Raw genomic sequence first — 111,613 nt, forward strand, 5'->3', positions numbered from 1 at the left:
GTCGCGAGCGGCGGCACCTATTGCACGCCGCGCGCCATCGATCGCATCGTCGATGCCGAGGGCAAAGAGATGACCCTGCCGAGCTCGACCTGCACACCCGGGACCATCACCCCCGAAGTCGCCGCCACTGCTGCATTCGCTCTCCAGGGCCCCATGCGCAGCGGAGGAACAGGAACCGCAGGCAACCCGAACGACGGCACTCCGTTGATCGGCAAGACCGGAACGCACGAGACCTGGGGAACGATGATGATCGAGTCCAGCACCAAGGTCACCACCGCGGTCTGGGTGGGGCGCAGTGACGGACAGGCCAATATCACCCGCGCCAGCTACAACGGCACGACGTTGAATCGTCTGCGCTTCCCCATCGCACGTGCCATGCAGGGGGCGGCCAACGCCGTGTATCACGGCGACGCCTTCCCCAAGCCCGATGACAAGCTCACCCGCCAGGTGCAGAGTGACATCCCGAATGTCGTGGGCAAATCGATCGAGGAGGCCACCGCGATCCTCGACGAGGCGGGATTCACGGTCTCGGTCGGCGCCGCCGTGGACAGCGATCTGCCGGCGAACGTCGTCGCCGCGCAGAACCCCTCCGGTCAGGCCGCGACGGGCACCCCCATCACGCTCTCCCCGAGCAACGGCCAAGGCGCGACCGTGCCGGCGGCGGTGATCGGGCAATCGAGATCGGATGCGCAGAATACGCTGTTCGGCGCCGGATTCAGCGCCGTGGCGTTCGACAACAGCTGCAACCCGCCCAATGCGAAGGTGACGAGCACCAACCCCGCAGCGGGCACCGCGGCCAACAAGAGCGCGACGATCCAGGTCTCGTGCCAGTGACATCATCTCGCACGGTCCACCCGGCCCTCATCGCGCTCGGCGCGGTGGGGGCCGCTGGCGCTGCCGCCGCGGTCTGGGGCATCGGCATCGAGCGCTACCTCTTCACGGTGCGGGAGGCGACGGCATCCGCGCTCGCTCCGGGCTCCGCTCCGCTGCGCGTGCTGCACATCTCCGATGCGCACATGGCGCCCTGGCAGCACCGCAAGCAGGACTGGCTGGCGTCACTCGCCCAGCTGAAGCCCGACCTCATCGTGAACACGGGCGACAATCTCGGGCACCGGGACGGACTCGACGGCATCCGCCGTGCGTTCGAGCCGTTCGCGGGCATCCCCGGCGTCTTCGTGCACGGCTCGAACGACGTCACGGAGCCCTCCCCGCGCAATCCGTTCCGATACTTCATGGGCCCCTCAAAGAAGCACCAGAAGTCGCCGTTGCTCGACACCGCGGCGATGGATCGCTTCTTCGCCGACGAGCTCGGCTGGACCGATCTGAACAACGCCGCCGCACGCCTGACCGTCGCCGGCGAGACCGTCGACCTCTTCGGCGTGAGCGACGCGCACCGCGACTGGGACCGCCTCGATGTGCTCCCCGACGCGATAGGCGCCCTCGGCCCGAGGGATGCCGGAACCTCGGTTCTCGGCGTGACGCACGCGCCCTACCAGCGCGTGCTCAACGGCTTCACCGACCTCGGCGCCGATGCGATCTTCGGCGGACACACGCACGGCGGTCAGGTGTGCCTCCCCGGCTTCGGCGCGCTGGTCGCGAACTGCGACATCCCGCTGAAGCAGGCGAAGGGCCTGAGCACGTGGACGCACGACCACCGCACCGTGCCGCTGAACGTCAGCGCCGGCTGCGGCCACTCGATCTACGCCCCCGTGCGCTTCGCATGCAGGCCTGAGGCGACGCTGCTGACGCTGACGGCTCGTCAAGGCGCGTGAACGCAGGGCATGTCACGATCCACCCCGTCGATTCGATCGCCCCGATTCGCCGTTTCCGCTCCTTCTCTTGTAGACTCGGAGGGTTGCAAAACGGGGTGTGGCGCAGCTTGGTAGCGCGCTTCGTTCGGGACGAAGAGGTCGCAGGTTCAAATCCTGTCACCCCGACCAGTAACACCGGAAGGCCGCCCTCAGGGGCGGCCTTCTCTGTACGGCACACACGCGAGGGGGAACGCACGTGAGTACACGACGGCGCCGCATCGCGCGCATCACGACCCTCGTGATCGGCATCCCCTTCCTCGCCCTCATCGGGTTCCTGGCGCTCACTCCCCGCCGTGTGGAGCAGTCGATCCCGAACGTGCTCGACCTGGTCCTCGGCGCCGTCCACCGGTTGGGCTGGACCTCGCTCGACTTCACGACCCTCGAGGTCGCAGCCAACGTCCTGGTGTTCATCCCCGTGGGGATCGTCGCGTACGTGTTCCTCCCCAGACGCGCGCGCTGGCTCGCCCTCGCCGTCGGCCCCGCAGCATCCATCGCCATCGAGCTCACACAGCTCCTCGCCCTGCCGAACCGCGACCCGTCGATCAACGACGTCATCGCGAACTCGATCGGCGCCACGATCGGCGTCGCGCTCTGCCTGCTGAGCAGCTGGGCGTTCCCGTCACGCGTCTCCGCACGCCCGTCTACCCTGGAAGCATCATGACCTCGCCTGCCCTCGTCGCCTTCGACCTCGATGACACGCTCGCACCGTCGAAGGGCGCCATCAGCCCTCGCATCGCCGACCTCCTCCTCGCGCTGCTGCGCCGCGTCGACGTCGCCATCATCTCCGGCGGCAACGAAGAGCAGTTCCGCAGCCAGGTGATCGCCCAGCTTGTCGATGCGGATGCCGCCGACCTCGCGCGCCTGCACCTGCTGCCCACGTGCGGCACCCGCTACCTGCGCTACGACGGCACCGGCTTCACCGCCGCCTACGCGCACGACCTCACCGACGACGAGAAGTCCGCCGCGCTGACGGCGCTGCGCGAGGAGGCCGAACGGTTGAGCCTGTGGGAGCCGGAGCCGTGGGGCGAGATCCTGGAGGACCGCGGCTCACAGATCACCTTCTCCGCCCTCGGGCAGAAGGCCCCGCGCGACGCCAAGCACGACTGGGACCCCAGCGGCGCGAAGCGCCTCGCCCTGCGCGACGCCGTGGCCGCCCGCCTGCCCGGACTGGAGGTGCGCGCCGGCGGCTCGACCTCGATTGACATCACCCGCGCGGGCATCGACAAGGCCTACGGGATGCTGCAGCTCGTCGAGCACACCGGCATCCCCCTGGCCGCCATGCTCTTCTACGGTGACCGCCTCGACGAGGGCGGCAACGACTACCCCGTGCTGGCCCTCGGCGTGCCGTCCGTGGCCGTCGACGGCTGGGAGGACACGGCCGACAAGCTCGACGCGCTGCTGTCGACGCTCTGAGGACGAGCGTCAGCGACAGCGCGTGTCATCTCGCGCCGGTCGCTCGACGACCGGTGACGGTCAGCGAGCGTTCGCCTCGACGGCTGCGCGGGAGACAGGCACCAGGCGAGTGAGCTGCGTGACGTGCGCGGGCTCCAGCTCTGCGAGCGACGAGACGCCGAGCAGCCGCATGGTCCGCTCGATCTCGCTGCGCAGGATCGCGATCGTGCGATCGACACCGGCGCGACCTCCCGCCATCAGACCGTAGAGGTAGGCGCGCCCGATGAGCGTGAAGTCGGCCCCCAGCGCCACGGAAGCGACGATATCGGCGCCGTTCATGATGCCGGTGTCGACCATGACCGTGAAGTCGTCGCCCACGGCCTCGCGCACCGACGGCAGCAGGTGGAACGGGATCGGCGCGCGGTCGAGCTGGCGACCGCCGTGGTTCGAGAGCACGATGCCGTCGACGCCCGCTTCCTTCAGCCGCACGGAGTCCTCGACGTTCTGCACGCCCTTGATGACGATCCGGCCGGGCCACAGGTCGCGGATCACGGCGAGGTCTTCGTAACTGATCGTCGGGTCCATCGCCGCGTCCAGCAGCTCGCCGACGGTGCCGCCCGTGGTGCTGAGCGAGGCGAACTCGAGCTTGGGGGTCGTGAGGAAGTCGTACCACCACCACGGACGCGGGATCGCGTTGACGATGGTGCCGAGGGTCAGCTGCGGCGGAATGCTGAAGCCGTTGCGCTTGTCACGCAGACGAGCGCCCGCGACAGGGGTGTCGACCGTGAAGTGCAGGGTGTCGAAGCCGGCTGCCGCGGCCCGGCGGGTGAGCTCGTAGGAGATCTCGCGGTCGCGCATCACGTACAACTGGAACCAGTTGCGCCCGTGCGGATTCGCCGCCTTGACGCCCTCGATCGACGTCGTGCCGAGGGTCGACAGCGTGAACGGGATTCCCGCCGCGGCAGCCGCACCGGCGCCCGCGATCTCGCCCTCGGTCTGCATCAGACGCGTGAACCCGGTCGGCGCGATGCCGAAGGGAAGCGCCGAGGGGCCGCCGAGGATGTCGACGGACGTGTCGACGTCGGGTGCGGGACGAAGGATGCCGGGGTGGAACTCGACGTCCTGGAAAGCCTGGCGCGCGCGGGAGAGCGACAACTCCCCCTCCGCCGCGCCGTCCGTGTAGTCGAAGGCGGCCTTGGGCGTGCGCCGCTTCGCGATCGTGCGCAGATCGTCGATGGTGAGCGCGGCGTCGAGCCGCCGCTTCTTCCCGTTCAACTCGGGCTTCTTGAACTTCATCAGTTCGAGCAGCTCCACAGGGTTGGGGACCTGGCGCTGGACCATGGTGCTCCTTCAGTCGGGGGCCTCAGCGGCCCAGAACGTGTTCGTAGTAGCCGGTGATGTGCGCGTGCACCAGGGCGCGGGCGGCATCCGCCTCTCCCCCGTCGATCGCTTTCACGATCGCGCGGTGCTCGGCGCGCAGCCGGTCGGCCATCGCGCTCCACTCGCCGATGGATGCCGACCCCTCCAGCACGTACGACTCGATCGACGTGCGGAGTCCCGCCATCATGGCGGCGATCACGGAGTTCCCGCTCGCCTCGGCGAGGGCGAGGTGCAGCTGCGCGTCGAGGGCGAGGAACTCCTCGGCGGTGAGTCCGCCGGCATCCATCGCCTCGAGCACGCGGTGCGCGGCCTCCGTGTCACGGTCGGGCGCGGCGGCGAGTGCCGTGACGACCGCAGCCTCCAGGACGAGGCGCGTCTGCACGACATCGTCGATCGGAAAGCCGTGGGCGGCCACTTGCAGCCTCAGCAGCGTCGACAGCCCGCCGGACGGCGTGGCGATGACGATCGCCCCGGACTGAGGCCCGGAGCCCGTCGCCGTGCGGATCAGCCCCATGACCTCCAGCACCCGCAGCGCTTCGCGGACGCTGGATCGGCCGACGCCGAGATCTGCGGAGAGATCCCGCTCCGACGCGAGGCGGTCGCCGGGTCCGAGTCGACCGTCGAGGAGGTCGCGCTCGATGTGCTCCAGCACGAGGCGCCAGGCGCGCGGCTGCTCCGGCATCCGTCCTCCCGAGGTCGAGTGTGTGGTCTGACCACAGTAACGCGTGTGGTCAGACCACGCAAGCGACGTTCACAACTCCTCAAAGAACGCGCGAATCGCACGCTGTCGCGCCGTCGGGCGCAGGAATGCTGCCGTCTATGAGGAGTTGTGAACGCGAGGACGAGATCACGCGAGGACGGCGCCACCGAGGCGCACGATGCAGACAGGGCAGGGCAGAGCAGAGCAGAGCGGGCGTCAGCCCAGACATACACCCCGACAGCTCGGCACAGGCCCGCGTCGGCCCGACATACGCCCGGGTCAGACGGCGTGGGCCCCGGTCAGCCCAGGCGCCCGCCGGACTCCTGGAGGTAGCAGGCGCCGCACAGCGACTCGTACGTCGTGACCTCGGGCGCGATCTCACCCTCGGCGCCCTCGTCGATCGCGACCTGATCGCCGTCGAACACGAAACGGCCGCCGACGACGCGGCCGTTGAACACCGCCTTGCGTCCGCAGCGGCAGATCGTCTTGAGCTCCTCCAGCGAGTGCGAGATCGCCAGCAGACGAGCAGAGCCGGGGAAGGCGTGCGTGAGGAAGTCGTTGCGGATGCCGTAGGCGATCACCGGGATGCCGTCTTCGATCGCGATCCGGAACAGGTCGTCGATCTGCGCCGGCGTGAGGAACTGCGCCTCATCGACCAGGAGGCAGGCGATGTCCCTGTCGCGGTTGTGCGCGGCGAACAGGGCGCGGGCGTCGTCGTCGGCGCCGACGAGGAAGTCGACCTCACGCGTCATGCCGAGGCGACTGGAGATCTCGGAGGCGCCCTTGGTGTCGATCGCCGGCTTCGCGAGCAGCACGTGCTGACCGCGCTCCTCGTAGTTGTACGCGGCCTGGAGCAGCGAGGTGGACTTGCCCGAGTTCATCGCGCCGTAGCGGAAGTAGAGCTTCGCCACGATCCGACTACGCGTTGATGCCGAGGACTTCGGCGGTCGCCGCCGTTGACCTCTCGGCAGCGGCGGCATCCTCGTTCAGCTTCTCGCCGAACGTCGGGATGAGGGCGCGCAGCTCCGGCTCCCAGCTCGGGTACTCCTCCGGGAAGCACTTCTTGAGCAGGTCGAGCATGATCGGCACGGCCGTGGACGCGCCGGGCGAAGCGCCGAGCAGACCCGCGATCGAGCCGTCCGCCGCGGAGACGACCTCGGTGCCGAACTGCAGGATCCCGCCCTTCTTGGCGTCCTTCTTCATCACCTGAGCGCGCTGACCTGCGTCGATGAGGGTCCAGTCCTCGTCCTTCGCCGTGGGCATGAAGGTGCGGAGGCTCTCGACCTTCTTGCGGTGGTTCTTCAGCAGCTCGCTCACCAGATACGTGATCAGGTCGGGATTCGCGAAGGCGACCCGCAGCATCGGCCAGAGGTTGTGCGTGCGCACCTGGGTGACGATGTCGAGCATCGAGCCCTGCTTGAGGAACTTGGGGCTGAAGGTCGCGAACGGGCCGAACATCAGGGAGGCCTCGCCGTCGACGACACGCGTGTCGAGGTGCGGCACGGACATCGGCGGAGCGCCGACGGATGCCTGCGAATACACCTTCGCCTGGTGCTGCGCGACGATCTTCGGGTTGGAGGTCTTGAGGAACTGGCCGCCGATCGGGAAGACGCCGTAGCCCTTGATCTCGGGGATGCCGGAGCGCTGCAGCAGCTTGAGAGCCCAGCCGCCGGCGCCGACGAAGACGAAGCGCGCCTTGATCTGGTTCGGGGTGTGGCCGAGGGTGTTGCGGTAGCCGAGCAGCCAGCCGCCGTCCTTCTGCTTCTTCAGGCTCTTGACCTCGTGGTTGAGACGCAGGTCGACGCCCGAGGCGGTGAGGTGATCGAAGAGCTGGTGGGTGAGCGCGCCGAAGTCGACGTCGGTGCCTGCGGGCACACGGGTCGCCGCGAACGGCTCGCCCTTGCGGCGCTGCTGCATGAGCAGGGGCGCCCACTTGTTGATGACCCGGGAGTCCTCGCTGTACTCGATGCCGTCGAACAGCGGCTGCTTCTTGAGGACCTCGTACCGGTCCTTCAGGTACGCCACGTCCTTCTCGCCACGCACGAACGTCATGTGCGGGGTCGCGTTGATGAAGGTCTTCGGCGCGTCCAGGACGCCCTTCTCGACGAGGGACGACCAGAACTGGCGGCTCTGCTGGAACTGCTCGTTGATCGAGACGGCCTTGGCCGGGTCGAGCGGCTGACCGGGCGTCTGCGGCATGTAGTTCAGCTCGCAGAGCGCCGCGTGACCGGTTCCGGCGTTGTTCCAGGGGTTGGACGACTCCTGCGCCACATCGGAGAGTCGCTCGAAGGCGACGATCTTCCAATCCGGCTGCAGCTGGTGCAGCAGGGTACCCAGGGTGGCGCTCATGATGCCACCACCGATCAAGACGACATCGACGGTTTCGGTCACCAGAACAGTCTAGTTCGCGGGCACGACCCGGCTGACCACACGGACCGGCCGGTCAGACCGGATCCGCATGGCCAGGATGCTCTCGGGCTATGACGCCGCGACGCTCAGTCGCTCGGCCAGGACCTCGGCGATCTGCACCGCGTTCAGCGCCGCGCCCTTGCGGAGGTTGTCGTTGCTGATGAACAGCACGAGACCCTTGCCCTCGGGCGCCGACTGGTCGGCGCGGATGCGGCCGACGAAGCTCGGATCCTTGCCCGCCGCGTACAGCGGAGTGGGGACCTCTTCGAGCACGACGCCGGGCGCCGCCGCGAGGACCTCGGTCGCGCGCGCAGGGGTGATGTCCCGCGCGAACTCGACGTGGATGGAGAGCGAGTGCCCGGTGAACACGGGGACGCGCACGCAGGTTCCCGCGACGCGGAGGTCGGGGAGCTCGAGGATCTTGCGGCTCTCGTTGCGGAGCTTCTTCTCCTCGTCGGTCTCGTTGTCGCCGTCGTCGACGAGGCTGCCGGCGAACGGGATGACGTCGAAGGCGATGGGCGCCACGTACTTCTCCGGCTGCGGGAAGTCGACCGCGGAGCCGTCGTGCACGAGACGGAGGGTGTCGCCCTGGGCGAGCACGCCCTCGACCTGGCCGAGCAGCTCCTGCGCTCCGGCGAGGCCGGATCCGGACACCGCCTGGTAGGTCGAGACGATGAGGCGCTCGAGACCTGCCTCGGCATCCAGCACCTTCAGCACCGGCATCGCGGCCATCGTGGTGCAGTTCGGGTTCGCGATGATGCCCTTGGGGCGCTCGTCGATCGCGTGCGGATTGACCTCGCTCACCACGAGGGGCACCTCGGGGTCGTTGCGCCAGGCGCTGGAGTTGTCGACGACGACGGCGCCGGCCTCGGCGAAGCGCGGGGCGTAGGCGCGGCTGGCGGTCGCGCCGGCCGAGAAGAGCGCGATGTCGATGCCCGCGGCATCCGCGGTCTCCACGTCTTCGACGATGACGGTCGCTCCGCCGAACTCGATAGCCGTGCCCGCCGATCGCGACGACGAGAACAGCCGCAGCTCGCGAATCGGGAAGGACCTCTCGGCGAGAATCTCGCGCATCACGGTGCCCACCTGGCCGGTGGCGCCCACGATGGCGACGGAGAGTCCTGAGTCGGAGATGCGGGTCATGATGTTCCTTGGCGTCGTACGTACTGCGTGCGAAGCGCGAGGCGCAGCGTCGGGATGCGGATGCCGCGCCTGGCGCCGATGTCAGGGTTTCCGCGAGTCTACCGCGGCGGGGAACTCGCCCAGGTCGTCGTGGCGGTTTTCACACCGTCGATGTCAGGATGCCGACGGCCCGGCGATGTAGGTGCGGACGGGGGCTTGCACGGCGACACGATCGTAGAGACGCTGAGCAGCCGTGTTCGACTCGCTCGTGATCCAGCGAACCTCGAGCAGCCCCTCATGCGCGGCGATCCGCTGCAGACGAGCGATGAGAGCAGAGCCGACACCGCCGCCGCGGGCGTCGGAGTCGGTGAACAGATCGTCCAGGAAGATCGCAGCGCCACCCCGCGAGGGGCGCGCGAATCTGCGCCAGTGCGCGAGACCGACGGGGACGCCGTCGCGCACGGCGATGAGCCCCTGCACCTCGTGTGCGTCATCGAGCAGCCACCGCCACACAGCGTCGATGACCGACTCGTCCGGCTCGAGTGCGTAGAAGTCGCGGTACCCGCGGAACAACCGGGCCCAGGCCTCTCTGTCACCTGACTCGATCGGCCGGATGACGAGCGGCATGTCAGCGACCGGTGCCGGCGTGGACCGTGGCCTCGGCATCGCCGTCGAGCCCGTAGGCCGTGTGCACGGTGCGCGCGGCCTCGGCGAGGTCGGTGTCGCGCAGCACGACCGAGATGCGGATCTCGGAGGTCGAGATCATCTCGATGTTGATGCCGCCGGCCGACAGCGCCTCGAAGAGCGTCGCCGAGACACCGGAGTGCGTGCGCATGCCCGCCCCGACGACCGAGAGCTTGCCGATCTGGTCGTCGTGGATGAGGTTCTGGAAGCCGACCTCGGTCTGGTCGCCCGCCAGGGCCTTGAGCGCCGCGGCGGCATCCGCCTTGGGCACGGTGAAGGAGATGTCGGTGCGCCCGGTCGCGGAGACGTTCTGGACGATCATGTCGACGTTCGCGCCCGACTTGGCGACGATCTTGAAGATCTCGGCGGCCTTGCCGGGAACGTCCGGAACCCCGGCGACGGTGATCTTTGCCTGGCTGAAGTCGGTGGCGACTCCAGCGACGATCGGCTCTTCCATGTCTGCTCCCTCGGATTCGCGGGGGTTCTTCATGCCCTCGCCCAGAACGTAGGTGCCCTCGGACGACGAGAACGTCGAACGGGCGTGGATCAGGACGCCGTGACGGCGTGCGTACTCGACGGCGCGGATGTAGAGCACCTTGGCGCCGTTCGCGGCGAGCTCGAGCATCTCCTCGCTGGTGATGTGGTCGAGCTTCTGGGCCTTCGGGATGACGCGGGGGTCGGCGGTGAAGATGCCGTCCACGTCGCTGTAGATCTCGCACACGTCGGCCTCGAGCGCCGCCGCGAGGGCGACGGCGGTGGTGTCGGAGCCGCCGCGGCCGAGAGTGGTGATGTCACGGGTGTCGCGATTGAAGCCCTGGAAGCCGGCGACGATCACGATCGCCCCCTCGTCGAGGGCCTCGCGCAGCCGCACGGGGGTGACGTCGACGATGCGGGCGGCGCCGTGCTGCGAATCGGTGATCATGCCCGCCTGGCTGCCGGTGAACGACCGCGCCTCGAAGCCCATCGAATGGATGGCCATGGCGAGCAGCGCCATCGAGATGCGCTCACCGCTGGACAGCAGCATGTCGAGCTCGCGGGGCGCAGGGATCGGCGCGACCTCGTTGGCAAGATCGAGCAGCTCGTCGGTGGTGTCGCCCATCGCGCTGACGGCGACGACCACGTCGTGCCCCGCGCGACGCGTGTCGACGATGCGCTTGGCGACGCGCTTGATGCTCTCTGCGTCGGCGACAGAGGAGCCGCCGTACTTCTGCACGATGAGGGCCACGTTCACTCCCTGGGATGTCGGGCGGATCCGCCCACGCCCATTCTACGGAGACCCCGTATGCGCCGACGCGCATGTGACGGGGCCGGGCTCGGGGCGTCCGTGATCACGGGGGCAGTCAGGGCGCGGGCGGCAGCGGCGCAGGAGCGGATGCCGCTGGGCGGAGTCGTCCGCCCGTGCCGGCGAACCAGCATCCGGCGATGATCAACGGGAAGCCGATCACGAGTCCGAGCGTCAGCGGCTCGGAGAGGACGATGGCGCCCAGGATGATCGCCACGACCGGATTGACGTAGGTGAACAGCGGGGCGCGCACCGGGCCGACCTCGCGGATCAGGGCGAAGAAGGCGAGGAACGCCACCGCGGTGCAGATGACGGCGAGGGCGATCAGCGCCCCGATCGACGGAAGGGTGGGCATCCGGTGCTGGGTGAGCAGCGCGATCGGCAGGTACAGGATGCCGATCATCAGAAGCGAGAGGGTGATGGTGCCGATCGACGGCACATCGCCGAGCTTGCGCGCCACGATGAACGGCGCGATCGCGTAGAGCACCGCGACGAGCAGCACTTCGCCGGCCGCCAGCAGACTCACGTGCCCGCCGAACAGACCCGGTCCTGCGACGACGATCGCGACGCCGATGAAGCCGACGACGAGACCGATCGCGCGAGCGGGGCGCAGCACGCCGCGGTCGCCGCCGCCGAGGGCGATCAGGGCCGCGAACAGCGGCACCGTGGCGACGAGCAGCCCGGTCATGCCCGACGGCAGTGTCATCTCGGCATGCCCCAGCAGCAGGAAGGGGCCGGCCATCTCGACGAGACCGAAGGCGAGCACCCACGGCCACATCTTGAGAGCGGCTCTGAGCGCGCCGGAGCGGATCGCGAACGGCAGCAGGAGGAGCGCCGCGATGAGGGTGCGTCCGGCGACGATGGCCGGCGGCGAGATGGACTCGACAGCGACGCTGATGAACAGGTACGGCACGCCCCACAGCAGGCACATCGCCGCGAAGAGCAGCCACCCCCGGCGGGTGAAGCCGGTGTGGGCGTTCACAGGACGCGCCGGCCCTCGAAGGCACGTCCGAGGGTGACCTCGTCGGCGTACTCGAGGTCGCCGCCGACCGGGAGCCCGGAGGCCAGTCGCGAGACCGTGATCTGCATCGTGGTGAGGAGGCGGCTGAGGTAGCTCGCCGTGGCCTCGCCCTCGAGGTTCGGGTTGGTCGCGAGGATGACCTCCTGGACCGTGCCGTCGGCGAGGCGGGTCATCAGCTGTGCGATGCGCAGGTCGTCGGGGCCGATGCCGGCGATCGGGCTGATCGCTCCGCCGAGCACGTGGTACAGCCCCCGGAACTCACGGGTGCGCTCGATCGCCGCCACGTCCTTCGCGTCTTCGACCACGCAGATCAGCGCCGGGTTGCGGCGGGGGTCGCGGCAGATCGCGCAGCGGTCCTGCTCGGACACGTTGCCGCAGATCTCGCAGAACCGCACCCGCACGCGGATCTCGGTGAGCAGCTCCGCAAGGCGCGCGACGTCGAACGTCGGCGTCTGCAGGATGTGGAACGCGATGCGCTGAGCGGACTTGGGGCCGATGCCCGGAAGCCGCCCGAACTCGTCGATCAGCTCTTGGACGATGCCGTCGTACATCAGGAGAACCTCGTCGGGGGCTCGTAGGGCTCTTCGCGCACGAACGTCGCGCCGAGCACCTGGCGGATCACGGCCTCGCCGTAGCGCTGCACTCCCCCGGCGGGGGTGCGCTCGGTGACGACGGGCGCCGGTGCGGAGCGCCGGGGTTCGGGAGCGGCGGATGCCGCTGCCGGCGCCGGTGCGCTCTGCTCGGGGCGCCGGGGCGGAGCGCTCGACATCGCCGGTTCGTAGGCGGGGTCGTAGGGCGGCTCGTCGTCGTAGTACGGCGGCTCATCGGGCAGCGGGGGCTCATCGACGGACACCGGCGATGCCCCGGTCGGCGATGAGGAGACCGACGTCGCGGGCGCGGACGGGGCAGCGGATGCCGTCGATCCCGGCGTGGACGGAGAAGGAGTAGCCGGAGTCGGCGCAGCGTGAACCGACGCCGCGGTCACCGGCACCGGCGCAGCCGACGTCGACGCTGCGGGGATCGGCGTCTCCGCCCCTCCGCCCGCGGCCGCCCCCTGCCCGCCGGCCGACGGGATCGACGCGACGGCCCACTCCGTGACGGGACCGGCGGAATCACTGCGGACCTGCGGACGGGATGACCCCGCTGACGCAGGCTCCGAAGCGGGCGCATCGCCGGACGGAGAAGAGGGCGACGAGGCGGCCGCGGGCTGTCGCGGTGCACCCCCGGCGGGCATAGGGGCCGGGCGGTACTTGACCGTCACCCCGAGCTCCTGCTCGATCGCCGTGCGCAGATGGTCGGACGGACCAGAACCCGGAACCGTCCCCTTGAACTTCTGGACGTCGTGCTGACTCGTGAATCCGAGAGTCAGCACCTCGCTCGCGGTGTCGAACGCGAGCGGCTGCACCGCGGTGGCGAGCAGCCAGGACGTGCGGCTGATGTCTTCGAGACGCTTGAGGACGGCCGACCACGACCCCGAGATGCGCTCGAAGGTGACCGGGCCGGACGGCGCCGAAGCGGATGCCGCGGCGGGAGCCTCAGACGTCGACGGGGAATCCGGCGCCGGCTGAGCGGCCGAGTCCGCGGAGATCTCACCGCGCTCTGTCTCGCCCGCTCCGCTCCCTCGCGGGGCGACCGCGGGCGCAGGCGTCGGCGGGACGGCCGGCGTCTGAGCCGCTGGAGCCGCCGGTGCGGGGGCTGCCGGAGCTGATACGGGAGCCGCAGGAACAGGAGCAGGAGCCGGAGCAGCGGAAGCAGGGACGGAGGCTGCCGGAGCGGGAGCCGCGGATGCAGGGGCCGGAGCCGCCGCGGGGCGAGCAGCGGCGGAGACGGGCGCGGGTGCCGCGGCATCCGCACCTCCCCCGGCGAGGACGCGGGCGACCAGGAGCTCGAGATGCAGCCGAGGGGACGTCGCGCCGGACATGTCGTCGAGAGCGGCGCTCACGATGTCGGCGGTGCGCGAGAGACGGGCCGAGCCGAAGGAGGCCGCCTGTTCGCGCATGCGGTCCAGTTCATCGGCGGCGATGCCGCGCAGCACCGCGGAGGCACCCGCGCCGACGGCGGCGATCACGATCAGGTCGCGCAGCCGCTCGAGGAGGTCGTCGACGAATCGACGCGGATCCTGCCCGGTCTGCACGACCTTGTCGATCGCCGGGAACGCGGCGGCCGCGTCACCCGCAGCGAGCGCGTCGACGATCTCGTCGAGCACGGTCGCGTGCGTGTAGCCGAGAAGAGCCACGGCGCGCTCGTACGCGACGGTCACGGTCTCCGAGCCGGCGGGCGAGTCGGAACCGGCGATCAGCTGATCGAGCAGCGAGAGCGTGTCACGGGGCGATCCACCTCCGGCGCGAACGACGAGCGGGAGGACTCCCTGCTCGACGACGACGCCCTCCTCGGTGCACAGCTTCTCGACGTACTCCAGCATCGCCGCAGGCGGAACGAGCCGGAACGGGTAGTGGTGCGTACGCGAACGGATCGTGCCGAGCACCTTCTCGGGCTCGGTCGTGGCGAAGATGAACTTGACGTGCTCCGGAGGCTCCTCGACGAGCTTGAGCAGGGCGTTGAAGCCCTGCGGCGTCACCATGTGCGCCTCGTCGAGGATGAAGATCTTGTACCGGTCGCGGCTCGGTGCGAACGTCGCGCGCTCGCGCAGATCGCGCGCGTCGTCGACGCCGTTGTGGCTCGCCGCGTCGATCTCGACGACGTCGAGGGATCCGCCGCCCGCGCGCGACAGCTCGATGCAGCTCGGGCACTTCCCGCAGGGGACGTCGGTCGGGCCCTCGGCGCAGTTCAGGCACCGCGCCAGGATGCGGGCCGAGGTCGTCTTGCCGCAGCCGCGAGGGCCGGAGAAGAGATAGGCGTGGCCGACCCTGTCGCCGCGCAGCGCGGTCATCAGCGGATCGGTCACCTGGGACTGCCCGATCATCTCGCCGAACGACTCGGGCCGGTAGCGGCGATAGAGGGCTGTAGTCACCAGACCAGCCTACGGCGTACCACGGACACTCGGGGCTCCCCCTCGAGGGACTTCGCGCCCCGCCCGGCATCCGCTCACCCGCGCCCCGGCATCCGCTCATCCCCGCGCCGACGACGACGCCCCACCTGACCGCCGGCGCCCCACCTGATCGTCGTCAATCAGGTGCTGCGCCGACGAGCAGAGGGGGCGTCGACGGATACGGAGTGCGCGGCTCAGTCGATCGGCTCGATCACCGGGATCGACGTCGTGATGACGGGAACCGACGCCGACAGGCGCGTGCCGTCCTCACGGCGCGCACCCTCGAACTGACGCAGCGTCGGGCGACCGGCGATGACGGGCCCCTGATCGGCCAGCGGCACGACGACGGCATCCTCCGTCGTGGCGACGAAAGCGGCGCCGCGCACGGCGAACGGCACGGGGTCGCCGGAGCGCACCTCGACCGTCAGCGCGTCCCTGGTCACCGTGACCTGGATCGCAGAGCCCTGCCACTGCAGCGGGTACGAGAGCGACGGCCAGTCGGCCGGGAGCCGCGGGTCGAAGCTGAGCTCGCCCGCGTAGTCGCGCATGCCGCCGAAGCCGCTCACCAGCGCGGTCCACACGCCGCCCGCCGACGCCACGTGCACACCGTCCGCCGCGTTGTGGTGCAGGTCGTGCAGGTCGACGAAGATCGACTGCTCGAAGTACTTCAGCGCGAGGTCCTGGTAGCCGACCTCGGCCGCCAGGATCGACTGCACGACGGCGGACAGCGTCGAATCGCCCGTCGTCAGCGGGTCGTAGTAGTCGAAGTCGGCGCGCTTCTCCTCCGGCGTGAAGTGGTTGCCCTGCAGGAACAGCGCGAGCACGACATCGGCCTGCTTGAGCACCTGGAACCGGTAGATCACGAGGGGGTGGAAGTGCAGCAGCAGCGGGCGCTGGGTCGCCGGAGTGTGCGCGAGGTCCCAGACCTCGCGCTCCAGGAACAGCGAGTCCTGCGGGTGGATGCCGAGGCCCTCGCTGTACGGGATGAACATCGCCTCCCCCGCGCGCTCCCACTCGTCGGCCTCACCGGCGCCGAGGCCGGTGCGCTCCACGAGGAGGGCGTAGTCCTCCGGGAAGTCAGCGGCGATCTCTCGCACCACCTTCGCGGCGTAGCGCAGGTTGTAGCGCGCCATGACGTTCGTGTAGAGGTTGTCGTTCACGACGGTCGTGTACTCGTCGGGCCCCGTGACGCCGTGGATGTGGAAGGTCTCCCGGCCGTCGGACACCCGCCAGAAGCCGAGCGTCGCCCAGAGCCGGGCGGTCTCGATCGCGATGTCGGCGCCCTCGCGGCGCAGGAACTCCTCGTCTCCGGTGGCGCGCACGTACTTGCCGAGCGCGAAGCTCACGTCGGCGTTGATGTGGTACTGCGCCGTGCCGGCAGCGTAGTAGGCCGAGGCCTCCTCGCCGTTGATCGTGCGCCACGGGAACAGGGCGCCGGCCTCGTTCAGCTGCTCGGCGCGGCGGCGCGCGGCGGGCAGCATCAGAACACGGGCACGCAGCGCGTTGCGCGCCCACTGCGGCGACGTGTAGGTGAGGAAGGGGAGCACGTAGATCTCGGTGTCCCAGAAGTAGTGGCCGCTGTAGCCGGACCCGGAGACGCCCTTCGCCGCGACGCCCGTGCCGTCTGCGCGCGCGGATGCCTGGGCGAGCTGAAGGAGGCACCAGCGGGTCGCCTGCTGCAGGTCGTCGTGACCGCCGATCTGCACGTCGCTGCGCTCCCAGAAGGCGGCGAGCCATTCGGCCTGACGCTGGAACTGCGCGGCCACGCCCTCGACGACGACGCGGTCGAGCGACCGGCGGCAGCGGTCGACCAGCTCGCGCGGGGGCACTCCACGGGACGTGTGATAGCTGACGAGCTTCGTGACCGTGATCGGCACGCCCGCCTTCGCCTGCACGCGGAACACGTTCTTGGCGATGTCGGACTCGATCAGCGTGCGGGCGCTGTACTCGTTCTCCGTCTCGACGATGTGGTCGGCGACGACGGCCACCGTCATGCCCGACGCCGCGACGCGGTACGACAGTGCGGAGCGCAGGCCGTCCTGCCAGTGCTCGGCGGGCTGCAGCACCCGCTCGGCGATCTTCTCGGCCTTGCGGGGGTCGAAGCCCGCGCCCTGCGCCTCCACAGGGGTGCCGGCGTAGACGCCCGCGCCGTCCTGCCGGTTCAGCAGCTGGCAGCTGATCGTCACGGGGGCGTCGGAGTTCTCCACGACGACCTCGAGCCGGAGGATCGCGAGGTGACGCTCCTCGAAGCTGACGATGCGCTCGTCGCGCATGCGCACCCGCTTGCCCGACGGGGTCTCCCAGACGACGACCCGCTCCAACACACCGGTGCGCATGTCGAGCGTGCGGCGATACTCGCGCACGTCGGCGTCGTCGAAGGAGATGGGCTCGTCGTCGACGTAGACGCGCATGACCTTGGCGTCCGGAGCGTTGACGATCGTCTGCCCCACCTCGGCGAAGCCGTACGCCTGCTCTGCGTGACGGATCGGCCAGGTCTCGTGCAGGCCGTTGATGAACGTGCCGTGCTCGTGCGCGCCGCGTCCCTCGATGTGGTTGCCGCGGAGTCCGAGGTAGCCGTTCCCGACGCCGAACAGCGTCTCACCCACCCCGTCTTCTGTGTAGCGCGTCTCGATCAGGCGCCAGGGGTCGACGGGGAAGCGGTCGCGGTCGATCATGCAATCTCCTCGGAGTCGGGTGCGAAAGCGGACAGGTCGTCGACGACGACGGTGGCTCCTGCGGCGCGCAGCGCGTCGGCGCCGGTCCCGCGGTCGACGCCGACCACGGTCGCGAAGCCGGCGGCCGCGGCGGACGCGGCGCCGGACGTCGCATCCTCGACGGCCACGCTGAGGGCAGGGTCGACGCCGAGGGCGACGGCCCCGGCACGGAACATGTCGGGTGCCGGCTTCGAGGCCAGCCCGTCGTTCTCGGCGACGACGCCGTCGACGACGATGCGGAAGAAGGAGCGGATGCCGGCCGCGGCCAGCACCTCCTCCGCGTTCTTCGAGCTCGACACCACGCCGAGCGGGATGCCTGCGGCACTCAGCCGCTCGATCAGGGCGAGGGAGCCCGGAAAGGGCGCGATGCCCTCGCTGCGCAGCGACGCGGCGAAGGCGTCGTTCTTGCGGTTGCCGATGCCGCAGATCGTGTCGGCGTCCGGGGCGTCGTCGACCGCACCCCACGGGATCTCGACGTTGCGGCTGCGCATCAGGCTGGCGACGCCGTCATAGCGCTTCTTCCCGTCGACGTAGTCGAAGTAGTCGGCATCCGTGTAGGGGGGCTCGATGCTCCATTTCGCGAAGACATCGTCGAACACGACCTTCCACGCGCGCATGTGCACCTCGGCAGTCGGCGTGAGCACGCCGTCGAGGTCGAAGAGCACGCCGTCGGCGGCGAGCAGATCGGGAAGGGCTTCGGGCACAGGAGCCTCCAGGAGAAGGACGAGGGGGTCGGCACCTCTCCGTGCCACTGTGCCAGCGTAGTGCGGAGGGCCGGGTGAGGTAACCCCCGAATACGCCGGTGTCGGACTCGTGGGTCGCGCGGGCGGATGCTCAGAGCATCTCGGCGGTCTGACGCGCGATCTGCAGCTCCTCGTTCGTCGGCACGACGAGCACCGTCACCGGGGAGTCGTCGGTGGAGATGCGCCGGATTCCGCGTTCGCGGGCGGCGTTGCGGGCGGGATCGATCTCGACTCCGGCGAATCCGAGCGTCGCCATCGCCTCGGCGCGCACGGGCGCCGCGTTCTCCCCGACTCCCGCGGTGAACGAGATCACGTCGACCCCTCCGAGCTGCGCGATGTAGGCGCCCGCGTAGGCGCGGAGCCGGTGGACGTAGACGTCGAAGGCGAGCGTCGCCGCCTCCTCCCCCGCCTCGCGACCAGCGAGGATGTCGCGCATGTCGCTGCGTCCGGCGAGCCCCGCCAGTCCGCTGCGGGTGTTGAGCAGGGCGTCGAGGGCGTCGATCGTGTACCCGGCCCGGCGCGCGAGATGCACCAGCGCCGCGGGGTCGATGTCTCCCGACCGCGTGCCCATCACGAGCCCCTCGAGCGGTGTGAGCCCCATCGACGTCTCGACGGATCGGCCGCCGTCAATCGCCGTGACGGACGCCCCGTTGCCGAGGTGGAACACGATCTGGCGGAGCGTCGAGAGGTCGCGCCCGAGGAAGGCCGCCGCGGCCTCGCTGACGTACTGGTGGCTGGTGCCGTGGAAGCCGTAGCGCCGCACCCTGTGCTCGCGGGCGAGCTCCGCGTCGATCGCGTACGTGTACGCCGCGGGCGGGAGCGTCTGGTGGAAGGCGGTGTCGAAGACCGCGACGTGCGGCACATCGGGGAACACGGCCTCCGCCGCGAGGATGCCGGCGAGGTTGGCCGGGTTGTGCAGCGGCGCCAGCACCGCGAGATCCTCGATCTGGCGCTCGACGTCGGCGTCGATCAGCGTGGGGGCGAAGAAGCGCGCCCCGCCGTGCACGACGCGGTGACCGACGGCCACGGGCGGATGCTCGTCGAGGGAGGGTCCGTGGGCGGCGAACTGCTCGAGCATGACCGCGAACGCCGCATCGTGGTCGGCGATGTGCTGCTCGCTGCGATAGTCGGCGTCGAGCATCGTGACGACGGCATCCGCTGTCGTGTCCGGTCGGACCGTGTGCCGAACCGGGCTCGACTCCTGGCCGATCCTCTCGATCAGGCCGCTCGCGAGCTCGTGCTCGCTCTCGATGTCGATCAGGCTGTACTTGAGCGACGAGGAGCCGCTGTTGATGACGAGGATGGCGCTCATGCCGCCCCTCCCTGGGCCTGGATCGCCGTGATCGCCACGGTGTTCACGATGTCGTCGACCAGCGCCCCGCGGGAGAGGTCGTTGATCGGCTTGTTCAGCCCCTGCAACACGGGGCCGATCGCGACCGCTCCCGCCGATCGCTGCACGGCCTTGTAGGTGTTGTTGCCGGTGTTCAGGTCGGGGAACACGAACACGGTGGCCCGTCCGGCGACGGCCGAGTCGGGGAGCTTCGCCTTGGCGACGGCGGCGTCGGCCGCGGCGTCGTACTGGATCGGACCCTCGACCAGCAGCTCCGGCGCCCGCTCGTGCACGAGGGCCGTGGCCGCGCGGACCTTGTCGACATCGGCTCCTGAACCGGACTCCCCCGTCGAGTACGACAGCATGGCGATCCGCGGCTCGATGCCGAACTGCCGCGCGGTGGCCGCGGAGGAGATCGCGATGTCGGCGAGCTGCTCGCTCGTCGGATCGGGGATGACGGCGCAGTCGCCGTACACGAGCACGCGGTCGGCGAGCGCCATCAGGAACACGCTGGAGACGACCTTCACGCCGGGCTTCGTCTTGATGATCTCGAACGACGGTCGGATCGTGTGCGCGGTGGTGTGCGCGGCGCCGGAGACCATGCCGTCGGCGAGGCCGGTGTGCACCATCATGGTGCCGAAGTACGACACGTCCGTGACCGTGTCGGCGGCCTGCGCGAGCGTGATGCCCTTGTGCGCGCGCAGCCGCGCGTACTCGGCGGCGAAGCGCTCGACGAGCTCGGGGTCGTGGGGGCTGAGCACCTGCGCCGCCGAGATGTCGGCGCCGAGCTCGATCGCCCTCGCGCGCACCGTGGCCTCGTCGCCCAGGATCGTCAGATCCGCCACCTCCCGGGCGAGCAGCGTGGACGCGGCCTGGAGGATGCGGTCGTCGTCGCCCTCGGGCAGGACGATGCGCCGCCGGTCGGCGCGGGCGCGCTCGATGAGGCCGTACTCGAACATCAGCGGCGTGACGACGCGCGACTCGGCCAGGCCCACCTGGGTGGTGAGCTCGGCGACGTCGACGTGCGCCTGGAAGAGGCTGAGCGCCCGGTCGTAGCGCGCCCTCGAGTCGGGCGAGATGCGCCCGCGTGCGCCCATCACGCGCACCGCGGTGTCGTAGGTGCCGAGATCGGTCGCGATGATCGGCACCGTCGACGTGAAGCCGTCGAGCAGCCGCACGATCGGCTCCGGCAGCGGGAACGGACCGTTGAGGATGATGCCCGAGACACGCGGGAAGGTGCCGGAGGCGTCGGCGAGGAGGGTGGCGAGCAGCACCTCGGTGCGGTCGGCCGGGATCACCACGACCGATTCCTCCGTGATGCGGGGCAGCACGTTCACCATCGACATGCCGGCGACCACGATGGTGAGGGCCTCGCGGGCGAGACGGTCGGGGTCGCCCTTGATGAGGCGTCCGTCGACGGCGGAGAGGATGCCGCGGATCGACGGCGCGACGAGCGTGCGGTCCTCGGGGATCGCCCACACCGGCGTGCTCCGCGCCGGACGCACGGCCGAGACCGCGTCGGCGACGTCGTCGAGCGCATCGGGGTCGGCGCGGTTCACGATGACCGCGAACAGCTCGGCGCGCTCGGCCTCGAGCTCCGCGAGCGCGAGGGCGGCGATCTGCCCGACGGCGGCGGCCGAGCGGGCCGTCGTGGTGCCGAGCTGCTCCGCCTGACGCTGACCGTCGCGGCCCGAGAGCACGAGCAGCACAGGAGCGGCGAGGTTCGCCGCGATGCGCGCGTTGTAGCCGAGCTCGGCCGGGCTCGCCACGTCGGTGTAGTCGCTGCCGACGATCACGACGGCGTCGCACTGCGCTTCGACCGCCTTGAAGCGGGAGACGATGGTCGACAGCGCGCGCTCTGGATCGTCGCGCACGTCGTCGTAGGTGACGCCGACGCAGAGGTCGTAGTCGAGATGGACGCCGTCGTGCGCGAGCATCAGCTCGAGGATCTCGTCGCGATCCGCCACCGAGCGGGCGATCGGGCGGAACACGCCCACACGCGGGCTGACGCGCATCAGCGCGTCGAGCACTCCGAGCGCGATCGTCGACTTGCCGGTATGGCCTTCGGCCGAGGTGATGTAGATGCTCTGCGCCACGGGCTCAGCCTAGACGCGCCGCCTGTGCGGCGCCCGCGTCCGGCGCCGTGCATCCGCTCGTGAGGGCGTCGACCACGGCGGTCGCGTCCTCCTGGTACCGCGTGTAGTAGTCGGCATCCGTGTTGACCTGCACGCGGTGGATCGCGTGCGACGCCGGCATCTGCTGCCAGCCCTCCAGCGTCGAGAGCTTGCCGTAGAACAGCGTGGCGGCCGTCGCCGGGTCCATCCGCTGCTCGGCGCTGCCCCACCAGTCCTGCTGCTGGAAGAGCCCGATGCTGGTGGTCCTGGTCCCGTCGGGGTTGCGGAATCCCGACGTCTCCCAGTCGCCGTAGTCGATGTTGCGCAGGCTGCTCTCGCCCATGGCGGTCATCACCCCGAGGATCTGCCCGTCGCGTCCGAATCCGAGGGCGGATGCCGTGAGCATGATGGTCGCGGCGTTGTCCAGCTGCTCCCCCTCCCAGCCGGCGATCCCCGCATCGGGGAAGCCGGCGGGCTCCGTCGCGCAGTAGACGGCGGGCTCGTGGGCGAGTCCGAGGGGGATCAGCACGGCCGCTCCGACCACGACGACGATCGCCGCGCTCCACAGCGAGATGCGGCGCAGCATCCGCCTGCGCTGCGACCGGAGCTGGGCGCGCCTGCGCGGCGACGGCCTGCGTCGGCGCGGGCGAGCACGGGCGGAGGCGCGGCGGGCCGTCGGCCTTCGCCCTGTGCGCGTCTTCGTCATGTGCGGCGGTCCGGACGCCGTCCGGCGAACGCGGCGAGCGCACCGCCGACGGCCCCGAACAGGTGGCCCTGCCAGGAGACGCCGGCACCCGCGCCGAAGATGCCCGTGAGCATGGTGCCGCCGTAGATCCCGATGACGACGAGCGCGACCACGGCGTAGAGGATGCGGTGCGAGACGCGGCCCGGCGCGAACACCCTGGTGACGAGGTAGCCGAAGTAGCCGAAGACGAGACCGGAGGCGCCGACCGTGAGGGTGCCGGGGGCGTTCACGAGCCAGGTGCCGAGCCCGCCGATGACCGTCGCGAACGCGGTGACCGCCCAGAACCTGCGGGGGCCCTCGATCGCGACGATGCAGCCGAGGACGAGGAAGGGCACCGAGTTGCCGATCAGGTGCGGCCACCCGGAGTGCAGGAGCGGCGCGAGCACGATGCCGCCGAGTCCCGCCGGGTCCCAGGAACGGATGCCGAAGACGGAGAACGAGCCGGGGAGGATGCTGTCGGCCAGCTGCACGATCCACATCACGGCGAGCAGTGCCACAGGAGAGGCGAATCGACTCAGCGTTCTCGGCTGCTGCTGCTCCACGGTGCTCACCCGTCGATTCTCGCAGGACGTCCTGAGGAGTCGCCGGGCAAAAGAAAAGACCCTCCGCGCACCCAGCAGAGCCCGGTTACCCTTGCTGCGTTTCCGCCCTGGGGGAATTGGCCTGGATGCCGCCGCGCGGAGAGCCGTCGTCAAGTCTAGCCGACGAGAGCAGGGCTGATGAACAGGTTCAGGGACCTGCAGAGAGGTTACGATCGGATCACGCGCGCAACGCTGCGCTCACGCGAGAGGGAACGCATGCTGGAGAACTCCCCCCTGAGTACGACCTCGATCACCGCCGAGCAGTTCGCGGAGCAGACAGCCGCGATCCTCGGCTCGGTGGGTCAGGTCATCGACGGCAAGCCGGATGCCGTGCGCAGCGCCCTCGTCTGCCTGCTGGCCGAGGGGCACCTGCTCATCGAGGACGTCCCCGGCGTCGGCAAGACGATGCTGGCGCGAGCCCTCGCCGCGAGCGTCGACGCCACCGTCCGCCGCATCCAGTTCACCCCCGACCTCCTGCCGGGAGACGTGACCGGCGTGAGCGTCTACAACCCGGTGGATCGCGAGTTCGAGTTCAAGCAGGGCGCCGTGTTCGCGCACATCGTGATCGCCGACGAGATCAACCGCTCGTCCCCGAAGACCCAGTCGGCGCTGCTGGAGGCGATGGAGGAGGGCCAGGTCACGGTCGACGGCTCCACGCATCCCCTGCCGCAGCCCTTCCTCGTCGTCGCCACCCAGAACCCGCTGGAGATGGAGGGCACCTACGCTCTGCCCGAGGCGCAGCGCGACCGCTTCATGATGCGCATCTCGATGGGCTACCCGGATGCCGCGGCAGAGGCGCTCATGATCCGACAGCGCGACACGGTGAGCCCGCTCGCGGGAGTCACGGCCGTCGCCGATGCGGCATCCATCTCCGGTCTGATCGCCTGGGCGCGGTCGGTGCACGTCGCCCCCGCCATCGAGGAGTACACGGTCGCGCTCGCCCAGGCGACGAGGAACGACCCGAACCTCCACCTGGGTGCGAGCCCGCGTGCGACCCTGCAGCTCATCCGGTCCGCGAAGGTCTGGGCGGCGCTCGACGGCCGCGACTTCGTGATCCCCGATGATGTGACGGCCCTGCTGATCCCCGTGCTCGCCCACCGTCTTCTCCCCGCACGCGGAGCCCACCGCGCCGGCGCCCAGCCGGTGGAGGCGGCCCTGCGTCAGATCGTGGAGCGCGTGCGCGTGCCGGTGGCGTCGCGCGCCTGAGCGGCGGACAGCATGAGACGACGTCGAGCCCTCACCGCCAGGGGCGCAGGTGCGCTCATCGCGGGTCTCGGCTGCCTGCTCGCGGCGAACCTCGTCGGGGCGCCGATCCTCATCTACGTCGGCATCCTCCTCCTCGCCCTCACCGTGTTCTCGCTGCTGGCGGTGCACCTGCCGCGGCGCAACGGCGCGGTCGCCCGGCAGATCTCCACCGATCTCCTCACGGTGGCCGAGACCTCGCGGGTGACGCTGCGGTTCGATCTGCGCGCGATCCGCATCCCGCACGGCCTGTGGCGCGACGTCCTCCCCGATGCGGTGTCGGGCGACTCGGCCGGGGAGTACCCGCCCGAGAGCGGGCAGCTGAGCTACCTCATCACCGGCGTGCGCCGCGGCGTCTGGGCGATCGGACCGCTGGTGCTGCGCACCGTCGATCCCTTCGGCATCGCTCAGCGCGAGCAGGCCTTCGGCGAGACCCGCACCGTGACCGTCGTGCCCGAGATCATCACGCTCGCCCCGCTCGCCGTCAAGGTGGGGGCGGCGGGCGGCACCGCCCACACCTCCTCGAGCAGGCTCGGGCAGGGCAGTGACAACCTCTCTCCGCGCCGGTACATCGCCGGCGACTCCATGCGGCGCATCCACTGGCGTGCGACCGCGCACCGCGGGCAGCTGATGGTCAGGCAGGAAGAGGAGGAGTCGAGCCCCGACGCCCTCGTCGTGCTCGACCGCAGCTCGGCGAGCTGGGCCGCGCCCGGTGAGGACGCCGATCCGGCCTTCGAGGCCGCCGTCTCGCTGTGCGCCTCCGCCGCGGTGCATCTCGTGCAGGAGGGCTACGGGGTCGACGTGGTCGACAGCGCGGGCATCCTGCTCGGCACTCTCCGCGGACACGAGGAGGACAGGGAGGGTCTGCTGGTCGCTCTCGCGATGGTCACTCCGCGGGGCGAGCCGCGCGACCTCGCGACGGTCATGGGAGGCACCCCGCCCGGCCCGCTCGTCTACATCACCGGGCGCCTCGACGAGGAGACGGCCGAACGGCTGCGCCCTGCCGGCGCCGCGGCGCCCATGCTCTTCGCCGCCGAGCTCGACGAGGGCGTGGAGCAGACCGCCGTCCACCACGGCTGGCGTGTCGCCGCTCTCGGCCCCGACCTCGCCGAGGCGTGGGAGGACGCGCTCCCGGAGCGGATGGGGGTCGGCGATGTCTCGCGCTGAGCCCCGTGCCCCTCTCCTGTCGTGGCATCGCGACGACGAGCTGAGCGAGAGCCGCATCGCACAGGGCGCCCTCGCCGCCGCGGCGGCCTTCGTCGCGGCGTGGCCCTACACCTCCGTGATCAAGCCGGGCGCCTGGTCCTTCGCCGTCGTCACGGTGGTCCTCGTCATCGTGGCGGTCGGGATCGCCGTGCGCACCCTGCTGATCCGCCGGAAGCGCTGGATCCGGGAGACCGCAGCCATGATCGCGCAGGCGGTCGCGGCGCTGGGCGTCCTCACGATGCTCGTCGCCGGAGACACCGCCATCTTCGGAGTCGTGCCGACCTCATCGACCTTCACCGTGTTCGGCGCCCTCGCAGCGACGGCCTGGGAGCAGGTCGTGTTCGGCACCGCGCCGCTCGACAGCACGCCGGGTCTCCGTGTGATCATGGGCGCCGGCTTCGCTCTCGTCGCATTCCTCCTCGACCAGCTCGTCGCCCAGAGGAGCGCCGTCCTGGCCAGTGTTCTCGTCGCCGTCGTCGGCGCGACGCCGATGATCGTCACGCTCGGCGACGCGAACGTCGTGTGGTTCGTGATGCTCGGCGTCCTGATCCTGCTGCTGTTCCGGCAGTCCGCGAAACGCAACCCCGAGTCGTCTCTGCGCGCGTCCACGGGCATCGCGGTGGGCGCCGGAGCCGCCGCCGTCGCCGCGGCGCTCGTCATCGCGCCCATCGTGCCCGTCTCGGCATCCCTCGCCGGCACGGGCGTCGGCGTCAGCGTCGACGCGTCGCTGCGCCTGGGGAACGACCTGCGTCAGCCCGACCCGGTCGAGGTGCTCACGCTCGCCACGGCGGAGAACACCGCTCCGTACCTCCGACTGACCACCCTGTCCCGCTTCGACGGCAGGGTCTGGCATCCGGATCGCGGTGACACCCAATCCCTGAGCGACGGCTTCGGGGCCGCGGAGTGGACGGAGGACGTCGCCGCGAAGGACGTCACGACCTCGATCCGCGTGCTGCGCATGTCGAGCTCGTGGCTGCCCGTTCCCTACCCCGCGACGAGCGTCCAGGGCCTGAGCGGCGCCTGGAAGCTGATGCCGGAGAACCGCACGATCGTCTCGAAGACGGCGGATGCCGTCGGCAACGACTACACGGTCGCGTCTCTCAGGGTGAATCCGTCGCTGGAGCAGATCAGAGCCGTGCCCGCGGCCGCGGCGGTGGTCGACCCGGACGACGAGCCGCTGGAGCTCCCCGACGTCATCCCGAACACGGCGCGCGAGGTCACGGCGGACGCCACGAGCGACTACGACCGTCTGATCGCACTGCAGACCTGGTTCCGCACCGAGTTCTCCTATTCTCTGGAGACGCCGGTCGATGAGGGCTTCGACGGCACCGGCGCGGACGCCGTCGCGCAGTTCCTCGACGTGCGATCCGGATACTGCGTGCATTTCGCCGGCGCCTTCGCCCTGATGGCGCAGAGCCTGGGGATGGACGTCCGCATCGTCGTCGGATACCTGCCGGGCACGCGCACCGACGAGAAGCGCGGCGAAGAGACCATCTACTCGGTCTCCAGCGATCAGCTGCACTCCTGGCCGGAGGTCCTCTTCCCCGGCATCGGCTGGGTGCCTTTCGAGCCGACGGCCTCTCTCGGCGTGCCCACGGCGTTCGTATCGGCGACGACGTCGGGCTCCGGCCCTGGGGGCGCGGCCACCCCCGCGCCCACGACGGCCCCGACCTCGGAGGCCACGAGCGGCCCCGAGATCGATCGGACAGATGCGGGCGGAAACACCGGCGGCGCCAGTGCCCTGCGTCAGCTCGACCCGATGCCGGTCGTGCTCACCGCGTTCGGAGCGCTGGTCGTGCTCCTGCTGCCGGCGCTGATCCGCCTCGGCATCGGCACGGCGCGACGTCGCCGAGCGCGACGGGGAGATGCGGCGTCCGCGTGGACCGAGCTTCGGGCCACGCTGATCGACCTGGGCATCGCGCTGTCGGATGCTGATTCGCCCCGCTCGCGCGGCGCCGCCCTCGTGTCCGAGCACGGCGTGGATCCGGAAGCGATGCGGGCGCTGACGGATGCCGTCGAGCGCGCGACCTATGCGCGCTCTGCCGACTCGGCGGATCTGGCCCCCGCTCTGGGCGAGGTTCTCGCACAACTGCGTCGCAGCGTCGATCGGCCGTCGCGGCTCAGGGCGCTGCTGCTTCCGCGTTCGCTGTTCGCCGGACGCGGATCGCAGGCCCCGCTGCTCGTCTGACGGGAGTGCCGGCCGCGCTCAGGCGTGCACGTGGACCGGGCACGGCACCGCCGCGCATGCGTCGCACACGACCAGCTGGACCCGGCACGAGAGGTCGGGGCAGTTGGCCGTGCGGTTCGTCGCCGTTCCGCACCCCGCGCACTCTCCGATCACGGCTGCATGGTCGGAGAAGTCGACCGAGCCGCGCTTGTCGAACACGTAGAGCGAGCCCTCCCAGAGGCCGTCGTCTCCGTACTGCTCGCCATAGCGGACGATGCCGCCCTCGAGCTGGTACACCTCGCCGAAGCCCCGCGACGCCATCAGGCTCGACAGCACTTCGCACCGGATGCCGCCCGTGCAGTAGGTGACGACCGGCTTGCCCTTGAGGTCGTCGTAGGCTCCTGAGTCGAGGAGCTGCACGAAGTCCCGCGTGGTCTCCGTATCGGGGACGATCGCGTCGCGGAAGCGTCCGATCTGCGCTTCGAGCGCGTTACGTCCGTCGAAGAAGACGACCTCGTCTCCTCGTTCGTCCATCAGAGCGTGCAGGGCCTCCGGCGAGAGCCGGGTGCCACCTCCGATGACGCCGTGCTCGTCGACCCTGAGCTCCCCCGGAGCACCGAAGGACACGATCTCCTCCCGCACCTTCACGCTGAGCTTGGGGAAGTCGATGCTGCGACCCTCGGCATCCACTCCGGTCCCCTCGCTCCACTTGATGTCGACGCCTTTGAAGGGCGCGTACGAGCGGAACGAGCGCGCCCACTTCTTGAGCGCGACGAGGTCGCCGCCGAGCGTGCCGTTGACGCCGTCCTTCGAGATCAGGAGCCGCCCGCGGAGGCCGAGCGCCTCGCCGAGATCACGCTGCCAGAGCCGGATGGCCTCGGGGTCGGCGAGCGGGGTGAAGACGTAGAACAGGACGATCTTGGGGGTTGCCACCAGGGAATCCTACGTCGTGACCACGCCCTTCAGAGACGGTCGCGGCGACGCAGCACCAGGACCACGACCACGGCGAGCGCGACCGCCCACCCCATCGCCACGAGCGACGCGACGGGAGCGGCGAGCCCTCCGTCGGCGAGGCCCGCGGCCGACAGCAGCGCGCTGAGCGGAAGGACCCTCGCGACGTCAGGCGCGGCATCCGACAGCAGGAGAGCCGGCGACAGCGTCGCGGGCACCACGAACAGCACGAGGACCGGGCTGCGCACCAGCACGCCGACGAGATACCCCCACAGCCCCGCCGCCGCGAGGATGCCGACAGCGGCGGCAGCCTCCGGAACGCTCAACAACGCGCGACCGGTGACGAGGAGGAACGCTGCCTCGATCATCGCGATCCCGAACACCCCGAACAGGAGCGTCGAGGCCACGGCAGAGACCGCGCGTGATCCGAAGACCACCACGCCGGAGGTGAAGAGATGATCGCGCGCCAGCACGCCCGATCGGTCGGCGAGCGCCGGGCCCAGCGCCCCCAGCACCGCCGCGAGGATCACCAGCCCGCCGACGAGAGATGCGCTCATCGTGGCTCCGAGCGCATCGACGACGGCGGGCGGCGCCGATCGTACATCGCTCGGCAACGACGCCGCGATCGACAGCGCCGAGAGCAGCGCGACGGGGAGGAACACCCAGGGCAGGGGGTCTCCGCGCAGCCGCCGCAGCTCCGCGGAGAGCCCGCGGACGACCTGCCCGCGCATCGGGCCGCCCCACGGCCTCGCCCCGCCGGCGCTCAATGCTCTCGCCGCCGCACCGCACCGACCGCGAGCACGACGGTGACGGCGCTCCAGCCGAGCAGCACGAGCGCGCTCCCCCACCACGGAAGCAGCCCGTCGACCGGCGCCCCGGTGACGCCCGCGAAGGCGCCGACCGGAAGGTATCTCTCGACGGCGGGCACGTTGAACAGCAGCGGGAGCTCGATCATGATCGGCACGAGCAGGACGATCGCGGACACCGCGTAGTAGCCCTTGATGACCCAGCCCAGGGACACCCCGATCACACTGCCGAAGATCGCCGCGAACACCGACCCGCCGACGATCCCCCAGAACGCCCCGTCGATCTGCAGGCTCCGCCCCACGGAGGAGAGCAGGACCGCGGACGCCGCCGCCCAGATCGCCGCCCCGACGAGGCACAGGACCACGGCGGTGATCGCACTGGCGAGGAGCTTCGCGAGGAGCACCCGCCGGATGGATCCGATGACGAGCGATCGCGACATGGAGTGGTAGTAGTACTCCCGCGACACCGAGTAGCTGCCGAGGTACATCGCCGTGATGCCGATCGCGGCGAACAGGCCGAACACGATCCGCGTCGCGTTCCCGTCATCGAGATCGGTCAGTCCGTCCAGCGACGGGCCGACCGTGACCATCAGCGCGGGGATGAGGAGCGTGAAGGAGAAGATCCCGAGCATCGCGAGCCCGCTGACGCCGCGCAGCAGCTCGCTCCGGAGGAAGTCAGACATGGACGTTCCCTCCCTCGGCGCCGTCGATGAGCCCGAAGTAGCCCTCTTCGAGAGTCGTCGCCCCGTCGGCCGTCAGCGCCTCCAGCGGACCGTCGAACAGCTTGCGCCCGCGCATCACGACGACCTCGTCGACCGTCTGCTCCAGCTCGGCGAGCTGGTGGCTGGAGATGAGGACGGTGCCGCCCTTCTCCGCGAAGGACCGCAGGAATCCGCGCAGCCACCGGATGCCGCCGGGGTCGAGCCCGTTCGCCGGCTCATCGAGCACGAGGAGCTCCGGGTTCCCGATCAGCGCGGTCGCCAGACCGAGCCGCTGCCGCATGCCGGTGGAGAACCGCTTCACCCTCTTGCCGGCGTGGGCGGTGAGGTCGACCTGCGCGAGCACCTCGTCCACACGGGTCCGCGGCATGCCCGCGGCGAGACGGTAGATGTCGAGGTGCCGGCGAGCGGTGATCCCGGTCTCGAATCCGAGGCCGTCCATGTGCACGCCGACCCGGCGCGCAGGGTTCGTCATGGCCGCGAAGGGGGCTCCGAAGAGCGTGGCGGAACCCGCCGTCGGATGCAGCAGGCCGACGAGACCGCGCATCGCCGTGCTCTTGCCTGCGCCGTTCGGGCCGAGCAGGCCCACGATCGCTCCGGACTCGACCGTGAAGCTGAGGTCTCTGACGACGGCATCCCCTCCGTAGCTCTTGGTGAATCCGTCGAAGCTGATGACCGCTGTCATGAGCCTTCTCCTCTCGGTAGGGGGCGGGTGCGTGTGGCACGACCGATCAGACGATCGACGTGCCGGTGGATCGGGGCCACGAGGTGGGGATGCTCTCCGGCATCCGCCCTCGTGAGCAGCTTGGTCAGGACGTAGAGCTGGGAGACGACGCCGTCGTCGGAGTCGAGGTCGTCCGCGAAGCGCCGGGTGATCTGCGCGACGATGTCGGGCTCCGCAAGGGAGTGGCAGAGCAGGAAGGCGGCATCGTAGCCGCGCGGAGCCAGCCCCCACGCCTCCCAGTCGACCATGGCGAACGGCTCCGCATGCAGGTTGTTCCAGTGCAGGTCGCCGTGGGCCGCCCGCCAGTCGCCGACGTCCGTGTCGACGTCGAGGCCGAAGAACACCGCGATGCGGCGGCGGATGCCGTCGGGGTCGACGGCCCTGCGCGCGGTCGGCGCCACGGAGAGCGCATCGAGGCCGCCCGCGAGCGCGTTCCACCATGCCTCGTCGAGCGATGGAGCCGCGCGGAGCTCCGGGGTCGACTGGGCCGGGTGCCCGGGAACGAGCGTCATCAGCTCGGCGCGCACCGTGAGAGGACCGTCGGTCTGCTCGCGGACCTCGAGCACCCTCGGCTTCCGAACGCCGCTGATCGCACCGGCATCCTGATTGCCCGTCCACCAGGATCCGCGGGCCCACTCCGTCCTCGACCAGACGAGTCGGAGCCACAGCGCGTCCCCGCCCCGCGACACGGCGGCCCCGAGGGATCGGTCGCGCCACCCGAAGACGGGCACCCCGCTCGCTTCGGCGCCGAGAGCGCCGAGCTCCCTCTCCAGGGCCGAGCGCAGCATCCCCCGCAGCTCGTTCTCCGGGGCTGACGTGTGCGGTTCGGCCGTCATGCGCGCGCCTCCGATCCGAGCGCTGCGAGGGGGACGTCGAGGAACGTCCGCCACAACCAGGCGCCGAGCGATCGAGCATCGCCGTCGTCGACGCGGGCCCTGCCGAAGCGCGGAAGGGCTCCGCTCCGGACGTCGGACAGGGCGACCTGGACGCCATCCGTCCTGAGGGTCGACGGGGTCACCGGCACGAGCGCGGCGAGGTCGATCTCGCCCCGCTGGGGCTTTCCGTCGCCGACCACCGCGGTTCCGAGACGCCTCTGGATGAGAATTCCGCTGCTCTCGAGAGCCACGGGGGTCCCTGCCTCCGGGAGCGTCTCCCCCGCGGACGCCACGAGCCGCACCTCGCCGCCCTCGCTGACGAACCCGACGGTGCGCGCCGACGACACCGGGATCATGAGCACGGCGGCGATCAGGGCGCTTGTGGCGACGGCGGCCGCGGCCACCCGCCACGGATTCGGCGCGGACGCGGCGAGCGCCTTCGCCCCGCGCAGGAGCGCCCGGAAGACGACGGCGGCGACCAGACCGAGTGTGGCGAGGTAGCAGAGCGCCGGCACCGTCCCGAGACCCGCGACCGACGTGGCGTACCGGTAGAGCACGAACCCGACGAGCCCGACGGGGAAGAGCCGGCACAGGATGCCGTAGGCGATGAGCAGGCCGCGATGCCGCCCTGCGCGGTGGAGGCCGTCGGACTCGGGACGAGGACCGGCCGCACCCGTGGAGCGTGCCGCGCCTCCGAGGAGCCCGAGGAACGAGTGACCGGCGGCCGTCATCGCGTCTCTGCGCAGATGCGGCCAGTCCAGAGCGGACATGAGCGCGAGGTAGCCGTCGAGCTGAACGAAGGGAAGCAGGTTGAGGGCCGCGATCGCCAGGCACGACAGCGCGTACAGGACGAGTCCGGCGTGCAGGGAGTCGTCGACCACGAAGCGCGAGGCCACGATGCTCGCCGCCGCGCAGACGAGGTGCACCGCGGGCCCGGCGAGAGCGACGAGGACCCGCTGACGGCGACGCGACAGACGCCAGCCGTCGGTGACGTCGCAGAAGAAGGCAGGAGCCAGATAGAACAGCATGACGCCGATGCGTCGCGGGCTTCCGCCGAAGGCGCTGAGCGTCGCACCGTGTCCGAGTTCGTGCACGATCGTCGTCAGCACGATCGCCAGCCCGAGCCACGCGATCACCGAGAGCGGGAGCGGGCTCTCCAGCACCGAGACGATGTCGGACCAGCCGAGTGCCGTCGCGACCACCCCGGCGACGACGACCGCGGCGCCGATGACGACGCCGGGCGCACCCGCGACGGCGCGCGTCAGCGGACGCAGCGCGGCGAAGAGCGCCGACGGGTCGCCGACGCTCCACTGCAGCGTCAGCGGAGGTCGATACTGCAGACGTCGACCGCGCCGACGCGGGCGGCGGGCACGCGATCCGCGGGTGTCGGCGTCTGCGGCGAGCAGCCCAGCCCCGTCGAGACGCCGAGCGATCAGGCCGACATCGTCGGCGGTCCACGGGTCGCCGAGTGCGGCGGCGATCTCGGCGATGCTCCGGTCTCCCGTGAACCGCCGCGCGACCACGGCGACCGGCTCCGACACGCGCACGGCCGGCGCCCCGTCGCGCGCGATGATCCACTGCCCGGCGTCGGCGAGCGGATCGTCGACCGTGATCCCCGGCGCGAGCCTCGGCGTGGCGGTCAGGGGCAGCGGAGGCAGGACGGAGGTCACAGCGAGCACTCCATCATCGCGATGCGGCGGGCTCCCTCGGAGAAGCGCACGGGATGCGTGCCACGGACGACGAACCCCGCCTCCCGGAGTTCCGCCTCGAGCTGTCCGGCGTCGATCAACGCGACCCGCGAGGAGAAGGCCTCCGCCCGGAGCACCCCGCCCTCGCGACGCAGATGGACGACGCCCACGTCGCGCACTCCGGCCGCGGCATCCACCTCGTCGCTGAGGAACACCACCTCCGAGTCTCCGGTGGACACGACGAGCGCCTCGTTGTCGTCGTCACGGGGCCGGGCCACGTGGGCGGAGACGACGAAGAGGCCGTCGGGCGCGAGGTGCGCGCGGACAGCGGCGTACAGGGTCCGTCGTTCGGCGGCGGACAGCAGCGAGATCGAGGTCGTCGCGAGCACGATCAGCCCGAACTCCCCGTCGATCCGGAAGTCGCTCATGTCTCCGAGCACCGGACGCAACGCAGGGAGCCCGGCCCGGTTAGCCCTCTCCTCGAGGAGGGCGAGCATCCGCGGCGAGGTGTCGAGAGCCACGGTCTCCCGCCCCGACCGCGCCAGAGGGAGGCTGAGTCGCCCCGATCCGCAGGCCAGTTCGAGGATGCGCCCGGTGCTGCGGCGCGAGATCCGCAGGATCTCGCGGATCTCGCTGTCGTCCCCGCGGATCATCGCGTCGTAGACCTCCGACCCGCGCTCGCTGTAGATGTCGGAGACGACGGCGTCGGGGTCGATCACCGCGAGGAGTCGCGCCGCGGCGCGGTTCAGGCCCTGTGCGGTCATGGCGGCCTTCTTTCTGGCGTGGGATGCTGGATGCGAGGTCGGGGGCATAGCGGATGCACGGTTCTCCGTGTCGAGCGGGTGTGTCACCCGCTACGCCCTCGACTTCTTTTCTTCAGGTGATGCTCATCAGGTGATGGTGACGACCGCGCCGATGAGGATGATGATGTCGCCGACGATGATGTACCAGGGCTCGGGTGCGTCCATCGTCTCGATCTCTTCGAAACTCAGGTCCATGTGCTCACCTCCTTCGAGGGTGTCGGTCGAGCGGAATCAGGTGGCCGCGAGGCCGATCAGGCCGAGGACGACGCCGATCTTGACCGCGGCGTACCAGGTCCAGAAATCGGGCGAGTCCATCGACTCCAGCTCTTCGAAGCGCAGCTCGTTCGAGATCTCCATGTGCATTCACCTCCCTCCGAGGCTCAGTCGCGTCGGGACCCTCAGGTGAGTCCGGCCACGATCGCGACGATCATGATTCCGGTGCCGACCCCGTTCACGAAGTCGGACCATTCGGAGGGCGCATCCATCGTCGGAAGCTCCTCGATCAGCAGATCCATGTCGTTCGTCATCTCCCCATCACCTCCTCTCCCTGTCTCGGGCGAATCGCAGAGGCGTCGAAGGACTCTGCGAAGATGCTCGCGACGGCGTCGCGGTCGAGGCGGCCGAGCGCAGGCAGCGGCGCGCCCCAGGAGGCGAGGCATCGCTCCACGACGGCATCGAGAACCTGCGGCGCCGGAGCGGGAATCGTCTGCAGGCCCCACCTCGATCGGAGGGCGATCAGCCCGTCGCTGGCGTCCTCCGGGAGCCCCGGCGCCGCCTCGCGGATCCACGTCCAGCCCATTGCCAGCCGCTCCGACGAGCCCCATCGGAGGTCGCCGTCGGCGATGCGCCGCCAGATCGCCGGCAGGATCGCGAGCGTCGCCGGGAGCTTGCGCGTCGCCGTCTCCCAGGAGAGCTCGTTCGCGAGGTACCAGTGCGGAGCCGCGTACGTGCGCCGGCCGACGAGCGCCCAGGAGCGATGCGTGGCGGCGCTCAGCTGAGAGGCGAACAGACGCTGCTCCGGGGAGAGGCGTCCTGCCCGCAGCTGCTCGGCGAGCCCCGCCGCGGCCATCACGATGCCGCGGGCGTCGTGATCGGCCGCGAGACTCGGAGCGCTCCCGACCGCCGGTCCCAGCACGCGGAGGATCACCTCCATCAGTCCCTCGCCCTGCAGCATCCGCGGAAGCGTCGCGGTGTGCACGGGATCGAGGACCGCGCCGTCGGCCTGCAGTCGCGAGCCGGAGAGCAGCCGTCGTCCCCACGACGTCGCGAGGCAGGCGACCCTGCTCGTCTCCGTGCCCGTGCCGAAAGTCGTCGAGATCAGAAGCAGCGGCAGATCCGGTCCCCTCCGCACGAGCAGCTCCGGCACCCGCACCAGGCCGCTCCGCCGCGCGAGGCTCTGCAGCGGGCCGGTCAGCTGCGGAGTCACGAGCAGCATCCGCACGATCTTCGCGGCGTCCATGACCGACCCTCCGCCCAGCGAGATGATCGACGTCGCGCCCCTTCCCGCGGCCACGAGGGTCCTGATCACGGCGGAGTCGACGGCGGCAGCCTCCAGCGGGACATCGATCGCATCGCGCGGCAGAGCGAGGCCTTCGTGGGAGACCGCGGCATCGCGGATGACGAGCGGGCGGTCTCCGCGCGGAAAGCGCGTGAAGGCCGCCGCTGTGGCACCGGCTCCGGCGGTCACCCGCACCCTGCCGGAGGATTCGACGATGCCCCTCACGCGGCGGCCTCGTCGATGCCGTGCAGCACGGCGGTCTCCAGCTCATCGAGCTCCGCACGCTCGTAGACGTACGCGGGGATCAGCTGGATGCAGCTCGGCCCCGGTTGCACGAGAGCGCCCGCACGCCGGACGGCTGTGACGACACCGGCCACCTCCTCGCCGCTCAGCGGCTCCCCGTCGCGGGACAGGACGATGGCCCGGAAGCACCCGGCACCTCGGACGCCGGTGACATCGGGATGGTCGCCGATCCGCGCGAGGGCGCCATCCAGTCGGGTTGCGAGACGGCCGGCGCGCGCGGCGGCGTCCATCCTCACGAACTCGGAGAGGGTCGCGAGGATGGCGGCGCAGGATGCCGGGGTTCCCGCCTGAGTCTCGCCGTGTACGAAGACCGCGTCGGCACGGTCGAAGAGGTCGCAGATCTCCTCCGATACGAGGACGGCGGATGCCGCGGCCGCTCCGTTCGTCAGCGCCTTCGAGAGCACCATGATGTCGGGAGCCACCGGCCAGGATGCGGAGGCGAAGAGGGGTCCGGTCCGGGCGAAACCGGTGGCCACCTCATCGGCGACGAGGGCGATGTCGTGGCTCGCACGGATCTCCGCCACCGCTGCCCGGAACTCGTCGTCGAGCGGGAACGCTCCCGAACCGAGAAGCGGCTCGAGCACGAGCGCGGCGATCCGCTCCCCTTCCCTGGCGAACAGCTGGCGGAGCTGCGCGCCCCCGTCGACCGCGGACACGTGTCGAACGCCTCTGCGATCGGCCGAGTACACCGTCTGGCCGAGTGGGTCGCCGCTGAGACTCAGCGCACCGTACGTCAGCCCGTGGTATCCCCCGTGCAGACCGACGACGATGGCGCGTTCGGGGCTCCCCCTCAGCGCGGCCGCCTGGCGGACCAGTTTCATGGTCAGATCGTTCGCCGCAGACCCCGATGTCGAGAACAGCACGCGCGCGAATCTCTCGGACCCTGTGATGTCGATCAGTGCCTCCGCTGCTTCCTCGGCGTACGTGTGGGACGACCGGAAGAGCGAGAGATAGGACGCTGAGCGCAGCGCCTCGGCGACACGGTCCGCCACGGCGGCGTTCCCGTAGCCGAGCGGCACGTTCCACAGGCCGCTCGTGGCGCACAGTCGCGCCACGCCGTCTGCGCCGTGGACGCGGACGCCCTCAGCGCTGGTCGCCGTCGCGGACGGGTCGTCCCAGGCGCGGCGGGCCGTCAGGCTCTGCCAGACCGCGTGCCGTGCCTCGCCCGTCATGCCACCGCACCGGAGAAGGTGAGGAGATCGACGCCCGCGTCGGCGAATCGCGCCCTGATCTCGGCGACGGCGGCGCCGGCCGACGCGGGCGAGCTGCCGGCATCCTCGGCGAGCATCTCGGCGGCACCCGCCTCGTCTCCGGTGGCGATGAGGCATTCGGCCCCGCGCGCGGCGTCCGCTCCGAGCCGGAAGCGGCGACGGGTCCTCGGTTCGACGAGGACGAAGTCGCCGTCGACCCCGGTCACCAGGAACGGCGCCTCCGGTGACGTCGCAGCCGCTGCGCGCCGGCGGTCGTCGAGCACCCCGACGAGATGACCGCCGAAGCCGGAGATCGCGGGCTGTGCCTGCGCGCCGTCCCACTGCCGCAGCAGATCGAGCGCCGCGATGTATCTTCCGAGCCATGGTCGGGATGCGAGCGCGTCGTCGAACTCGCTCCTGGCGACGATGCGCTCGAATGCTCGGCCGGGTCCTGCGGACGCCGCGGCTGCCGCGTCGAGTTCCTCCCGCAGATCGCCGATGACGCCGAGCAGCGCGCCGTCCGGGCCGTCGCGGTACTCTCCCGCGGCGGTCACGTGCACCCGCACGAGTTCCGCTCCGGTGTCGTGCCCCGAGAACGACGCCCGCGAGTCCAGGAGCACCGCGCCGCTGAGGAGCTGCTCCACGAACACACCGGAGGCTCTGGCCGTGTCGGCGTCCTGTAGGAACGCGTCGAGGCCGGCCGCCGAGTTCTGCCGCACGACAGTCAGCCCGACGATCGAGATGAAGGGCGCCGCCAGGTAGTCCTGCAGCTCGAAGGCGTGTCGTCCGTCGAGCAGCATCTCATCGCCGGCGTCCTGGAAGGAGCCGGTGTATCCGACCTCGTGACCGTCCGAGCCGATGTCGGCGCCCGGCGCGAAGATGATGTCGGATCCGGTGCAGATCCGGCGGACCTCGTCGAGGTGGGTGCCGGCTTCCAGGAAGAAGACGGTTCCCTCCACGATCGATCGCCGGGCGCTGACGTACTGCTCGAAGGCGGCCGCCGTCCGGTGATTCGTACTCGTCGTCGAAGACGTCATGTCCACGCTCCCCCCAGTGCGTTCTCCGTCGGGCGTGAACACGGAGACTCAGATTCAGGGGGCTCCGCATCCTCCGTCGAAGCCCCTCATATGAGGACTATACGCATGTGGACGTGGTCGATTAACCGGCACTTAGAGGGGAATCCCGCCTCTCATCCGAGTTCACGCAGGATCGGGTTCTCATCCTGCGGATCCGCGATGACCTTCGTGATCTCCTCGAGCCCCAGCACGGGGAAGCGCGAGACGGCGCCGATCTTCTCCTCGCTCGCCAGCACGAACACGTCGGCGCAGCGAGCGGCGATCGCGCGCTTGGTGACGGCGTCATCGAGGCGCCCGGTCGTGCAGCCGTGATCCGGATGGATGCCGGTCACGCCGAGGAAGAACGCGTCCGCTCCCAGTCGCCCGATCGCTTCGAGTGCGAATCCTCCCGTGGCGACGAGGGAGTGCCGATCGAGTTCACCTCCGACCATGAGCACGCGGGCGGCCGAATGCTCCAGCGCGGTCAGCGCCACGGTGGGACTCGGGGTGATCACGGTGAGGTCGGCGCCGTGCGGCAGCATCCTCGCCATCGCGAGCGTCGTCGTCCCGGCATCCAGGACCACCGTGGAGCCGGGCTGGATCAGCGCCACGGCCGCGCGCGCGACGCGCTCCTTGCTCTCCGACGCGACAGCGAGCCGCCGGGCCACCGGGGCGTCGGCCTCGGGGACGGGCAGCGCTCCGCCGTAGACGCGGATGCAGGCGCCGGCATCCGCCAGCTCGCGCAGATCGCGGCGGATCGAGTCCTCGGAGACGCCGAGGTCGGCCGCGACCTCCTTGGCGACGACCCTCCCCTCCTTTCGCAGGACGGTCAGGAGATGATCCTTGCGCTGCGCACCCAGCATTCCCACTTCTTCCTGTTGTTGCATGATCTTGCACGGTTAACGCTACAGTGTCGGACATGAAGAATCCACTGATGATCCTGATCGCCGGCCCCTATCGCTCCGGCACGGGCGGAGACCCGGATGCGATCGCGCGCAACCTCGAACATCTGGAGGAGTCGGCCGCTCCCCTTCACCGTCTCGGCCACGTGCCGATGATCGGCGAGTGGGTGGCACTGCCGGTGCTGCGCGGCCTGTCGGATGAGGAGGCGGAGCGCGGTGACGTCATGTACGAGGTCGCCGCCCGCCTGCTGCAGCACTGCGATGCGGTGCTGCGTCTGCCCGGAGAGTCGTCTGGTGCGGACAACGATGTGCGGATCGCCCGGGAGCGCGGCATCCCCGTCTACTTCTCGATCGACGAGGTCCCCGCCGCCTGACCTCTCGCCTGTGTCACGGGGCACCCGGCCGATCGGATAGACTGTTCAGGTTGTTCCCTGGTGACGTGTCCGAGCGGCCGAAGGAGCACGCTTGGAAAGCGTGTGTTGTGCAAGCAACCGCGGGTTCGAATCCCGCCGTCACCGCCAAATGACTGAAGGGCCTCACGGAGTGGGGCCCTTCAGTCATTTATTGAGTGCTGGGGATTCGGGGAGGAGCACGCCGAAGGCGAGCGACGGAGTCCCGCCGTCACCACCCGCCCCCTCAGTTCAGTTCGGCGGCCTCCCCGGCATCGCGGTGTTTCCCGCGTGACGCGTCGCTTCTCGTGCCACGCCACTCGAAGACCGCGCGCGCCCAGAACGCTCCTGCCGCAAGGAAGCACACGACGATGCTGATGATCGCGCGGAGCACCAGGTCGGAGGTGAGCAGCATGAAGACTGCCGCGCAGGCGAACAGCATTCCGCCGAGCACGTACCAGACAGAAGGTTTCATTCCGCGAGAGTATCCCCGCCTGCTCGTCACGCGCACCCCCATCCCTGACTGTTAGCCGGTCACTGCCCTGCAGCGGCCGACGGTCGCGTCTCAGTCGAACAGCACCCCGTAGCTCTTCCCGCCGGGCGCTGCGGGGAGCTCCGTCATCCCCAGCCGCTCGTAGAACGCGGCGGCGCCGGTGTTCTCGGGGTCCATGCCGAGGTGCAGTCCCCGTACCCCGCGGCGGCGGAGCTCGGCGAACAGCGTCTCGATGAGCGCGCGTCCGAGTCCCTGCCCTTGAGTCTCGGGGAGCAGGTCGATGTGCAGATGGGCGGGGTACTCCGCGGCGTTGGCGTCGATGCCGGGGGCACGGCCGTAGCCGTACTCGACCATGCGGTCCTCACGGGTCTCGACGGAGTCGGGCCGCGGGTGCTTCTCGTGGAACGCCGGCCACCACTCGTCGCGGAACCAGGTGTTGAAGGCGTCGGTGTCGTCGGTCGCGACGATGTACCCGATGGCTCGGCCGTCTTCAGACTCGACGATCCACGCGAGGTCGGGGTGCCGTTCGACGTACGGGACGGCGAACAGGTCTCCCCAGAGCGCATCGTCGGAGAGGATGCCGGTGGCGTCGGTGCCGGCATCCGCCGTCCTGAGGCAGATCTCGTACATCGCTGCACGGTCGCTCGGGCGATAGGGACGGATGACAGACACGGGTGCTCCTCAGCGGGTTCGGGTTTTCAGACTATCGGCGCGGGTTCGCGCGGCGGACGCAGCCCCTGCAACCTCGGCAGCAGCCATGCCGCGAGGAGCAGCACGGTCGCCGCTCCGACGAGCGCGCCGCCGAGGGTGTCGGTGGCCCAGTGCACCGACAGGAAGGTGCGCGAGAGCGCCATGGCGACGATCCAGACCGCTCCGGCGATCGCCGTCCACACCCGCGGGAACAGCACCCAGACGACGAGCGCGATCGTCGCGGCGTTGGCGGTGTGCCCGGAGGGGAACGACCCGAAGTCGCTCGCCACGATCATGTCGTCGGGTCGCGCCCGACCGAACAGGTGCTTGAGGATCTGCACGGCTCCGGCGCTGGCGGCGAAGCAGAGCGCCGCGAACACCGCGGCACGCCATCGCCGAGCGAGCAGCAGCGCGAGCACGGCGAGCAGCGGTACAGCGAGGACTGCGATCCATCCCCCGCCGATGGCGTTGAGCACCATCGCGAAGTCGACCATCGCCTCTCCGCGGTGCGCGGAGACGAAGTCGTTCCACCACGTGTCGAATCCCGGCGGCTCGGAGTAGCCGAACACGATCACGGCTCCGAGCAGCACGGCGGCGGCGAGCAGACCGAGGCCCCACCACAGCAGCATCCGTCTTCTCATCGGACCATTCTCCCCGAGCGGCGATCAGGGGGCGAGCATCTCGACCGTACGCGGACGCACGATGAGCCACAGCGCGATCACGCCGATCGCTGCGCACCCGACCATGACGGAGGCCATCGTGGTCGCGGTGATCCCCGCGCCCTTCGACACCCAGCCGACGACCGGCGAGATGAGACCGGCGACGCCGAAGTTGGTGGCTCCGATGACGGATGCCGCCGTGCCCGCCGCCTTGCCGTGGCGGTCGAGCGCGAGGACCTGCACGTTCGGGAACGTGAAGCCGCAGGCAGTCATGAAGACGAACAGCGGGATGACGGTGCCCCACAGACCGAGGCCCAGCTGGTCGGTCACGATGATCGCGATACCCGCGATGAGCAGCACGCCGGTGGAGTACGCCATGACCCACTGCGGCCCGAACCGGGCGGCGAGTCGTGCTGCGACCTGGACTCCCGCGACGACGCCGAGGGAGTTCACCGCGAAGAGGAGGCCGTACTGCTGCGCATCCAGCCCGTGCGTCTGCTGGAAGAGGAAGGGCGAGGCGGAGAGGTAGGAGAACAGTCCGGAGAACGTCATGCCGCCGATGATCAGCACGCCGATGAACACCCGATCGCTGAACACCGAGCGGTACCGCTGCAGCACGGTGGCGCCGCCACGGTCCTGTCGACGCGCCACGGGGAGCGTCTCGGGGATGAAGAAGATCGTGGAGACCAGCATCACGACCCCGTACACGGCGAGGACGCCGAAGATGCCGCGCCAGGGCATGAGCGTGAGCAGCCACGATCCGATCAGCGGGGCGATCACCGGGGCGACGCCCGAGACCAGGGCCAAACGCGACAGCATGACGACGAGGCGACGTCCGCCGAAGAGGTCGCGCACGATCGCCATGGCGACGACGCCACCGGCGGCGGCGCCCACACCCATGAGCACGCGGGCGGCGCTGAGCAGGAGCAGATCGGGGGCGAAGGCGGCGCCGACGCTGGCGAGCACGTGCAGCGCCGTGACGGCGATGAGCGGGACCCTGCGGCCGACCTTGTCGCTGAGCGGGCCGACGACGAGCTGTCCGAGGGCGAAGCCGATCATGGTGCCCGTGAGGGTCAGCTGGATCGCCGCGGCCGTGGTGTCGAAGTCGCGCTCGAGCACGGGGAACGCGGGCAGGTACAGATCGATCGTGAACGGACCGAGCGCGGTGAGCGCGCCGAGGAGCACGATGTAGAGAAGGCGACGGCCGTTCGAGATCGAATCGCCGGGGTGCAGCATGATCGGCGCGGTCGCCGGGTTGGCCCCCAGGGTGCGGATCGCGCCGGTCGCCGAGGGGACGCGGATGCTCCCCGTCGCGGTGCGCTCGGGGTCGTTCGAGGCAGGGTCGGTCGTGGGCGCGTCAGACACAGAGGGCTTTCGAGAGGAGCGGATGTCGTCGAATCGATTCGACAACGAGCCTCCATGTTACCGCTCGACAGCCGTGAGTTCATCACCGAGAAACCGGTCCGGGCCGTCGCAGATGGTCGGTCCCGGGCGAGGTCGATGTCGGTCCTCCATCGCCGAGACTTGGCATGATCTCTCTATGGGCTTCTCTCTGCACTTCTTCAACCTCGGCGACGGCGACGTCGTCGATGCCGACCGCATCCGAGTGCGCCTTCATCTACGGTCTCTGCTCCGCCGGGAGGATGATGATCGTCAACCCCCAGGGCGACCCTCTGTACATCGTCGTCGGACGCACGCACAGCGAGGACGATGTCCCCGACCCCGATGACACCGTCTGGGTCGAGTCGCCGGAAGAGCTCGCGAACGCGCTCGGGTCAGGCTTCGGAGAGTTCCGGGAGTTCGTGCAGAGAGTGCGGGCCACGCAGGATGACCTCGAAGCCCCTCGTCCCGACGAACCTTAGCCGGAAGCCGCGCGGAACGACCCCACCCGCCGAGAATCTCAGCGGGTGATCTTCTCCAGGGCCTGTTCCAGATCCGCGATCAGGTCGGCGACATCCTCGATGCCCACCGAGAGGCGGACGACGTTCTCCGGAACCGCGAGAGCAGTGCCGCGCACGGAGGCGTGCGTCATGTCGGAGGGGTAGCTGATGAGCGACTCCACTCCCCCGAGCGACTCGGCGAGCTGGAAGACCGAGGTGGACGACGCGAACGCCCGTGCCGCATCAGGACCCGCGGAGAGGGCGAGCGACAGCATCCCCCCGAATCCGCTCATCTGCGCGGCAGCGATCTCGTGCCCCGGGTGCGACGCCAGACCCGGGTAGTACACGGTCTCGAACTCGGGACGGGACGCCGCCCACTCCGCGACAGCCTGGGCATTCTCGGAGTGCTGGCGCACCCGCACCGCGAGGGTCTTGATGCCGCGGCTGGTCAGCCAGGCGTCCAGAGGCGCGGACACGGCTCCGACCGCGAACTGCTGGAACTTGATCTGGTCGTAGAAGCGATCGTCGGCGAACACGACGGCGCCGCCGAGCACGTCGGAGTGCCCGCCGAGGTACTTGGTGGTCGAGTGCACGATCAGGTCGGCGCCGAGAGAAAGCGGCTGCTGCAGCGCCGGGGAGGCGAAGGTGTTGTCGACGACGAGGACGGCCCCCGCGTCGTGGGCGATGCCCGCGAGCGCGGCGATGTCGACGATCTTGAGCAGCGGGTTGCTCGGGGTCTCGACCCAGACGATCTTCGTCTCCGGACGGATCGCCGCGGTGACCTCGTCGGCGTCGGAGAGCTCGACGGTCGTGGTCTCGATGCCCCACGGCGCCAGCACCTTGGTGAGCAGGCGGTACGTGCCGCCGTAGACGTCGTTGCCGAGAAGCACGTGGTCGCCGGGCTTGAGGATGCCGCGCAGCAGCGCGTCCTCCGCGGCGAGGCCCGATGCGAAGGAGAGCGCGTGCGCGCCCCCCTCGAGCGCGGCGAGCTGGGTCTCCAGGGCCGAGCGCGTGGGGTTGCCCGCACGGTTGTACTCGTAGCCGTCGCGGAAACCGCCGATGCCGTCCTGGACGTGGGTGGACGCCTGGTGGATCGGAGGGATGATCGAACCCGTCGTGGGGTCCGGCGCCTGACCTGCGTGGATGGCTCGGGTGGCGAATGCGTGATCGGACATGTCTTTCAGACTACGTCCGCATTCGCCACCCGAGCTCCACCGTTACGGTCCGGGTCAGCCCTTCGTCGAGCCCGCGAGCAGGCCGCGCACGAAGTACCGCTGGAGCGAGAAGAACACGATCAGCGGAACGATGATCGACACGAAGGCGCCCGCGGTGAGCAGGTACCAGTCGTTTCCTCGCGTTCCGGTGATCTCGGCCAGCAGCTTCGTGATCGGCGCCGCGGCCCCGTCGGCGAAGACGAGGGCCACGAGCAGGTCGTTCCACACCCAGAGGAACTGGAAGATCGCGACCGACGCGATCGCCGGCATCGTCAGCGGCAGCACCACCCGGAAGAAGATCTGCCCGCGCGATGCGCCGTCGACGCGCGCGGCCTCGATGATCTCGCCGGGGATCTCCGACATGAAGTTGTGCAGCAGGTAGATAGCCAGCGGAAGCGCGAACATCGAGTGCGCGATCCACACCTGCGCGTACCCCTGTGACGCCCCCAGCGGGAGGGTCACCTGCAGGCCGAAGAGGTTGATGCCTCTCGAGAACGAGCTGAGCAGCGGCACCAGGGCCATTTGAATCGGCACGATCTGCAGCGCGAAGACGAAGATGAACAGCGCGTTGCGTCCCTTGAAGTCGATCCATGCGAACGCGTAGGCCGCCATCGAGGCGATCATCAGCGGGATGATCGTCGCCGGGATCGTGATCGCGATGGAGTTCATGAACGACTCGAGCATTGTCAGCTGCGTCGTCCCTGACTGGAGCACCTCGACGTAGTTGTCCAGCGTCACCTGAGGGTTCGCGAAGAACGTCCACCATCCGGTGGTGGTGATGTCGTCCTTGGGGCGGAACGAGGAGACGAACAGTCCGAGAGTCGGAATCGTCCACAGGACGGCGATGACGATGGACGCCACGGATGCCCACGGCCGCGAGAGCTTCTTCCGAGCGCGACCTGCAGACGCGTCAAGTCGTCCTCCAGTGGTGATCGCGCGCGTGTTCTGCTCGGTGACGGCCTGGGTCGTCGGGTTCGTCGACGTACTCATCGGATCTCCCGCTGCTTCTTGATCTGGCGTGCGTTGTAGATGACGATCGGCAGCACCAGGAGGAAGAGGATGACCGAGAGCGCTGCGCTGCGCCCGGCCTCGAACTTCGAGAACTGCGTGTACATCTCATTGGCCAGCACCGAGGTGCCGTAGTTTCCTGCTGTCATGGTGCGAACGATGTCGAACACCTTCAGCGAAGCGATCGAGATCGTCGTGAGCACGACGATCAACGCCGGGCGGATGGAAGGCACGGTCACCGCCCAGAACCGCTCCCATGCGTTGGCGCCGTCGAGCTCAGCGGCCTCAAGCAGTTCAGCCGGCACTCCCTTGATGGATGCAGAGAGCACCACCATCGCGAATCCGGTCTGCACCCAGATCAGTACCACGATGAGGAACAGGTTGTTCCACGGGCCATTGAGCAACCACTGCTGCGGGGTGCCCCCGAACCAGACCACGATCTGGTTGAGCAGACCGATCTGTTCGTACTCCGGTCCACGGTACGCGTACATGAAGCGCCAGATGATACCGGCGCCCACGAAAGAGATAGCCATCGGCATGAACACCAGGATCTTGTAGATCTTCTCACCGCGTGTGCGGTCGATGAAGACCGCGTAGGCGAGACCGACGAGCGTCGACACCGTCGGCACCAGCAGCACCCAGATGATCGAGTTCACAACCGAGGTGATTCCGTCTGCCTGGGTGAAGATCCATCCGTAGTTGGCGAGACCCACGAAGTCCTTGCCGTTTGAACTCCAGAACGAGGAGTACATCGTCTGGATCGAGGGCAGGATCAGCCCGACGAGCAGGAGCAGCACGGCGGGAGCCATGAAGGCGATCAGCTGGATCAGGTACCCCGCACCGTCGCGGGATCGGTAGTCCAAGAAGAAGAACAGGGCGCCGACGAGGACTGCGACTCCCATAGCCCAGTAGTACGACTGGAAAAACCACATCACGGCGAGCGGGATGAGCAGGCACATCGCGAGACGGATGCCGGTGTATAGGGCTCCCTTGCGTGGAGCCACGTCCACGAGGAGCAAGATGACGGCGACGACCACCGCGAATGCGATGACGACGACCAGGGCTTGGAGGATCGGCGGAAGCGTGCCGACCCATCCGAAGAAGTTTTTCGCGTTCACGGATTCCCCTTCATGACGCGGAGTGGATCAGGCGCTCGGAGAGCGCAGAGAGGACGAGGGCCGCCCCTGCGGGGACGGCCCTCGTCATGCCTTACTTCGTGGGCCAGCCAGTTTCGATCTGCGAAAGCACCTCGTCGGTCGGGTCCCCGTTGACCCAGGCGACCATTCCCTTCCAGAAGGTCCCGGAGCCAACCGCGCCCGGCATGGTGTCAGACCCGTCGAAGCGGAACGTGATCGAGTCGTCCTGAAGCAGCTTGATCGACTCCTGCAGGATCGGGTTCGTCACGACGCTCATGTCGACGCCCTTGTTGGCAGAGGTGACTCCGCCGAGCGCGAGGCGACTGTTCGCCCACTCCGGGCTCGACAGGTACGCGAGCACCTTCTTCGTCGCGTCCGAGTCGCTGAAAGCTCCGACAATCTCGCCGCCACCGGTGATGAAGGTCTCGTCCTCGCTCTTGCTCGGGAGCATGAAGGCCCAGACATCACCGTTCTCGGAGATGTCGGTGCCCGTCGGGAAGAAGCCAGAGAGGAACGAGGCCTGGTGCGTCAGCGCACACTTGCCGTCTGCGAGCGCCGGAGCGACGTCGCCGAACTCGGTGGAGTTGATCGAACGCACATCTCCGAAGCCGGCGTTGACGTACTCGGGGTTGAGGAGGATCTTGCCTGCCTCATCGAAGGCCGCCTTGATCTGCGGGTCCGTGAACGGCACCTCGTTCTTCACCCAGCCGTCGTACACCTCGGTGCCGGAATTGCGCAGGACCAGATCCTCGATCCAGTCGGTGCCGGGCCAACCGGTCGCGGTACCCGATTCGAAACCTGCGCACCACGGCGCGGTACCTGTCTTGTCCTTGATGGTCTGGGTGAGAGTCAGCAGATCATCCCAGCTCTTGGGGACCTCGACACCCCACTCCTGGAACTTCTTGGGCGAGTACCAGACCCAGCCCTTGACGTTGGCCATCAGCGGCGCACCGTAGTACGTGCCGTCGTAGGTCCCGAAATCGACCCAGCCCTGAGTCCAGTACTCCTTGCCGTTCTTCACGACCTCCTCAGGAGCGGGCTTCAGATAGTCGCGAGAGGCGAAGTCCGCGAACAGTCCGGGCTGCGGGAAGATCGCGATGTCGGGCGGGTTGCCGCCCTGTGCGCGGGTGCCGAGCTGCGTCTCGAAGTCCTGGCTGCCCTCGTACTTGATGTCGATGTTGTTCTTCTTCTCGAAATCAGCCCAGGACTTCTGGAGGAGCTTCGCCTCGTCGTCGACGATCGTGCCGTAGATGGTGACGGTGGTTTTGTCGGAGCCGTCAGTACCCCCGCTGTCGGGAGCCCCCGGAGCGCCGCATCCGGCGAGCACGATGCCAGCGACCCCCAGTAGTGCCAGCGGTGCGAACCGCCGTGAACGCTGTGACAGACCCATGTGGTTTCTCCTCTTCGAGTAACTGGCCCCCACCTCGACCGCGCCCCTCACGGCGCGATCGGGAACCGATTCCAGGACAACCTACCGGCCGCGAACGCCCCGACACAATCGGGAATTATCACAAGCTCGCAACCTTTCTGATGGATCCCCCAGATCTGTGGGAGCGCTCCCTCGTTGAAAGTGTGGAACCGGTTCCCTTCGAGGACTCCGAAAGGCTACGCTGTCAAAGGTCTGCCGACGCAGACCAGGGTCGAGGAGGACCGGGGATGAGCACGATCGCCGATGTCGCGGCTCGCGCAGGCGTGTCCAAGGCAACGGCGAGTCGAGCTCTCAGCGGGAACGGCTATGTCTCGGATGACACCCGCAAGCGGGTGCAGGACGCCGCATCCGAACTCGCCTACGTCGGGCATTCCTCCGCGGTCAGCCTCGCCACAGGACGCACGGGGACCGTAGGGGTGGTCATGCCCCCTGTGGATCGGTGGTTCTTCTTCGAACTGCTCTCCGGCATCCAGGACGCGCTGCTCGCACTCGACTACGACCTGGCGCTCTACGGGATAAAAGAGAGCACGACCACTCGGCAGCAGCTCTTCGACACCGTGCTGCCACGGCGCCGCTTCGACGGGATCATCGCCGTCGGCATCCAGCCGAGCGCCCACGAGCTGGAGAGGCTGCAGCGCTCCGAGAGCCCTCTCGTATGCGTCGGCGCGTACAGCGAGGACTCCAGCGCGGTATCGATCGATGATGTCTCAGCCGGCCGTATAGCGACCGAGCACCTGCTGGATCTCGGGCACACGCGCATCGCATTCGTCGGGGGGTCCGCTGACAGCTCTCGCCTCAGCGTGGGCGACGCCCTCCGCGCCGAAGGGTATCGAGAGGCTCTCTCCGCGGCGGGCCTGTCGGCATCCGCGCGCTTCGTGGAGGCGACTCCGAGCATGCCCGGCGGATACGAGACCGCCGTCGAGCTCCTCGGGGACCGCAGAGGGCGCCCGACCGCGATCGTCGGAGTCTGCGACGAAGTGGCTATCGGGGCCACCATCGCTGCCCGCCGTCTGGGCATCGCCGTGCCGACCGAGCTGAGCATCATCGGTGTCGACGATCATCAGCACGCCGCGATGTTCAGCTTGACCACCATCAGGCAATCTCCGCGAGAGCAGGGCGCAGAGGCTGTGCGACTTCTGCAGCAGCGCATGGAGAACCCTGACTCCCCGCCCGAGCGCGTGGTCACGGCATCCGCCCTCGTGGTGCGCAACTCGACCTCCGCGCCGCGCACCTGAACCCGGCCGACGAACCGGCCCCGGCATGCACGAAGGCCCCGGGGATGAACCCGGGGCCTTCGTTGAAGCGTCGAGACGCGATCGGGTCGGAGCGCGAGCGCCGACCCTGACGGATTACTTGAGGGTAACCGTGGCGCCTGCCTCTTCGAGAGCAGCCTTGGCCTTCTCGGCGGTCTCCTTGTTCGCGCCCTCGAGCACGGCCTTGGGAGCGCCGTCGACGACAGCCTTGGCCTCGCCGAGGCCGAGCGAGGTGAGCTCGCGGACGGTCTTGATGACCTGGATCTTCTTGTCGCCAGCGGCCTCGAGGATGACGTCGAAGGAGTCCTTCTCTTCCTCAGCCTCAGCAGCGCCTGCGCCACCCGCAGCGCCGGCGACGGCGACGGGAGCAGCAGCGGTGACCTCGAACTTCTCCTCGAACGCCTTCACGAAGTCGTTGAGCTCGATGAGGGTCAGGCCAGCGAACTGCTCGAGCAGCTCTTCGGTGGTGAGCTTCGCCATGATGTATCTCCTAGATAGATGGTTTTTGTTGAACGAGATCGCCGGTCGCTTACGCGGCCTCTGCGGTCTCCAGCTTTTCGCGAAGAGCATCGATGGTGGCCGCAGCCTTGCCCATCGTGGCCTTCATCATGCCCGCAGCCTTCGCCAGCAGAACCTCACGGCTCTCGAGCGAGGCGTACTTGTTGACCTCGTCGGCGTTCAGGGCGTTGCCCTCGAAGATGCCGGACTTGATCACGAGAAGCGGGTTGGCCTTGGCGAAGTCACGCAGAGCCTTGGCAGTGGCGACGAAGTCACCGTGCACGAACGCGACGGCCGACGGACCCTTGAGGTCGTCGTCCAGCGCGGTGATGCCAGCCTTGTTGGCGGCGATCTTGGTCAGCGTGTTCTTCACCACGGCGTACTCAGCGTCCTGACGGATGCTGTTGCGCAGCTCCTTGAGCTGGGCAACCGTCAGACCGCGGTACTCGGTCAGCAGAACGGCGGACGAGTTCTCGAATGACTTCGTGAGCTCGGCAACCGATGCATCCTTCTGCGCCATGGTCACTCCTTGATGTGTTCGGGATGCTCCACGACGGTGGAGCATCGGCCTCGACCACCCGGTGCCCTGAAAATGAGAAGAGCTCCGGCGCAAGCGCACGGAGCTCAGAGAAGTTCGTGACACCTGCGCGGGCCCCTGCATTGCAGAGCTTCGATCGTCTTGCACTCACGCGCACGACGATGACCAGCGGTCTTCGGTTGCCCCCACTCTACCCCACCCCCTCTCCTCCCCCAAATCCCTCCCTCCTTCCCCGTCCTCGACGAGTTCACGGGAAGTCGACGCCAGCGCGGCAGGCGGGGCGCAGGGAACGAGAGAGGGATGCCGGGGTGCGGCGTGTACGCGGGCGGAGGGTCGGAGGTCGGGGTTAGGGTCGAAGGGTGAATCCCGAACTCCAGGCACGCATCGTCGCGGACTCCCGTGACCGTGTCGCGTGGATGCGGGCCCGGTCGCGCGGGATCACCGCGACCGACGTCGCCGGACTGACCAGCGAGAGGTCGATCGCGCGCGCCGCGGACTCCAAGCTCGGCGGAGGGCCCCGCTTCGGCGGCAACGCCTACACCGATCACGGACGCCGGCGCGAGCCCGAGATCGCCGCCTGGGTCGCGGCGACCCACGGCATCCTCCCCTCGTCCGCGCTGTTCCGCGCCGAGGTCGAGCATCGCCACCTCGCCACCCCCGACGGCATCGCGGTGGACGGCGACGGGCGCATCCGCCTCGCCGAGATCAAGACCACGAACAAGCCGTTCCGCGGCATCCCGCGCACCTACCTGCGACAGATCTGGTGGCAGCAGCACGTGCTGGGCGCCGAGCGCACCCTGTTCGTGTGGGAGGAGCACGTCGACTTCTCGCCCGTGCACGACGAGCCGAAGTCCGTCTGGATCGACCGCGACGACCGCGAGATCGCGAAGCTCGTCGGACTCGCCACCGCCCTCATCGACGAGCTGTACCGGCGCACCACCGGACAGCAGGTGCCGAGCAGGGAGATGGATGCCGCGGCCAGCCGCCGCGAGCAGCTCCGCGAGCGCGACGCGTTCCGCGCGCTGGCCCTCGCCGACTGAGCGGTCTCCGGCACTGATCCGCCCCGCCGGCGGCGCCACGCACAAGAGCGTCCTCCGACGAGGCCATGCGCGAGCACGGACGTCGACCCGCACCCTCTCCCCGGCCGCGCCGTCGCGACCGGACGATCGCTCGTCGCTCAGGTGCAGGTGTTGTTGCCGCCGAGCCCGAGGAGTCCGCCGACCGACAGCGTCCTGGTGGCCGCCCCGGGCGAGACCCATTGCGTGCCGGCGAACGTGTCGACCTTCACGGGGTTCGTGGCACCGAGGAGGGACCCCAGGAGGGTGTTCAGCAGGCCGGAGGAGATGACAGAGGTGTAGGTGTACGGTCCGGTCCCGCTCTGCGTGATGTTCGCCTGGTCCACGACCACCGTCTTGATCATGAGGCGCTGGAAGACCTTGTCGTTCGGCGAGGTCCAGACGATCGTGACCCCGGTGAACGTCCCCAGGAAGCTCGTGACCGTGCAGCTCGTGATGACGGGAGTCGCCAGGGTGGTCCCGGTGAACGTCGCCGTCGCGTACTCCGAGTCGGTGAAGTACGCCTCGGTCTGCTGCACCGGCGGCGCGATCGCCAGACCGATGAGCAGCACGAGACCCGCGAGACCCGCGGTGAGCCGCCGGCCGTTCACGAGTCCTCATCCTCTCCGCGCGACCTCCGCCGACGCGCGACGAGGAGCACGGCGCCGACCACGACGAGCACGGCCCCTCCGCCGAGGATCCAGAGCACGACGGGCGACATGCCCGTGGTTGCCAGCCCGCCGTCCGGTCCGATGACAGCCGACTCGCCGGCCCCGTGCGCATGGACACGGACCTCGGTGCGCCCGCCCTCGTCGTCCGCGGCGAGCGCGATGGAGAGCCTGAGGTGCGCGACCTCCGTGTCGGCCATCTGCGCGAGCGCGATCTCCGCCCCGTCGCGCGGTATGCTCCATCCGGTGCGCAGGATCGTCGACCCTCCGGGGCATCCGCTCGGGGTCCACGCGCTCATGCAGAGCGAGGCGTCGACCACCAGCGAGGCATCTCCGCTCGCGCTCACGCCGATCGTGACGGTGCCGGGGTCGGGGGCATCCGCGCTGACGGCGACGTCCCACTGCACGGGCGCTCCGGGCAGCAGGGATGCCGCGGCGTCCCAGTCGGCGACGGACACCAGCCGCAGCACCTGCCCCTGCACGACCTGCGTCGACGGGGCCGCCCACGCCGGGCTCGCGCTGATCAAGCCGAGCACGACCAGCGCGGCGACGGCGACGACACGGCTCCTCATGTCGGCATCCGCTCTCGCCGCCGTCCGTCGCGCGGCCAGAACGCCCATACGACGAGCACGGCCGCAGCCACGGTGATGCCGCCGAGCACGAAGGGGTTGCCCATCGCAACGATGACCGTGGCGATGCCCGGAACCGAGAACAGCACGGTCCGCACGGAGGTCACGGTGTACGGGAAGGGGTCTTCCGTGGCGTTCGCGTCGCCCTTCAGCGTGATCACGCGCTCGGCATCCGTCGTCCCGGGGACGATCGTCGTCACGCGGTGCGTGACCGGGAGCTCGCCCTCGCGGTCCACGGTCACGACGTCGCCCACCTCGACCTCGGCCGCGGGGATCCGCTGCACGACGGCGACGGATCCTGCCGGAATGGTCGGCGACATCGATCCGGTCTTGAACATGATCAGCGTGATCCCGGCGGCGTAGGCGAGGATCACCAGCACGATGCAGACGACGCCGCCGATCGCGGCGATCCAGAGCAGCAGGTCGGCGAGCAGCCGCGCGGGTCCGCGGCGGGGAGAGGATGCCGCCGCGGGCGCACCGACGGGCGGGTCCTGCTCCCGCAGGCTCCGCCTCGTCACCGCCGTGCTCATCGTCTCGTCCTCCCGCCGCTCTCCCGTCGAAGGCATCCGCTAGGTCGACGTCCCCAGCAGTATCCAGGTCTGGATGGCTGTGAGGCCCTGCGCCGTGTTCGGGGCGTCGGACTTCAGCGTCACGGCGAAGCAGTAGTTGATCTGGTTGCCGCCGGCCGCGAGCAGCGCCTGGGCCGACGCGGCGCCGGCCGTCAGCGCCGTGCCGTCGGCCACCACCACCGTGCCGCCCGCGTATGCGCTGGAGTCGCACGTGGTGCCGGCGATGGTCTTGACCCCGTACGTCATGGAGGGCGCGAGACCCGTGCCGCCCGTGGTGCCGGCTGTGACCTGCACATTGCCCTTGACGGAGCTCGCTGACGTCTTGACGCTGAACAGCGCGTACACCGTGTTGCCCGGTGCCATCCCGCTGAACGGGGCGGTGAACGACAGCGCGGCCGGCGAGCCGACGGGGTGGTTCGTGAACGTCCCCGTGCCCGTCGTCGAGCCGACGATGTCGAAGCTCCCCGATGTGAAGGTCGCCGCCCCGTACTCGGAGTCGTTCCATGCAGCCAGCGTCGCGGCTCCGCCCACGCCGAGCACGAGTCCACCCGCGAGGATGGCTCGGATTCGGCGGGAACGCAGCCGCTTCGCGTCCCGCATGTCCCTGCGGGTCACCATCAGAGGCTCAGTTCGAGGTCGCCGTGAACTTCCAGGTGGCCGTCGTCGCGAGAGTCTGCTCCAGGTTCGCGTCGGCGGTGACCTTGAAGCACAGCTGCACCGCGGTGCCGGCCGTCGACACGTTCGGCCCCTGCGAGAGAGCGATCGGGGTCACGCCGGTCTGCACGTCCAGCGTCGCGCCCGTCGCGACAGGAGTGCCCGTCGCGGAGGCCGCGTTGCAGGTCGCGCCCGGCGCCAGCTGGTAGACCGAGTACGAGAGGTGGTCGCTGTTCGACGTCGCCGCTGCGTCCGCCGTGGTGCCGTTGGCCGAGAGGCTCGCGCCCGTCGTGGTGCCGGCGGCGAGGCGCACCCAGAAGCCCGAGTAGACGATGTTGCCCGGAGCGAGGTTGCTCACGGGAACGGTGAACGCCAGTGTCGCGGCGGTGTCACCCTTGTCGACGTTGTGGTCGCTGTAGTTCGCGTCTCCGGTCGCCGATCCCTCGAGGTTGAACGCGCCGGCCGTGAACGTCCCGTTCGCGAACTCGGAGTCGTTCCATGCCGCGAGCGTGACCGCGGTGCCGATGCCGAGCACGAGACCTCCCGCGAGCACCGCCAGGACCTTGCGCTGAGTTGCCGTTGTTGCCATGTCAGATTCCCCCTCAGGAATGCCGGGTGTACGACGGCGGAGTGCATCGTGGACGGCCGCCCCTCAGTGACCGGCATCCGCTCGTCCCCCACATCATCACCCAGTGGGAGCCCTCCCACAAGGGACGCAGGTCACGATTGCACACCGGAATATCTGTTTCTCACCAATATTCCGGTTTCGATGGACGACGGCGGTGACGGTGCACTAGAACTTAGGGGAAACGGAGGCCCCCACCCACGGTCTCCGCCCACATGAGTCCTGAGGGGGACGGTATGGAACCGAGACGAGCGCGCCGCGCTGCCACGAACAACAGAACGCGGAAGGTCGTCGCGATCGTCGCCGCGGCCGCCGTCGCAGGGGTGGGAGCGTCCCTGAGCCTCGCGGCCTGGAACGACACCGAATGGCTCTTCTCCGGCGCCGGGACGGAGCCCGGCATCAGCACCTCCTCGTTCGAGCTCGAACAGCTCGCCCTTCCGGCATCCGGAGCAGCTCCCGGTTCGACCGCATGGGCGGACTACGAGACGAACCCGGGCAACGGGGTGACCTTCACGCTGTCGGATCTCACGCCCGGCGACTCGACCTATGCCCTCGTCGCCGTGCGCTCCTCGGCCGACTCGCTGGGTGGCACCGCCACTCTCGCGGCCGCCACCGCTGCCGCCGGCGTGACCGTGGCGGATGCCGGCGGCCACCTGTGGAACGCCACCGACGTGCGCGTATCCACCTGGAGCGGCGCCGACCTCGCCGCCACGAAGGCGTGCAACGCGGCGACCTTCGGCAACGTGGCGAACACCACGATCGCGACCGGCGATCTGGGCGCGAGCGGCGGCACGGCAGCGCAGACGTACGCGGCGGACTCCGGCAACGTCAACTTCTACTGCTTCGAGCTGACCTTCACGGTTCCCGGAGTGCTGCCGTCCGGCATCACCACGGTCGACGACTACATGGGCCGCAGCATCGCGCCCGCGTGGAAGTTCGACGCCGCGTCCGCCTGACCCCTCGGACCATGACCTCCACCGCAGAGGACCTACGAGACCGCGGGGTCGATCAGGGGCTGCGCCGACGCGATCGTTCCACACGTCCGCGTCGGCGCCGCTCCCTCCTCCCCGCGATCCAGAACGTGCTCGTATGGCTGCTGGGCGCCGTCGGGGCGATCGCCATCGCCTGGCTCATCGCCTCGTGGGCGCTCGGCCTCCATCTGGTGATCCTCGCCACCGGCTCGATGTCTCCGACCATGCCCGCGGGCACCGCGGTGATCGAGAGGACGGCGGATGCCGCAGACCTCGGCGTCGGCGACGTCGTCAGCGTGCCTCGCGCCCATGACGACCAGCTGGTGACCCACCGGATCGTGGCGATCGGAGACGAGGAGGCGGACCGCAGGACGCTCACGCTGCGCGGGGACGCCAACGACGCCGATGACGCCGAGCAGTACGTCGTCACGCGCGCGGGGGTCGTGCTGTTCGCGATCCCCGGACTCGGGTTCGTGTTCTCGGCCGTGACCTCGCCGATCGGTCTCGCGGTGCTGGGCCTGGTGCTCGCCGGCGCCGTCCTCTGGGTGCTGTGGCCGAGCAGACGATGACGGTCATGACACGTCGAGACCGGTTCCGCCGCATCGTCGGCGGGACCCTGATCGTCGTGTGCGCTGGTGCGGGGGCGGTGCTCGCCGGAACGGCCGCAGCCCAGGCAGCGCCGTTCTTCACGGCCCCCGGCCACTCGACCGGACATCTCACGCTGGAGACCTCGCCGTGGATCGTCCGCGACGCACACAGCGCCCACGCGCTCTCCCCGGGTGAGTCCCTCGTGCTGTCTCCGGGCGATCGGGGGTACTGGGAGATCCGCGCCGCCCACGACGACCCCTCCGGCCCCGCGACCCTGTCGGTCGTGCTGACGGCCGAGGGAGAGCTCGCCCGCGACCCGCAGGGTCTGCGGGTCGTATTCCAGCAGTGCATCACGGAGTGGACCGGGATGCCGTCCGGCGCTCCGACGTGCGCCGCTCCCGGCGGTGCGACGATGTTGCCCCCGGCGACGGCATCCGCCTCCTCCCCGCGCACCTACCTCGTCGATCTCGCCGCCGGATCGGCGCAGCACATGCTCGTCACGGCGACGCTCGACGGAATCCCTGCCGACGAGGAGGGCGAGGGCCTCGACGCGACCGTGGGCGTCGGCCTCACCGCAGCCCGCACGGACGCGGCCGCTCCGCCCGCCGGCGGACCGCTCGCCGCCACCGGGATCGACGGTGTCGCCCTGCTGCAGATGCTCGGGGTCGCGCTGGCGGCCGTCGGCGCGGGCATCGGGATCCGGATGCTGCGCCGCACCGAGCCGACGGAGGATTCGACGTGAGCCGCCTGCGCGCGTGGCTCGCCGTCGGCGCCGTCGCGATCCTCGCCGTGCCCGTGGCGACCTCCACCTCTCTGGCGAGCTGGCGGGACGCGGAGTGGGCGCACGCCGCGCCCGTCGGAACGACGTCGCTGAAGTGCGGGACCGACACCGGCTTCTCGACGACCTCCGCCGGCCGCCAGGTCAGCGGCACTCTGCTCGGCACCGATCTCGACACCGTCGCCGCCGTCAACGGCGTCCGCGACGCGATCGACGGCGCGCTCACCGAAACCTACTCCCCCGCGCAGAACGCGCACGACCTCGACCCCGGTTCGACGACGACGTTCACCAGGGCGACCTCGCTCAACGTCGGCATCCTCCCCGCTCCCCTGGCGACGGTGTCCCTGCCGACCATCCAGGCAGCCGTGCCCGACTTCGCCGTCGGCACCCTGTCGCAGTACTCGCAGGTGACCCCGAAGGGCCTCGCGACCGGAGCCACAGGAGCGGTGACCAACCAGTCCGGCATCGCGACGATCGGCGAGTACGGAGCATCCACTCCGCCGCGCACGGGCTCGCTGACGCTGAACGGCGTGCTCGGCAGCGCGATCACATCGAACCTGACGAACGCCGCGCTCGACATCGGCGCGGTCTCGGCCCTGTCCCGCGTCGACGGCTGCGATGTGCTGCGCGAGGCGACGTGGGACGTACCGGCCGCATCGACCGCTGTCGCCCGCGACTACGACATCGCGGGGCTCGACCTCACGCTGACGGCGCCCGTGCTCTCCGGGCTCGTCGGGCAGGTCGACACCTCGGTCACCCAGCTCCAGGCCAAGCTGAACGGACTGCAGGCCTCCCTCTCGTCCGGCATCACCGGAGTGCTCAATCAGCTCCATCTCGACCTCGGCGTCCTCAGCGTGTCGACCGCGGGGTCCGGGGTATCGGTCACGAACATCCCGCAGGTCGCGCCGGCGGTCTCCGCCCTGCTCGCAGGCTTCTCGGATGCCGACGGCATCGTCACCCTCAGCCCCCGCGACGGTCTGATCAGGGTGAACCTCGCCCGACTGCTGAACGGCGCGAACGGGCTGAACGACCTCGCTCCGAACACGCAGTTCCTGCTGACGCCCGCGGTGCTGACGAACATCGGAACGCGCGTGACGAACCTGGTGACGGCCTGGCGGACCCAGGTCATCAGCGCTCTCACCACGGTCGCCGGCCTGCCGAGGGTCAAGATCGACGTGAGCGCGGAGGTCAAGGCCACCGTCGCCGGGATCCCTCCGCTCATCCCCGACGTGGTGATCAAGGTCGCCGATGTGAAGATCAACCTCGACGCGAACCTCGGCGCGCTGCACACCTCCGGCACGTCACTGCTGAACGCCGGCGTGAGCGTCACGATCGTCGACCTCGGCATCCTCACCCCCGTGCTCGGGGCTCTGCTCACTCCCGTTCTCGCGCTGCTCAATCCCCTCGTCGGCACGCTCCGCAACGTCATCAAGGCCGTCGTCGACGACGTCTTCTCCGTGGTCACCGCCCTCGACGGCGTGCTCGCCGCCGGTGTGCCCGTCGTCGCGAATGCCGTCGCCGCGGTCTTCGGCGCGCTCGCTCCGATCTTCTCGCTGTACGTGAACGTGCAGCCCGATCGCCCGAACGCGCCCCCTGTCTCGCCCTTCATTCACGCGACGAGCACAGCGACGGCGGAGTACAAGGTCACGGCGCTGCGCATCGGGCTGCTCGACGCGCTATTGCCCACGAGCGTGAATCTGGGCACCGCCTCGGCCGGGCCGATCTCGCTGCCCTAGGTCCCGCGCGTCCGGCGTTTCGTCTCGCTGCGCTCGCTCAACGACCGGGGGATGGGAGGCGTGTCGTCTCGCCGCACTCGCTCAACGACCGGCGGGGCGCAGGCCCTGCCCCGGTCGTTGAGCGACGAGCGCAGCGACGAGACGAAACGAAGTCTCTCGCGTATGTAGTTGACTAATCTCAACCATTCGGCGTATAGTTGACGAAGTTCAACTATCTCGTGCGCGCCAGAGCTGTCGCAGCATCCCCCTCCGTCTGCGAAAGGCCTTCTGCATGACCACGGATTCCCCCGCCGGAATGACGCACCGTCAGGTGCTCGAAGCCCTCACCGGGCTCCTTCTCGGCATGTTCGTCTCGATGATCGCCGGCACGGTGGTCTCCACCTCGATGCCCGTCATCGTCCACGACCTCGGCGGCGACCAGGCCGCCTACACCTGGGTGATCACCTCCACGCTGCTCACCACGGCGATCTCGACCCCGATCTGGGGCAAGCTCGCCGACCTCTTCAACCGCAAGCTGCTGATCCAGATCGCGATCGTGATCTTCGTGCTCGCGACCGCCGCCGCCGGTTTCGCGCAGGACACCGGCATGCTCATCGCCTTCCGCGCCGTGCAGGGACTCGGCGCCGGCGGCCTCGCCGCCCTCAGCCAGGTCATCATGGCCGACATCATCAGCCCGCGCGAACGCGGCCGCTACATGGGCCTGTTCGGCGCGGTCATGGCCGTCGCCACCGTCGGCGGACCGCTGCTCGGCGGCTGGATCACCGACAGCATCAACTGGCGCTGGAACTTCTTCGTCGCCCTGCCCTTCGCCGTCGCGGCCCTGATCATCCTGCAGAAGACACTCCACATCAAGGCCGAGCGCACCCGCAAGGTCTCGGTCGACTACGTCGGCATCGTGCTGCTCTCCGCCGCCGTCTCGCTCCTGCTGATCTGGATCACCAACGCCGGCACGAACTTCGACTGGTGGGGCATCGAGACGATCCTCATGATCGGCGGGGTCCTCCTCGCGACGATCCTGTTCATCATCGTCGAGCTCAAGGTGCGCGAGCCCCTCATCCCGCTGACCCTGTTCCGCGGACGCACCTTCACGCTCTCCGTGCTCGCCTCGATCTCCATCGGCGTCGCGATGTTCGGCACCTCCGTCTACCTCGCGCAGTACATGCAGCTCTCGCGCGGAGCCTCGCCCACCGAGGCCGGTCTCATGACGCTGCCGATGATGGCGGGACTCCTCATCTCGTCGATGGTCGTCGGTCAGCTCGTGACCCGCTACGGAAAGTGGAAGGGCTACCTGATCCTCGGCTCCGTGCTGCTGATCGCCGGCTCCTCCCTGCTCTCGACGTTGCACTACGACACGAACTTCGCGCTCGTCTCCGTCTACATGTTCCTCACCGGCGCCGGTGTCGGCATGACGATGCAGAACCTCGTGCTCATCGTGCAGAACGTCGCCAAGCCCACCGAGATCGGCGTCGCCTCCTCCGGCGTCACCTTCTTCCGCAGCCTCGGCGGCACCATCGGCGTCTCGGTCATGGGCGCCTTCCTCGCGAACAAGATCACCGATCTGTTCACGAACGGCAAGGAAGACCTGATGGCCGCGATCGCCCAGACCGGCGACAAGGCGCAGGAGGTCGCCGCCGCGCTCAGCAGCGGCACGGTTCCCGAGGTGCGCCTGCTCCCCGAGCCCGTGCGCTCCCTGGTCGAGGACTTCTACGCCCAGGCGATCTCGCACGCATTCCTCATCGGCATCCCTCTGGCCGTGCTGAGCCTGATCGCGATCCTGTTCCTCCCGAACAGGCCGCTGACCCGCATGACGACCAGCGAGCGCGCCAAGGCGGAGGCCGGCTCCGACGACGAGCACCGTGTCGTGGAGGAGGCCGCCGACGTCGCGATCGCCGACGCCGAGGCTCTCGCGGGCGCTCCGACCGGTACAGTGCAGGTTGTGTCCCACCGCACCGGCGAAGCAGCATCCGATGGCAGAGTCTGAGTCCTCTGAGGCGCGGGCCGTCGCGGTCCGCGCCCTCGAGGCGGAGTTCAGCGAGCTCATCACGAACTTCCGTCGGGTGCTCCTGGAGAACGCGAACCGGGTCAGTCCGGGCATGCTCCCCGGCGCGTACAAGACGCTGACCACGATCGCCCGGTGCGAGCAGGTCACGGTGTCGACGCTCGCGGAGCGGATGCTGTCGGACAAGGGCCAGGTGAGCCGCACGGTGCGCGAGCTGGAGGGCCTCGGACTCGTCGAGCGCTCCGCCGACCCGAGCGACGGCCGCTCCTTCCTGCTGCGGCTCACCCCGCACGGGGAGGAACGTCTCGCCCAGGCCCGGCTGCCGCAGGAGGGCCTGCTCATGACGACGCTCACCGACTGGAGCGTCACGGACATCGACAACCTCACGCACCTGCTGCACGCTCTGGTCTCGGGCGCGACGCCGAACCGCTAGCCGAGCACCCGACCGGCCTCGGCGGCGATCTCGGCCGCGATCGTGTCGAGCAGCGTGCTGCGCAGGTTCCACTGCTGCCAGTACAGCCGCACGCGCAGCGTCGGGCCTCCGAGCGGGACCAGCCCGTGCGCGCCCTGCAGCAGCGGGAGCATCCCCCAGCCGAGGCCGAGCTCCACCGCGAGGGCGTAGTCGTGCGAGGCGGGCACGTAGTGCCGCGGCACCGACGGATGCGAGACCTTCATCGCTTTGAGCCACTCGTGCTGCAGGGTGTCCCTGCGGTCGAAGTCCACGAACGGCGCCGCGCTCAGCGCCTCCCGGGTGACTCCCTCGGGGAACCAGCGGGCGGCGAAAGAGGGTTCGGCCATCGCCCGGTACTCGAGCACGCCGAGCGGCGACACCGAGCATCCGGCGACGGGTGCCTCCTCGCTCGTGACCGCAGCCATGACGGCGCCCGACTCCAGCAGGCGAGCGGTGAAGTTCTGATCGTCGCGATGCAGGTCGAAGTCGATCGCGTGCTCCGCCGACAGCCGGGCGAGCGGCGGCAGGAACCAGGTCGCCATCGAGTCGGCGTTCACGGCCAGCGGGATGCTGATGCGCGCGCCCTCCTCGTCGAGGCCGAGTCCCGAGAGCGCGTCGTGCTCCAGCAGGGCGACCTGGCGGGCGAGGCGCACGACCGCCTCGCCGGCCTCGGTGAGCTGCACGGGCTTCGTGCGCACCACGAGCACCCGCCCGAGCTGCTGCTCCAGCGTCTTCAGCCGCTGGCTCACGGCGGAGGGCGTGATCCGCAGTCGTCGGGATGCCGCATCGAGCGTGCCCTCGTCGGCCACCGCCGCGACGGTGGCCGCCAGTTCGGGATCGATTCGCATAGTAAGTGATGCTAATGGTTCACAAGGAATCTTCGCTGGTGCTTTTGCTTGCGCGTTCGTAGCGTGGAACCATGCTCACCGTGCTCGCCGGTCTCGGACTCGGCCTCTCCCTCATCGTCGCCATCGGCGCCCAGAACGTGTTCGTGCTGCGTCAGGGCATCCGCCGAGAGCACGTGCTGGCGGTCGTCATCATCTGCGCCGCCTCCGACGCCGCCCTCATCGCCGCCGGCGTCGCGGGTCTCGGCTTCGTGATCTCCGCGGCGCCGTGGCTCGTCGTCGTCGCACGGTGGGCCGGAGCCGTGTTCCTGCTGGCCTACGGCCTGCTCGCGGCCCGTCGAGCCTGGCGCGGCGGCGAGCACCTCACGGTGGACGAGCCGGGCGCCGCGGCATCCGGCTCCAGCCCCACCACACTCACCCGGACCCGGCTCGCACCCGTGGTGCTCACCACTCTGGCCCTCACCTGGCTGAACCCCCACGTCTACCTCGACACGGTGCTGATGCTCGGCTCGATCGCCGCCACGCACGGCGAGCAGCGGTGGCTGTTCGCGGCGGGAGCCATCGCCGCCAGCATCCTGTGGTTCACCGCTCTCGGCTTCGGCGCGCGCTATCTCGGACGCTGGCTGCGCACGGCGCGGTCCTGGCGCATCCTCGACGGCGTGATCGCGGTCGTGATGATCGCACTGGCCGTCTCGCTCGTGCTGCCCGTCCTGGGCGGCTGACGCGCAGAGGGGCGGCGCGGTCAGGCGCCATCGAGGGGGCGAAGGATGCGCGTCAGGAACCGCTGCGTGCGCTCCTCGCGGGGAGCCCCGAACACCTCGGCCGGTGGCCCCTCTTCCACGACGACGCCGCCGTCCATGAACAGCACGTGATCTGCGGCCTCGCGGGCGAAGCTCAGCTCGTGCGTGACGACGACCATGCTCCATCCCTCGTCGGCGAGCTCCTTGATGACCAGGAGGACCTCGCCGACCAGCTCCGGGTCGAGCGCGCTGGTCGGCTCGTCGAACAGCAGGAGATCGGGCTTGAGGGCGAGAGCGCGCACGATGCCGACGCGCTGCTGCTGCCCGCCGGAGAGCTGATGCGGGCGGGCGTCCGCCTTGTCTTCGAGACCCACGCGAGCGAGCAGGACCCTGGCCTCGGCGATCGCCTCCGCCTTCGGGCGCCCCTGCACCCGCCACGGCCCCTCGATCACGTTCTCGAGCACCGTGAGGTGCGGGAAGAGGTTGTGGTGCTGGAACACCATCGCCGAGCGGTCCCGCAGCGCGACCCTCAGCTTCTGCGGAACCTTCGAGGAGAAGTCGACCTCGGGCCCGCCGTCGACGAGGATCGTGCCCCCGTCTGGGGTCTCGAGTCCGTTCAGTGAGCGCAGCACGGTCGTCTTGCCCGATCCGCTCGGACCGATCAGCACGACGACCTCGCCGCGGTGCAGCGTGAGGTCGATGCCCCGGAGCACCTCGTTGTCGCCGAACCGCTTGTACAGCTGCGATGCGGCGAGAAGGGGCGTGGATCCGCTAGTGCGCGACACGACTGTCGAGCCTCCTCTCGAGGGCGCCCTGCCCGAAGGACAGGACGAGGCAGAACACCCAGTAGACGAGCGCGGCGGCGAGGTAGAGCGCCATGAACTCGTAGGTCGTCGAGGCGATCTGCTGCGCGACCTTGAACAGCTCGGTCACGAGGATGAGAGACGCCAGCGACGTGTCCTTCACCAGCGAGATGAAGGTGTTGGACAGCGGGGGCACCGACACGCGCGCAGCCTGCGGGAGGATGATGCGGGTGAGCGCTCGCGAGCGGTTCATGCCGACCGTGTACGCGGCCTCCCACTGTCCCTTCGGCACCGACAGGATCGCGGCCCGCACGATCTCCGCTCCGTAGCCGCCGACGTTCAGCGACAGGGCGATGATCGCGCTGGGCCACGGGTCGATCGTGATCCCGATCGACGGCATCCCGTAGAAGATGACGAACAGCTGCACGAGCAGCGGCGTCCCGCGGATGACCGAGATGTAGAACCGCGCGGCGTTCGACAGGACCGGATTGACCGAGATCCGCATCAGCGCGATCCCGACCGCGATCAGCAGTCCGATCGCGAACGAGATCAGCGCGAGGGGCACCGTCACCGTGAGCCCGGCGAGGGCGATCGGCCCCAGCGAACCCAGGAAGAGCTGCCAGACGCTGTCGGGAGAGTCCATCGGCTACTCGGTGACGTCTTCGCCGAAGTACTTCTTGCTGATCTCCGCCAGCGTGCCGTCGGCGCGGAGCTCGTCGAGAGCCTTATCGACGGCGGCGACGAGGGTCTTCTTGTCCTTGGTGAACGCGAAGGCCTGCTTGCCGGCCTCATCGGTCTCCGCGGCGATCTTCAGCCCGGTGGGGCCGTCGGTGGTCTCGTAGTCGAGGAACGTGAGCTTGTCGTTGATGGTCGCGTCCACGCGGCCCTGGCGGAGCAGCGCGACGGCCTGCGCCCAGCCCTCGACGCCCTCGACCTTCGCCCCCGACTCTGTGGCGAGGTCGTTCCAGTTGCTGGTCAGCGACTGGGCCGTCGTCTTGCCCTTGAGGTCGGCGAAGGAGCTGATCGAGTCGTCATCCTCCTTGACCACGATCACCCCGGGCGACACCGTGTACGGGGTGCTGAAGAGGTACTGCTTCTCGCGCTCGTCGTTGATGGTGACCTGGTTGGCGATCACGTCGAAGCGACCGGCATCCAGCCCCGCGAAGATCGCATCCCACTGCGTCTCCTGGAACTCGACCTTGAGACCGAGCTTGTCGCCGACGGCCTGGATGATCTCCACGTCGTAGCCGGTCAGGTCGCCCGTGCCGCCGTCGGCGTGGAAGCTGAACGGGCGGTAGGTGCCCTCGGTGGCCACCGTGAGGGTGCCGTCCTTCACGAGTCCGAAGTCGGCGCCCTCCGCGCTCGACGAGCTGCTCGACGCCGGTGCGGTGGAGCCGCTGCAGGCGGTGAGCGCGGATGCTGCGAGGACGAGTGCCGTGACGGCGATGAGGCGACGGGACATGTGCTTACCCTCCTGGGTGCGTGAGCGCGGATGCTGTGCGCGCGTTTTCGAGCGAATCTCACCCTATGCACGAGTCCGCGATATGTCGCATCTCGTGACGTTCCGTGTCGGGGTGCCAGCCTACTCCAGGACGCAGAAGAGCCCCCGCCGTGACGGCGGGGGCTCTTCGAGAGCGAATCAGGCTCAGATGGCGTTGACGTCCAGCGGGATGCCGGGGCCGAACGTGGTCGACACCGCACCCTTCTGGATGTAGCGGCCCTTGGAGCTGGACGGCTTGAGGCGGACGATCTCCTCGAGCGCTGCGCCGATGTTCTCGTTCAGCTGCTCAGCGGTGAAGGACGCCTTGCCGACGACGAAGTGCACGTTGGCGTGCTTGTCGACGCGGAACTCGATCTTTCCGCCCTTGATCTCCTCGACGGCCTTGGCCGTGTTCGGGGTCACGGTGCCGGTCTTCGGGTTCGGCATGAGTCCACGCGGACCCAGGACCTTTCCGAGACGACCGACCTGGCCCATGAGCTCCGGGGTGGAGACGGCCGCGTCGAACGCGGTCCAGCCGCCGGCGACCTTCTCGATGAGCTCGGCGCCGCCGACCTCGTCTGCACCAGCGGCGATCGCAGCCTCGGCAGCGGGGCCGGTGGCGAACACGATGACGCGGGCGGTCTTGCCGGTGCCGTGGGGCAGGATGACGGTGCCGCGCACCATCTGGTCTGCCTTGCGGGGGTCGACCGAGAGCTTCAGCGCGACCTCGACGGTCGAGTCGAACTTCGACGAGCCGGTCTCCTTCGCCAGGGCGACAGCCTCAGCGGGAGTGTAGAAACGGTCTGCCTCGATCTTCTCGGCGGCAGCCTTGTAAGCCTTGGACTTGGTAGCCATGATTATTCTCCTCAGCCCTCGACCGTGATGCCCATGGAACGGGCGGTGCCGGCGATGATCTTCGAGGCGGCCTCGATGTCGTTCGCGTTCAGGTCGGCCTGCTTGGTCTCGGCGATCTGACGGACCTGGTCCTTGGTGATCTTCGCGACCTTGACGGTGTGCGGGGTGGCAGAGCCCTTCTGGACGCCTGCGGCCTTCTTGATGAGCTCCGCAGCCGGCGGGGTCTTCAGGATGAAGGTGAAGCTGCGGTCCTCGTAGACGGTGATCTCCACGGGGATGACGTTGCCGCGCTGCGACTCGGTCGCGGCGTTGTACGCCTTGCAGAACTCCATGATGTTGACGCCATGCTGACCGAGCGCGGGGCCGATCGGCGGCGCCGGGTTGGCTGCACCGGCGTTGATCTGAAGCTTGATCAGGCCGGTCACCTTCTTCTTCGGTGCCATTCTCTTTCCTTTCGTCGAATCGGATGCCGAGGCATCCGCTTCTCCCACGGATCCGGCCTCTCCGGATCGTGGTCGTCTGCGCGCACGCCGAAGCGGCACACAAACCACATGAGTCTACCCGATGCGCACGCCCATCGCGACTCGGCTGCTCCGCCCTCCCCTCGGCCGCGCGCGAACGTGCGGAGAGGATGCCGGCACACGCACGAACGGCCGCCCCGGAAGGGACGGCCGTTCGCGGCGAAGCGTATGTCAGATCATCTTGGTGACCTGGTCGAACGACAGCTCGACCGGGGTCTCGCGCTCGAAGAGGGAGACGAGCACCGTGAGCTTGCCGCTCTCGGGCTTGATCTCGCTGATCGAACCGGGAAGACCCGCGAACGAGCCCTCCTTGATCGTGATGGTCTCGCCGACCTCGAAGTCGACCTCGGCCTGCACGGGGCGCGCGACGGCGAGGCCGCCCTTGGCCGCGATGTTCTTGGCGGTCGGGACGTCCTTGACCTCGACGAGCGCCTTCAGCATGTTGAAGGCCTCCTCGAAGCGCAGCGGGGTCGGGTTGTGCGCGTTGCCGACGAAGCCGGTGACACCGGGCGTGTGGCGGACGACCGACCAGGTGTCTTCGTTGAGCTCCATGCGCACCAGCACGTAGCCGGGGATGCGCACGCGGTTGACCATCTTGCGCTGGCCGTTCTTGATCTCGACGACGTCCTCCATCGGGACCTCGATCTGGTAGATCTCGTCCTCGACCTCGAGCGTCGACTTGCGCTGCTCGATGTTCGCCTTGACCTTGCGCTCGAAGCCGGCGTAGGAGTGGATGACGTACCACTTGCCGGGGAGCATGCGGAGGTCCATGCGGAAGGCCTCGTACGGGTCCTCCTCGGCGTCCTCGTCGGATGCCTCATCCTCGTCGTCGGCGCCGAGGTCGGGGCCGTCGTAGGGAGCGATCTCCTCGGCCGCAGCGGCCTCGAGGTCGGCGGCCTCCTCGGCCACGGAATCGTTGAGGACCTCAGCGGCAGCCTCAGACTCAGCCGCTTCGTCCAGGTTGAGAGCGTCGTTCACGATCGCGTCCGCCTCCGGGTCGTCGATGTCGATGTCGATATCGTCTGCAGCGCTGTCGTCGCTCTCGTCCTCATCTTCGATGTGGATGGCGACGTGCTCGGCCGAGGTGACCGAGAACTCCTCCGCTGCGAGGACGTTGCCCTCCTGGGCTTCGTCCTCCTCGCTGGACTGCTCTGCAGCGGTCGCCCAGTCGGCGTCGTCGGAATAGCGTTCAGACACGTTGTTTCTTCTCCAAGTGTGCGGCCGAAGCCGCGGGGCATCAGGTGCCGGGAACCCCGAACACCACGTGCGTCAGCCACGCGAACAAGGTGTCCAGTCCGTAGACGATGCCCATGACGATGAGAACGAAGACGAGCACCACCGCGGTGAACTTGATCAGCTCCTTGCGGGTCGGAGTGACGACCTTGCGGAGCTCAGCGATGACCTGGCGGAGGAACAGGGCGATGCCGCCGAAGAACCTGGCGAAGAAGCCGCGCTTCTTCTCACGGGTGGCACCGGCCGCGACGACTTCGCCGCGCGGTTCGTCCTGATCCATCCTGAATGTACCTTTCGTGTGTCAGCGTTGCGCTGACGCGCAGGGCGGACAGGAATCGAACCTGCAACCTGCGGTTTTGGAGACCGCTGCTCTGCCAATTGAGCTACCGCCCTAGAGACCGGTTGGTCTCGGGGTCGTCATCCGCCGCCCTCCTCCGCGCACTGATCGGTGGATCGGGGCACAGCGAAAGATTGCAGACAACAACTGCTCCACCAGCATACGGCATCCGCGCGGCGCTCTCGAACCGCTGCTCCGAATGCCGTTGTTGTTAGGCTCGGCAGGCGGGTGTATGCGGAGGGAGCCCACGTGAGCGCAGAGGTGCAGCAGTTCCAGGTCGATCTGCGCGGCGTCGTCGACCTGCTCAGCAGGCACATCTACTCCAGCCCCCGCGTCTATCTGCGAGAGCTGCTCCAGAACGCACGCGACGCGATCACGGCCCGCAGGGACGTCGACGGGGCGGGCGGACGCATCACGATCTCCCCCCTGACGGATGCCACGGGCGAGTTCGTCCTGCGCGACGACGGGGTGGGTCTGACCGCATCCGAGGTCGCCGATCTGCTCGCCACCGTGGGGCGCTCCTCCAAGCGCGACATCTTCGACATGCCCCGCAGCGACTACCTCGGCCAGTTCGGCATCGGCCTGCTGAGCTGCTTCATGGTGGCCGACACGATCGTGATCCGCTCCCGCAGCGCGCGCGGCGGTGCCTCCGTCGAGTGGACCGGCAGCGCAGACGGCACCTTCCAGGTCGTCGAGATCGATGAGGAGCTGCCGATCGGAACCAGCGTGCACCTCGTGCCCCGCTTCGACGCCGACGAGCTGCTCCGTCCCGCCGCCGTGCGCGAGCTCGCGACGACCTTCGGCGAGTTCCTCCCTGTGCGGGTCACGGTCGACACCCCGTCCGGAGAGATCGACATCACCCGCCCTGCACCCTTCCTCGCCGGAACCCCCGAAGACGCGGTGCAGTACGGTCGCGACCTGCTCGGCGCCGGCCCCCTCGACGTCATCGAGCTCGCGGAGCCCGCGACCGGCACCCGCGGCCTCGCCTACGTCCTCCCCTTCGCCCCGCCGCCGGGCGCCAGGCAGGCGACGCGCATGTACCTGGGGCGCATGCTCCTCTCCGAGCGCGTCGACGACGTGCTGCCGGACTGGGCGTTCTTCGTGCGCGCGGTGGTGGATTCCACCGGCCTCGCCCCCACCGCGAGTCGTGAGTCGCTCGTGGAGGACGCGGCCCTCGAGCGCGTCCGCGAGCAGCTCGGCGCCGGCATCCGCCGCTGGGTGCTCGAGCTCGGCCTCAGCGAGCCCCACCGTCTCGCGCAGTTCGTCGCGATCCACGAGGTCGGGCTGAAGTCCCTCGTGCGGCACGACGCGGAGCTCGCGAAGTTCATCACCCGCTGGCTCACGCTGGAGACCACGCACGGCACCATGCGCATCGGCGATCTCGCCGAGAGGTATCCGCACGTGCGCTTCGCCGCCACGGTCGACGAGTTCCGCCAGGTCGCGGGCATCTCGCCGAGCTCCGAGATCCTGGTCAACGGCGGCTACCTCTTCGACGCCGACCTCGTCCGCCTGCTCCCGGAGCTCTATCCGGGGGTCACGATCGAGCAGGTGGACGTGACGGGCGAGCTCGACAGGCTCGACCCTCCCCCGCTCGACGACCGTGAGGCCGCGGTGGCGCTGGAGTCCCGCGCCGGCTCCGTGCTCGCGGCATCCGGTTGCGCCGTCGTCGTCCGCTCGATCGATCGCACCGACCTCACCGGACTGTACGTCGCCGACCCCGAGGTGCTGCGCGCCATCGATCGCAAGCGCACCAAGGGCATCACCGGGTCGCTGTGGGGCGGAGTGCTCGACCGCATCGACTCGACCGTCTCCTCCACCCGCGACGACGATCTCAGCGCACGTCTGTGCCTGAACTGGTCGAATCGCGTCGTGCGGGCGCTCGTGCGCGTGCAGGACGACGCGGTCTTCGCCCGCACGGTGCAGCTGCTCTACATCCAGGCGCTGCTCGCCGGCCACCATCCGCTGTCCGACGCGGACCGTGCACTGATGACCAGCGCACTCGCCGATCTCGTCTCGCTCTCGGCGGGCATCGAGGGCGATGCGATCCCCTTCGAGGGCTACTGAGCCCCTCCGCACCGCGCACACATCGAGAGAACCTCCGAAAGGCACCCTCATGGCACGTCCCAAGAAGCGCTTCCAGCAGCTGCTCGAGGAGATCGACCGCACCCCCTGGGGTCCGGCCGAGCAGGCCCTCGTCTCGGATGCCGTCGCGCTCGCGCTCGAGATCGGCGACGAGCGGCTCGAGTACGAGGCGCGGATGCGGCAGACCGCGTCCGCGAACATGAACGGCGCCACCGACGTGATGCTGAACTCGTTCGCCTGGTGCCTCGCGCACCACGACGCCGACCCGCAGCGCTTCCCCGCCGACCTCGACTACGGCGGCGCCGACCTCATGTGGCAGTTCAAGTGGATGGCCTCGGCGCTGCGCTCCTCCCCCGCGTTCTCGGTGGAGCAGATCTCCGCGGTGCTCGACGACATGGAGGCGCACTACCGCACGGCCGGCCTCGGCCTCAGCGGGGTGCTCACCGCGCGCTTCGAGGACGCGTGGGATGCCGGCCGCATCGACGACGCCGAGACGCTGAGGGTGCAGCTGGAGGCCACCCCGCGCGACGAGCACAGCCACTGCGACGCGTGCGGACGCAGCCAGTTCGCCGGGTTCTTCGCCGACACCGACCGCGACGACGAGGCCATCCGGCTCGTCGAGGAGATGATCGAGGGCGGATTCTCCTGCGGCGAGGAGCCCGAGCACGCTCTGTCGCGCGCACTGCTGCCGTATCTCCGCGCCGGACGACCCGATGACGCGAAGACCGCCCACCTGCGCAGCTACCGCCTCGCCAAGGACAACCCCGACAACCTCCGCATCGTCGCGAACAACATCGTCTTCGCCGCGATCACCGGCAACGAGGCCCGTGCGCTCACCATGGTCGAGCGGCACATCGCGTGGCTCGCCCACGACGGCCTCAACGTCGATGCGCACTTCGCCGCGCTGGCCGCGTTCGCCCTCGCCCTCGACCGCGTCACCGCGGCCGGCCACGGACAGACCCCCGTGCGGGGAGCGGATTCCGCCGCCCTGGTGCCGCTGTTCGGCGAGCACGAGGGCGTCTGGAACGCCGCCGAGCTCGCCGCCGCATCCTGGACCGCCGCCGAGCGCATCGGAAGCGCCTTCGACGAGCGCGACGGCACCGACGGCCACGCCCGCAGCCTCGCGCGCATGCGAGCCCTCGGTTCCGTGCAGTACGACGTGCCGATCCGCTCCGACGCCTTCGTGGAGACGGCGCCCGCCTCGACCCCGCTCGACGCCGACGGCTGGTTCGAGCGCGCCATGAACCTCGGACAGTACGGGGCGGAGAAGGAAACACTCGACGCACTCGGCCGCGCGCTGGAGAGCGAAGATCCCGCCAAACGCGCCCAGCTGCTCTCGATGCGCATCGGCATCCTCGTCGCCCTCGATCACGCCGACAAGGCCGCAGAGGTGCTCCCCGCCCGGCTGGAGGCGCTGCGTGCGGCGGGCCTGAGCGCGCAGGCCGACCTGGAGGAGCGCCTCGGCCTCGCCACCTTCGGCCTGAACACCCCGGAGAGCGCGGAGGGCCTGGAGCGCGAGCTCGGAGCCGATGACGACCTCCCCGCCTGGTCTCGCGGAGACCTCGCGCTCAGCCGCGCATCTCTGCACCTCATGGCCGACGAGACGGATGCCGCGCTCGACCTCGCCGAGCGCGCCGCGCGGCACTTCGCCACGGCCGACGACGCGCGCCTGTCGAACACGACCACGCTGGTCGCGCTGTCCGCCGTGCTGGGCAAGGGCGACCTGGAGGCCGCGTCCGTGCTGCTCGAGCGGTTCCTCGCGCAGGACGACCTCAGCATCGGCCACCGCGCTCGCGCCCTGCAGACGCGGGCGAGGCTGCGCGGAGGCAACGAGGAGTACGCGCTGGGTGCGGCGGACGCCGACGAGGCCTGCCGACTGCTCGCCGGACTCGGCGCGACGTCGGCCCTCGGTTCGGCGCACCTGCTCGCGGGAGCGCTCTGGGAGGACGCAGGGGACCCCGAGAAGGCGCTGGCCCGCTACCGCGTGACCTCGCGGATCGCCGAGCAGGAGGACGGCGACCGCGCGGGGGCGGACTTCCGCCTCGCGCGCGCCATGCTCGCGGTCGGCGACGCGGAGGAGGCCGCCGAGCTCTTCGGCACGGTGCTCGAGCGCGAGGAGCAGGGTGAGGTCCCTGCAGGTTCGCGCGCGATGACCGCCTCCATGCTCGCGCGGGCGCTTTCTGCCGCGGGTGAGTTCGGGCAGTCCGTCGGCGCGTACGGATACGCCGCCGAGCTCTACGGCGAGGCCGAGCAGCACGCAGACCAGGCGCTGTCGCTGCTGGAGCGGGCGAAGATCCTGGCCCGGTTCGACGAGCACGACGATGCGATCGAGCTGCTCGAATCGGCATCCGAGATCGTCCGGAAGGACCCCGAGGCCATCGGCACGCTCGCCGACGTGCTCCACAACCTCGGCCAGGCCTACGGCGGACGTCAGGACGAGCGCGCCTTCGCCCTGTTCGACGAGGTGGCGGCGCTCGCCCAGGAGCACGACGCCGGATGGCTGCTCGCCGACGTGACCGACTCGCGCGGCCGGGCTCTCGGCAGCCTTGGGCGCATCGACGAGGCCGTCGCTGCGGCGCTGACGGCATCCGATGGCTTCGCAGGGCTCGGAGACGTCGGGTCCGCGGGCGGTTCCGAACTGTTCGCCGCCCGGCTGCTCGCCGGCAACGAGCGCGGCGCCGATGCCGTGCCGCTGTACCGGGCCGCGCTCGATCACGGTGCGGAGTTCCCGCAGCTGCGCGAGGTCGCGGCTCTGGAGCTGGGCACGCTGCTGGAGTCCCTGGGTCGCACGTCCGAGGCCGCCGAGGTCCGCGCTCTCCTCGACTGACGCACACGCCCCGGCTCGGTACGGGCGCGCATGCCACGGCGTGCACCCTCGTCGCGTCGCGCGCTCTCGCCCATAGTCGAGAGGTCAGACTCAGCGGGGTTCGGCCCCTCTGATCAGACAATTCACGACCCTTCAGCGCCCACGTGCGGCGGAGAGGAGCACCCGCCGCACCCGTGCGACGATCGCCGTCGTGTCGTCGAAGTCGCGCCTCGTCACGGTCACCACTCGATAGCCCAGCGATTCCAGCTCCGCGCGGCGTATCTGATCTCGGCTCCACTGATCGGGGTCGCGATGGTAGTCGCCGTCGTACTCGACGACCACCTTCTCGTCGCGATAGAGCATGTCGACGCGAGCGACGAAACGGTCGCCGTCGAAGACGTCGACGTTACACTCCGGCGCGGGAAGACCGGCCTCAACGAGGACCACCCGCACCATCGACTCCCGAGGGGACTCCGATCCGCCGTCGCACAGTTCCAGCGCCCGCCTTCGGCGCTGCGAGCCGCGTCCTCCGACGAATCGCGCATCCGCGGCCCGGAGGTCGTCGAGCGAGGCACGCGGATGCCGTCGGCTGAGCACGGCATCCGTGATCGCGACGAACCGGCCGAGCGGCTGCTCGTGCGAGAGGTCCACCCAGAGTCGGGGCACCGCGAGCAGCGCGATCCCGCCGGACTCGGCGACATCGTCGTCGGACACCAGCAGCCGGCTCCCCTGCACCTCAGGGCGGCGGATCCGCGTCTGCGACACTGGCACGCCGACGCGAGGTCTGCTCCAGGCTGCAACCTCATCTGCGTTCGACAGCGGTAGATGCCAGAGCGCCGCCGCCGTCACTCCGCAGGCGAACGCATGCGGAGGCAGTACGTCCATGAGCAACCGGAGCCGCGTCAGCTCATCGAGAGGCCGTCGCGCCCGCGCACCGTGGAAGGGCCGCGAGAGGTCTTTCGCGCGCAGACGTCCGACACTGATCCCGCGAGCGCGGGCAGCGGGCACGGTGAACGCGACGGGGGTACCGGGCGGGAGCGGGGAAGGGCGCATGCTCAGAGCCTGTCGCGTCTCCTATGGCCCTGCGGGTTCTCCACAGCATCCGTCGCGTTCCGCACTCTTTCGCTTTCTGTGGACGAGAAGCGAGAGGCCACGAACTGCGGGGTGCGGGCACGCGAAGACCGCACTTTGCGGCTTCTCACCATCCGCGACCCCGGGCGCGCTCTTTCTGCCACGCTGGCGGGAGCGCGAAAGGTCAAGAACTGCGGGATCGACAGGCACGGATGCCGCAATTTGCGGCCCCTCAGAGAAGAAGAGCCCCCTCAGAGAGGACGCGGGGTGCGCGGGGACACGCAAAGACAAAAGGACTCAGGGGCAAAGAGACGCAGAGACGCAGAGACGCAGAAAGGGGGTGGATGCCGGCATCCACCCCCTTCTCGCACCGGTCAGGCGACGCGGATGAGCTTCTTGTTGACGAACTCGTCCGCGGCGAGGTGGCCCAGCTCGCGGGCGGTGCCGCTGCGCTTGACTCCGCCGAAGGGCAGCTCTGGACTGTCGGCGAGGACGAGGTTGACGTAGACCATGCCCGCCTCGATCTTGTCGGCCACGCGCTCCGCCTGCTCGGCATCCGTCGTGAAGACGTACGAGCCGAGGCCGAACGTGGTGTCGTTCGCGAGCGCCACGGCGGCGTCCTCGTCCGCGACGCGGTAGACGACGGCCGCCGGACCGAAGAGCTCCTCGCGGTAGACGTCCATCTCGGGCGTGACATCGGCCAGCACGGTCGGCGCGAAGAACGCCCCTTCGCGGGTTCCTCCGGTGAGCAGGGTCGCGCCCTGCTCCACGGCCTGGTCGACCTGCTTCTGCAGGTTCTCGGCCGCGACCTCGGAGGCGACGGGGCCGAGCACCGTGTCGTCGAGCGTCGGATCGGTCGCCTCGACCGCGGCCATCGCCGCCGTGAACTTCTCCACGAAGGCGTCGTACAGGCCGTCGACGATGATGAAGCGCTTGGCGCCGTTGCAGGCCTGACCGTTGTTGTCCAGACGCGCGGCGACGCCGGCCTCGACGGTCGCGTCGAGGTCGTCCGTCGACAGCACGATGAACGGGTCGGACCCGCCGAGCTCCAGCGCCACCTTCTTCAGGTTGCGTCCGGCGATCTCTGCGACCGCCGCGCCGGCGCGCTCCGACCCCGTCAGCGACACGCCCTGCACGCGCGGGTCGGCGATCATCGTCGCGATCTGCTCGTTCGTGGCGAGCACGCTCTGGTACGCGCCCTTCGGGAAGCCCGCGTCGTGGTAGATCGCCTCGAGAGCGGCCGAGGACTCCGGGCACTGCGGCGCCGGCTTCAGCAGGATCGTGTTGCCCACGATCAGGTTCGGTGCCGCGAAGCGCACGATCTGGTACGCCGGGAAGTTCCACGGCATGATCCCGATGAGCGGACCGAGGGAGGAACGGCGGATGAGCGCCGACCCGTCGCCGAGGATCGCGATCGGCTGGTCGGCCATGATCGCCTCGGCCTGGTCGGCGTAGTACTCGGCGATGTCGGCGGCGAAGTCGACCTCTCCGAGCGCGGCCTCGCGGGGCTTGCCCATCTCGCGCACGAAGATGTCGGCCAGCTCCTCCCGACGCTCGCGGTGCAGCTCGGCGGCGCGACGGAGCAGAGCAGCACGCTCCGCGACCGTGGTGCCGCGCGACCACTCCCGGTGCGCGCTGTCGGCGGCGGCGAGCGCCTCCTCGACCTGTGCGTCCGTCAGCGTCGGGAACGACGCCAGCGTCTCTCCGGTGGCGGGGTTGATGACTGCGTAGTCGACCATTTCTCTCCTCGTCTGAGCCGTCCGGTCAGGAGACCGGGATCAGCGTGTACTTGGTGGACAGGTACTCGTGGATGCCCTCGAGACCGCCCTCGCGGCCGACGCCGGACTGCTTGACGCCGCCGAAGGGTGCGGCCGCGTTGGAGACCACGCCGACGTTCAGGCCCATCATGCCCGTCTCCAGGTCGGCGATCATCCGCTGACCGCGCTGCAGGTTCTCGGTGAACACGTACGACACCAGGCCGTACTCGGTGTCGTTGGCGAGGCGGACCGCCTCCTCCTCGGTCTCGAAGGTCGCGATCGCGAGGACCGGGCCGAAGATCTCCTCACGGAGGATCGCGCTGCCGGCGACGACGTCGGTGAGCACGGTGGGCTCGTAGAAGCTGCCGGCGCCGTCGAGCGCCTTGCCACCGGCGAGCAGCGTCGCGCCGCGGTCGACGGCGTCGCCCACGAGCTCGGCGGCCTTGGCGACGGCATCCGCATCGATGAGCGGGCCGATCGCGACGCCCTCCTCAGTGCCCCGGCCGATCTTCATCGCATTGACGCGCTCGGTGACCCGGCGGCCGAACTCGGCGGCGACGTCCTTGTGCACGATGAAGCGGTTGGCCGCCGTGCACGCCTGACCGATGTTGCGGAACTTCGCCGCGAGGGCGCCCTCGACGGCCTTGTCCAGATCCGCGTCGTCGAAGACGACGAACGGGGCGTTGCCGCCGAGCTCCATCGAGACGCGCAGCACACCCTCGGCGGCCTGGGCGATGAGCTTGCGACCCACCTCGGTCGATCCGGTGAACGACAGCTTCCGCAGACGCGGGTCGGCGATGATCGGTGCCGACAGCGCGCTCGAGCGCGAGGTCTGCACGACGTTCACGACACCGGCCGGGAGACCGGCCTTCTCGAGCAGCGAGGTGAAGAACATCGTGGTGAGCGGCGTGAGTGCCGGGGGCTTGATGACGACCGTGCAGCCGGCGGCGAGAGCGGGCGCGATCTTGCGCGTCGCCATCGCGAACGGGAAGTTCCACGGCGTCACGAAGAACGAGGGCCCGACCGGGCGCTGCGAGACGACCATGTTCCCGGTGCCCTCCGGGTTGATGCCGTAACGACCGCTGATACGCACGGCCTCCTCGCTGAACCAGCGCAGGAACTCGCCGCCGTAGGCGACCTCTCCCCTGGCCTCGGCGAGCGGCTTGCCCATCTCGAGCGTCATCAGCAGCGCCAGGTCCTCCTTGTGCTCCTGCACGAGGTCGAACGCGCGGCGCAGGATGTCGCTGCGGGTGCGGGGCGCGGTCGCCGCCCACGACTCCTGAGCCGCCACGGCGGCATCGAGCGCGCGGATGCCGTCGCCGGGCGTCGCGTCGGCGATGGTGCGGATGACCGCTCCGGTGGCCGGATCCTGCACGTCGAAGGTGCCTCCGGTCTCGCCGTCGATCCACTGACCGCCGATGAAGAGGCCGGTGGGGATGCTGTCGAGCAGCGCCTGCTCTGTCTGAGTGCTCATGGGTTCTCTTTCTGTGGGGTGCGGGCAGAGGGGTGTCAGCGGCGACGGGCGCTCGGCGGGGCGTCCACGCTCAGCGTCTTGCCGCGGAAGAAGTCGGGATTGACGATCCGCTGGACGAGCATCAGCACGGCGCCGAAGACGAGCAGGCCGACGCCGATGAAGAACACGATGCCGATGCCGCCCTCGCCGTTCGCATCGGCGCCGATGGCGATCGATCCGAAGTCGGGCGCGAGGCTGTCGATCGCGGTGACCACGAAGAGCACCAGCAGGATGACTCCGCCGACGAGGGGGCTCGCGAGCTTGAAGAAGAAGTCCTTGCCCGAGTCGAACCACTGGTGACGGAAGTACCACACGCACGACAGCGCGGTGATGCCGTAGTAGAAGCAGATCATCATGCCCAGCGCGAGGATCGTGTCCCACAGCGCATCCTCGCTGAGGAAGCGCATCACGGCGTAGAACCCGCCCGCGACGATGGCGGACGCGATCGTCGCGAATCCCGGCGTGAAGAACCGCGGGTTGACCCCGGCGAATCGCTGGGGCACGGCCCCGTAGTGACCCATCGCCAGCAGGGTCCTGGCCGGCGAGATGAACGTCGACTGCAGCGACGACGCCGAGGAGGTGAGCACGGCCAGCGAGAGCAGGAACGCGAGGCCGCCCATCACCGGACCAGACAGCGCGAAGAACACGTTGCCGCCGATCTCCTCGTTCATGAGCCCGAGGCCCTTGTCGCCGATGCCGGAGTACATCAGGCTGCTGACCGTGAGCAGCAGGTAGATCGCGATGATCGAGAGCACCGTGAGCATGGCCGCGCGTCCGGGCGTGCGCTCGGGATCCTTGGCCTCCTCGTTCATCGTGAGGGTGACGTCCCACCCCCAGAACATGAAGACGGATGCGGAGAGCCCCATCACGATCACCGACAGGCCGCCCTGGATCGCGAAGGGGTTGAACCAGGAGAGCTCGGGCATGTGCGGCTCGAAGGCACCGCCCTGGACGGTCTGGACGATCGCCATCACGGCGAACACCACGAGGATCACGATCTGGAACGCCACGAGGCCGTACTGCAGCTTCTGCGAGGTCGAGACGTCCCGGTACGACACCCAGGCGGCGAGAGCGACGAAGATGAGGCACACGGCCACGTTCACGAACGGGTTGCGGGTGATCTCGGCGATGGCCTCGTTGCCCGAGATCTGCGAGATCAGCAGGAAGAGGAAGTCGACGGCGATGCCGGCGAGATTGGACAGCACCAGGATCGTCGCGACGATCAGACCCCACCCGGCCATCCAGCCGACGTACGGGCCGAAGGCCCTGGTCGCCCAGGTGAAGCTCGTGCCGGAGTCGGGCATGGCGTTGTTGAGCTCTCGGTACCCGAAGGCGACGAGCAGCATCGGGATGAATCCGAGCAGCAGGATCGCCGGAACCTGGAATCCGACGGCGCCCACTGCGCCGCCGATGCCGGCCGTGTAGGTGTACGCCGGGGCGATGCACGAGATGCCCATCACCAGGGCGCCCATCACGCCCACGGTTCCGACGCTCAGTCCCTTGCGCGAGATCCCGCCGGTCACCGGATGCTCGGCGTCGGGCGCCGCCTCACCGGATGCGGAGGATCCGGTGCCGGTGGGGAGCAGAGGCTTCGTCGACTCGCTCATGGGTCACACTCCTTCCGCGCGGGTGCGCGGGACGACGATCATGGGAACGGGCAGCACGTGCAGCATCTTCGCCGCCGTGGAGCCGAGGAACAGGCGTCGCGGCTGCGCGAGCCGTGAGGATCCGACGAGGATGACCTCGCCGGGCAGCCAGGACAGGTTCGCGACCGCGTCCTCGACGCTGTCGCCGGGGGCCTCTTCGATCACGGCGCCGAGGTCGTCGGGCAGGATCTCCTTCGCGACCGCGAGCACGTCGTGCGCGTGGGCGTTGCCGACCAGGCGGATCGCGCCCGTGTCGAGCCCCGGGGGCACGTCGAAGGGCACCAGGGAGACGAGGCGGAGGTCGGTGCCGGTGTCGGCGGCGATGGACGTCGCCTCGTCGAGCAGGACCTCGGCGCCCGGCCGGGTGCCGACGGCCACCGTCACACGCGGGACGACGTGGTCGTCCTCCTGTGCGGCGCCGGCGGGGGCCAGCGCCACCGGGATGGTGGACGAGTGCAGCAGCTCGGACGCGACGCTGCCGAGACGATGACGCCCGAAGAGGCCTCCGCCCGCAGCTCCGACGACGATCAGTCGTGCGCCGAACTCCTCGCCGGCGGCGATGAGCCCCTCGGCGAACGACTCGCCGAACCGCACGTGCCCCGAGCGGGTGAGGTTCTGCGGGAGCGCCATGATGGCCTCCGACAGCCACTGCTTCGCCTGCGCGCGGATGTGGTCTTCATAGGCGCGCTCCGGCGGCACGATGGGGCTGCGCGTGCCCTCGGAGGGCAGCACGATCACCAGGTGCAGGGAGGCGCCGAGGCTGCGCGCCAGGCGCGCGCCCAGAGCCGCGGCATCCGCTCCCGCGTCCGTCGCCGTGTAGCCGACGACGATGGTTCCGGCCATCAGCCGGCGTCGCGGCTCGCGGCCACGATGTTCGACGCGGCGAGGTGGCCCATGCGGATCGCCCCGTCGACGTGCTGGTAGCCGGCGCCGGCCATGTCGCTGCACGCGAAGTGCAGAGGGCCGACGGCCGCGCGGAGGTCGGCGCCGTAGCGGTGCAGGCCGCCCATGTCGAAGCTGGCGGCGTAGGCGCCGCGGGTCCACTCCTCGGTGCCCCAGTCGCTCTCGTAGTAGACGACCGGGTTCTTGGCCTCGGGGCCGTAGTAGTGCGACAGCGACTCGAGGATGCGCTCCTTGCGCTCCTCAGCCGAGAGCGTGAAGAGGTCGTCGGCGTTCTGGTCGCTGACGAAGCCGACCAGGGTGCCGCGCTCGTCGCCGTGGTTGGTGTTGTCGTACGCCTCGTGCGACAGCTCGTAGGGGCTGAAGGCCGTGCCGCTCAGGCCCTGCTCGCGCCAGAACGGACGGTCGTAGACCGCGTGCACCTTGATGACGAAGCCCATGGAGATGTGCTGGTGCATCTGGTGCTGGCGGCGCGGAAGCGCCGGCACGAAGGAGATGCGGTTGTAGAGCACCGGCGCGAACGCGAGGATCGCATAGCGGGCCTTGACGGTGAGCTCGTCGGTGGTCGCGACGACGCCGGAGTCGCTCCACTCGAGGGTGCGCACCGGCTGGTTCAGGAAGACGTCGTCGCCGAGACGCTCTGCCAGCAGCAGCGGAACCTGCTGGAGACCGCCCACGACGCGCTTGTCGAGGATGAAGTCGGCGTCGACGAGGTTGGAGTACGAGCCGGCGGAGGACGCCATCAGCAGCGACTGCAGCAGCGAGAACGAGTGCGTCGGCTTGGTGAGCATCGCGGACCCGGTGGCGAAGGCGAGGTTGCGCACGGCTTCGTCATCGTCGGTCTGCTGGCGCAGCCACGCGTCCCACGTGACCGAGTCCCACTCCTTGGCACGGGGGTGCGCCCAGGGCTGGTCGGGGTCGATCTCGGCGACCATGGCGTCGAGACGCTCGGTGATCTCGGCGATGACCTTCTCGGTCTCGGCCGACACGGGGAACATCTCCCCCGTGAAGCGGTGCACCTGGCCGTCGGGGCCGACGTACACGCTGTCACCCTCGCGATAGCGGCTGTAGGTCTCGAGGCCCAGCTCCTCGATCGTGTCCTTCAGCGCATCCTGGTCGGGAGAGACCCACTGTCCGCCGATCTCGAGCATGGCGCCGTCGATGACGTCGGTCCAGAGACGGCCGCCGATGCGGTCGCGCGCCTCGAGCACGGCCACAGAGAGGCCGGCCTTGCGCAAGTCGTTCGCGGCGGTGGTGCCGGCGGCTCCTGCTCCGATGATCAGTACGTCACGGGTGATCTCAGCCATGGTGCAACTCCTTCGTTGGAACGGTTATGCCGGCCGCGACTCGAAATCCCCCGACACGAGTCGCGACCGGACGTCTGTTGTGCGCCTGGGCCGCGCGAGAGCGCGACCCGTTGTGCGCCTGGACCGCGCGAGAGCGCGATCCGTCTCACGCAGGGTGGGCCGCGAGCGCCGCTGCGACGACGTCGATGCCCTCGTTCAGAAGGTCATCGCCGATGGACAGCGGCGGGAGGAAGCGGATGACGTTGCCGTAGGTGCCGCAGGTCAGGACGATGACGCCCTGTGCGATGCAGGCCTTGGCGACGGCCGCGGTGAGAGCGGCATCCGGAGCCTTGGTCTCGGGGTTCACGAACTCCGCCGCGATCATCGCGCCGTGTCCGCGGATGTCGCCGACGCGGGCGTCGCCCTGCTGGATCTCCGCGAGGCGGGCCTTCAGGATGTCGCCGATCTCGCGAGCGCGCTCGATCATGCCGTCGTTCTCGAACACGTCGATCGCGGCCAGCGCCGCGGCGCACGCGATCGGGTTGCCTCCGTAGGTGCCGCCGAGGCCACCCGAGTGCGAGGCGTCCATGATCTCGGCCCGGCCGGTGACCGCGGCGAGCGGAAGTCCGCCGGCGATGCCCTTGGCCGTGGTGATGAGGTCGGGCTCGATGCCGAAGATCTCGCTGGCGAACATGGCTCCGGTGCGGGCGAAGCCGGTCTGCACCTCGTCGGCGATGAAGACGACGCCGTTGGCACGGCACCAGTCGACGATCGCGGGGAGGAACCCGTCGGCGGGGACGATGAAGCCGCCCTCGCCCTGGATCGGCTCGATGATGACGGCGGCGAGGTTCTCTGCGCCGATCTGCTTCTCGAGCTGGAGGATCGCGCGGGCCGCAGCCTCTGCGCCGCTGAGTCCGTCGCGGAAGGGGTACGACGCGGTGGCGCGGTACACCTCGGGCGCGAACGGTCCGAAGCCGCTCTTGTAGGGCATCGACTTGGCGGTCAGCGCCATGGTCAGGTTGGTGCGGCCGTGGTAGCCGTGGTCGAAGGCCACGACGGCCTGGCGGCCGGTGTGCTTGCGGGCGATCTTGATCGCGTTCTCGACGGCCTCCGCGCCCGAGTTGAACAGCGCGCTCTTCTTGGCGAAGTCACCGGGGGTGATGCGGTTGAGCGCCTCGGCGACGCCGATGTACGACTCGTAGGGCGAGACCATGAAGCAGGTGTGGGTGAACTGCGCCGCCTGGGCGGCGACGGCTGCGGCCACCTTCGGATGCGCGTTGCCCACGGTGGTCACGGCGATGCCGGAGCCGAGGTCGATGAGCGAGTTGCCGTCGGCGTCGACGACGACGCCTCCGCCTGCGGCGACGGCCGCGACCGGAACGGTGTGTCCGACGCCCGCCGCCACGGCATCCGCCTTGCGGGCGAGGATCTCGGCGGAGCGGGGGCCGGGGAGCTCGGTGACGAGGCGACGCTCCTGGGGGAGCTCGGGTCCGCCGAGGGGAACTGCTACAGCTGCGGTGTCGAGGAGTGCCATGCCGCGAGCGTATTCCGGGTCCGGATGCCGCTGCATTCGCCGAACTGTACAATCTGTGGAGAAGATTCTCCGGAGTGTACATCGAAGGAGCGCCGTGCCCACCACAACAGAGCACCCCGCGCTGCGCGCGCTGCTCGCCCGCCGTGACCTGGGGCTGGCCCTGGTGTCCGCGGAGGAAGCGTTGCCGGAGGGCGCGCTCGACCGCCCGCTGCGCTGGGTCCACAGCTCCGATCTCGCCGATCCCACGCCGTTCCTCTCCGAGGACCTGGCGCTCCTGACCACGGGGACGCAGTTCGACGACGAGGCGAGCATCGACACCTATGTGGGTCGGCTCTCCGACCGCGGCGTGCTCGGCCTCGGCTTCGGCACCGAGGTGCACAGGGCCGGCATCCCCGAGGAGCTGATCGCGGCGTGCGCCGCACGAGGGATGCCGCTGTTCGAGGTCCCGTACCGCACCCCGTTCATCGCGGTCGCGCGGGCGCACTCCGAGGCGATCGCCGCCCAGGCGTACGCGCGCCGCTCGTGGGCCCTCGACACGCAGCGGGCGCTGGCCCTGGCCGCGCTGCGCCCGCACGGACTCGACGCGACGATCGCCGAGCTCGGCCGCCGGCTCGATGCGTGGGTCGGAATGTACGACGCCGCCGGTGCGCTCACGCTGTCGCATCCACGCGAGGGCATCTCGCCCGAGGTGCTCTCCGGGCTCGGCGGGCAGGTCGTCGAGGTGCTCACGCGGGGCCTCGAGGCCGGCCAGTCGCTGAGCATCGACGGACAGACGTTCATGCTGTTCACCGTGGGGCGGGGCGGACAGCTCCGCGGGGTGATCGCCCTCGCCGTCGATGCGATCGACTCCGAGGCGCGCACCGTCGTGACGTCGGTGATCGCCATGGCCGGCCTCGCGATGGAGCAGAGCGAGCAGCTCGCCCGCAGCCGCAGACGCCTGCACACGCAGCTCCTCGGATCGCTCCTGACCGACGACCCGGCCCTCGCCAGGAGGGTGCTCGGCGGTGTCCCGCAGGCGCCGATGGTCGTCGCCGTGGCCTCCGACGCCCCCGCGGGGCCTCTCGTCGACTGGTGGGAGCGCCGCCGCGCAGACCACGGCACGGCGTCCTTCGTCGCCGAGTCCGTCGAGGGGGTCGTGATGTGCGTCTCCGCCGGAGACGAGCACCTGTTCGACGACGCGGCCTCGCGGTTCGGCATCCGCCTCGGGGTCTCCGAGCCGGAGTCGTACGATGCGTTCACCCGTGCGCACGCGCAGGCCCTGACCTCACTGCGCCAGCAGGGCGACGTCGGCGCCTTCCGCTACGCGGACACGGTGGGGTCGAGCATCCTCAGCGCCCTCGCGACCGACGAGGCGCGGCTGGTCGCCGAGTCCCGGCTCGCCCCGCTGCGCGACCACGACGCGGCGACGGGCAGCGACCTGGAGCACGCGCTGCGGACGTGGCTCGAGCACGACGCCCGCGCCGAGCCGGCGGCGCTCGCGCTGGGCGTGCACCGCCACACGCTGCGTTCGCGGATCTCGCAGGCCGGTGTCCTGCTCGGAATCGACCTGGGGTCCTTCCCCGCCCGCGCGGAGGCGTGGACGCTGCTGCAGACCGCGCGGGACTGAGGTCAGCCGCGCGCGTCGAGGGCGTCGAGCAGCGCCGCTGCCGTGCCGGTGAACTCGGGGCCGTGGCCGGGGAAGATGCGGGTCTCGGGGAGGTCCCTGAGCCTCTCCAGACTGCGGCGGGTCTCGGCGGTGTCCTCGCTGAAGGGGGCGAGTCGTGCCCCTCCCTCCCCCGTGAGCACGTGGCGGGTGGTGATGGCGTCGCCGAGGAAGAGCGCGTCGACGACCGGCACGCGGATCGCGGCCGACCCCCGCGTGTGACCGGGGGTCGCGATGAACTCTGGGCGCCCGGGGAGGTCGAGCACGTCGCCGTCGGAGACGGCGTGCAGTTCGAGCGGACGCTGCGTGCGCAGACCTCCTCGGCGCAGCGTGCTCCAGAGGAACCGCAGCACCGGACCGATGCGCCACTCCCCGGCCTTGACCTTCTTGGTCGTGCGGCCCGTCGCCAGGTCCTCGTCGAGGCCGAGGATGTGGATCGGGATGCCGTGCTCTGCGCGCAGCTGCTCGGCGATGCCGATGTGGTCGACGTCGCCGTGGGTCAGCACGATGCCGCGGATGTCGGAGAGCGAGCGCCCTGCGTCGCGGAGTGCGGCGCGGAGCATGCCGAGGTCGCCGGAGAGTCCGGCGTCGATGAGCGTCACGCCCTCGTCGGTCACGACGGCGTGGATGGCGATGATGTCGTCGCCGATGCGGAGCAGCTGTGCGGTCATGTTGGCTACGATACATAGCCTTGATGGCTACAGTCAATAGCCATATGCTGGGGGCATGCCCGCACCGCAGAGAGTGAGCACTCCCGAGCTCGTCGCCGCCATCCGATCCATCGCCGAGCGCGACGGACTGGATGCCGTCACCATGAGCACGGTCGCGGCATCCGTCGGCGTCCGCGCGCCGAGCCTGTACAAGCGCGCGGCGAACCGGCACGAGCTGCTGCGCCTCGCCGCCGATGACGCGGCGACCGAACTGGGCGAGGAGATCTCGGCCATCGCGGCGGCGTCGGACGAGCCGCGGGACGTGCTGGCCGGAGCCGCCCGCGCGCTGCGGGCACTGGCCGCGCGCTCCCCGAACATCACCACGCTGCTGTTCTGCGCCCCCGCACCGCTCGCGACCCCCTCGCCCGAGACGATCGCTCCGCTCATGACCATGCTGCTCGACACGGTGCGCCGCATCTCCCCCGACGATCCGCTGTCGTCCGCGCGCACCCTCACGGCGTGGGCCTACGGCTTCAGCACGATGGAGCAGAACGGCGGCTTCCGCCAGGGCGGCGACGTCGACACCGCATTCGAGCACGGCCTCGAGATCGTGCTGCGCGGCATCGGGGCGTGACCCGGGCAGGACGGATCCGCTCAGTCCTGCCCGGCGAGCACCCGCCGGCATCCGGCGATGTCGCGCTCCGACTGCGCGACGAGCTCGGCCACGTCGGCGAAGCGCAGGGTCGGCCGCAGGAAGGCGATCAGCACGACGTCGAGGCGCCGCCCGTAGAGGTCGAGGTCGACGTCGTGCACGTGCACCTCGACCCTGCGGGGCCGCTCCCCCGCGAACGTGGGGTTCGTGCCGACGCTGACCGTGGCCGGCATCCGCGGATCGGCGCCGTCGATCCCCACCCTGGCCGCGTAGATGCCGTCGTCGGGCAGGTCGGCGCCGTCGCAGGAGAGGTTCGCCGTGGGGATGCCGAGCCCCCTCCCCCTGCCGTCTCCGGGGATCACCTCGCCTGCGATCGACCGGGGGTGCGGCGGGTTCACTCCCCGATCTCGGAGGTCGCGATCGTGCGGTAGCGGCTCTGATGGAACACGAGCGGCTCGACCTCGCCGAACACGCTGATGTCGGCGATCTCGTACAGAGCGATCTCGTGGTCTCCGCCGTCGAAGGTGCTGTGCAGGCGGCAGGTCAACCAGAGCGCCGCGTCCTCGATGAGGATCGCGCCGCCGTCGGTCGCGCGCCACCCGTGCTGGCCGAAGCGGTCACCCTCGCGGGAGGAGAGCATGCGGCTCAGCGGCTCGTGGTGGGCGGCGAGGACGCTCATGCCGAGCTCGGGCACGGCCCGCAGCACCGGCCAGGTCTTCGACGTGCGCGCGGCGCTGATCGCCACGAGCGCGGGTTCCAGCGAGATCGACGTGAACGAGTTGACCGCCATGCCGACGGCACGCCCTTCCACCTCCGCCGCCAGCGCCACGACGCCGGTCGGGTAGATCGAGAAGGCCCGACGCAGGGCGATATCGCGGGGAAGGACTTCGGGCGCCGCAGTCGTCATTTCGGGTTCCTTTCATTTAGTCAACTTTGACTAGTTCAGATTGTACGTAACTTTGACCATGCAAACAAGCCGGTTCTCGACGATCGAGCCGTTAGCATGAGGGCATGTCGACCACCCGCCTCGTCGTCCTCGGCGCCGTGAAGCAGTTCCAACCCGTGCACGGCTACTTCCTCCGACGCGAGCTGATGACCTGGCACGTCGACGAGTGGGCGCACATCCAGCCCGGCTCGATCTACAACGCCCTGCGCGCCCTCGAGGTCGACGGCTACGTCGCCGAGAGCGGCACCGAGACCGAGGGCAAGCGCCCCGCTCGCACCACCTACCGCATCACCCCGGCCGGGGAGGTGGAGCTGCAGCGGATGCTGCGCGAGAACCTCTGGAACGTCGCTCCGTTCGACACCCAGGCGATCATGACGATCGCCTCGTTCATGTTCGTGCTGAGCCGCCAGGAGGTCATCGCGGGCCTCGAGCACCGCCTCATCAAGAGCGATGCCATCATCACCGCCAACGGCTTCGACGTGCAGGACACGCTCCGCTCGGAGACGACGCCGAAGTACGTCCGAGAGATCTTCGACCTCTCCACCGCCCGGCTCACCGCCGAGAAGCAGTGGCTGCTCGATCTCCTCGACCGCCTCCGGCAGGGCGAGTACGTGTTCGCCGGCGAGGAGCCCGCGGCGGCCGCAGCGGACTAGCCCACACCTCGGCGCTGAGCGCGCGGCGCTCAGCGCGTCGCGACGAGAGCGGCCAGAGCCGCCGGAGCGAGCGCGGTGGTGTTCGCGCCGCGGTGCAGCGCCACGATCGCCCCGGCAGCGGATGCCGTGAGCAGGGCCTCCTCGATGGCGACGCCGGCGGCGAGCGCCGCGGCGAGCGCTCCGCAGAACGCGTCACCGGCTCCGGTCGTGTCGACGGGGTCGATGGGGAACGCCGGGATGCGCAGCACGGGCTCCCCCGCTCTGTGCAGCTCGACCCCGTCGCCGCCGCGCGTGAGCACGATGGTCTCGGCGCCCGCCGCGTGCAGTCGATCCGCGCCGCCGAGCTCCGCGCATTCGGTCTCGTTGACGATGAGGACGTCGACGAGGGCCAGGAGCGTGAGTGCGGACTCCGCCGCCGGGGCCGCGTTCAGGAGCGTCCGCGCACCGGCGTCCCGCCCGGCCCGCAGCGCCGCGTCGACGGTCTCCGGCGGCACCTCGAGCTGGGCGAGCACCACGGCGGCCCCGGCGACGCCGGACACGGCGTCCTCGGCGGTGAGCTCCTCGTTCGCACCGGCGGCGACCACGATGCTGTTGTCGCCGTCAGGCAGGGCCAGGATGTGCGCGACGCCGGTGGGGACGGCATCCGTCCTCCGGAGGCCCGCTGCCACGCCCGCGTCCACGAGCGTCCGTCGCAGCAGGTCTCCCGCCTCGTCGGCGCCGACCGACCCGCAGAAGCGGACGTCCGCGCCGCTGCGGGCCGCGGCGACCGCCTGATTGAGGCCCTTGCCTCCGGAGAAGCGGCCGGCCGCTCGTCCGAGCAGCGTCTCGCCGACGAGCGGGGGGCGCGCCACCTCGACCACGAGGTCGAGGTTCGCGCTCCCCACCACGGCGACGCCGGAGAGGCTCTCAGACACGCGAGAGGGCCCCCCGGTACGACGACCCGGTGTGCGACTCCGCCAGAGCAGGACTCGACGTGCCCATCAGCCGCTCGCGCAGCGACTGCGGCTCACTGGAGGGCTCCGCGATCGCGCCGCGCTCCTTGAGGATCGGCAGCACGTGCTCGATGAAGTCCGCGGTGGAGGCGGGCGGGATCACCGGCGAGAAGAGGAAGCCGTCGAGATCGGCCCCCTCGGCGAGCTCGATCATGCGGTCGGCGATCTGCTCGGGCGTGCCCACGATCGGCCGCGCTCCGACGCCGTGCGCGTGCCAGTCGCCCAGCACGTCTCCGACGGTCTTGTCGGCGAAGCGCGCGACCTGGGTCTGCGACAGCTCGGTGCTCAGCTCCGCCATCGGCGTCTCCGGCGCGTACGACGACAGGTCGAGGCCCGTGAACCACGCGTAGGAGGCGACCGTGACCTCGGGGTTCTGCGCGTCGGCGACCTCTGCGTAGGTGCGCCGCGCCTCCTCCTCGGTGCTTCCGACGACGGCGGCGAAGGCCGACATGATCTTCACCTCGTGCGCCGCGCGGCCGTTCTTCACGGCCTCCTCGCGGATCGCGACGGAGTGGGCGCGGAGCTGCTCGACGCTGCCGGCGCCGACGAAGATCGCCTCGCCGTGCTTGCCGCCGAACTCGCGACCGGCGGGCGATGCCCCGGCCTGGAACAGCACGGGGGTGCCCTGCGGCGAGCGCGAGGTGTTGCCGTAGCCGTGCGAGCGGAAGTACGGGCCGTCGTGCGCGATGCGGTGCACCTTCGACGGATCGGCGAAGCGGCCGGACTTGTCGCGTTCCAGCGCGCCCTCATCCCACGCCTGCTCCCACAGCTTGTAGACGACCTGCATGAAGTCGTCCGCCATGAGGTAGCGCTCGTCGTGCCCGACCATCGGCACGCCGAACCCCTGCACGGCCGTGTCGGCGGTGCCGGTGGTCACCACGTTCCAGCCGATGCGCCCGCCGGACAGGATGTCGAGCGTCGCCATCCTGCGCGCGAACGAGTACGGCGGCTCGAGCAGCGTCGAACCGGTGGCGACGAGCCCGAGCCGGGTGGTCTCGGGGATCAGCGCCCCGAGGATGATCGCGGGATCCAGGCGGGGCAGGTCGAGTCCCTCCACCGAGCAGATGTCGGGGCGCTCCCCTGCGACGTCAGCCCACCCCCACGCATCGGCGAGGAAGAGGAAGTCGAAGCCGGCGTCCTCCGCCATGCGCGCGGTGTCGCGCCAGTAGTCGAGCGTGTCGAAGAGATAGCGCCCGTTGGCGGGGTGACGCCAGGTCGCGGTTCCGGAGTCGTTCGCCTGGGCGTTCTCGAAGAGGCCGAGGCGCAGCTGCTTGACGGTCATGTGCGTGCCTTCCTTGTGGGTGATGAGGGTCTCCGGGCATGCCGGAGGAACCCGGGAGCGGAGCATCCGCCCCCGGATCGGAGTTCGCGGGCGTCAGCCCTTCGCGGTGACCTCGCCGTCGCTCCACCACAGGACGCGCTTGCGCACGACCGCGAGGAGCACGATCAGGAGGACGCCGAGGAGGCAGAGCAGGGCGATGCTGGCCCAGGTCACCGGCAGGTTGGCCTGCGCGGCCGACGTCGTGACGAGCGAGCCGAGACCGGCCTGCTGACCGGCGGCGACGAACTCCGCGACCGCGGCGCCGACGACGGCGAGCGGGAGCGCGATGCGGAGCCCCGCGAACACGTACGGCATGCTCCCCGGGAGGCGCAGCTCGCGGAAGATCTCCCACCGCGAGGCGTGCAGCGTCGTGAACACGTCGAGCGCGCGCTGGTCGACGTCGCGGAGACCGGCGAGCGAGTTCACCAGCATCGGGAAGAACACCACGAGCCCGGTGACGATGAACTTCGGCACCATGCCGAAGCCGAACGCCACCACCAGGGCGGGGGCGATGGCGACGATCGGGGTCACCATCACGATGATCACGAGCGGCATCACCGCCTTCTCGATGATCTGGAACTCCGCCATCACCACGGCCAGCAGGAATCCGGCGAGGATGCCGGCGGATGCGCCGACCACGACCTCCAGCAGTGTGACGAGGAAGTTCGACCAGTACATGCCCGCGTCCCCGGCGAGGCTGGCGCCGATGTCCTGCAGCGCGGGGAGGACGTAGGGGTTCGACCAGGCGACGAGCTGCCACAGCGTGGCCGCGATCGCGAAGGTGATGAGGGTGGGCAGCCACGCTCCCCACCGCAGCCAGGAGGGGATGCCGCGGCGCGGCGTCTCCCGCAGGCGGGCGGTGGCGAGGGTCGCCGTGGTGTCGCGGATCGTCATCTCAGACATGGGCCTTCTCCGTCTGCGCGCGCAGCGCACCGCGCACGATGCCTTCCAGTTCGCGGAACTCGTCCGTCGCGTACGCCTCCTCGGTGCGGGGGCGCGGCAGGTTCACGTCGATCACCTGCGCGATGCGGCCGGGGTGGGCGGCCATCACCACGATGCGGTCCGAGAGCATGATCGCCTCCGGCACCGAGTGGGTCACGAACATGACGGCCTTGCGGTTCGACTGCCAGAACTCCAGCAGGGCGATCCGCTGCAGGTCGCGGTTCATCTCGTCGAGGGCCGAGAACGGCTCGTCCATCAGCATGATGGCCGGGTCGAACACGAAGGCCCTGGCGATGGCGGCGCGCTGCTGCATGCCTCCGGAGAGCTGACCGGGGTACTTCGACATCGCCTTTCCGAGACCGAACGTCGACAGCAGCTCCTCGGGGTCGCGCAGCGCGCGCCCTCCGTTGGCGCCGCGGTTGATCCGCAGCGGCAGCTCGACGTTCTCGCGCACGGTCTTCCACGGCAGCAGGGCGGGAGACTGCGGCACCAGCCCGATCTTCTTGTCGCGGGATGCCGCGCTCACGCTCTCCCCGTCGATCGTGACGGTTCCGGAGTCCGCGTCGATGAGCCCGGCGACCACCTTGAGGAGCGTCGACTTGCCGCATCCGCTCGGTCCGATCACGGAGACGAACTCGCCCATGCCGATGGTGAGGCTGACGTCGTCGAGCACGGTCACCCGCGCCCCGTCCACTCCGAAGGTCTTGGTGACGCCGGCGACCTCGACGCCCGCCCCCTGCGAGGCGGCCATCACTTCGCCGGCCAGATCAGCTCGTCGCCGTCGTAGAGGTCGGCCACCAGGTCGACGTCCATCATGTCGGCGATCTTCGGCAGGTCCTTGACGTCTCCGTACTTCTCGACGAGCGCGTACTCGGGCTTCCACATGGCCTCGGTCTGCACGCCGGGGTGACCGCCGGTGCTGGTGCGGACCCACTCCGACTCCACGGCCCAGGTGCGGGCGAGCTGGTCGCGCGGGAACGCGGCGCCCTGGTTGTTGTCCTCGGCGAGCTTCGCGAGGGTGTCGATGCACGCGTCCGACTCGTCGAGGCAGTACTGCAGGGCCTTGAGGCTGGCGCGCATGAAGTCGGCGGCGACCTCGCGGTGCTCGGAGAGGAAGCGCGAGTTGACCTCCATCACGTTGTACGTGCCCTCGACGCCCTCGTCGGCGGGGAGGAACTCGCTGAACGGGAGGTCCTGAGCCTTGAGCGACTCCGGCTGGTTGGAGGCGTAGCCGACGATCGCGTCGACCTGCTCCCGCACGACGACGGTGGGGTCGTAGTTGGTCATCTTGACCATCTCGACCTTCGAGACGTCGACGCCGGCGTTGTCGAGCATGGCGGAGGCGATCGGGGTGAGGTTGATGAAGTAGCCCAGCGACCCGCCCTCCAGATCCTTCAGGCTCGTGAGCTTCTCGTTGCCGAAGATCGAGAAGGGAGAGGTGGTTCCGTAGGTGGCCACCGCCGTGAGGTTCTTGCTGTTGGCGGCGGCGAGCATGACGTCGGATGCCGAGCCGAGCGCGGTGAACTGCGCCTGCCCCGATGCCACGAGCTGCTGCCCGTTCGCTCCGGAGGCGTTGATCTCGACGTCGAGGCAGAGGTCGTCGAAGTAGCCGAGCTCCTTCGCGAGGAACACGTCGAGCTGACCGGCGCTGGCCGAGTAGCCGTAGCCGGAGATGTAGGTGATGGTGCCGGCATCCTGATTCCGCTGGCAGCTGTCGGCATCGACAGCTGCGTCTGCGGGGGCGGTTCCGCTGCCGGGGCTCTGTGCGGAGCATGCTCCGAGGGTGAGCGTGGCAGCGAGAACGCACGTCAGGGTGGCAGCGATGCGGATTCGGGTTTCCGCGGGGGAAGTAGCCATGAGGGTCCCTTCTCGGCCGTTCGTCGTTGATGGCTCGTCGAAAGTAACATAGTCAAGATTGACTAAGCAAGATCAAACTAAACTTTGACGAAGCGATGACGCCTCCCGTCGCGAAAGATCCCGGTATCAGACGTCGATACCGGGATCTTTCGAGACGGGAGGGATACCGGGAGCGGATCAGCGCGGAGCGTGCGCCTCCAGGAACTCGTACACGTCGGTCGTGTCGACCCCGGGGAACGCACCCGTGGGCAGCGTCGCGAGCAGGGTGCGCGGGGTCTTGACGTTCGGCCAGGCGTTCTCGCGCCAGCGCTCCTCGAGCTCGGCGGGAGCGCGACGGCAGCACACCTCGACCGAGTGCTTCGAGACGCCGCGGTGCGGGGTGTCCCGCCCGACGAACCACTTGGTGTCGTCGAAGCGCACGCCGACGCTCACGGAGTGCAGCCCCTCGCTCGACGCCTCGACGCGGGCGGTGCACCAGTACGTCCCGTTGCCGGTGTCGGTGTACTGGTAGTACGGGTTGAACCGGTCGTCCTCGTCGAACACCACGCGGCTGGTCCACTTCCGGCAGCACATCTGCCCCTCGATCGCGCCGAACCGGTCGGTCGGGAAGTTCACGTCGTCGTTCTCGTAGGCCTTGGTGATGGTGCCCGACTCGTGCACCTTGAGGAAGTGCACGGGGATGTCGAGGTGCCGGGTCGCGAGGTTCGTGAAGCGGTGCGCCGCCGTCTCGTACGACACCGAGTATGCGTCGCGCAGGTCCTCGATCGAGATCGCCTTGCGCGACTTCGCCTCCGTCAGCATCGGCACGACGTGCCCCTCCGGCATGAGCAGGGCGCCGGTGAGGTAGTTCGTCTCCACGCGCTGGCGGAGGAACTCCGCGTAGCTGCGCGGCTCTGCGTGCCCCAGCATCCGGCTCGACAGCGCCTGCAGCACGGCCGTGCGGGCATCGCCCTTCGCCTGCGCGCGGCTCGAGAGGTACAGCCTGCCGTTAGCGAGGTCGGCGACGCTGCGCGTGGTCTGCGGGAGGTCGGGGGCGTAGTGCAGGGTGAAGCCGAGGTAGGCGGCGATCTCGGATGCCGTGCGCTGAGTGAGCGGACCGCCGGAGTGGCCGACGGCGGTGAGGATCTCAGACGCCTTGGCCTCGAGGTCGGCGAAGTGGTTGTCCTGCCGTCGCATGAGGTGACGCAGCTCGACGTTCGCACGCCTCGCCTCCTCGGGCGTCGCCGCCCTCTCGTCCTTGAGGCGGTCGATCTCGCCGTGCAGAGCCAGCAGCGCCCTGAGGGCGTCCGTCGGCATGCTCTTGGCGATGCGGAAGGGCTCGATGCCCAGCGCCTGGAACGTCTGCCCCTTCATCGCGCGCTCCAGCGCGATCTCGATCGCACTGCGCTCGTCGAGCGGCTCCCCCTCCAGCAGCGCGTCGATCGTGACGCCCAGGGCACGCGCGATCGCCTGCAGCTGCGTGAGCTTGGGTTCGCGCTTGCCGGTCTCGACCATCGACATCTGGCTCGGCGCGCGATCGACCGCCGCGGCGAGGTCGTCGAGGGTCATCCCGCGCGAGGTGCGGAGCTGGCGGATGCGGCGGCCGATCGTGAGGGCGTCGGCGTCTTCTTCGACGGCTGAGGTGGTCATGCCGGCGATTCTGTCACAGAAACAGAATTTCCGTCGATCTTCACTCTGGATTTGGTCGATTCGGGTCGTGAACTTCACGCAGAGTGGTCTCAAGCCAGACGGCATCGCAGCCGGATCGTTCGAAGAAAGGACTTCTGATCATGAGCACTCCCACCGTCACCGCGCCGATCCAGACGGCGCAGCAGGGTCCGGCGATCACGGTCGCAGGTCCCATCCGCGATCGCTACGACGAGATCCTCACGCCGGATGCGCTCGCCTTCCTCACCGAGCTGCACCACCGCTTCGGCGGGCGTCGCCACGACCGGCTCGCCGACCGGATGCGCCGCCGCTTCGAGATCGGCAACGGCCACGACCCGCGGTTCCGCGAGGAGACCGCGCACATCCGCGAGGACGCCGACTGGCGCGTCGCCGGCCCCGGACCCGGCCTCGAGGACCGCCGCGTCGAGATCACCGGACCCACCGACCCGAAGATGACCATCAACGCCCTGAACTCGGGCGCCCGGGTCTGGCTGGCCGACCAGGAGGACGCCACCAGCCCCACCTGGAAGAACGTCGTCGAGGGCCAGCTGTCCCTGCGCGACGCGATCCGCGGCGAGCTCTCCTTCACCTCCCCCGAGGGCAAGGAGTACCGCGTGACCGCCGAGCGGACGCCCACGATCGTGATGCGCCCTCGGGGCTGGCACCTCACCGAGAAGCACATCGAGTTCACCGACCGCGCAGGTCGGCGGATGTCGGCATCCGGCTCGTTGGTCGACTTCGGCCTCTACTTCGTGCACAACGCGCTGGCTCTGATCGAGTCGGGCCGCGGCCCGTACTTCTACATCGCCAAGCTCGAGTCGAGCGAGGAGGCGAAGCTGTGGGACGACATCTTCAGCTTCAGCGAGGAGTACATCGGGATCCCGCACGGCACGATCCGCGCGACCGTGCTCATCGAGACGCTGCCCGCGGCGTTCGAGATGGACGAGATCCTGTACGAGCTGCGCGACCACTGCGCCGGCCTCAACGCCGGTCGCTGGGACTACATCTTCTCGATCATCAAGAACTACCGCGGCCGCGGCGCCCGGTTCGTGCTCCCCGACCGCAGCGAGGTCACCATGACGGTGCCCTTCATGCGGGCCTACACCGAACTGCTCGTGCAGACGTGCCACAAGCGCGGCGCATACGCGATCGGCGGCATGAGCGCCTTCATCCCCAACCGTCGCGACCCCGAGGTCACCGCACGGGCGATCGAGAAGGTGTCGGCCGACAAGAAGCGCGAGGCCGCGGACGGCTTCGACGGCACCTGGGTGGCGCACCCCGACCTGATCGCCACCGCGCAGGCCGAGTTCGACGCCGTGCTCGGCGACCGGCCGAACCAGGTCGACCGTCTCCGCGAGGACGTGTCGGTCTCGGCATCCGACCTGCTCGACCTGCACATCGGGCGCCCGATCACGGCGCAGGGCGTGCGCGACAACGTCTCGGTGGCCATCCGCTACCTCGAGGCCTGGCTCCGCGGGCAGGGCGCCGTCGCCATCGACAACCTGATGGAGGACGCGGCGACCGCCGAGATCAGCCGCTCCCAGGTGTGGCAGTGGATCCACCAGGACCGCACCACCGAAGACGGCACCGCGATCACCGCGGAGTACGTCGAGAGCCTGATCCGGGAGATCCTCGCCCAGGCCACGCGGTCGGCGGGAGACCGCTTCGACGACGCCGCCGACGTCTTCCGGGAGGTCGCGCTGCACGAGGAGTTCCCCACCTTCCTCACCCTGGGCGCCTACTCGCGCTACCTCATCGAGAACAACTGACCCGCTCATCACACCACCACGAAGGACTTGACATGACTCAGTACCAGGACGACATCGACGCCATCCGGGCGCTGAAGGAGGAGCACGGCTCCCCCTGGAACGCCATCGACCCGGAGTCCGCCGCACGGATGCGCGCGCAGAACAGGTTCCGCACCGGGCTCGAGATCGCGCAGTACACCGCCGACATCATGCGCCGCGACATGGACGAGTACGACGCGGACTCCTCGGTGTACACGCAGTCGCTCGGCGTGTGGCACGGGTTCATCGGGCAGCAGAAGCTCATCTCGATCAAGAAGCACCTGAAGTCGACGAACAAGCGCTACCTCTACCTCTCCGGGTGGATGGTCGCCGCGCTCCGCTCCGAGTTCGGCCCGCTGCCCGACCAGTCGATGCACGAGAAGACCGCGGTGCCCGCTCTGATCGAGGAGCTGTACACGTTCCTCCGCCAGGCCGACGCCCGCGAGCTCGACCTGCTCTTCACCCAGCTCGACGCCGCCCGTGCCGCCGGCGACGAGACCGCGGCGGAGTTCATCCAGTCGCAGATCGACGACTACGAGACCCACGTCGTCCCGATCATCGCCGACATCGATGCCGGCTTCGGCAACCCCGAGGCGACGTACCTGCTCGCGAAGAAGATGATCGAGGCGGGCGCGTGCGCCATCCAGATCGAGAACCAGGTCTCCGACGAGAAGCAGTGCGGCCACCAGGACGGCAAGGTCACCGTGCCGCACGAGGACTTCCTCGCGAAGATCAACGCGGTCCGCTACGCGTTCCTCGAGCTCGGCATCGACAACGGCATCATCGTCGCCCGCACCGACTCCCTCGGCGCGGGGCTCACCCAGAAGCTCGCCGTCTCGCAGGAGCCCGGCGACCTCGGCGATCAGTACAACTCCTTCCTCGACGTCGAGGAGATCTCCGAGGCCGATCTGGGCAACGGCGACGTGGTCATCAAGCGCGGCGACGCGCTGCTGCGCCCGAAGCGTCTCGCGAGCAACCTGTACCAGTTCCGCACCGGCACCGGCGAGGAGCGCGTCGTGCTCGACTGCATCACGTCGCTGCAGAACGGCGCCGACCTGCTGTGGATCGAGACGGAGAAGCCGCACGTCGAGCAGATCGCGGGCATGGTCGACGCGATCCGCGAGGTCATCCCGAACGCGAAGCTCGTCTACAACAACAGCCCGTCGTTCAACTGGACGCTGAGCTTCCGCCAGCAGGCGTACGACCTGCTCGCGGAGCAGGGCGGCGACGTGTCGGCGTACGATCGCGACAAGCTCATGAGCGTCGAGTACGACGACACCGAGCTCGCGCGGCTGGCCGACGAGAAGATCCGTTCGTTCCAGCGCGACGGCTCCGCCCGCGCGGGGATCTTCCACCACCTCATCACGCTCCCGACGTACCACACGGCCGCGCTGTCGACCGATGACCTCGCGAAGGGCTACTTCGGCGACGAGGGGATGCTCGCCTACGTCAAGGGCGTGCAGCGCCGCGAGATCCGCGGCGGGATCGCCACGGTCAAGCACCAGAACATGGCGGGCTCCGACCTCGGCGACAACCACAAGGAGTACTTCGCCGGGGATGCCGCGCTCAAGGCCGGCGGTCAGCACAACACGATGAACCAGTTCAACTGACGACCAGTCCGGACGACGGATCCGGATGCCCCAGGACGATGCCCCTCACCGCGATCCGGTGAGGGGCATCGCCGCGCCGGGGGCGGGCGGGCGTAGCCTGGAGCGATGAGCGACGTGTGGGCCGGCATCGCCGGCGAGTTCCTGCACCTCTACCCCCGCGGCACGCGCCTGCTCGCGGTGGCGGGAGCGGATGCCGAGCGCTCGCGAGCCGCGGCGGACGAGCTCGCCGATGCGCTGCGCGCGGCCGGACAGGATGTCGTGCGCACCCACTTCGACGAGGTGGACCCTGCGCAGCTCCGCGCGGACGTCGTCGCCCCGTTCCGCGCCGAGCGGTCTCCGCGGGTGCTGATCGTGTCGGGCCCCGGCGCTCTGCTGAGCGAGGCGGCACGCGGCATGTGGAGCTACGCGCTCTGGCAGCTCGCCGGAGACGAGCCCCCGCACACGGTGGCGGACGCCCTCGTCGAGGTGACCGATCCGCGGCATCCGTTCCGCCGCTTCGCGGACTACTGCGCGGCGCTCGCCTCCTACGGCGCCTGACGCCCGCGGGCACGTGGGGGCGTCATACCCGTCTCGGCTCCGCGTCTGCCGACGGCATCGACCGCCTCCGTCCGGCTGGGGACCGGACAGGCCCAGACTAGGCGTGAGGCGATGCGTGCGGGACGTCGTCGCGCAAAACGGCACCGCAGACTCGGAACCAGGCACGGGACGTCCGCTCTGGCACGCGATTCACGTTTCGCTGGCACCGACCGGTGACGACAGCCCCGACTGCTCGTCGCTGAGGAGCATGGCCTCGGCGAGACGCTCCTGCCGCGTGAGCGCCGCGAGGCGGAACGCCCGAGGGCTGAGCCCGATGTGGCGGACGAACTGTGCGCGCAGCGCGGCAGCGTCCGCGAAGCCCGAGCGTTGAGCGATGACGGTGAGGAGATGCTCCAGCGCGAACTCGCGCATCTCCGAGGCAGAAAGAGGCAGCAGATCCACCTCAGGCTCCCGTCAGCGTTCGAAGAGAGCAGTACAGCAGATCAGCAGATGACTGACCTCCGCTGTCCCCCGAAAAGGGGACAGACATTTTGCTCGACTCAACCGTAGTGTGAATTTGCACCAGTAATTCATGACGGACGATAAACGCAGGAAGCACCTCCACCGGTGGCCTCACGACGTCCAAAAGTTCCACCTGGCGCGAACTCCGCGCAGAATACAAGCGAAATGAGAAGGATCTTTGAAGAAGTCAATATCCCTGCTTGCACCATTCGGCATCGCACTACTCGTTGCGAGTACACTCGGAGCCGTTCCCGCATCAGCCAATGATCAGGGACCAACGAATGACGCGTCAGAACTGACCCAGGAATTCTCAGGCGTCGTAGAGGAAATGAATCTCTCCAATGGAGTAGCCTCTCAACTTCTGAGCAAGTTCGACCGTCTTTCTGTCGCAGAGAAGGCGAACCTGGTGAGTGTTCTCGAAGGAGACAACCCTGCGGCAGCCTTTGAGGTCGGCGCCCCCGTCGTCACGACCACAATTCGACCTACCACAGAAACGGCATCGAACGCAGCAAAGACGGCGACTGCAGCCGCAACGACGTACGAAGTCACGTCAAATTACAAGAACGACAATCTCCTGCTCGGAGTTGCCGTCGGCACATGGAATCTGAGATACAAGTATCAGACGGGTAGCGGCAAGGTCCTGAAGGATTATGAGTGCACCAACTGGTACTCGGGACTCAGCGGATTCTGGAACTTCAGCACTTCGTCAACTCATCGAGTGGCCGGAGGACAGGGGTACTGCACAGGAGTGTTCCGAGGTAGCCTCGTCTACCAAGGGTCCGGATTCACCATGAACAAGGAGATGGGCATGATCGTCAACGGCCCCGGCTTCGTATCTCGCTGGCTGAAGAACATCTAAGGAGCCCGTCCATGAACACTCAGCTTCAGGTTGCACCGCGGACCGAAACGCACTTCGCTCAAGCGACGTGGCTGATTCTCGGCGCCGCTTCGTGCGCGGTGCTTTCTCTCCTGTTCCCGGTGTTCCTCGTCGCGAGCGTGGTGTTGATTCCTTTCATTGTGATCGTGCTGCGTCGAAGCCGTAACGCAACGGCCCGGGTGATGCTCTGGATTGCATTGTCGATATCGATTCTGTCGGTTGTGTTCGGCACGGCGGTGACCCTGTCGCTTTTCATGGCGTCGGCATGATCACAGCACTCGGGACGGCACCCAGGATGAGATGCCTCGGTGACGTTCGCGACGAAGACGCCTGATCCCCAACGGCACCTCATCGGTGACCTGCCCGGCCACCGATGAGGTGCCGTTGTGCGCGGCAGCCGCCGCCTCAGCGGAACGAGGCGGCGACCGAGTTTCGGTGGTAGTCGAACACGATGCTCGTCCGCGTGGAGGCGACGCTGGACTGCGCGGAGAGATGCTCCAGCACGAACTCGCGCATCTCCGAGGAGTCCGCGACCGCGATGTGCAGGAGGAAGTCGTCGTCGCCGCCGAGGAAGAACAGCTGGATCACCTGGGGCAGCACGCGCACCCTCTCGGCGAACTCCACGATGCTCTCCCGCCGCCCGCTCGGGCGCAGCGTCACGCCGATGATCGCCTGGAGGCCAGCGCCCAGCATCCGCTCGTCCACGCTCGCATGGAAGCCGGTGATCACCCCCCTGTCGAGCAGGGATCGCAGTCTGGCGTGCGCCGTCGACGGGGCGACTCCCAGCTTGACGGCGAGCTCGGCGTTGGTCATGCGCCCGTCGGCCGCCAGCAGCCGGACGATCTGCGTGTCGACGGCGTCGAGGGCGGGGGCTCGCAGAGTGTTCGGCTGCGGGGCCGCGGAAGAGGTCTCCATCCGAATGATTATTCAGGATCAGGGTCTCTGTCGAATAGTCTTCAGGAAATCTTTCTGAACGCCGATGTTTCTGCGATTCTGGTGGACGCAGAAACAGCCGCCACCCGGAAGGATCCGATCGATGAAGATCGCCGTGCCCACTGAGGTCAAGAACAACGAGAGCCGCGTCGCGCTCACCCCGGCCGGCGCCGACCGCCTGGTCCGCGAGGGGCACCGCGTCATCGTGCAGTCCGGTGCGGGCCTCGGCTCGCGCATCTCCGACGAGGCGTATCGCCTCGCCGGCGCCGAGATCGTCGCGACCGCGGAGGAGGCCTGGACCCAGGCCGATCTGCTCATCAAGGTCAAGGAGCCCATCGCCCAGGAGTACGGCTTCCTGCGCCCCGACCTCACCCTGTTCACGTACCTGCACCTGGCCGCCGACCGCGCGCTCACCACGGCGCTCGTCGATGCCGGCACCACCGCGGTCGCCTACGAGACGGTGCAGCTGCCCGATCGCAGCCTGCCGCTGCTCGTGCCCATGAGCGAGATCGCCGGTCGGCTCTCCGTCACCATGGGGTCGTACTCCCTGCTGCGCTCGAACGGCGGCCGCGGCATGCTGCTCGGCGGCATCGCCGGCACGCCGCGTGCGAAGACCGTCGTGATCGGCGGCGGCGTCGCCGGTGAGCACGCCGCGGCCAACGCCCTCGGCCTCGGCTCGAAGGTCACCGTGATCGACATCTCCCTGCCGCGTCTGCGGGAACTGGAGCACCGCTACGGCGGGGCTCTGGAGACCCGGGCCTCGAACCGCTACGACATCGCGGAGGAGCTCGCCACGGCCGACCTCGTGATCGGCTCGGTGCTGATCCCCGGCGCCGCGGCACCCAAGCTCGTCACCGACGACATGGTCGCCGCCATGAAGCCCGGCTCTGTACTCGTGGACATCGCAATCGACCAGGGCGGATGCTTCGAGGGCTCGCGCCCGACGACGCACGACGACCCGACCTTCGCGGTGCACGACTCGATCTACTACTGCGTCGCGAACATGCCGGGCGCCGTGCCCGAGACCGCGACGCGCGCCCTCACCAACGCGACCCTCCCCTACGTGTCGGCGATCGCCGGCAAGGGCTGGGACCGCGCGGCATCCGACGACGCCGCCCTCGCCAAGGGGCTGAACGTCCAGGGCGGGCGCATCGTGCTCGACGCGGTCGCCCAGGCGCACGGCCTCTGACCCGAACCCCGCGCGAGGGGTCGGAGATCGCGGCATCCCTGGTCCCTGACTCGGTGTGTCGCGACCCCTCACGACGGGCTGTCCCGCGGCCTCGTGGACTTCGTGCACGGATACGGAAAGTTCCGTCATTCTTATCGACATCCGGAGGATGCCTCGGGCGGCGGGCCGAGTACGCTTTTACCGTGACCGAACGCGCACCTCTCTCTCGCAAGCTGTCCGCCATCGCCGAGTCCGCGACCCTCAAGGTCGATGCCAAGGCCAAGGCTCTGAAGGCCGAGGGCAAGCCCGTCATCTCGTATGCCGCCGGCGAACCCGACTTCGCGACGCCGCAGTTCATCGTGGATGCCGCGGCCGAGGCCCTGGCCGACCCCGCGAGCTACCGCTACACGCCGGCGGCCGGCCTTCCGGCGCTGCGCGAGGCGATCGCCGCGAAGACGCTGCGCGACTCCGGGCTCGAGGTCTCGCCGAATCAGGTCATCGTGACCAACGGCGGCAAGCAGTCGGTCTATCAGGCGTTCCAGGCCGTCGTGAACCCCGGCGACGAGGTGCTGCTGCCCGCGCCGTACTGGACCACGTACCCCGAGGCGATCCGTCTCGCCGACGGCACGCCCGTCGAGGTCTTCGCCGGCGCCGACCAGGACTACAAGGTCACGGTCGAGCAGCTCGAGGCCGCGCGCACCGAGCGCACCACCGCGCTCGTGTTCGTCTCCCCGTCGAATCCCACCGGATCCGTCTACACCGCGGAGGAGACGAAAGCGATCGGCGAATGGGCCGTCGAGCACGGCATCTGGATCATCTCCGACGAGATCTACCAGAACCTCACGTACGAGGGCGTCAAGGCCACCTCGATCGTCGAGGCCGTGCCCGAGGCCGCGAACCAGACCATCCTCGTCAACGGCGTGGCGAAGACCTACGCCATGACCGGCTGGCGCGTGGGCTGGATGGTCGGCCCCGCCGACGCCATCAAGATCGCGGGCAACCTGCAGTCGCACCTGTCGAGCAACGTGAACAACGTCGCCCAGAAGGCCGCGATCGCCGCCCTCAACGGCCCGCAGACCGAGGCCGAGAAGATGCGCGAGGCGTTCGACCGCCGCCGCCAGCTCATCGTCTCGGAGCTGTCGAAGATCGACGGCCTCATCGTGCCGAACCCCCTCGGCGCGTTCTACGTGTACCCCGACGTGCAGGGCCTCCTCGGCCGCACGTGGGGCGGCGTGACGCCGACCACCTCCCTCGAGCTCGCCGACCTCATCCTCGAGCAGGCCGAGGTCGCCGTCGTCCCCGGCGAGGCGTTCGGCCCGTCGGGCTACATCCGCATGTCGTACGCCCTGGGCGACGACCAGCTCCTCGAGGGCGTGCAGCGCCTCCAGCGCCTGTTCTCCTGAGCCGGCGGGGCCTTCCCCGGCAACACGACGCCCCTCCGGTCCACGCGGACCGGAGGGGCGTCGTCGTTCAGCGGGTCGGGATGGCGGGCCGCTCAGTCCTCGGGGTGGTATCCGATGAGCCAGCGGATGCCGTAGCGATCGACGAGCGTGCCGTCCCAGTCGCCCCACGGGCGCTTCTGCAGCGCATCGATGACGCGTCCGCCGGCGGCGAGCTCGTCGTACCAGCGCGTCAGCGTGACGGCATCCGCGGTGCCGAGCAGCGACAGGAACATGCCGCCCATCTGCACCGCGTCGTCATCGGCCCCCGCGTCGGCTCCGGCCAGGTCGACGAGACCGGAGAGCTGACCGTGAGCGACGGCGTCGGGCGGGCCGTCGTGGCGCCCCGCCGTCGCGTAGTCGAACATCTGCAGCTCGCCGCCGAACACCGCCTGATAGTGGCCCAGCGCCTCCGCCGCGTTGCCGGGGAACAGGAGGTAGGGAATCAGTCCGCTCATCCCGCGAGTTTACGTCGACGCACCGACGCTCGTCAGAGCTCGACGCCGACGAGCACCGGCTCGGGCTGCAGCACGAGACCGAACTCGGAGTGCACGCGGCTCTGGATGAAGCGCGCGAGCTCCGAGACCTCGGCGGCGGTCGCCCCACCGCGGTTGGTGAGGGCGAGGGCATGCTTGGTCGACACGGACGCCCGCGACCGCGGCAGCTTGAATCCCTTGCGGATGCCGGCCTGCTCGATCAGCCACGCGGCGCTCACCTTGACCTCCGCGCGCTCCGGCTTCGACGGCGGGACCAGCCCGTCGTAGGAGGCCAGCGGGATCACGGTCACGGCGTCGAGGTCGGGCGAGACGGGCCAGCGAGGGCACTCCGGCGGGAGCGCTCGGGCGACGCTCTCCGGCACGATCGCGTTCTGGAAGAAGGAGCCGACTCCGTGCGTGTCGGGGTCGTCCTCGTCGAGCAGCATGCCCTTCGAGGCGCGGGTCGCGAGGATGCGCTCGCGCACCCAGCGCAGCGGCACCGGCTCGTCGCCCTCGAGCGCGAGCGCCCGACGCAGCTGCTCGCCCCGCACGACGCGCTCCCCCGCCACGAGCAGGTCGACCGTGATGGAGAGGATGACCGCCCTGCGGTGGGGTTCGCTGCCGTAGTGGTGCTTGAACACCGAGGTGCGGAATCCGAGGCCGAGCTCGGAGGCCGGGACCGTGACGATCTCGTCGGCGTGCTCGTCGAGCAGCTCGACCTCGACCAGCGTCTCCTGCACCTCCTGGCCGTACGCCCCGATGTTCTGCACGGGGGCGGCGCCGACGGTGCCGGGGATGCCGCTCATGGCCTCCAGCCCCGCGTAGCCGTGCTCGACCGCGTAGGCGACGAGGTCGTCCCACGCATGACCGGCCTGGGCGCGGAGGCGGATGCGCCCGGCGTGCGGCGACGGGAGCTCCTCGATGCCCTGCGTGAGGATGCGGATGACCGTGCCCTCGAACGGAGCGTCTCCGACGAAGAGGTTCGACCCGCCTCCGAGGACGAACCAGTCGTCTCCTCGGGACCACACGTCGCGGAGCGCCTCGACGAGTTCGTCGGCTGTCGACGCCTCCAGCATCCGCTCCGGGGCGGCGCCCGTGCGCAGCGTGGTGAGGGCGGACAGGCGGATCGGCTCGACCTCGCGCATCAGATCGCGACGCGCAGCTGCGCCTTGACCAGCACGGTCGTCTCGCCGAACGTGACCTTCAGGTCGATGCGCGCGGCCTCGTCGTCGACAGCGCCGACCGTGGCCAGCACGTGCACATCGGCGCCGTCCTGCGGGTCGACGACGACGGGCTTCGTGAAGCGCACGCCGTAGTCGAGGATGCGCGCGGCGGGGTCGAGGGCGGCGACCACGACGGAGGAGGCCACGCCCATCGTGAGCATGCCGTGCGCGAGCACTCCGGGGAGGCCGACGGCCACGGCGACGTCGTCGCGGTAGTGGATGGGGTTGAAGTCCCCTGACGCTCCGGCGTACCGCACGAGCGACTCGCGGGTCAGGTGCACGGTGCGCTCGGCGATCACGTCTCCGACGGTGAACGACATCACTCGGCTCCTTCTTCCGACCCCACGAGCAGCATGCTGGTGGCGGTCACGACGTGGGCGCCATCGGCATCCGTGATCTCGGCCTCGCTCGTGATCATGGCGTTGCCGCCCATCATGCGGATGCCGGTCACGCGCAGCTGGCCCGTGAGCTCGTCTCCGGCCACGATCGGACGCGAGTAGGTGAAGCGCTGCTCGGCGTGGATCGTGCGCGCGAGCACGATGCCGGAGTCGGTCTGGTTCAGCAGCTGCTGCAGCGTGTGATCCTGCACGACCATCGCGAAGGTCGGCGGTGCGACGACGTCGGCGAAGCCCGCGGCGCGCGCGGCCTCGACATCGGTGTGCTGCGGAGCATCCGCGAAGACGGCGCGCGCGAACTCGCGGATCTTCTCACGGCCGACGAGGTACGGGGTGGTCGGCGGGAAGTCCCGTCCGACGAGTTCTTGGTTCACTGCCACCCTTCGATCCTACTTCTCGGGGGTGCTCAGCTCTTCTTGCGACCCCGGATCGCCTTGAGCGCCATCTGCGCCGCGATGACGACGAGGTAGGCGGCGAACAGGATGTTGGCCGTCAGCGGGTCGATCAGCGTCGCCAGCCAGGCGCCGAGCGCGGTCGTCGTGCAGGCCGAGACGCCGACCAGGCCCGCCGCGACGAGGTCGACGTTGCGGTTGCGGAGATTGCCGATCGTCCCGGAGATCGCGGTGGGGATCATCATCAGCAGCGAGGTGCCCTTGGCCACGAGGTCGCTGGTGCCGAAGGCGATCATCATCGCCGGCACCACGATCACCCCGCCGCCGACGCCGATGAGGCCGGCGATGATGCCGGTCGCGACGCCGAGGGCGACGAGCGAGACGCCGCTGAGCCAGTTCAGGTCGAAGACGGCATCCCTGGAGGGGATCACGAGGAACAGCGTCACGATCACGACGATGAGGAAGGAGACGAAGGCCCATCGCAGCGTCGTCTGCGAGATCTTGGGGAGCAGCCTGGTGCCGATCTGCGCACCGAGGACAGATCCGGCCGCGAGGATGATCGCGGGGATCCAGGCCACCGAGTCGTGCACGGCATAGGAGATCACGCCGACGGTCGCGGTCGGGATGATGGCCGCCAGGGACGTCCCCGCGGCGAGCCGCTGATTGAAGTGCAGCAGCAGCACGAGCAGGGGCACGATCACGGTGCCGCCGCCGACGCCGAAGAGGCCGGACAGGAGCCCGGCGATGAGGCCGATGCCGATGAAGGATGCGTAGGCGCGAGGCCCGCGGTTCGGGGCCAGGACGTCGTTCACCGTTCCAGCCTACTCTCGGGCCCTGCTCCGCCTGACGTCGCCCCCGCGCCGGACGGACGCCGCGCCCCTCCCGTGCATCGCGCATCGGCGAGGGAGGGACGCGGCGTCCTGGGCGGTCAGATCTCCGAATCCGCTCTGACCGGCACGGCGATCGACTCGGTGAGCGCCTGCTCATAGCGCTGCTGCCGACGGCGCAGCCACAGCCCGCCGATGATCAGCAGCGCCAGCACGCCGTACGCGATCGCCGCGAAGGGCTGCGCGACGAGCGTCGTGAGATCGCCCTGGCTCAGCTGCAGCGCCTTGCGCAGCTGCTCCTCTCCCATCGGCCCCAGGATCATGCCGACGACGAGCGGGGCGACCGGGTAGCCGAAGCGCCGCATGAAGTAGCCGAGCACGCCCACCACGAGCAGGATGAGGATGTCGACGGGCGAGTAGTGCAGCGCGTACGCCCCGAACACGGCGAACACCAGGATGCCGGCGTAGAGGTACGGCCGCGGGATCTGCAGCAGCTTCACCCACATGCCCACCAGCGGCAGGTTCAGCACGATCAGGATCACGTTGCCGATGTACAGGCTCGCGATCAGCGCCCACACAAGGCTCGACTGGCTCTGGAACAGCAGCGGACCCGGCTGGAGCCCGTAGGACTGGAAGGCGGTGAGGATGATGGCCGCGGTCGCCGTCGTCGGCAGTCCCAGCGTCAGCAGCGGCACGAGCACACCGGCCGCCGCCGCGTTGTTCGCCGACTCCGGCCCCGCGACGCCCTCGATCGCACCCCGGCCGAACTCGTTCCGGTGCCGCGAGAGCTTGCGCTCGGTCGCGTACGACAGGAAGGTCGCGACGTCCGCGCCGCCGGCGGGGATCGTGCCGATCGGGAACCCGATGGCCGTGCCGCGCAGCCACGGCTTCCACGACCGGCGCCAGTCCTCCTTGGTCATCCAGCTGCGCCATCCTCGGGCGACGGGGATGACCTCCACGCCGCCGTGCCGCAGCCGCGCCGCGATGTACAGCGTCTCCCCCACCGCGAACAGCCCGACCGCGACGAGCACGATGTCGACGCCGTCCGACAGCGGCAGCAGCCCCAGCGTGTAGCGCTGCTGTCCGGAGAGCAGATCGGTGCCGACGAGTCCGAGGAACAGACCGACGCCGAGCGACAGCATCCCGCGCGAGATCGAGCTGCCGATCAGCGCGCCGACCGTCACGAACGCGATCACGATGAGCGCGACGTAGTCGGACGGCCCGAGGTTCACGGCGAACTGCGCGAGCACCGGCGCCAGCAGGGTGAGCCCGACCGTCGCGAGCGTGCCGGCGACGAAGGACCCGAGTGCGGCCGTGGCGAGCGCGGCAGCGCCTCGTCCGAGCTTCGCCATCTTGTTGCCCTCGATCGCCGTGACGATCGAGGCCGACTCCCCCGGGGTGTTGAGCAGGATGCTCGTCGTCGACCCTCCGTACATGCCGCCGTAGTAGATGCCGGCGAAGGTGATCAGCGCGGCGGCGGGGTCGAGGGTGTACGTGAGCGGCAGCAGCAGCGCGACCGTCATGGCCGGACCGATGCCGGGCAGGACGCCGACGGCGGTGCCGATGAAGACGCCGAAGAAGGCGAAGACGAGGTACTGGGGCTGCAACGCGGTCGCGAACCCCTCCATGAGCAGGGACCAGCTGTCCATCAGAACATCCTTCCGAGCCAGCCGAGCGCAGGGCCCCACGGCAGCGAGAGCCCGAGGAGTCCGCCGAACACGATCTGTACGACGAGTGCGAGGAGGATGCCGACGAGGAACGCCATCCACCACTTCTTCGCCCCGAGAGACCACGCGACGCCGCCGAACAGGACGGCGGCGGCCGGAGCCCAGCCCAGCGGTTCGATCAGCAGCAGGTGTGCCACGATCAGGCCGGCGAGCTTCGCGAGGGTGAGCCAGTCGGTCGGGAGGCTGGTGTCGATGTCCTCGCCCTCCTCGGCGGCGCCCCTCTTGCCGCGGAGCACGCCGACGAGCACCGCGACGGCCGAGGCCAGCAGGATCGCCGACACGAAGATCGGGAAGACCCTCGGGCCCACGGTCGCGCCGAGGGGCACGTGGATGGCGAAGACGCCGGCGACGGCGAACACGCCGAGTCCGACCATGAGCACGGCGAACACCAGCTCGCCGACGGGGAGCGACGACGACCGTGCGGACGGGCTCACGCCCGCCCGCACGGCGTCCCCTCCCGTCCCCAGAGAACCGGAGGGGGTCATGTCACTGCACCAGCCCGATGTTCTTCAGCGTCGCGGTGACCTCCGTGATGTTGCCGGTGAGGAAGTCGTCGAACTCGGCGCCCGTGAGGAAGGCGTCGGCCCAGCCCCTCGTCTCCAGCTCATCCGTCCACGCCTGCGAGTCGTGCAGCTCGGTGACGATGCGCACGAGCTCGTCCCTGTCGCCGTCGGAGATGCCTCCGGGGGCGATCACGCCGCGCCAGTTCGTGAGCACCACGTCGTAGCCGGCATCCGTGATGGTCGGCACGTCGGGAAGCTGCTCGACCGGCTCCTCCGACGACACGGCGAGCGCCTTCATGGTGCCTGCGTCGATGTGCTGCAGGAACTCGCCGACACCGGAGATGCCCGCGGAGACCTTGCCGCCGAGGATCAGCGAGGTCGCCTCGCCGCCGCCGGAGTTGGGCGTGTAGTTGAGCTTCTGCGCGATCTCGGAGCCGTCGAGCCCCGCTTCTTCGAGCATGAGCCCCGCGAGGATGTGGTCCGCGCCGCCGGCCGAGCCGCCCGTGATGGTCACGGCCTGCCCGTTGTCGACGACGTCCTCCACGAGGTCCTCGAGGGTGTCGTACTTCGAGTCCGCCGGCACGACGACGACCAGCGGCTCGTCGGTGAGGCGGGCGATCGGGGTCATGTCCTCGATGCGGACGGCGGAGGCGTTGGTCTCCACTGCGCCGACCATCACGAGCCCCATGACCATCAGGGTGTTCGCGTCCTTCTCGTTCGCGAGCTGGGCGAGACCCACGGTGCCGCCCGCTCCGCCGACGTTCGTGACGGGCGCGGAGCTCACGACCTTCTCCTCCGTGAGCAGCTGCGACAGGGCGCGCCCCGTCTGATCCCACCCTCCGCCGGGGTCGGCGGGGACGACGATGTTCAGGTCGCTGATCGTCACGGCCTCGTCTGCTCCGGCGTCGTCCGATCCGGTTCCCGTCGAGCCGCCACCTCCGGCGCACGAGGTGAGGGCCAGGGTGGCTGCGGCGGCCAGGGCCGTCAGGGTGCCGATACGGGTCTTCTTCATCTTCGCTCCTCCTTGAGCGTCGGGTGCTGTCCGTCCACCTTCGAAGGACGGATGCCGCCGCTCAAGCTTCGGAAACCATTGGTCGCGGTTCTGAAACTATTGGTCGCGAGCGGCGCCTCCCCCGTGTCGCCCCGCACGCGGGCAGCGAGGAGAATGGTCCGGTGGCCTCGAAGATGACGCTCCGGATGCAGTTGCTCGCGCTGCAGGCGCTGATCGTGTTCCTGGTGACCCTGGCCACGGGCATCATCGCGGGGGCGTTCCAGGAGAACGCGCTGCGGGAGTCGTACAAGGACAGGATGCAGGCCGTCGCCCAGTCCGTCGCGCAGCTGCCCACCGTGCTCGACGCCTTCGACGACGAGGACCCGTCTGCGACCATCCAGCCGGTCGCGGAGGTGATCCGCAAGGCCTCCGACCTCGCGTACATCGTCGTGGCCAATGCGGAGGGCATCCGGTACTCCCACCCGCATCCCGACCTGATCGGAGAGCCCGTCTCGACCGATCCGTCGATCCCCCTCTCCGGCAAGATCTACGTCGGGACGCAGACCGGGACCCTCGGCCCGTCTTGGCGGGTGAAGGTGCCGATCCGCGACGACGACGGCGAGGTCATCGGCACGGTGTCGGTCGGCATCCTGGAGGAGGATCTGAGCGCCGACTTCCTCGGCGGGCTGGCATGGCTGATCTCCGCGATGCTCGCGGCGGCCGTGCTCGGCGTCTTCGGCTCGGCGTGGGTGACGTCCGTCATCCGCCGGCGCATCTACCGTCTGGAGCCCCACCAGATCGCGGCGCTCGTGAAGAACCAGGAGACGACGCTGCACCGGCTCAGCGAGGGGGTCGTCTCGGTGAACGGCGCCGGACGCATCACCCTGGCCAACGACGCCGCCGCACGGTTCCTCGGGAGGGATGCCGAAGAGCTCGACGGCGCCGACGCCGCGGAGATGCTCGGGGACGAGCTGTACACGGTGCTGCGCGAGGGAGAGGCGACGGGACGCCCGGTGATCGTGGGCTCGCACGTGCTCGTCGCCCGCAGCACGGGCGGTGAGGTCGACGGCGCCGGCGTCGAGGCGACGCTGCTGCTGCGCGACCACACCGAGCTGCACGATGTCGTGCGCCGCGTGGAGGCCGCCGACGCCATCATCGCCTTCCGTCAGCGCTTCGGCCTGCCCAAGGGCCTGAGCGCCGAGACGCTCGATCGCGTCGCGGGTGCCCTGGGGTCACGAGTCGACGCGTCGGCGAGCGAGATCGGCGAGGCCCTGCAGATCTCCCGCGTCAGCGCGCGACGCTATCTGGAGCATCTCGCGAGCTCCGGCAGGGCGGTCAGGGCGCTCGACTACTCGACGAAGGGGCGTCCGAGCACGCGGTACCGGACCATCGAGAACAACTGACCCCTGGGACTCGGTCCCGTAATGTGCGACACTGGATCGCATCAGACGGCGCCACCGGCAGACCCGGATCGAAGGAGATCTCATGGTTCGCAGTACCTACCCCGATGTCGAGATCCCCGAGGTCTCGATCTACGACTTCCTCTTCGGAGGTCTCGACGAGTCTCGGCTGGACGCGGTCGCCCTCGTCGACGGGGTGAGCGGAGCGACGACGACGTACCGTCAGCTCGTCGGTCAGATCGACCTGTTCGCCGGCGCCCTCGCCGCCCGCGGGGTCGGGGTCGGCACCGTCGTCGGCGTGCTGTGCCCGAACGTCCCCGCCTTCGCGACGGTGTTCCACGGCATCCTGCGCGCCGGAGCCACCGCCACGACCATCAACTCCCTCTACACCGCCGACGAGATCGCGAATCAGCTGACGGATGCCGGTGCCTCCTGGCTCGTCACGGTGTCGCCCCTGCTGCCCGGCGCCCAGGCGGCCGCGGAGAAGCTGGGCATCGACGCCGACCATCTGATCGTGCTCGACGGCGCCGACGGCCACCCCTCGCTGCCCGCTCTCCTCGGCGAAGGGCATCCGGCCCCCGAGGTGTCATTCGACCCCGCGACGCACCTCGCGGTGCTCCCCTACTCGTCCGGCACCACAGGTCGGCCGAAGGGCGTCATGCTCACGCACCGCAACCTGGTCGCCAACGTGTCGCAGTGCCAGCCCGTGCTCGGCGTCGACGAGACCGACCGCGTGCTCGCGGTGCTGCCCTTCTTCCACATCTACGGCATGACCGTGCTGCTCAACTTCGCGCTGCATCAGCGCGCCGGGCTCGTGACGATGCCCCGGTTCGACCTCGCCGAGTTCCTGCGCATCATCGCCGAGCACCGCACGACCTGGGTGTTCGTGGCCCCGCCCATCGCGGTGGCTCTGGCCAAGCATCCGATCGTCGACCAGTACGACCTGTCCTCGATCAAGGTGGTGTTCTCGGGCGCGGCGCCGCTCGACGGCGCCCTCGCCTCCGCGGTCGCCTCCCGACTGGGATGCACGGTCACGCAGGGCTACGGCATGACGGAGACC

General features: G+C 69.5%; 111 protein-coding genes, 3 tRNA genes and 1 other RNA gene (2 of these 115 only partly in view). 34 read left to right on the forward strand and 81 right to left on the reverse strand.

Going from position 1 to position 111,613, the window contains the following annotated elements; translation table 11 throughout:
* From ACFY5A_RS00570 to ACFY5A_RS00590, 5 genes are all read left to right on the forward strand, one after another.
* Positions 1 to 834 carry the 3' portion of a transglycosylase domain-containing protein gene (locus ACFY5A_RS00570; RefSeq protein ID WP_341941514.1) on the forward strand. Its footprint begins 1,731 nt before the window's first position, so 834 of the gene's 2,565 nt are visible here — the last part of the coding sequence; the start codon falls outside the window, past its left edge; its stop codon occupies positions 832 to 834.
* On the forward strand, positions 831 to 1,772 hold the full coding sequence (locus ACFY5A_RS00575; protein WP_387231185.1) for a metallophosphoesterase: 942 nt from the start codon (positions 831 to 833) through the stop codon (positions 1,770 to 1,772). The genes ACFY5A_RS00570 and ACFY5A_RS00575 overlap by 4 nt, the downstream gene beginning before the upstream one ends.
* Positions 1,773 to 1,863: 91 nt before the next feature.
* Positions 1,864 to 1,940: transfer RNA gene (locus tag ACFY5A_RS00580), tRNA-Pro, on the forward strand.
* 67 nt (positions 1,941 to 2,007) lie between these two features.
* Complete coding sequence (locus ACFY5A_RS00585) at positions 2,008 to 2,472, forward strand: VanZ family protein (RefSeq protein WP_223586029.1); 465 nt, start codon at positions 2,008 to 2,010, stop codon at positions 2,470 to 2,472.
* Positions 2,469 to 3,224: an HAD-IIB family hydrolase gene (locus ACFY5A_RS00590; RefSeq protein WP_387231187.1), complete on the forward strand. Its 756-nt coding sequence runs from the start codon at positions 2,469 to 2,471 to the stop codon at positions 3,222 to 3,224. The genes ACFY5A_RS00585 and ACFY5A_RS00590 overlap by 4 nt, the downstream gene beginning before the upstream one ends.
* A gap of 60 nt (positions 3,225 to 3,284) precedes the next feature.
* Here ACFY5A_RS00590 and ACFY5A_RS00595 read toward each other — a convergent pair whose 3' ends face one another.
* The 17 genes from ACFY5A_RS00595 to ffs all read right to left on the reverse strand — a co-directional run bounded on the left by ACFY5A_RS00595 (position 3,285) and on the right by ffs (position 23,126).
* Positions 3,285 to 4,544, reverse strand: coding sequence for an alpha-hydroxy-acid oxidizing protein (locus ACFY5A_RS00595; protein WP_387231189.1), 1,260 nt, complete (start codon positions 4,542 to 4,544; stop codon positions 3,285 to 3,287).
* Positions 4,545 to 4,566: 22 nt separating this feature from the next.
* Positions 4,567 to 5,265: a FadR/GntR family transcriptional regulator gene (locus ACFY5A_RS00600; protein ID WP_387231191.1), complete on the reverse strand. Its 699-nt coding sequence runs from the start codon at positions 5,263 to 5,265 to the stop codon at positions 4,567 to 4,569.
* A gap of 317 nt (positions 5,266 to 5,582) precedes the next feature.
* The gene (locus tag ACFY5A_RS00605; RefSeq protein ID WP_341941504.1) at positions 5,583 to 6,194 is read right to left on the reverse strand and encodes a thymidine kinase; all 612 of its coding nucleotides are present in this window, start codon (positions 6,192 to 6,194) and stop codon (positions 5,583 to 5,585) included.
* A gap of 7 nt (positions 6,195 to 6,201) precedes the next feature.
* Positions 6,202 to 7,674 carry a malate:quinone oxidoreductase gene (locus ACFY5A_RS00610; RefSeq protein WP_105674103.1) on the reverse strand — a complete coding sequence of 491 codons (1,473 nt, stop codon included), beginning with the start codon at positions 7,672 to 7,674 and terminating at the stop codon, positions 6,202 to 6,204.
* Positions 7,675 to 7,761: 87 nt separating this feature from the next.
* Positions 7,762 to 8,835: an aspartate-semialdehyde dehydrogenase gene (locus ACFY5A_RS00615; RefSeq protein WP_105674105.1), complete on the reverse strand. Its 1,074-nt coding sequence runs from the start codon at positions 8,833 to 8,835 to the stop codon at positions 7,762 to 7,764.
* A 153-nt stretch (positions 8,836 to 8,988) separates the two neighbouring features.
* Complete coding sequence (locus ACFY5A_RS00620) at positions 8,989 to 9,441, reverse strand: GNAT family N-acetyltransferase (protein WP_387231194.1); 453 nt, start codon at positions 9,439 to 9,441, stop codon at positions 8,989 to 8,991.
* Position 9,442: 1 nt separating this feature from the next.
* Positions 9,443 to 10,723, reverse strand: a complete 1,281-nt coding sequence (locus ACFY5A_RS00625; protein WP_341941501.1) for an aspartate kinase — start codon at positions 10,721 to 10,723, stop codon at positions 9,443 to 9,445.
* Between the two features lie 115 nt (positions 10,724 to 10,838).
* Positions 10,839 to 11,762 carry a DMT family transporter gene (locus tag ACFY5A_RS00630; RefSeq protein WP_105674107.1) on the reverse strand — a complete coding sequence of 308 codons (924 nt, stop codon included), beginning with the start codon at positions 11,760 to 11,762 and terminating at the stop codon, positions 10,839 to 10,841.
* Entirely contained in the window at positions 11,759 to 12,352 is a 594-nt protein-coding gene (gene recR / locus ACFY5A_RS00635) for a recombination mediator RecR (protein ID WP_341941499.1), read from the reverse strand. The genes ACFY5A_RS00630 and recR overlap by 4 nt, the downstream gene beginning before the upstream one ends.
* On the reverse strand, positions 12,352 to 14,772 hold the full coding sequence (locus ACFY5A_RS00640; protein WP_387231197.1) for a DNA polymerase III subunit gamma and tau: 2,421 nt from the start codon (positions 14,770 to 14,772) through the stop codon (positions 12,352 to 12,354). Before ACFY5A_RS00640 ends, recR begins: the two co-directional genes overlap by 1 nt.
* Before the next feature lie 212 nt (positions 14,773 to 14,984).
* The gene (locus tag ACFY5A_RS00645; protein ID WP_387231199.1) at positions 14,985 to 17,465 is read right to left on the reverse strand and encodes a glycoside hydrolase family 65 protein; all 2,481 of its coding nucleotides are present in this window, start codon (positions 17,463 to 17,465) and stop codon (positions 14,985 to 14,987) included.
* Positions 17,462 to 18,256: a beta-phosphoglucomutase family hydrolase gene (locus tag ACFY5A_RS00650; RefSeq protein WP_387231201.1), complete on the reverse strand. Its 795-nt coding sequence runs from the start codon at positions 18,254 to 18,256 to the stop codon at positions 17,462 to 17,464. Before ACFY5A_RS00650 ends, ACFY5A_RS00645 begins: the two co-directional genes overlap by 4 nt.
* Positions 18,257 to 18,338: 82 nt before the next feature.
* Positions 18,339 to 19,559 (reverse strand): acetate/propionate family kinase, encoded by a 1,221-nt coding sequence (locus ACFY5A_RS00655; RefSeq protein WP_387231203.1) that lies wholly within the window; start codon positions 19,557 to 19,559, stop codon positions 18,339 to 18,341.
* Entirely contained in the window at positions 19,556 to 21,673 is a 2,118-nt protein-coding gene (gene pta, locus ACFY5A_RS00660; RefSeq protein WP_341941495.1) for a phosphate acetyltransferase, read from the reverse strand. Before pta ends, ACFY5A_RS00655 begins: the two co-directional genes overlap by 4 nt.
* 4 nt (positions 21,674 to 21,677) lie before the next feature.
* Complete coding sequence (locus tag ACFY5A_RS00665; RefSeq protein ID WP_105674120.1) at positions 21,678 to 22,277, reverse strand: hypothetical protein; 600 nt, start codon at positions 22,275 to 22,277, stop codon at positions 21,678 to 21,680.
* A 116-nt stretch (positions 22,278 to 22,393) separates the two neighbouring features.
* Positions 22,394 to 22,987 (reverse strand): rhomboid family intramembrane serine protease, encoded by a 594-nt coding sequence (locus ACFY5A_RS00670; RefSeq protein ID WP_341941494.1) that lies wholly within the window; start codon positions 22,985 to 22,987, stop codon positions 22,394 to 22,396.
* 42 nt (positions 22,988 to 23,029) lie between these two features.
* Positions 23,030 to 23,126, reverse strand: an RNA gene (ffs, locus tag ACFY5A_RS00675) — signal recognition particle sRNA small type.
* A gap of 107 nt (positions 23,127 to 23,233) precedes the next feature.
* On the opposite strand from ffs, the gene ACFY5A_RS00680 reads away from it, so the two are divergent.
* The 3 genes from ACFY5A_RS00680 to ACFY5A_RS00690 are packed head-to-tail and all read left to right on the forward strand — an operon-like array spanning position 23,234 to position 27,653.
* A complete protein-coding gene (locus ACFY5A_RS00680; protein ID WP_341941493.1) occupies positions 23,234 to 24,223 on the forward strand; it encodes a MoxR family ATPase in 990 nt (329 codons plus the stop codon).
* Positions 24,224 to 24,235: 12 nt separating this feature from the next.
* The gene (locus ACFY5A_RS00685; protein WP_387231205.1) at positions 24,236 to 25,426 is read left to right on the forward strand and encodes a DUF58 domain-containing protein; all 1,191 of its coding nucleotides are present in this window, start codon (positions 24,236 to 24,238) and stop codon (positions 25,424 to 25,426) included.
* Positions 25,413 to 27,653, forward strand: coding sequence for a transglutaminaseTgpA domain-containing protein (locus ACFY5A_RS00690; RefSeq protein WP_387231207.1), 2,241 nt, complete (start codon positions 25,413 to 25,415; stop codon positions 27,651 to 27,653). Before ACFY5A_RS00685 ends, ACFY5A_RS00690 begins: the two co-directional genes overlap by 14 nt.
* Before the next feature lie 18 nt (positions 27,654 to 27,671).
* Here ACFY5A_RS00690 and ACFY5A_RS00695 read toward each other — a convergent pair whose 3' ends face one another.
* The 14 genes from ACFY5A_RS00695 to ACFY5A_RS00760 all read right to left on the reverse strand — a co-directional run bounded on the left by ACFY5A_RS00695 (position 27,672) and on the right by ACFY5A_RS00760 (position 39,107).
* The gene (locus ACFY5A_RS00695) at positions 27,672 to 28,565 is read right to left on the reverse strand and encodes a rhodanese-related sulfurtransferase (protein WP_341941490.1); all 894 of its coding nucleotides are present in this window, start codon (positions 28,563 to 28,565) and stop codon (positions 27,672 to 27,674) included.
* A gap of 29 nt (positions 28,566 to 28,594) precedes the next feature.
* Entirely contained in the window at positions 28,595 to 29,314 is a 720-nt protein-coding gene (locus ACFY5A_RS00700; RefSeq protein WP_387231209.1) for a hypothetical protein, read from the reverse strand.
* A gap of 32 nt (positions 29,315 to 29,346) precedes the next feature.
* The gene (locus tag ACFY5A_RS00705) at positions 29,347 to 30,072 is read right to left on the reverse strand and encodes a hypothetical protein (protein ID WP_105674129.1); all 726 of its coding nucleotides are present in this window, start codon (positions 30,070 to 30,072) and stop codon (positions 29,347 to 29,349) included.
* On the reverse strand, positions 30,065 to 30,793 hold the full coding sequence (locus ACFY5A_RS00710; RefSeq protein WP_105674131.1) for an ABC transporter ATP-binding protein: 729 nt from the start codon (positions 30,791 to 30,793) through the stop codon (positions 30,065 to 30,067). Before ACFY5A_RS00710 ends, ACFY5A_RS00705 begins: the two co-directional genes overlap by 8 nt.
* A complete protein-coding gene (locus ACFY5A_RS00715) occupies positions 30,790 to 31,668 on the reverse strand; it encodes a hypothetical protein (RefSeq protein WP_387231212.1) in 879 nt (292 codons plus the stop codon). Before ACFY5A_RS00715 ends, ACFY5A_RS00710 begins: the two co-directional genes overlap by 4 nt.
* Positions 31,665 to 33,377, reverse strand: a complete 1,713-nt coding sequence (gene mpaP / locus ACFY5A_RS00720) for a daptide biosynthesis intramembrane metalloprotease (RefSeq protein WP_387231214.1) — start codon at positions 33,375 to 33,377, stop codon at positions 31,665 to 31,667. Before mpaP ends, ACFY5A_RS00715 begins: the two co-directional genes overlap by 4 nt.
* Positions 33,374 to 34,159: a daptide-type RiPP biosynthesis methyltransferase gene (mpaM, locus tag ACFY5A_RS00725; protein WP_387231216.1), complete on the reverse strand. Its 786-nt coding sequence runs from the start codon at positions 34,157 to 34,159 to the stop codon at positions 33,374 to 33,376. Before mpaM ends, mpaP begins: the two co-directional genes overlap by 4 nt.
* A gap of 126 nt (positions 34,160 to 34,285) precedes the next feature.
* Positions 34,286 to 34,393 carry a daptide-type RiPP gene (locus ACFY5A_RS00730; RefSeq protein ID WP_387231218.1) on the reverse strand — a complete coding sequence of 36 codons (108 nt, stop codon included), beginning with the start codon at positions 34,391 to 34,393 and terminating at the stop codon, positions 34,286 to 34,288.
* A 36-nt stretch (positions 34,394 to 34,429) separates the two neighbouring features.
* Entirely contained in the window at positions 34,430 to 34,555 is a 126-nt protein-coding gene (locus tag ACFY5A_RS00735) for a daptide-type RiPP (protein WP_258132543.1), read from the reverse strand.
* A gap of 41 nt (positions 34,556 to 34,596) precedes the next feature.
* Positions 34,597 to 34,725, reverse strand: coding sequence for a daptide-type RiPP (locus tag ACFY5A_RS00740; protein WP_341941483.1), 129 nt, complete (start codon positions 34,723 to 34,725; stop codon positions 34,597 to 34,599).
* A complete protein-coding gene (locus tag ACFY5A_RS00745) occupies positions 34,722 to 35,921 on the reverse strand; it encodes an iron-containing alcohol dehydrogenase (RefSeq protein ID WP_387231220.1) in 1,200 nt (399 codons plus the stop codon). Before ACFY5A_RS00745 ends, ACFY5A_RS00740 begins: the two co-directional genes overlap by 4 nt.
* The gene (gene mpaD / locus ACFY5A_RS00750) at positions 35,918 to 37,171 is read right to left on the reverse strand and encodes a daptide-type RiPP biosynthesis aminotransferase (RefSeq protein ID WP_387231222.1); all 1,254 of its coding nucleotides are present in this window, start codon (positions 37,169 to 37,171) and stop codon (positions 35,918 to 35,920) included. Before mpaD ends, ACFY5A_RS00745 begins: the two co-directional genes overlap by 4 nt.
* Complete coding sequence (gene mpaB / locus ACFY5A_RS00755; protein ID WP_387231224.1) at positions 37,168 to 38,226, reverse strand: daptide biosynthesis RiPP recognition protein; 1,059 nt, start codon at positions 38,224 to 38,226, stop codon at positions 37,168 to 37,170. Before mpaB ends, mpaD begins: the two co-directional genes overlap by 4 nt.
* Before the next feature lie 152 nt (positions 38,227 to 38,378).
* A complete protein-coding gene (locus ACFY5A_RS00760; RefSeq protein ID WP_341941479.1) occupies positions 38,379 to 39,107 on the reverse strand; it encodes a DeoR/GlpR family DNA-binding transcription regulator in 729 nt (242 codons plus the stop codon).
* A 56-nt stretch (positions 39,108 to 39,163) separates the two neighbouring features.
* Here ACFY5A_RS00760 and ACFY5A_RS00765 point away from each other — a divergent pair, with 56 nt between their 5' ends.
* Both ACFY5A_RS00765 and ACFY5A_RS00770 read left to right on the forward strand, forming a co-directional pair.
* Positions 39,164 to 39,520 (forward strand): DUF4406 domain-containing protein, encoded by a 357-nt coding sequence (locus tag ACFY5A_RS00765; protein ID WP_387231226.1) that lies wholly within the window; start codon positions 39,164 to 39,166, stop codon positions 39,518 to 39,520.
* Positions 39,521 to 39,579: 59 nt separating this feature from the next.
* Positions 39,580 to 39,667 (forward strand) — tRNA-Ser (locus tag ACFY5A_RS00770).
* A gap of 115 nt (positions 39,668 to 39,782) precedes the next feature.
* On the opposite strand, the gene ACFY5A_RS00775 is transcribed toward ACFY5A_RS00770, so the two are convergent.
* The 4 genes from ACFY5A_RS00775 to ACFY5A_RS00790 all read right to left on the reverse strand — a co-directional run bounded on the left by ACFY5A_RS00775 (position 39,783) and on the right by ACFY5A_RS00790 (position 42,742).
* Positions 39,783 to 40,010, reverse strand: coding sequence for a hypothetical protein (locus ACFY5A_RS00775; protein WP_341941478.1), 228 nt, complete (start codon positions 40,008 to 40,010; stop codon positions 39,783 to 39,785).
* Between the two features lie 90 nt (positions 40,011 to 40,100).
* Entirely contained in the window at positions 40,101 to 40,700 is a 600-nt protein-coding gene (locus ACFY5A_RS00780; protein ID WP_387231228.1) for a GNAT family N-acetyltransferase, read from the reverse strand.
* 26 nt (positions 40,701 to 40,726) lie between these two features.
* Positions 40,727 to 41,359, reverse strand: coding sequence for a phosphatase PAP2 family protein (locus ACFY5A_RS00785; protein WP_387231230.1), 633 nt, complete (start codon positions 41,357 to 41,359; stop codon positions 40,727 to 40,729).
* A gap of 24 nt (positions 41,360 to 41,383) precedes the next feature.
* Positions 41,384 to 42,742, reverse strand: coding sequence for a multidrug effflux MFS transporter (locus ACFY5A_RS00790; protein ID WP_387231232.1), 1,359 nt, complete (start codon positions 42,740 to 42,742; stop codon positions 41,384 to 41,386).
* Positions 42,743 to 42,966: 224 nt separating this feature from the next.
* Between ACFY5A_RS00790 and ACFY5A_RS00795 the strand changes: the two genes are divergently transcribed.
* Complete coding sequence (locus tag ACFY5A_RS00795) at positions 42,967 to 43,239, forward strand: hypothetical protein (protein WP_387231234.1); 273 nt, start codon at positions 42,967 to 42,969, stop codon at positions 43,237 to 43,239.
* Positions 43,240 to 43,277: 38 nt separating this feature from the next.
* Here ACFY5A_RS00795 and ACFY5A_RS00800 read toward each other — a convergent pair whose 3' ends face one another.
* From ACFY5A_RS00800 to ACFY5A_RS00815, 4 genes are all read right to left on the reverse strand, one after another.
* Entirely contained in the window at positions 43,278 to 44,432 is a 1,155-nt protein-coding gene (locus ACFY5A_RS00800; RefSeq protein WP_341941474.1) for a cystathionine gamma-synthase, read from the reverse strand.
* 54 nt (positions 44,433 to 44,486) lie between these two features.
* Complete coding sequence (locus tag ACFY5A_RS00805; protein WP_341941473.1) at positions 44,487 to 45,461, reverse strand: carbohydrate ABC transporter permease; 975 nt, start codon at positions 45,459 to 45,461, stop codon at positions 44,487 to 44,489.
* Complete coding sequence (locus ACFY5A_RS00810; RefSeq protein ID WP_341941472.1) at positions 45,458 to 46,597, reverse strand: sugar ABC transporter permease; 1,140 nt, start codon at positions 46,595 to 46,597, stop codon at positions 45,458 to 45,460. The genes ACFY5A_RS00805 and ACFY5A_RS00810 overlap by 4 nt, the downstream gene beginning before the upstream one ends.
* Before the next feature lie 91 nt (positions 46,598 to 46,688).
* Entirely contained in the window at positions 46,689 to 48,005 is a 1,317-nt protein-coding gene (locus ACFY5A_RS00815; RefSeq protein ID WP_341941471.1) for an ABC transporter substrate-binding protein, read from the reverse strand.
* A 266-nt stretch (positions 48,006 to 48,271) separates the two neighbouring features.
* Here ACFY5A_RS00815 and ACFY5A_RS00820 point away from each other — a divergent pair, with 266 nt between their 5' ends.
* The gene (locus ACFY5A_RS00820) at positions 48,272 to 49,279 is read left to right on the forward strand and encodes a LacI family DNA-binding transcriptional regulator (RefSeq protein WP_341941470.1); all 1,008 of its coding nucleotides are present in this window, start codon (positions 48,272 to 48,274) and stop codon (positions 49,277 to 49,279) included.
* Positions 49,280 to 49,393: 114 nt separating this feature from the next.
* Here ACFY5A_RS00820 and rplL read toward each other — a convergent pair whose 3' ends face one another.
* Positions 49,394 to 49,777, reverse strand: coding sequence for a 50S ribosomal protein L7/L12 (gene rplL, locus ACFY5A_RS00825; RefSeq protein ID WP_105674159.1), 384 nt, complete (start codon positions 49,775 to 49,777; stop codon positions 49,394 to 49,396).
* A gap of 49 nt (positions 49,778 to 49,826) precedes the next feature.
* Entirely contained in the window at positions 49,827 to 50,315 is a 489-nt protein-coding gene (rplJ, locus tag ACFY5A_RS00830; RefSeq protein ID WP_105674161.1) for a 50S ribosomal protein L10, read from the reverse strand.
* Positions 50,316 to 50,692: 377 nt separating this feature from the next.
* On the opposite strand from rplJ, the gene ACFY5A_RS00835 reads away from it, so the two are divergent.
* Positions 50,693 to 51,373, forward strand: a complete 681-nt coding sequence (locus ACFY5A_RS00835; protein ID WP_105673543.1) for a YqaJ viral recombinase family protein — start codon at positions 50,693 to 50,695, stop codon at positions 51,371 to 51,373.
* Between the two features lie 137 nt (positions 51,374 to 51,510).
* Here ACFY5A_RS00835 and ACFY5A_RS00840 read toward each other — a convergent pair whose 3' ends face one another.
* Genes ACFY5A_RS00840 through ACFY5A_RS00860 form a run of 5 tightly spaced genes read right to left on the reverse strand, consistent with a single transcriptional unit; the run spans position 51,511 to position 54,497 of the window.
* Entirely contained in the window at positions 51,511 to 51,999 is a 489-nt protein-coding gene (locus ACFY5A_RS00840; RefSeq protein ID WP_387231238.1) for a hypothetical protein, read from the reverse strand.
* Positions 51,996 to 52,628, reverse strand: a complete 633-nt coding sequence (locus ACFY5A_RS00845; protein ID WP_387231240.1) for a hypothetical protein — start codon at positions 52,626 to 52,628, stop codon at positions 51,996 to 51,998. The genes ACFY5A_RS00840 and ACFY5A_RS00845 overlap by 4 nt, the downstream gene beginning before the upstream one ends.
* Entirely contained in the window at positions 52,625 to 53,215 is a 591-nt protein-coding gene (locus ACFY5A_RS00850; RefSeq protein ID WP_387231242.1) for a signal peptidase I, read from the reverse strand. The genes ACFY5A_RS00845 and ACFY5A_RS00850 overlap by 4 nt, the downstream gene beginning before the upstream one ends.
* 39 nt (positions 53,216 to 53,254) lie before the next feature.
* Positions 53,255 to 53,872, reverse strand: coding sequence for a SipW-dependent-type signal peptide-containing protein (locus tag ACFY5A_RS00855; protein ID WP_387231244.1), 618 nt, complete (start codon positions 53,870 to 53,872; stop codon positions 53,255 to 53,257).
* 7 nt (positions 53,873 to 53,879) lie between these two features.
* Positions 53,880 to 54,497 carry a SipW-dependent-type signal peptide-containing protein gene (locus ACFY5A_RS00860; protein WP_223586007.1) on the reverse strand — a complete coding sequence of 206 codons (618 nt, stop codon included), beginning with the start codon at positions 54,495 to 54,497 and terminating at the stop codon, positions 53,880 to 53,882.
* 272 nt (positions 54,498 to 54,769) lie between these two features.
* On the opposite strand from ACFY5A_RS00860, the gene ACFY5A_RS00865 reads away from it, so the two are divergent.
* From ACFY5A_RS00865 to ACFY5A_RS00890, 6 genes are all read left to right on the forward strand, one after another.
* The gene (locus ACFY5A_RS00865; protein ID WP_387231246.1) at positions 54,770 to 55,489 is read left to right on the forward strand and encodes an acyl-CoA dehydrogenase; all 720 of its coding nucleotides are present in this window, start codon (positions 54,770 to 54,772) and stop codon (positions 55,487 to 55,489) included.
* A gap of 11 nt (positions 55,490 to 55,500) precedes the next feature.
* On the forward strand, positions 55,501 to 56,073 hold the full coding sequence (locus tag ACFY5A_RS00870) for a signal peptidase I (RefSeq protein WP_341941464.1): 573 nt from the start codon (positions 55,501 to 55,503) through the stop codon (positions 56,071 to 56,073).
* A 5-nt stretch (positions 56,074 to 56,078) separates the two neighbouring features.
* Entirely contained in the window at positions 56,079 to 56,834 is a 756-nt protein-coding gene (locus ACFY5A_RS00875) for a hypothetical protein (RefSeq protein ID WP_387231248.1), read from the forward strand.
* Positions 56,831 to 58,606, forward strand: coding sequence for a choice-of-anchor G family protein (locus ACFY5A_RS00880; protein WP_387231250.1), 1,776 nt, complete (start codon positions 56,831 to 56,833; stop codon positions 58,604 to 58,606). Before ACFY5A_RS00875 ends, ACFY5A_RS00880 begins: the two co-directional genes overlap by 4 nt.
* A 271-nt stretch (positions 58,607 to 58,877) precedes the next feature.
* Positions 58,878 to 60,587: an MDR family MFS transporter gene (locus ACFY5A_RS00885; protein WP_341941461.1), complete on the forward strand. Its 1,710-nt coding sequence runs from the start codon at positions 58,878 to 58,880 to the stop codon at positions 60,585 to 60,587.
* Positions 60,574 to 61,038 (forward strand): MarR family winged helix-turn-helix transcriptional regulator, encoded by a 465-nt coding sequence (locus ACFY5A_RS00890; RefSeq protein ID WP_105673562.1) that lies wholly within the window; start codon positions 60,574 to 60,576, stop codon positions 61,036 to 61,038. Before ACFY5A_RS00885 ends, ACFY5A_RS00890 begins: the two co-directional genes overlap by 14 nt.
* Here ACFY5A_RS00890 and ACFY5A_RS00895 read toward each other — a convergent pair.
* Entirely contained in the window at positions 61,035 to 61,904 is an 870-nt protein-coding gene (locus ACFY5A_RS00895) for a LysR family transcriptional regulator ArgP (RefSeq protein ID WP_387231252.1), read from the reverse strand. The two genes, ACFY5A_RS00890 and ACFY5A_RS00895, sit on opposite strands and share 4 nt — an antisense overlap.
* A 71-nt stretch (positions 61,905 to 61,975) precedes the next feature.
* Here ACFY5A_RS00895 and ACFY5A_RS00900 point away from each other — a divergent pair, with 71 nt between their 5' ends.
* Positions 61,976 to 62,623, forward strand: a complete 648-nt coding sequence (locus ACFY5A_RS00900; RefSeq protein ID WP_341941459.1) for a LysE/ArgO family amino acid transporter — start codon at positions 61,976 to 61,978, stop codon at positions 62,621 to 62,623.
* 20 nt (positions 62,624 to 62,643) lie between these two features.
* On the opposite strand, the gene ACFY5A_RS00905 is transcribed toward ACFY5A_RS00900, so the two are convergent.
* The 8 genes from ACFY5A_RS00905 to ACFY5A_RS00940 all read right to left on the reverse strand — a co-directional run bounded on the left by ACFY5A_RS00905 (position 62,644) and on the right by ACFY5A_RS00940 (position 67,926).
* A complete protein-coding gene (locus ACFY5A_RS00905; protein WP_387231255.1) occupies positions 62,644 to 63,426 on the reverse strand; it encodes an amino acid ABC transporter ATP-binding protein in 783 nt (260 codons plus the stop codon).
* Positions 63,413 to 64,087: an amino acid ABC transporter permease gene (locus ACFY5A_RS00910; protein ID WP_181155856.1), complete on the reverse strand. Its 675-nt coding sequence runs from the start codon at positions 64,085 to 64,087 to the stop codon at positions 63,413 to 63,415. The genes ACFY5A_RS00905 and ACFY5A_RS00910 overlap by 14 nt, the downstream gene beginning before the upstream one ends.
* A 3-nt stretch (positions 64,088 to 64,090) precedes the next feature.
* The gene (locus ACFY5A_RS00915) at positions 64,091 to 64,906 is read right to left on the reverse strand and encodes an amino acid ABC transporter substrate-binding protein (protein ID WP_223586006.1); all 816 of its coding nucleotides are present in this window, start codon (positions 64,904 to 64,906) and stop codon (positions 64,091 to 64,093) included.
* A gap of 183 nt (positions 64,907 to 65,089) precedes the next feature.
* On the reverse strand, positions 65,090 to 65,779 hold the full coding sequence (gene rplA / locus ACFY5A_RS00920; RefSeq protein ID WP_105673570.1) for a 50S ribosomal protein L1: 690 nt from the start codon (positions 65,777 to 65,779) through the stop codon (positions 65,090 to 65,092).
* Between the two features lie 11 nt (positions 65,780 to 65,790).
* Positions 65,791 to 66,222 (reverse strand): 50S ribosomal protein L11, encoded by a 432-nt coding sequence (rplK, locus tag ACFY5A_RS00925; RefSeq protein WP_105673572.1) that lies wholly within the window; start codon positions 66,220 to 66,222, stop codon positions 65,791 to 65,793.
* Positions 66,223 to 66,471: 249 nt separating this feature from the next.
* Positions 66,472 to 67,497 (reverse strand): transcription termination/antitermination protein NusG, encoded by a 1,026-nt coding sequence (nusG, locus tag ACFY5A_RS00930; RefSeq protein ID WP_341941458.1) that lies wholly within the window; start codon positions 67,495 to 67,497, stop codon positions 66,472 to 66,474.
* Between the two features lie 40 nt (positions 67,498 to 67,537).
* Positions 67,538 to 67,813 (reverse strand): preprotein translocase subunit SecE, encoded by a 276-nt coding sequence (gene secE, locus ACFY5A_RS00935; protein WP_105673576.1) that lies wholly within the window; start codon positions 67,811 to 67,813, stop codon positions 67,538 to 67,540.
* Between the two features lie 40 nt (positions 67,814 to 67,853).
* Positions 67,854 to 67,926: transfer RNA gene (locus ACFY5A_RS00940), tRNA-Trp, on the reverse strand.
* A gap of 193 nt (positions 67,927 to 68,119) precedes the next feature.
* Here ACFY5A_RS00940 and ACFY5A_RS00945 point away from each other — a divergent pair.
* Both ACFY5A_RS00945 and ACFY5A_RS00950 read left to right on the forward strand, forming a co-directional pair.
* Positions 68,120 to 69,934 carry an HSP90 family protein gene (locus tag ACFY5A_RS00945; protein ID WP_387231257.1) on the forward strand — a complete coding sequence of 605 codons (1,815 nt, stop codon included), beginning with the start codon at positions 68,120 to 68,122 and terminating at the stop codon, positions 69,932 to 69,934.
* Positions 69,935 to 69,983: 49 nt separating this feature from the next.
* Entirely contained in the window at positions 69,984 to 72,779 is a 2,796-nt protein-coding gene (locus tag ACFY5A_RS00950; protein WP_387231259.1) for a hypothetical protein, read from the forward strand.
* Between the two features lie 132 nt (positions 72,780 to 72,911).
* Here the strand turns inward: ACFY5A_RS00950 and ACFY5A_RS00955 are convergent, their stop codons facing one another.
* From ACFY5A_RS00955 to gabT, 7 genes are all read right to left on the reverse strand, one after another.
* On the reverse strand, positions 72,912 to 73,523 hold the full coding sequence (locus ACFY5A_RS00955; protein WP_387231261.1) for an endonuclease domain-containing protein: 612 nt from the start codon (positions 73,521 to 73,523) through the stop codon (positions 72,912 to 72,914).
* Between the two features lie 680 nt (positions 73,524 to 74,203).
* Positions 74,204 to 75,568, reverse strand: a complete 1,365-nt coding sequence (locus tag ACFY5A_RS00960) for an NAD-dependent succinate-semialdehyde dehydrogenase (protein ID WP_387231263.1) — start codon at positions 75,566 to 75,568, stop codon at positions 74,204 to 74,206.
* Between the two features lie 25 nt (positions 75,569 to 75,593).
* Positions 75,594 to 77,060 carry an NAD-dependent succinate-semialdehyde dehydrogenase gene (locus ACFY5A_RS00965; RefSeq protein WP_341941453.1) on the reverse strand — a complete coding sequence of 489 codons (1,467 nt, stop codon included), beginning with the start codon at positions 77,058 to 77,060 and terminating at the stop codon, positions 75,594 to 75,596.
* A 35-nt stretch (positions 77,061 to 77,095) separates the two neighbouring features.
* Entirely contained in the window at positions 77,096 to 78,706 is a 1,611-nt protein-coding gene (locus tag ACFY5A_RS00970) for an APC family permease (protein ID WP_387231266.1), read from the reverse strand.
* A 3-nt stretch (positions 78,707 to 78,709) separates the two neighbouring features.
* Positions 78,710 to 79,588: a universal stress protein gene (locus tag ACFY5A_RS00975; RefSeq protein WP_105673589.1), complete on the reverse strand. Its 879-nt coding sequence runs from the start codon at positions 79,586 to 79,588 to the stop codon at positions 78,710 to 78,712.
* Complete coding sequence (locus tag ACFY5A_RS00980) at positions 79,588 to 80,952, reverse strand: NAD(P)/FAD-dependent oxidoreductase (protein WP_105673591.1); 1,365 nt, start codon at positions 80,950 to 80,952, stop codon at positions 79,588 to 79,590. Before ACFY5A_RS00980 ends, ACFY5A_RS00975 begins: the two co-directional genes overlap by 1 nt.
* Positions 80,953 to 81,097: 145 nt before the next feature.
* Positions 81,098 to 82,465, reverse strand: coding sequence for a 4-aminobutyrate--2-oxoglutarate transaminase (gene gabT / locus ACFY5A_RS00985; RefSeq protein WP_105673593.1), 1,368 nt, complete (start codon positions 82,463 to 82,465; stop codon positions 81,098 to 81,100).
* A gap of 94 nt (positions 82,466 to 82,559) precedes the next feature.
* Here gabT and ACFY5A_RS00990 point away from each other — a divergent pair, with 94 nt between their 5' ends.
* Positions 82,560 to 84,071 (forward strand): PucR family transcriptional regulator ligand-binding domain-containing protein, encoded by a 1,512-nt coding sequence (locus tag ACFY5A_RS00990; protein WP_341941451.1) that lies wholly within the window; start codon positions 82,560 to 82,562, stop codon positions 84,069 to 84,071.
* Between the two features lie 2 nt (positions 84,072 to 84,073).
* Here the strand turns inward: ACFY5A_RS00990 and ACFY5A_RS00995 are convergent, their stop codons facing one another.
* The gene (locus tag ACFY5A_RS00995) at positions 84,074 to 84,778 is read right to left on the reverse strand and encodes an MBL fold metallo-hydrolase (protein ID WP_387231268.1); all 705 of its coding nucleotides are present in this window, start codon (positions 84,776 to 84,778) and stop codon (positions 84,074 to 84,076) included.
* A gap of 55 nt (positions 84,779 to 84,833) precedes the next feature.
* Between ACFY5A_RS00995 and ACFY5A_RS01000 the strand changes: the two genes are divergently transcribed.
* A complete protein-coding gene (locus ACFY5A_RS01000) occupies positions 84,834 to 85,391 on the forward strand; it encodes a TetR/AcrR family transcriptional regulator (protein ID WP_105673599.1) in 558 nt (185 codons plus the stop codon).
* A gap of 20 nt (positions 85,392 to 85,411) precedes the next feature.
* Here the strand turns inward: ACFY5A_RS01000 and ACFY5A_RS01005 are convergent, their stop codons facing one another.
* Positions 85,412 to 85,807 carry a riboflavin kinase gene (locus ACFY5A_RS01005; protein WP_341941448.1) on the reverse strand — a complete coding sequence of 132 codons (396 nt, stop codon included), beginning with the start codon at positions 85,805 to 85,807 and terminating at the stop codon, positions 85,412 to 85,414.
* Positions 85,804 to 86,316, reverse strand: a complete 513-nt coding sequence (locus ACFY5A_RS01010) for a flavin reductase family protein (RefSeq protein WP_341941447.1) — start codon at positions 86,314 to 86,316, stop codon at positions 85,804 to 85,806. The genes ACFY5A_RS01005 and ACFY5A_RS01010 overlap by 4 nt, the downstream gene beginning before the upstream one ends.
* A 104-nt stretch (positions 86,317 to 86,420) precedes the next feature.
* Between ACFY5A_RS01010 and ACFY5A_RS01015 the strand changes: the two genes are divergently transcribed.
* A complete protein-coding gene (locus ACFY5A_RS01015; protein ID WP_341941446.1) occupies positions 86,421 to 87,008 on the forward strand; it encodes a PadR family transcriptional regulator in 588 nt (195 codons plus the stop codon).
* A 29-nt stretch (positions 87,009 to 87,037) separates the two neighbouring features.
* Here the strand turns inward: ACFY5A_RS01015 and ACFY5A_RS01020 are convergent, their stop codons facing one another.
* The 6 genes from ACFY5A_RS01020 to ACFY5A_RS01045 all read right to left on the reverse strand — a co-directional run bounded on the left by ACFY5A_RS01020 (position 87,038) and on the right by ACFY5A_RS01045 (position 93,749).
* Positions 87,038 to 87,922 (reverse strand): ribokinase, encoded by an 885-nt coding sequence (locus ACFY5A_RS01020; RefSeq protein ID WP_341941445.1) that lies wholly within the window; start codon positions 87,920 to 87,922, stop codon positions 87,038 to 87,040.
* Complete coding sequence (locus tag ACFY5A_RS01025) at positions 87,915 to 89,282, reverse strand: NtaA/DmoA family FMN-dependent monooxygenase (protein ID WP_341941444.1); 1,368 nt, start codon at positions 89,280 to 89,282, stop codon at positions 87,915 to 87,917. The genes ACFY5A_RS01020 and ACFY5A_RS01025 overlap by 8 nt, the downstream gene beginning before the upstream one ends.
* 93 nt (positions 89,283 to 89,375) lie before the next feature.
* Positions 89,376 to 90,224 carry an ABC transporter permease gene (locus ACFY5A_RS01030; protein WP_341941443.1) on the reverse strand — a complete coding sequence of 283 codons (849 nt, stop codon included), beginning with the start codon at positions 90,222 to 90,224 and terminating at the stop codon, positions 89,376 to 89,378.
* Positions 90,217 to 91,014, reverse strand: coding sequence for an ABC transporter ATP-binding protein (locus tag ACFY5A_RS01035; RefSeq protein ID WP_387231272.1), 798 nt, complete (start codon positions 91,012 to 91,014; stop codon positions 90,217 to 90,219). Before ACFY5A_RS01035 ends, ACFY5A_RS01030 begins: the two co-directional genes overlap by 8 nt.
* Positions 91,014 to 92,120, reverse strand: a complete 1,107-nt coding sequence (locus ACFY5A_RS01040; RefSeq protein WP_387231274.1) for an ABC transporter substrate-binding protein — start codon at positions 92,118 to 92,120, stop codon at positions 91,014 to 91,016. The genes ACFY5A_RS01035 and ACFY5A_RS01040 overlap by 1 nt, the downstream gene beginning before the upstream one ends.
* Positions 92,121 to 92,297: 177 nt before the next feature.
* A complete protein-coding gene (locus ACFY5A_RS01045; protein WP_387231276.1) occupies positions 92,298 to 93,749 on the reverse strand; it encodes a helix-turn-helix domain-containing protein in 1,452 nt (483 codons plus the stop codon).
* A 140-nt stretch (positions 93,750 to 93,889) separates the two neighbouring features.
* Here ACFY5A_RS01045 and aceB point away from each other — a divergent pair, with 140 nt between their 5' ends.
* From aceB to ACFY5A_RS01060, 3 genes are all read left to right on the forward strand, one after another.
* A complete protein-coding gene (gene aceB, locus ACFY5A_RS01050) occupies positions 93,890 to 95,536 on the forward strand; it encodes a malate synthase A (protein WP_387231278.1) in 1,647 nt (548 codons plus the stop codon).
* 32 nt (positions 95,537 to 95,568) lie between these two features.
* Positions 95,569 to 97,164, forward strand: coding sequence for an isocitrate lyase (locus ACFY5A_RS01055; protein WP_105673621.1), 1,596 nt, complete (start codon positions 95,569 to 95,571; stop codon positions 97,162 to 97,164).
* Positions 97,165 to 97,269: 105 nt separating this feature from the next.
* On the forward strand, positions 97,270 to 97,701 hold the full coding sequence (locus tag ACFY5A_RS01060; RefSeq protein WP_387231281.1) for a hypothetical protein: 432 nt from the start codon (positions 97,270 to 97,272) through the stop codon (positions 97,699 to 97,701).
* A 189-nt stretch (positions 97,702 to 97,890) separates the two neighbouring features.
* On the opposite strand, the gene ACFY5A_RS01065 is transcribed toward ACFY5A_RS01060, so the two are convergent.
* Positions 97,891 to 98,142 (reverse strand): hypothetical protein, encoded by a 252-nt coding sequence (locus tag ACFY5A_RS01065; RefSeq protein WP_387231283.1) that lies wholly within the window; start codon positions 98,140 to 98,142, stop codon positions 97,891 to 97,893.
* Between the two features lie 238 nt (positions 98,143 to 98,380).
* On the opposite strand from ACFY5A_RS01065, the gene ACFY5A_RS01070 reads away from it, so the two are divergent.
* A complete protein-coding gene (locus tag ACFY5A_RS01070; RefSeq protein WP_387231285.1) occupies positions 98,381 to 99,061 on the forward strand; it encodes a hypothetical protein in 681 nt (226 codons plus the stop codon).
* An 11-nt stretch (positions 99,062 to 99,072) separates the two neighbouring features.
* Positions 99,073 to 99,348 (forward strand): hypothetical protein, encoded by a 276-nt coding sequence (locus ACFY5A_RS01075; protein ID WP_341941436.1) that lies wholly within the window; start codon positions 99,073 to 99,075, stop codon positions 99,346 to 99,348.
* 136 nt (positions 99,349 to 99,484) lie between these two features.
* On the opposite strand, the gene ACFY5A_RS01080 is transcribed toward ACFY5A_RS01075, so the two are convergent.
* Positions 99,485 to 99,994: an Lrp/AsnC family transcriptional regulator gene (locus tag ACFY5A_RS01080; protein ID WP_341941435.1), complete on the reverse strand. Its 510-nt coding sequence runs from the start codon at positions 99,992 to 99,994 to the stop codon at positions 99,485 to 99,487.
* Between the two features lie 121 nt (positions 99,995 to 100,115).
* Between ACFY5A_RS01080 and ald the strand changes: the two genes are divergently transcribed.
* Positions 100,116 to 101,201 (forward strand): alanine dehydrogenase, encoded by a 1,086-nt coding sequence (gene ald / locus ACFY5A_RS01085; protein ID WP_341941434.1) that lies wholly within the window; start codon positions 100,116 to 100,118, stop codon positions 101,199 to 101,201.
* Between the two features lie 182 nt (positions 101,202 to 101,383).
* Positions 101,384 to 102,583, forward strand: coding sequence for a pyridoxal phosphate-dependent aminotransferase (locus ACFY5A_RS01090; protein WP_341941433.1), 1,200 nt, complete (start codon positions 101,384 to 101,386; stop codon positions 102,581 to 102,583).
* A 92-nt stretch (positions 102,584 to 102,675) separates the two neighbouring features.
* Here ACFY5A_RS01090 and ACFY5A_RS01095 read toward each other — a convergent pair whose 3' ends face one another.
* From ACFY5A_RS01095 to ACFY5A_RS01130, 8 genes are all read right to left on the reverse strand, one after another.
* The gene (locus tag ACFY5A_RS01095; RefSeq protein WP_341941432.1) at positions 102,676 to 103,077 is read right to left on the reverse strand and encodes a VOC family protein; all 402 of its coding nucleotides are present in this window, start codon (positions 103,075 to 103,077) and stop codon (positions 102,676 to 102,678) included.
* A 32-nt stretch (positions 103,078 to 103,109) separates the two neighbouring features.
* Positions 103,110 to 104,240 carry a UDP-N-acetylmuramate dehydrogenase gene (locus ACFY5A_RS01100; protein ID WP_387231288.1) on the reverse strand — a complete coding sequence of 377 codons (1,131 nt, stop codon included), beginning with the start codon at positions 104,238 to 104,240 and terminating at the stop codon, positions 103,110 to 103,112.
* Positions 104,240 to 104,638 (reverse strand): MaoC/PaaZ C-terminal domain-containing protein, encoded by a 399-nt coding sequence (locus tag ACFY5A_RS01105; RefSeq protein WP_387231290.1) that lies wholly within the window; start codon positions 104,636 to 104,638, stop codon positions 104,240 to 104,242. Before ACFY5A_RS01105 ends, ACFY5A_RS01100 begins: the two co-directional genes overlap by 1 nt.
* Complete coding sequence (locus ACFY5A_RS01110; protein WP_105673653.1) at positions 104,638 to 105,093, reverse strand: MaoC family dehydratase N-terminal domain-containing protein; 456 nt, start codon at positions 105,091 to 105,093, stop codon at positions 104,638 to 104,640. The genes ACFY5A_RS01105 and ACFY5A_RS01110 overlap by 1 nt, the downstream gene beginning before the upstream one ends.
* A gap of 26 nt (positions 105,094 to 105,119) precedes the next feature.
* Positions 105,120 to 105,917 carry a sulfite exporter TauE/SafE family protein gene (locus ACFY5A_RS01115; protein ID WP_341941429.1) on the reverse strand — a complete coding sequence of 266 codons (798 nt, stop codon included), beginning with the start codon at positions 105,915 to 105,917 and terminating at the stop codon, positions 105,120 to 105,122.
* A gap of 116 nt (positions 105,918 to 106,033) precedes the next feature.
* Positions 106,034 to 107,581 carry a tripartite tricarboxylate transporter permease gene (locus tag ACFY5A_RS01120; RefSeq protein ID WP_387231293.1) on the reverse strand — a complete coding sequence of 516 codons (1,548 nt, stop codon included), beginning with the start codon at positions 107,579 to 107,581 and terminating at the stop codon, positions 106,034 to 106,036.
* A complete protein-coding gene (locus tag ACFY5A_RS01125) occupies positions 107,581 to 108,144 on the reverse strand; it encodes a tripartite tricarboxylate transporter TctB family protein (protein WP_387231294.1) in 564 nt (187 codons plus the stop codon). The genes ACFY5A_RS01120 and ACFY5A_RS01125 overlap by 1 nt, the downstream gene beginning before the upstream one ends.
* A 1-nt stretch (position 108,145) precedes the next feature.
* Positions 108,146 to 109,174, reverse strand: coding sequence for a Bug family tripartite tricarboxylate transporter substrate binding protein (locus ACFY5A_RS01130; protein ID WP_386951224.1), 1,029 nt, complete (start codon positions 109,172 to 109,174; stop codon positions 108,146 to 108,148).
* Positions 109,175 to 109,335: 161 nt separating this feature from the next.
* On the opposite strand from ACFY5A_RS01130, the gene ACFY5A_RS01135 reads away from it, so the two are divergent.
* Together ACFY5A_RS01135 and ACFY5A_RS01140 are read left to right on the forward strand one after the other, a co-directional pair.
* Positions 109,336 to 110,556: a PAS domain-containing protein gene (locus tag ACFY5A_RS01135; protein ID WP_105673663.1), complete on the forward strand. Its 1,221-nt coding sequence runs from the start codon at positions 109,336 to 109,338 to the stop codon at positions 110,554 to 110,556.
* A gap of 82 nt (positions 110,557 to 110,638) precedes the next feature.
* Positions 110,639 to 111,613: the 5' portion of an AMP-binding protein gene (locus ACFY5A_RS01140; RefSeq protein WP_387231297.1), read on the forward strand. It continues 603 nt past the right edge of the window; 975 of the gene's 1,578 nt are visible here — the first part of the coding sequence; it begins with the start codon at positions 110,639 to 110,641; the stop codon falls past the right edge of the window.

The organism is Microbacterium sp. NPDC012755 (assembly GCF_042901325.1).
In the GTDB taxonomy this organism is placed as follows: domain Bacteria; phylum Actinomycetota; class Actinomycetes; order Actinomycetales; family Microbacteriaceae; genus Microbacterium; species Microbacterium natoriense.

Excerpts from the sequence above, each read along its gene's own strand:
- ACFY5A_RS00680 (WP_341941493.1), top strand. The coding sequence starts at position 23,234 with ATGCTGGAGAACTCCCCCCTGAGTACGACCTCGATCACCGCCGAGCAG.
- ACFY5A_RS00740 (WP_341941483.1), bottom strand. The coding sequence starts at position 34,725 with ATGACGAACGACATGGATCTGCTGATCGAGGAGCTTCCGACGATGGAT.
- ACFY5A_RS00595 (WP_387231189.1), bottom strand. The coding sequence starts at position 4,544 with ATGGTCCAGCGCCAGGTCCCCAACCCTGTGGAGCTGCTCGAACTGATG.
- rplA (WP_105673570.1), bottom strand. The coding sequence starts at position 65,779 with ATGGCTACCAAGTCCAAGGCTTACAAGGCTGCCGCCGAGAAGATCGAG.
- ACFY5A_RS00975 (WP_105673589.1), bottom strand. The coding sequence starts at position 79,588 with ATGGCCGGAACCATCGTCGTCGGCTACACGGCGACGGACGCGGGAGCG.
- ACFY5A_RS00965 (WP_341941453.1), bottom strand. The coding sequence starts at position 77,060 with ATGAGCACTCAGACAGAGCAGGCGCTGCTCGACAGCATCCCCACCGGC.
- ACFY5A_RS01125 (WP_387231294.1), bottom strand. The coding sequence starts at position 108,144 with ATGACCCCCTCCGGTTCTCTGGGGACGGGAGGGGACGCCGTGCGGGCG.
- ACFY5A_RS00665 (WP_105674120.1), bottom strand. The coding sequence starts at position 22,277 with ATGCTGCGCCGCATCTCGCTGTGGAGCGCGGCGATCGTCGTCGTGGTC.
- ACFY5A_RS00900 (WP_341941459.1), top strand. The coding sequence starts at position 61,976 with ATGCTCACCGTGCTCGCCGGTCTCGGACTCGGCCTCTCCCTCATCGTC.
- ACFY5A_RS00800 (WP_341941474.1), bottom strand. The coding sequence starts at position 44,432 with ATGTCCGATCACGCATTCGCCACCCGAGCCATCCACGCAGGTCAGGCG.
- ACFY5A_RS00760 (WP_341941479.1), bottom strand. The coding sequence starts at position 39,107 with ATGCTGGGTGCGCAGCGCAAGGATCATCTCCTGACCGTCCTGCGAAAG.
- ACFY5A_RS00865 (WP_387231246.1), top strand. The coding sequence starts at position 54,770 with ATGGAACCGAGACGAGCGCGCCGCGCTGCCACGAACAACAGAACGCGG.
- ACFY5A_RS00600 (WP_387231191.1), bottom strand. The coding sequence starts at position 5,265 with ATGCCGGAGCAGCCGCGCGCCTGGCGCCTCGTGCTGGAGCACATCGAG.
- ACFY5A_RS00895 (WP_387231252.1), bottom strand. The coding sequence starts at position 61,904 with ATGCGAATCGATCCCGAACTGGCGGCCACCGTCGCGGCGGTGGCCGAC.
- ACFY5A_RS00590 (WP_387231187.1), top strand. The coding sequence starts at position 2,469 with ATGACCTCGCCTGCCCTCGTCGCCTTCGACCTCGATGACACGCTCGCA.
- recR (WP_341941499.1), bottom strand. The coding sequence starts at position 12,352 with ATGTACGACGGCATCGTCCAAGAGCTGATCGACGAGTTCGGGCGGCTT.
- ACFY5A_RS00685 (WP_387231205.1), top strand. The coding sequence starts at position 24,236 with ATGAGACGACGTCGAGCCCTCACCGCCAGGGGCGCAGGTGCGCTCATC.
- rplL (WP_105674159.1), bottom strand. The coding sequence starts at position 49,777 with ATGGCGAAGCTCACCACCGAAGAGCTGCTCGAGCAGTTCGCTGGCCTG.
- ACFY5A_RS00910 (WP_181155856.1), bottom strand. The coding sequence starts at position 64,087 with ATGGACTCTCCCGACAGCGTCTGGCAGCTCTTCCTGGGTTCGCTGGGG.
- ACFY5A_RS00995 (WP_387231268.1), bottom strand. The coding sequence starts at position 84,778 with ATGACCGCACAGCTGCTCCGCATCGGCGACGACATCATCGCCATCCAC.
- ACFY5A_RS00950 (WP_387231259.1), top strand. The coding sequence starts at position 69,984 with ATGGCACGTCCCAAGAAGCGCTTCCAGCAGCTGCTCGAGGAGATCGAC.
- ACFY5A_RS01120 (WP_387231293.1), bottom strand. The coding sequence starts at position 107,581 with ATGGACAGCTGGTCCCTGCTCATGGAGGGGTTCGCGACCGCGTTGCAG.
- ACFY5A_RS00715 (WP_387231212.1), bottom strand. The coding sequence starts at position 31,668 with ATGACGGCCGAACCGCACACGTCAGCCCCGGAGAACGAGCTGCGGGGG.
- ACFY5A_RS00785 (WP_387231230.1), bottom strand. The coding sequence starts at position 41,359 with ATGAGAAGACGGATGCTGCTGTGGTGGGGCCTCGGTCTGCTCGCCGCC.
- ACFY5A_RS00735 (WP_258132543.1), bottom strand. The coding sequence starts at position 34,555 with ATGGAGATCTCGAACGAGCTGCGCTTCGAAGAGCTGGAGTCGATGGAC.
- ACFY5A_RS01040 (WP_387231274.1), bottom strand. The coding sequence starts at position 92,120 with ATGGCTACTTCCCCCGCGGAAACCCGAATCCGCATCGCTGCCACCCTG.
- ACFY5A_RS00915 (WP_223586006.1), bottom strand. The coding sequence starts at position 64,906 with ATGTCCCGTCGCCTCATCGCCGTCACGGCACTCGTCCTCGCAGCATCC.
- ACFY5A_RS00705 (WP_105674129.1), bottom strand. The coding sequence starts at position 30,072 with ATGTCTGACTTCCTCCGGAGCGAGCTGCTGCGCGGCGTCAGCGGGCTC.
- ACFY5A_RS00845 (WP_387231240.1), bottom strand. The coding sequence starts at position 52,628 with ATGAGGAGCCGTGTCGTCGCCGTCGCCGCGCTGGTCGTGCTCGGCTTG.
- ACFY5A_RS00775 (WP_341941478.1), bottom strand. The coding sequence starts at position 40,010 with ATGAAACCTTCTGTCTGGTACGTGCTCGGCGGAATGCTGTTCGCCTGC.
- ACFY5A_RS01105 (WP_387231290.1), bottom strand. The coding sequence starts at position 104,638 with ATGTCGTTCACCGTCGGAGACGTGATCGCCGAGCGCACCGTGCACCTG.
- ACFY5A_RS00655 (WP_387231203.1), bottom strand. The coding sequence starts at position 19,559 with ATGAGCGCCATCCTCGTCATCAACAGCGGCTCCTCGTCGCTCAAGTAC.
- ACFY5A_RS00690 (WP_387231207.1), top strand. The coding sequence starts at position 25,413 with ATGTCTCGCGCTGAGCCCCGTGCCCCTCTCCTGTCGTGGCATCGCGAC.
- rplK (WP_105673572.1), bottom strand. The coding sequence starts at position 66,222 with ATGGCACCGAAGAAGAAGGTGACCGGCCTGATCAAGCTTCAGATCAAC.
- ACFY5A_RS01080 (WP_341941435.1), bottom strand. The coding sequence starts at position 99,994 with ATGGAGACCTCTTCCGCGGCCCCGCAGCCGAACACTCTGCGAGCCCCC.
- ACFY5A_RS00765 (WP_387231226.1), top strand. The coding sequence starts at position 39,164 with ATGAAGAATCCACTGATGATCCTGATCGCCGGCCCCTATCGCTCCGGC.
- ACFY5A_RS00850 (WP_387231242.1), bottom strand. The coding sequence starts at position 53,215 with ATGAGCACGGCGGTGACGAGGCGGAGCCTGCGGGAGCAGGACCCGCCC.
- secE (WP_105673576.1), bottom strand. The coding sequence starts at position 67,813 with ATGGATCAGGACGAACCGCGCGGCGAAGTCGTCGCGGCCGGTGCCACC.
- ACFY5A_RS00960 (WP_387231263.1), bottom strand. The coding sequence starts at position 75,568 with ATGGTCGACTACGCAGTCATCAACCCCGCCACCGGAGAGACGCTGGCG.
- ACFY5A_RS00875 (WP_387231248.1), top strand. The coding sequence starts at position 56,079 with ATGACACGTCGAGACCGGTTCCGCCGCATCGTCGGCGGGACCCTGATC.
- ACFY5A_RS01045 (WP_387231276.1), bottom strand. The coding sequence starts at position 93,749 with ATGACCACCTCAGCCGTCGAAGAAGACGCCGACGCCCTCACGATCGGC.
- aceB (WP_387231278.1), top strand. The coding sequence starts at position 93,890 with ATGAGCACTCCCACCGTCACCGCGCCGATCCAGACGGCGCAGCAGGGT.
- ACFY5A_RS00795 (WP_387231234.1), top strand. The coding sequence starts at position 42,967 with ATGCCGACCGCATCCGAGTGCGCCTTCATCTACGGTCTCTGCTCCGCC.
- ACFY5A_RS01025 (WP_341941444.1), bottom strand. The coding sequence starts at position 89,282 with ATGACCGTCAAGCAGCTGCGCCTCGGCCTCTTCGAGAACGCCCAGGCG.
- ACFY5A_RS01010 (WP_341941447.1), bottom strand. The coding sequence starts at position 86,316 with ATGACGACTGCGGCGCCCGAAGTCCTTCCCCGCGATATCGCCCTGCGT.
- ACFY5A_RS00870 (WP_341941464.1), top strand. The coding sequence starts at position 55,501 with ATGACCTCCACCGCAGAGGACCTACGAGACCGCGGGGTCGATCAGGGG.
- ACFY5A_RS00860 (WP_223586007.1), bottom strand. The coding sequence starts at position 54,497 with ATGGCAACAACGGCAACTCAGCGCAAGGTCCTGGCGGTGCTCGCGGGA.
- ACFY5A_RS00855 (WP_387231244.1), bottom strand. The coding sequence starts at position 53,872 with ATGGTGACCCGCAGGGACATGCGGGACGCGAAGCGGCTGCGTTCCCGC.
- ACFY5A_RS00620 (WP_387231194.1), bottom strand. The coding sequence starts at position 9,441 with ATGCCGCTCGTCATCCGGCCGATCGAGTCAGGTGACAGAGAGGCCTGG.
- ACFY5A_RS00615 (WP_105674105.1), bottom strand. The coding sequence starts at position 8,835 with ATGACCCGCATCTCCGACTCAGGACTCTCCGTCGCCATCGTGGGCGCC.
- ACFY5A_RS00885 (WP_341941461.1), top strand. The coding sequence starts at position 58,878 with ATGACCACGGATTCCCCCGCCGGAATGACGCACCGTCAGGTGCTCGAA.
- ACFY5A_RS01060 (WP_387231281.1), top strand. The coding sequence starts at position 97,270 with ATGAGCGACGTGTGGGCCGGCATCGCCGGCGAGTTCCTGCACCTCTAC.
- ACFY5A_RS01075 (WP_341941436.1), top strand. The coding sequence starts at position 99,073 with ATGAACACTCAGCTTCAGGTTGCACCGCGGACCGAAACGCACTTCGCT.
- ACFY5A_RS00970 (WP_387231266.1), bottom strand. The coding sequence starts at position 78,706 with ATGAGCGAGTCGACGAAGCCTCTGCTCCCCACCGGCACCGGATCCTCC.
- ACFY5A_RS01055 (WP_105673621.1), top strand. The coding sequence starts at position 95,569 with ATGACTCAGTACCAGGACGACATCGACGCCATCCGGGCGCTGAAGGAG.
- mpaB (WP_387231224.1), bottom strand. The coding sequence starts at position 38,226 with ATGACGTCTTCGACGACGAGTACGAATCACCGGACGGCGGCCGCCTTC.
- ACFY5A_RS01130 (WP_386951224.1), bottom strand. The coding sequence starts at position 109,174 with ATGAAGAAGACCCGTATCGGCACCCTGACGGCCCTGGCCGCCGCAGCC.
- ACFY5A_RS01095 (WP_341941432.1), bottom strand. The coding sequence starts at position 103,077 with ATGAGCGGACTGATTCCCTACCTCCTGTTCCCCGGCAACGCGGCGGAG.
- rplJ (WP_105674161.1), bottom strand. The coding sequence starts at position 50,315 with ATGGCGCAGAAGGATGCATCGGTTGCCGAGCTCACGAAGTCATTCGAG.
- mpaD (WP_387231222.1), bottom strand. The coding sequence starts at position 37,171 with ATGACGGGCGAGGCACGGCACGCGGTCTGGCAGAGCCTGACGGCCCGC.
- ACFY5A_RS00710 (WP_105674131.1), bottom strand. The coding sequence starts at position 30,793 with ATGACAGCGGTCATCAGCTTCGACGGATTCACCAAGAGCTACGGAGGG.
- ACFY5A_RS00730 (WP_387231218.1), bottom strand. The coding sequence starts at position 34,393 with ATGGACCTGAGTTTCGAAGAGATCGAGACGATGGACGCACCCGAGCCC.
- ACFY5A_RS00700 (WP_387231209.1), bottom strand. The coding sequence starts at position 29,314 with ATGCGCGGGCAGGTCGTCCGCGGGCTCTCCGCGGAGCTGCGGCGGCTG.
- ACFY5A_RS00980 (WP_105673591.1), bottom strand. The coding sequence starts at position 80,952 with ATGGCTGAGATCACCCGTGACGTACTGATCATCGGAGCAGGAGCCGCC.
- ACFY5A_RS01015 (WP_341941446.1), top strand. The coding sequence starts at position 86,421 with ATGTCGACCACCCGCCTCGTCGTCCTCGGCGCCGTGAAGCAGTTCCAA.
- ACFY5A_RS01035 (WP_387231272.1), bottom strand. The coding sequence starts at position 91,014 with ATGGCCGCCTCGCAGGGGGCGGGCGTCGAGGTCGCCGGCGTCACCAAG.
- ACFY5A_RS00645 (WP_387231199.1), bottom strand. The coding sequence starts at position 17,465 with ATGATCGACCGCGACCGCTTCCCCGTCGACCCCTGGCGCCTGATCGAG.
- ACFY5A_RS00805 (WP_341941473.1), bottom strand. The coding sequence starts at position 45,461 with ATGAGTACGTCGACGAACCCGACGACCCAGGCCGTCACCGAGCAGAAC.
- ACFY5A_RS01000 (WP_105673599.1), top strand. The coding sequence starts at position 84,834 with ATGCCCGCACCGCAGAGAGTGAGCACTCCCGAGCTCGTCGCCGCCATC.
- ACFY5A_RS00815 (WP_341941471.1), bottom strand. The coding sequence starts at position 48,005 with ATGGGTCTGTCACAGCGTTCACGGCGGTTCGCACCGCTGGCACTACTG.
- gabT (WP_105673593.1), bottom strand. The coding sequence starts at position 82,465 with ATGGCACTCCTCGACACCGCAGCTGTAGCAGTTCCCCTCGGCGGACCC.
- ACFY5A_RS00890 (WP_105673562.1), top strand. The coding sequence starts at position 60,574 with ATGGCAGAGTCTGAGTCCTCTGAGGCGCGGGCCGTCGCGGTCCGCGCC.
- mpaM (WP_387231216.1), bottom strand. The coding sequence starts at position 34,159 with ATGACCGCACAGGGCCTGAACCGCGCCGCGGCGCGACTCCTCGCGGTG.
- ACFY5A_RS00820 (WP_341941470.1), top strand. The coding sequence starts at position 48,272 with ATGAGCACGATCGCCGATGTCGCGGCTCGCGCAGGCGTGTCCAAGGCA.
- ACFY5A_RS01030 (WP_341941443.1), bottom strand. The coding sequence starts at position 90,224 with ATGTCTGAGATGACGATCCGCGACACCACGGCGACCCTCGCCACCGCC.
- ACFY5A_RS01100 (WP_387231288.1), bottom strand. The coding sequence starts at position 104,240 with ATGCGCGAGGTCGAGCCGATCCGCCTGTCCGCCCTCACCACGCTGCGC.
- ald (WP_341941434.1), top strand. The coding sequence starts at position 100,116 with ATGAAGATCGCCGTGCCCACTGAGGTCAAGAACAACGAGAGCCGCGTC.